Origin of the sequence: Streptomyces sp. NPDC001568 (assembly GCF_042893755.1) — a bacterium.
Taxonomy (GTDB): Bacteria; Actinomycetota; Actinomycetes; order Streptomycetales; family Streptomycetaceae; genus Streptomyces.
On record NZ_JBIAVF010000026.1, the window covers coordinates 1 to 109,528 of the forward strand.

Annotated in this window: 105 protein-coding genes, 2 pseudogenes and 1 riboswitch (1 of these 108 cut by a window edge); of the genes and pseudogenes, 49 read left to right on the forward strand and 58 right to left on the reverse strand. The window is 71.8% G+C overall.

Annotated elements, in window-relative coordinates:
* Nucleotides 1–382 precede the first annotated feature (382 nt).
* Nucleotides 383–901, forward strand: coding sequence for a hypothetical protein (locus ACFY0I_RS35435; RefSeq protein WP_388903620.1), 519 nt, complete (start codon nt 383–385; stop codon nt 899–901).
* A 451-nt stretch (nt 902–1,352) separates the two neighbouring features.
* Here ACFY0I_RS35435 and ACFY0I_RS35440 read toward each other — a convergent pair.
* A pseudogene (locus ACFY0I_RS35440) lies at nt 1,353–1,577 on the reverse strand (response regulator transcription factor); the annotation flags it as partial.
* A gap of 436 nt (nt 1,578–2,013) precedes the next feature.
* Between ACFY0I_RS35440 and ACFY0I_RS35445 the strand changes: the two are divergent.
* A complete protein-coding gene (locus ACFY0I_RS35445) occupies nt 2,014–2,469 on the forward strand; it encodes a matrixin family metalloprotease (RefSeq protein WP_388903622.1) in 456 nt (151 codons plus the stop codon).
* A gap of 93 nt (nt 2,470–2,562) precedes the next feature.
* On the opposite strand, the gene ACFY0I_RS35450 is transcribed toward ACFY0I_RS35445, so the two are convergent.
* Complete coding sequence (locus tag ACFY0I_RS35450) at nt 2,563–3,402, reverse strand: SDR family oxidoreductase (RefSeq protein ID WP_388903624.1); 840 nt, start codon at nt 3,400–3,402, stop codon at nt 2,563–2,565.
* Nucleotides 3,403–3,493: 91 nt separating this feature from the next.
* Here ACFY0I_RS35450 and ACFY0I_RS35455 point away from each other — a divergent pair, with 91 nt between their 5' ends.
* Nucleotides 3,494–3,865: a winged helix-turn-helix transcriptional regulator gene (locus ACFY0I_RS35455; protein WP_388903626.1), complete on the forward strand. Its 372-nt coding sequence runs from the start codon at nt 3,494–3,496 to the stop codon at nt 3,863–3,865.
* A gap of 506 nt (nt 3,866–4,371) precedes the next feature.
* Here the strand turns inward: ACFY0I_RS35455 and ACFY0I_RS35460 are convergent.
* Entirely contained in the window at nt 4,372–8,682 is a 4,311-nt protein-coding gene (locus tag ACFY0I_RS35460) for a CHAT domain-containing protein (protein ID WP_388903628.1), read from the reverse strand.
* 169 nt (nt 8,683–8,851) lie between these two features.
* A complete protein-coding gene (locus ACFY0I_RS35465) occupies nt 8,852–9,844 on the reverse strand; it encodes a hypothetical protein (protein ID WP_388903630.1) in 993 nt (330 codons plus the stop codon).
* A gap of 312 nt (nt 9,845–10,156) precedes the next feature.
* Here ACFY0I_RS35465 and ACFY0I_RS35470 point away from each other — a divergent pair, with 312 nt between their 5' ends.
* Nucleotides 10,157–12,046, forward strand: a complete 1,890-nt coding sequence (locus ACFY0I_RS35470; RefSeq protein WP_388903632.1) for a caspase family protein — start codon at nt 10,157–10,159, stop codon at nt 12,044–12,046.
* 275 nt (nt 12,047–12,321) lie between these two features.
* Here ACFY0I_RS35470 and ACFY0I_RS35475 read toward each other — a convergent pair whose 3' ends face one another.
* From ACFY0I_RS35475 to ACFY0I_RS35500, 6 genes are all read right to left on the reverse strand, one after another.
* Nucleotides 12,322–12,522, reverse strand: coding sequence for a hypothetical protein (locus ACFY0I_RS35475; protein ID WP_388903634.1), 201 nt, complete (start codon nt 12,520–12,522; stop codon nt 12,322–12,324).
* A gap of 46 nt (nt 12,523–12,568) precedes the next feature.
* Nucleotides 12,569–12,832, reverse strand: a complete 264-nt coding sequence (locus tag ACFY0I_RS35480; protein ID WP_388903635.1) for a hypothetical protein — start codon at nt 12,830–12,832, stop codon at nt 12,569–12,571.
* Between the two features lie 84 nt (nt 12,833–12,916).
* A complete protein-coding gene (locus tag ACFY0I_RS35485; RefSeq protein ID WP_388903637.1) occupies nt 12,917–13,963 on the reverse strand; it encodes a fatty acid desaturase family protein in 1,047 nt (348 codons plus the stop codon).
* Nucleotides 13,964–14,242: 279 nt separating this feature from the next.
* Nucleotides 14,243–15,049 (reverse strand): crotonase/enoyl-CoA hydratase family protein, encoded by an 807-nt coding sequence (locus tag ACFY0I_RS35490; protein ID WP_388903639.1) that lies wholly within the window; start codon nt 15,047–15,049, stop codon nt 14,243–14,245.
* A gap of 38 nt (nt 15,050–15,087) precedes the next feature.
* Nucleotides 15,088–16,293, reverse strand: coding sequence for a cytochrome P450 (locus ACFY0I_RS35495; protein WP_388903640.1), 1,206 nt, complete (start codon nt 16,291–16,293; stop codon nt 15,088–15,090).
* 208 nt (nt 16,294–16,501) lie between these two features.
* Nucleotides 16,502–17,251 carry an SDR family oxidoreductase gene (locus ACFY0I_RS35500; RefSeq protein WP_388903642.1) on the reverse strand — a complete coding sequence of 250 codons (750 nt, stop codon included), beginning with the start codon at nt 17,249–17,251 and terminating at the stop codon, nt 16,502–16,504.
* A gap of 120 nt (nt 17,252–17,371) precedes the next feature.
* On the opposite strand from ACFY0I_RS35500, the gene ACFY0I_RS35505 reads away from it, so the two are divergent.
* Complete coding sequence (locus ACFY0I_RS35505; RefSeq protein WP_388903643.1) at nt 17,372–17,737, forward strand: ArsR/SmtB family transcription factor; 366 nt, start codon at nt 17,372–17,374, stop codon at nt 17,735–17,737.
* Between the two features lie 170 nt (nt 17,738–17,907).
* Here ACFY0I_RS35505 and ACFY0I_RS35510 read toward each other — a convergent pair whose 3' ends face one another.
* Together ACFY0I_RS35510 and ACFY0I_RS35515 are read right to left on the reverse strand one after the other, a co-directional pair.
* On the reverse strand, nt 17,908–18,483 hold the full coding sequence (locus ACFY0I_RS35510) for a hypothetical protein (RefSeq protein WP_388903645.1): 576 nt from the start codon (nt 18,481–18,483) through the stop codon (nt 17,908–17,910).
* Nucleotides 18,484–18,921: 438 nt separating this feature from the next.
* Nucleotides 18,922–20,427 (reverse strand): SpoIIE family protein phosphatase, encoded by a 1,506-nt coding sequence (locus tag ACFY0I_RS35515; RefSeq protein ID WP_388903646.1) that lies wholly within the window; start codon nt 20,425–20,427, stop codon nt 18,922–18,924.
* 259 nt (nt 20,428–20,686) lie between these two features.
* On the opposite strand from ACFY0I_RS35515, the gene ACFY0I_RS35520 reads away from it, so the two are divergent.
* The gene (locus ACFY0I_RS35520) at nt 20,687–21,091 is read left to right on the forward strand and encodes an ATP-binding protein (protein ID WP_388903648.1); all 405 of its coding nucleotides are present in this window, start codon (nt 20,687–20,689) and stop codon (nt 21,089–21,091) included.
* 112 nt (nt 21,092–21,203) lie between these two features.
* Here the strand turns inward: ACFY0I_RS35520 and ACFY0I_RS35525 are convergent, their stop codons facing one another.
* Together ACFY0I_RS35525 and ACFY0I_RS35530 are read right to left on the reverse strand one after the other, a co-directional pair.
* Nucleotides 21,204–22,643, reverse strand: a complete 1,440-nt coding sequence (locus ACFY0I_RS35525; RefSeq protein WP_388903650.1) for an MFS transporter — start codon at nt 22,641–22,643, stop codon at nt 21,204–21,206.
* 438 nt (nt 22,644–23,081) lie between these two features.
* Entirely contained in the window at nt 23,082–23,819 is a 738-nt protein-coding gene (locus ACFY0I_RS35530; protein WP_388903653.1) for an alpha/beta hydrolase, read from the reverse strand.
* A 197-nt stretch (nt 23,820–24,016) separates the two neighbouring features.
* On the opposite strand from ACFY0I_RS35530, the pseudogene ACFY0I_RS35535 reads away from it, so the two are divergent.
* From ACFY0I_RS35535 to ACFY0I_RS35555, 5 genes and pseudogenes are all read left to right on the forward strand, one after another.
* A pseudogene (locus ACFY0I_RS35535) lies at nt 24,017–24,106 on the forward strand (IS5/IS1182 family transposase); the annotation flags it as partial.
* 658 nt (nt 24,107–24,764) lie between these two features.
* Nucleotides 24,765–25,601 (forward strand): SAM hydroxide adenosyltransferase, encoded by an 837-nt coding sequence (locus ACFY0I_RS35540; protein WP_388903654.1) that lies wholly within the window; start codon nt 24,765–24,767, stop codon nt 25,599–25,601.
* A gap of 213 nt (nt 25,602–25,814) precedes the next feature.
* Nucleotides 25,815–26,687, forward strand: a complete 873-nt coding sequence (locus ACFY0I_RS35545) for an ABC transporter substrate-binding protein (RefSeq protein WP_388903655.1) — start codon at nt 25,815–25,817, stop codon at nt 26,685–26,687.
* Nucleotides 26,688–26,817: 130 nt separating this feature from the next.
* Complete coding sequence (locus ACFY0I_RS35550; RefSeq protein WP_388903797.1) at nt 26,818–27,642, forward strand: amino acid ABC transporter permease; 825 nt, start codon at nt 26,818–26,820, stop codon at nt 27,640–27,642.
* A complete protein-coding gene (locus tag ACFY0I_RS35555) occupies nt 27,639–28,382 on the forward strand; it encodes an amino acid ABC transporter ATP-binding protein (protein WP_388903657.1) in 744 nt (247 codons plus the stop codon). The genes ACFY0I_RS35550 and ACFY0I_RS35555 overlap by 4 nt, the downstream gene beginning before the upstream one ends.
* Before the next feature lie 67 nt (nt 28,383–28,449).
* On the opposite strand, the gene ACFY0I_RS35560 is transcribed toward ACFY0I_RS35555, so the two are convergent.
* Nucleotides 28,450–28,968, reverse strand: a complete 519-nt coding sequence (locus tag ACFY0I_RS35560; RefSeq protein ID WP_388903660.1) for a helix-turn-helix domain-containing protein — start codon at nt 28,966–28,968, stop codon at nt 28,450–28,452.
* Between the two features lie 119 nt (nt 28,969–29,087).
* On the opposite strand from ACFY0I_RS35560, the gene ACFY0I_RS35565 reads away from it, so the two are divergent.
* Both ACFY0I_RS35565 and ACFY0I_RS35570 read left to right on the forward strand, forming a co-directional pair.
* On the forward strand, nt 29,088–29,579 hold the full coding sequence (locus ACFY0I_RS35565) for a YbaK/EbsC family protein (RefSeq protein ID WP_388903662.1): 492 nt from the start codon (nt 29,088–29,090) through the stop codon (nt 29,577–29,579).
* Nucleotides 29,576–30,355: an SDR family NAD(P)-dependent oxidoreductase gene (locus ACFY0I_RS35570; protein WP_388903664.1), complete on the forward strand. Its 780-nt coding sequence runs from the start codon at nt 29,576–29,578 to the stop codon at nt 30,353–30,355. The genes ACFY0I_RS35565 and ACFY0I_RS35570 overlap by 4 nt, the downstream gene beginning before the upstream one ends.
* An 864-nt stretch (nt 30,356–31,219) precedes the next feature.
* Here ACFY0I_RS35570 and ACFY0I_RS35575 read toward each other — a convergent pair.
* Nucleotides 31,220–31,816: a TetR/AcrR family transcriptional regulator gene (locus tag ACFY0I_RS35575; RefSeq protein ID WP_388903667.1), complete on the reverse strand. Its 597-nt coding sequence runs from the start codon at nt 31,814–31,816 to the stop codon at nt 31,220–31,222.
* Nucleotides 31,817–31,986: 170 nt separating this feature from the next.
* On the opposite strand from ACFY0I_RS35575, the gene ACFY0I_RS35580 reads away from it, so the two are divergent.
* Complete coding sequence (locus tag ACFY0I_RS35580) at nt 31,987–32,958, forward strand: alpha/beta hydrolase family protein (protein ID WP_388903668.1); 972 nt, start codon at nt 31,987–31,989, stop codon at nt 32,956–32,958.
* Nucleotides 32,959–33,210: 252 nt separating this feature from the next.
* On the opposite strand, the gene ACFY0I_RS35585 is transcribed toward ACFY0I_RS35580, so the two are convergent.
* Both ACFY0I_RS35585 and ACFY0I_RS35590 read right to left on the reverse strand, forming a co-directional pair.
* Nucleotides 33,211–33,783 carry a snapalysin family zinc-dependent metalloprotease gene (locus tag ACFY0I_RS35585; RefSeq protein WP_388903669.1) on the reverse strand — a complete coding sequence of 191 codons (573 nt, stop codon included), beginning with the start codon at nt 33,781–33,783 and terminating at the stop codon, nt 33,211–33,213.
* Between the two features lie 421 nt (nt 33,784–34,204).
* On the reverse strand, nt 34,205–34,393 hold the full coding sequence (locus ACFY0I_RS35590; protein WP_388903670.1) for a hypothetical protein: 189 nt from the start codon (nt 34,391–34,393) through the stop codon (nt 34,205–34,207).
* Between the two features lie 674 nt (nt 34,394–35,067).
* On the opposite strand from ACFY0I_RS35590, the gene ACFY0I_RS35595 reads away from it, so the two are divergent.
* Complete coding sequence (locus tag ACFY0I_RS35595) at nt 35,068–35,325, forward strand: WhiB family transcriptional regulator (protein WP_388903799.1); 258 nt, start codon at nt 35,068–35,070, stop codon at nt 35,323–35,325.
* A 191-nt stretch (nt 35,326–35,516) separates the two neighbouring features.
* On the opposite strand, the gene ACFY0I_RS35600 is transcribed toward ACFY0I_RS35595, so the two are convergent.
* Both ACFY0I_RS35600 and ACFY0I_RS35605 read right to left on the reverse strand, forming a co-directional pair.
* The gene (locus ACFY0I_RS35600; protein WP_388903672.1) at nt 35,517–35,822 is read right to left on the reverse strand and encodes a hypothetical protein; all 306 of its coding nucleotides are present in this window, start codon (nt 35,820–35,822) and stop codon (nt 35,517–35,519) included.
* 111 nt (nt 35,823–35,933) lie between these two features.
* On the reverse strand, nt 35,934–36,572 hold the full coding sequence (locus ACFY0I_RS35605) for a hypothetical protein (protein WP_388903674.1): 639 nt from the start codon (nt 36,570–36,572) through the stop codon (nt 35,934–35,936).
* 320 nt (nt 36,573–36,892) lie between these two features.
* Here ACFY0I_RS35605 and ACFY0I_RS35610 point away from each other — a divergent pair, with 320 nt between their 5' ends.
* Nucleotides 36,893–37,150 (forward strand): hypothetical protein, encoded by a 258-nt coding sequence (locus ACFY0I_RS35610; protein WP_388903676.1) that lies wholly within the window; start codon nt 36,893–36,895, stop codon nt 37,148–37,150.
* A gap of 35 nt (nt 37,151–37,185) precedes the next feature.
* On the opposite strand, the gene ACFY0I_RS35615 is transcribed toward ACFY0I_RS35610, so the two are convergent.
* Nucleotides 37,186–37,686 (reverse strand): metallophosphoesterase family protein, encoded by a 501-nt coding sequence (locus ACFY0I_RS35615; RefSeq protein ID WP_388903677.1) that lies wholly within the window; start codon nt 37,684–37,686, stop codon nt 37,186–37,188.
* A 235-nt stretch (nt 37,687–37,921) separates the two neighbouring features.
* On the reverse strand, nt 37,922–39,109 hold the full coding sequence (locus ACFY0I_RS35620; RefSeq protein WP_388903679.1) for a PucR family transcriptional regulator: 1,188 nt from the start codon (nt 39,107–39,109) through the stop codon (nt 37,922–37,924).
* Nucleotides 39,110–39,388: 279 nt separating this feature from the next.
* On the opposite strand from ACFY0I_RS35620, the gene ACFY0I_RS35625 reads away from it, so the two are divergent.
* The 5 genes from ACFY0I_RS35625 to ACFY0I_RS35645 are packed head-to-tail and all read left to right on the forward strand — an operon-like array spanning nt 39,389 to nt 44,264.
* On the forward strand, nt 39,389–40,186 hold the full coding sequence (locus ACFY0I_RS35625) for an ABC transporter ATP-binding protein (protein ID WP_388903680.1): 798 nt from the start codon (nt 39,389–39,391) through the stop codon (nt 40,184–40,186).
* Complete coding sequence (locus tag ACFY0I_RS35630) at nt 40,183–40,977, forward strand: ABC transporter ATP-binding protein (protein ID WP_388903681.1); 795 nt, start codon at nt 40,183–40,185, stop codon at nt 40,975–40,977. Before ACFY0I_RS35625 ends, ACFY0I_RS35630 begins: the two co-directional genes overlap by 4 nt.
* Complete coding sequence (locus tag ACFY0I_RS35635; protein WP_388903682.1) at nt 40,974–41,864, forward strand: branched-chain amino acid ABC transporter permease; 891 nt, start codon at nt 40,974–40,976, stop codon at nt 41,862–41,864. The genes ACFY0I_RS35630 and ACFY0I_RS35635 overlap by 4 nt, the downstream gene beginning before the upstream one ends.
* Entirely contained in the window at nt 41,857–42,996 is a 1,140-nt protein-coding gene (locus ACFY0I_RS35640; RefSeq protein ID WP_388903683.1) for a branched-chain amino acid ABC transporter permease, read from the forward strand. Before ACFY0I_RS35635 ends, ACFY0I_RS35640 begins: the two co-directional genes overlap by 8 nt.
* Nucleotides 42,993–44,264 (forward strand): ABC transporter substrate-binding protein, encoded by a 1,272-nt coding sequence (locus ACFY0I_RS35645; RefSeq protein ID WP_388903684.1) that lies wholly within the window; start codon nt 42,993–42,995, stop codon nt 44,262–44,264. The genes ACFY0I_RS35640 and ACFY0I_RS35645 overlap by 4 nt, the downstream gene beginning before the upstream one ends.
* Nucleotides 44,265–44,357: 93 nt before the next feature.
* Here ACFY0I_RS35645 and ACFY0I_RS35650 read toward each other — a convergent pair whose 3' ends face one another.
* A complete protein-coding gene (locus ACFY0I_RS35650; RefSeq protein ID WP_388903685.1) occupies nt 44,358–45,119 on the reverse strand; it encodes an isocitrate lyase/phosphoenolpyruvate mutase family protein in 762 nt (253 codons plus the stop codon).
* Between the two features lie 253 nt (nt 45,120–45,372).
* Here ACFY0I_RS35650 and ACFY0I_RS35655 point away from each other — a divergent pair, with 253 nt between their 5' ends.
* On the forward strand, nt 45,373–45,909 hold the full coding sequence (locus tag ACFY0I_RS35655) for a hypothetical protein (protein ID WP_388903687.1): 537 nt from the start codon (nt 45,373–45,375) through the stop codon (nt 45,907–45,909).
* A gap of 43 nt (nt 45,910–45,952) precedes the next feature.
* On the opposite strand, the gene ACFY0I_RS35660 is transcribed toward ACFY0I_RS35655, so the two are convergent.
* A complete protein-coding gene (locus tag ACFY0I_RS35660; protein WP_388903689.1) occupies nt 45,953–47,575 on the reverse strand; it encodes an MFS transporter in 1,623 nt (540 codons plus the stop codon).
* A gap of 243 nt (nt 47,576–47,818) precedes the next feature.
* Between ACFY0I_RS35660 and ACFY0I_RS35665 the strand changes: the two genes are divergently transcribed.
* From ACFY0I_RS35665 to ACFY0I_RS35680, 4 genes are all read left to right on the forward strand, one after another.
* Entirely contained in the window at nt 47,819–48,295 is a 477-nt protein-coding gene (locus ACFY0I_RS35665) for a hypothetical protein (protein ID WP_388903690.1), read from the forward strand.
* 230 nt (nt 48,296–48,525) lie between these two features.
* Nucleotides 48,526–49,131 (forward strand): hypothetical protein, encoded by a 606-nt coding sequence (locus ACFY0I_RS35670; RefSeq protein WP_388903692.1) that lies wholly within the window; start codon nt 48,526–48,528, stop codon nt 49,129–49,131.
* Between the two features lie 336 nt (nt 49,132–49,467).
* The gene (locus tag ACFY0I_RS35675; protein WP_388903693.1) at nt 49,468–50,760 is read left to right on the forward strand and encodes a hypothetical protein; all 1,293 of its coding nucleotides are present in this window, start codon (nt 49,468–49,470) and stop codon (nt 50,758–50,760) included.
* Between the two features lie 318 nt (nt 50,761–51,078).
* Nucleotides 51,079–51,513, forward strand: coding sequence for an SRPBCC family protein (locus ACFY0I_RS35680; RefSeq protein ID WP_388903694.1), 435 nt, complete (start codon nt 51,079–51,081; stop codon nt 51,511–51,513).
* Nucleotides 51,514–51,647: 134 nt separating this feature from the next.
* On the opposite strand, the gene ACFY0I_RS35685 is transcribed toward ACFY0I_RS35680, so the two are convergent.
* The 3 genes from ACFY0I_RS35685 to ACFY0I_RS35695 all read right to left on the reverse strand — a co-directional run bounded on the left by ACFY0I_RS35685 (nt 51,648) and on the right by ACFY0I_RS35695 (nt 54,720).
* Entirely contained in the window at nt 51,648–52,319 is a 672-nt protein-coding gene (locus ACFY0I_RS35685) for a TetR/AcrR family transcriptional regulator (RefSeq protein ID WP_388903695.1), read from the reverse strand.
* Between the two features lie 91 nt (nt 52,320–52,410).
* Nucleotides 52,411–53,619, reverse strand: coding sequence for a cytochrome P450 (locus ACFY0I_RS35690; protein WP_388903697.1), 1,209 nt, complete (start codon nt 53,617–53,619; stop codon nt 52,411–52,413).
* Between the two features lie 261 nt (nt 53,620–53,880).
* The gene (locus tag ACFY0I_RS35695; protein ID WP_388903699.1) at nt 53,881–54,720 is read right to left on the reverse strand and encodes a patatin-like phospholipase family protein; all 840 of its coding nucleotides are present in this window, start codon (nt 54,718–54,720) and stop codon (nt 53,881–53,883) included.
* 165 nt (nt 54,721–54,885) lie between these two features.
* Here ACFY0I_RS35695 and ACFY0I_RS35700 point away from each other — a divergent pair, with 165 nt between their 5' ends.
* Nucleotides 54,886–55,128, forward strand: coding sequence for a hypothetical protein (locus tag ACFY0I_RS35700; RefSeq protein WP_388903804.1), 243 nt, complete (start codon nt 54,886–54,888; stop codon nt 55,126–55,128).
* A gap of 87 nt (nt 55,129–55,215) precedes the next feature.
* Here the strand turns inward: ACFY0I_RS35700 and ACFY0I_RS35705 are convergent, their stop codons facing one another.
* Both ACFY0I_RS35705 and ACFY0I_RS35710 read right to left on the reverse strand, forming a co-directional pair.
* Nucleotides 55,216–56,352 carry a PI-PLC domain-containing protein gene (locus tag ACFY0I_RS35705; RefSeq protein WP_388903700.1) on the reverse strand — a complete coding sequence of 379 codons (1,137 nt, stop codon included), beginning with the start codon at nt 56,350–56,352 and terminating at the stop codon, nt 55,216–55,218.
* A 90-nt stretch (nt 56,353–56,442) separates the two neighbouring features.
* Nucleotides 56,443–57,054, reverse strand: coding sequence for a TetR/AcrR family transcriptional regulator (locus ACFY0I_RS35710; protein WP_388903702.1), 612 nt, complete (start codon nt 57,052–57,054; stop codon nt 56,443–56,445).
* A gap of 73 nt (nt 57,055–57,127) precedes the next feature.
* On the opposite strand from ACFY0I_RS35710, the gene ACFY0I_RS35715 reads away from it, so the two are divergent.
* The 3 genes from ACFY0I_RS35715 to ACFY0I_RS35725 all read left to right on the forward strand — a co-directional run bounded on the left by ACFY0I_RS35715 (nt 57,128) and on the right by ACFY0I_RS35725 (nt 59,753).
* Entirely contained in the window at nt 57,128–57,607 is a 480-nt protein-coding gene (locus ACFY0I_RS35715; RefSeq protein ID WP_388903703.1) for a hypothetical protein, read from the forward strand.
* A gap of 116 nt (nt 57,608–57,723) precedes the next feature.
* The gene (locus ACFY0I_RS35720; protein ID WP_388903704.1) at nt 57,724–58,737 is read left to right on the forward strand and encodes a hypothetical protein; all 1,014 of its coding nucleotides are present in this window, start codon (nt 57,724–57,726) and stop codon (nt 58,735–58,737) included.
* Between the two features lie 140 nt (nt 58,738–58,877).
* Nucleotides 58,878–59,753 carry an NAD(P)H-binding protein gene (locus ACFY0I_RS35725; protein WP_388903705.1) on the forward strand — a complete coding sequence of 292 codons (876 nt, stop codon included), beginning with the start codon at nt 58,878–58,880 and terminating at the stop codon, nt 59,751–59,753.
* Nucleotides 59,754–59,868: 115 nt separating this feature from the next.
* Here ACFY0I_RS35725 and ACFY0I_RS35730 read toward each other — a convergent pair whose 3' ends face one another.
* Nucleotides 59,869–60,822, reverse strand: a complete 954-nt coding sequence (locus ACFY0I_RS35730) for an AraC family transcriptional regulator (RefSeq protein WP_388903706.1) — start codon at nt 60,820–60,822, stop codon at nt 59,869–59,871.
* A 511-nt stretch (nt 60,823–61,333) separates the two neighbouring features.
* Here ACFY0I_RS35730 and ACFY0I_RS35735 point away from each other — a divergent pair.
* Nucleotides 61,334–61,858: a GNAT family N-acetyltransferase gene (locus ACFY0I_RS35735; RefSeq protein ID WP_388903707.1), complete on the forward strand. Its 525-nt coding sequence runs from the start codon at nt 61,334–61,336 to the stop codon at nt 61,856–61,858.
* A gap of 104 nt (nt 61,859–61,962) precedes the next feature.
* On the opposite strand, the gene ACFY0I_RS35740 is transcribed toward ACFY0I_RS35735, so the two are convergent.
* From ACFY0I_RS35740 to ACFY0I_RS35755, 4 genes are all read right to left on the reverse strand, one after another.
* The gene (locus ACFY0I_RS35740) at nt 61,963–63,534 is read right to left on the reverse strand and encodes an oleate hydratase (RefSeq protein ID WP_388903709.1); all 1,572 of its coding nucleotides are present in this window, start codon (nt 63,532–63,534) and stop codon (nt 61,963–61,965) included.
* Nucleotides 63,535–63,740: 206 nt separating this feature from the next.
* On the reverse strand, nt 63,741–64,979 hold the full coding sequence (locus tag ACFY0I_RS35745) for a bifunctional adenosylcobinamide kinase/adenosylcobinamide-phosphate guanylyltransferase (protein ID WP_388903711.1): 1,239 nt from the start codon (nt 64,977–64,979) through the stop codon (nt 63,741–63,743).
* 199 nt (nt 64,980–65,178) lie between these two features.
* Nucleotides 65,179–65,793, reverse strand: a complete 615-nt coding sequence (locus ACFY0I_RS35750; RefSeq protein ID WP_388903713.1) for a DUF3995 domain-containing protein — start codon at nt 65,791–65,793, stop codon at nt 65,179–65,181.
* A 248-nt stretch (nt 65,794–66,041) separates the two neighbouring features.
* Nucleotides 66,042–66,599 carry a TetR/AcrR family transcriptional regulator gene (locus ACFY0I_RS35755; RefSeq protein ID WP_388903714.1) on the reverse strand — a complete coding sequence of 186 codons (558 nt, stop codon included), beginning with the start codon at nt 66,597–66,599 and terminating at the stop codon, nt 66,042–66,044.
* A gap of 310 nt (nt 66,600–66,909) precedes the next feature.
* Here ACFY0I_RS35755 and ACFY0I_RS35760 point away from each other — a divergent pair, with 310 nt between their 5' ends.
* Complete coding sequence (locus ACFY0I_RS35760) at nt 66,910–68,646, forward strand: amidase (RefSeq protein ID WP_388903716.1); 1,737 nt, start codon at nt 66,910–66,912, stop codon at nt 68,644–68,646.
* 474 nt (nt 68,647–69,120) lie between these two features.
* Here the strand turns inward: ACFY0I_RS35760 and ACFY0I_RS35765 are convergent, their stop codons facing one another.
* A complete protein-coding gene (locus ACFY0I_RS35765) occupies nt 69,121–69,858 on the reverse strand; it encodes a VOC family protein (protein WP_388903718.1) in 738 nt (245 codons plus the stop codon).
* Nucleotides 69,859–70,102: 244 nt separating this feature from the next.
* The gene (locus tag ACFY0I_RS35770; protein WP_388903719.1) at nt 70,103–71,008 is read right to left on the reverse strand and encodes a S41 family peptidase; all 906 of its coding nucleotides are present in this window, start codon (nt 71,006–71,008) and stop codon (nt 70,103–70,105) included.
* A gap of 57 nt (nt 71,009–71,065) precedes the next feature.
* On the opposite strand from ACFY0I_RS35770, the gene ACFY0I_RS35775 reads away from it, so the two are divergent.
* Nucleotides 71,066–71,635 carry an ArsR/SmtB family transcription factor gene (locus ACFY0I_RS35775; RefSeq protein WP_388903721.1) on the forward strand — a complete coding sequence of 190 codons (570 nt, stop codon included), beginning with the start codon at nt 71,066–71,068 and terminating at the stop codon, nt 71,633–71,635.
* Between the two features lie 72 nt (nt 71,636–71,707).
* Nucleotides 71,708–73,651 (forward strand): SMI1/KNR4 family protein, encoded by a 1,944-nt coding sequence (locus ACFY0I_RS35780; protein WP_388903722.1) that lies wholly within the window; start codon nt 71,708–71,710, stop codon nt 73,649–73,651.
* A 175-nt stretch (nt 73,652–73,826) separates the two neighbouring features.
* Here the strand turns inward: ACFY0I_RS35780 and ACFY0I_RS35785 are convergent, their stop codons facing one another.
* Together ACFY0I_RS35785 and ACFY0I_RS35790 are read right to left on the reverse strand one after the other, a co-directional pair.
* The gene (locus tag ACFY0I_RS35785) at nt 73,827–74,267 is read right to left on the reverse strand and encodes a hypothetical protein (protein WP_388903724.1); all 441 of its coding nucleotides are present in this window, start codon (nt 74,265–74,267) and stop codon (nt 73,827–73,829) included.
* An 84-nt stretch (nt 74,268–74,351) separates the two neighbouring features.
* Complete coding sequence (locus ACFY0I_RS35790; RefSeq protein WP_388903725.1) at nt 74,352–74,738, reverse strand: hypothetical protein; 387 nt, start codon at nt 74,736–74,738, stop codon at nt 74,352–74,354.
* A gap of 331 nt (nt 74,739–75,069) precedes the next feature.
* Between ACFY0I_RS35790 and ACFY0I_RS35795 the strand changes: the two genes are divergently transcribed.
* On the forward strand, nt 75,070–76,065 hold the full coding sequence (locus ACFY0I_RS35795; RefSeq protein ID WP_388903726.1) for a magnesium and cobalt transport protein CorA: 996 nt from the start codon (nt 75,070–75,072) through the stop codon (nt 76,063–76,065).
* A gap of 59 nt (nt 76,066–76,124) precedes the next feature.
* Here the strand turns inward: ACFY0I_RS35795 and ACFY0I_RS35800 are convergent, their stop codons facing one another.
* The 3 genes from ACFY0I_RS35800 to ACFY0I_RS35810 form a co-directional block, all read right to left on the reverse strand.
* On the reverse strand, nt 76,125–76,607 hold the full coding sequence (locus ACFY0I_RS35800; RefSeq protein ID WP_388903727.1) for a DUF4430 domain-containing protein: 483 nt from the start codon (nt 76,605–76,607) through the stop codon (nt 76,125–76,127).
* 166 nt (nt 76,608–76,773) lie between these two features.
* A riboswitch (cobalamin riboswitch) is annotated at nt 76,774–76,846 on the reverse strand.
* Nucleotides 76,847–77,076: 230 nt separating this feature from the next.
* On the reverse strand, nt 77,077–77,601 hold the full coding sequence (locus ACFY0I_RS35805) for a hypothetical protein (protein ID WP_388903728.1): 525 nt from the start codon (nt 77,599–77,601) through the stop codon (nt 77,077–77,079).
* A gap of 552 nt (nt 77,602–78,153) precedes the next feature.
* Complete coding sequence (locus ACFY0I_RS35810; RefSeq protein ID WP_388903729.1) at nt 78,154–78,483, reverse strand: STAS domain-containing protein; 330 nt, start codon at nt 78,481–78,483, stop codon at nt 78,154–78,156.
* Nucleotides 78,484–78,827: 344 nt separating this feature from the next.
* On the opposite strand from ACFY0I_RS35810, the gene ACFY0I_RS35815 reads away from it, so the two are divergent.
* From ACFY0I_RS35815 to ACFY0I_RS35835, 5 genes are all read left to right on the forward strand, one after another.
* Nucleotides 78,828–79,001, forward strand: a complete 174-nt coding sequence (locus ACFY0I_RS35815) for a CsbD family protein (protein WP_388903731.1) — start codon at nt 78,828–78,830, stop codon at nt 78,999–79,001.
* A 161-nt stretch (nt 79,002–79,162) separates the two neighbouring features.
* Complete coding sequence (locus tag ACFY0I_RS35820; RefSeq protein ID WP_388903733.1) at nt 79,163–79,492, forward strand: STAS domain-containing protein; 330 nt, start codon at nt 79,163–79,165, stop codon at nt 79,490–79,492.
* 85 nt (nt 79,493–79,577) lie between these two features.
* A complete protein-coding gene (locus tag ACFY0I_RS35825) occupies nt 79,578–81,791 on the forward strand; it encodes a SpoIIE family protein phosphatase (protein ID WP_388903734.1) in 2,214 nt (737 codons plus the stop codon).
* A gap of 245 nt (nt 81,792–82,036) precedes the next feature.
* On the forward strand, nt 82,037–82,489 hold the full coding sequence (locus ACFY0I_RS35830; RefSeq protein WP_388903736.1) for an SRPBCC family protein: 453 nt from the start codon (nt 82,037–82,039) through the stop codon (nt 82,487–82,489).
* The gene (locus ACFY0I_RS35835) at nt 82,482–84,071 is read left to right on the forward strand and encodes a phytoene desaturase family protein (protein WP_388903737.1); all 1,590 of its coding nucleotides are present in this window, start codon (nt 82,482–82,484) and stop codon (nt 84,069–84,071) included. The genes ACFY0I_RS35830 and ACFY0I_RS35835 overlap by 8 nt, the downstream gene beginning before the upstream one ends.
* A 51-nt stretch (nt 84,072–84,122) precedes the next feature.
* Here ACFY0I_RS35835 and ACFY0I_RS35840 read toward each other — a convergent pair whose 3' ends face one another.
* Both ACFY0I_RS35840 and ACFY0I_RS35845 read right to left on the reverse strand, forming a co-directional pair.
* The gene (locus ACFY0I_RS35840; protein WP_388903738.1) at nt 84,123–85,073 is read right to left on the reverse strand and encodes an anti-sigma factor RsbA family regulatory protein; all 951 of its coding nucleotides are present in this window, start codon (nt 85,071–85,073) and stop codon (nt 84,123–84,125) included.
* On the reverse strand, nt 85,070–85,867 hold the full coding sequence (locus tag ACFY0I_RS35845; RefSeq protein ID WP_388903740.1) for an MEDS domain-containing protein: 798 nt from the start codon (nt 85,865–85,867) through the stop codon (nt 85,070–85,072). The genes ACFY0I_RS35840 and ACFY0I_RS35845 overlap by 4 nt, the downstream gene beginning before the upstream one ends.
* Before the next feature lie 323 nt (nt 85,868–86,190).
* Here ACFY0I_RS35845 and ACFY0I_RS35850 point away from each other — a divergent pair, with 323 nt between their 5' ends.
* The gene (locus ACFY0I_RS35850) at nt 86,191–86,556 is read left to right on the forward strand and encodes a winged helix-turn-helix domain-containing protein (RefSeq protein WP_388903741.1); all 366 of its coding nucleotides are present in this window, start codon (nt 86,191–86,193) and stop codon (nt 86,554–86,556) included.
* An 83-nt stretch (nt 86,557–86,639) separates the two neighbouring features.
* Nucleotides 86,640–87,035 carry an STAS domain-containing protein gene (locus tag ACFY0I_RS35855; protein WP_388903742.1) on the forward strand — a complete coding sequence of 132 codons (396 nt, stop codon included), beginning with the start codon at nt 86,640–86,642 and terminating at the stop codon, nt 87,033–87,035.
* 148 nt (nt 87,036–87,183) lie between these two features.
* Here the strand turns inward: ACFY0I_RS35855 and ACFY0I_RS35860 are convergent, their stop codons facing one another.
* From ACFY0I_RS35860 to ACFY0I_RS35875, 4 genes are all read right to left on the reverse strand, one after another.
* The gene (locus ACFY0I_RS35860) at nt 87,184–87,414 is read right to left on the reverse strand and encodes a hypothetical protein (protein ID WP_388903744.1); all 231 of its coding nucleotides are present in this window, start codon (nt 87,412–87,414) and stop codon (nt 87,184–87,186) included.
* 670 nt (nt 87,415–88,084) lie between these two features.
* Entirely contained in the window at nt 88,085–89,575 is a 1,491-nt protein-coding gene (locus ACFY0I_RS35865; RefSeq protein ID WP_388903801.1) for an alpha/beta hydrolase family protein, read from the reverse strand.
* A 100-nt stretch (nt 89,576–89,675) separates the two neighbouring features.
* On the reverse strand, nt 89,676–89,903 hold the full coding sequence (locus tag ACFY0I_RS35870; RefSeq protein WP_388903745.1) for a hypothetical protein: 228 nt from the start codon (nt 89,901–89,903) through the stop codon (nt 89,676–89,678).
* Nucleotides 89,904–90,097: 194 nt separating this feature from the next.
* Complete coding sequence (locus tag ACFY0I_RS35875) at nt 90,098–90,889, reverse strand: rhomboid-like protein (RefSeq protein ID WP_388903746.1); 792 nt, start codon at nt 90,887–90,889, stop codon at nt 90,098–90,100.
* Nucleotides 90,890–91,301: 412 nt separating this feature from the next.
* Between ACFY0I_RS35875 and ACFY0I_RS35880 the strand changes: the two genes are divergently transcribed.
* Nucleotides 91,302–92,021, forward strand: coding sequence for a methyltransferase domain-containing protein (locus ACFY0I_RS35880; protein ID WP_388903748.1), 720 nt, complete (start codon nt 91,302–91,304; stop codon nt 92,019–92,021).
* A 126-nt stretch (nt 92,022–92,147) separates the two neighbouring features.
* Here the strand turns inward: ACFY0I_RS35880 and ACFY0I_RS35885 are convergent, their stop codons facing one another.
* The 3 genes from ACFY0I_RS35885 to ACFY0I_RS35895 all read right to left on the reverse strand — a co-directional run bounded on the left by ACFY0I_RS35885 (nt 92,148) and on the right by ACFY0I_RS35895 (nt 94,569).
* Nucleotides 92,148–92,804 carry a DUF4232 domain-containing protein gene (locus tag ACFY0I_RS35885; RefSeq protein ID WP_388903749.1) on the reverse strand — a complete coding sequence of 219 codons (657 nt, stop codon included), beginning with the start codon at nt 92,802–92,804 and terminating at the stop codon, nt 92,148–92,150.
* Between the two features lie 404 nt (nt 92,805–93,208).
* Nucleotides 93,209–93,769, reverse strand: a complete 561-nt coding sequence (locus ACFY0I_RS35890; protein WP_388903750.1) for a DUF6817 domain-containing protein — start codon at nt 93,767–93,769, stop codon at nt 93,209–93,211.
* Between the two features lie 86 nt (nt 93,770–93,855).
* Nucleotides 93,856–94,569, reverse strand: a complete 714-nt coding sequence (locus tag ACFY0I_RS35895) for a hypothetical protein (protein WP_388903751.1) — start codon at nt 94,567–94,569, stop codon at nt 93,856–93,858.
* A gap of 400 nt (nt 94,570–94,969) precedes the next feature.
* On the opposite strand from ACFY0I_RS35895, the gene ACFY0I_RS35900 reads away from it, so the two are divergent.
* The gene (locus ACFY0I_RS35900; protein WP_388903752.1) at nt 94,970–95,560 is read left to right on the forward strand and encodes a GNAT family N-acetyltransferase; all 591 of its coding nucleotides are present in this window, start codon (nt 94,970–94,972) and stop codon (nt 95,558–95,560) included.
* Between the two features lie 214 nt (nt 95,561–95,774).
* A complete protein-coding gene (locus ACFY0I_RS35905) occupies nt 95,775–96,272 on the forward strand; it encodes a DUF4232 domain-containing protein (RefSeq protein WP_388903754.1) in 498 nt (165 codons plus the stop codon).
* Between the two features lie 146 nt (nt 96,273–96,418).
* On the opposite strand, the gene ACFY0I_RS35910 is transcribed toward ACFY0I_RS35905, so the two are convergent.
* Together ACFY0I_RS35910 and ACFY0I_RS35915 are read right to left on the reverse strand one after the other, a co-directional pair.
* Nucleotides 96,419–97,828: an oxygenase MpaB family protein gene (locus ACFY0I_RS35910; protein ID WP_388903755.1), complete on the reverse strand. Its 1,410-nt coding sequence runs from the start codon at nt 97,826–97,828 to the stop codon at nt 96,419–96,421.
* 120 nt (nt 97,829–97,948) lie between these two features.
* The gene (locus tag ACFY0I_RS35915; RefSeq protein WP_388903756.1) at nt 97,949–98,224 is read right to left on the reverse strand and encodes a WhiB family transcriptional regulator; all 276 of its coding nucleotides are present in this window, start codon (nt 98,222–98,224) and stop codon (nt 97,949–97,951) included.
* A gap of 180 nt (nt 98,225–98,404) precedes the next feature.
* On the opposite strand from ACFY0I_RS35915, the gene ACFY0I_RS35920 reads away from it, so the two are divergent.
* Nucleotides 98,405–98,845 (forward strand): SsgA family sporulation/cell division regulator, encoded by a 441-nt coding sequence (locus ACFY0I_RS35920; RefSeq protein ID WP_388903758.1) that lies wholly within the window; start codon nt 98,405–98,407, stop codon nt 98,843–98,845.
* Nucleotides 98,846–98,945: 100 nt separating this feature from the next.
* Here the strand turns inward: ACFY0I_RS35920 and ACFY0I_RS35925 are convergent, their stop codons facing one another.
* The 3 genes from ACFY0I_RS35925 to ACFY0I_RS35935 form a co-directional block, all read right to left on the reverse strand.
* Complete coding sequence (locus ACFY0I_RS35925; protein ID WP_388903760.1) at nt 98,946–99,551, reverse strand: N-acetylmuramoyl-L-alanine amidase; 606 nt, start codon at nt 99,549–99,551, stop codon at nt 98,946–98,948.
* Between the two features lie 67 nt (nt 99,552–99,618).
* Nucleotides 99,619–100,254, reverse strand: a complete 636-nt coding sequence (locus tag ACFY0I_RS35930) for a peptidoglycan DD-metalloendopeptidase family protein (RefSeq protein WP_388903762.1) — start codon at nt 100,252–100,254, stop codon at nt 99,619–99,621.
* Nucleotides 100,255–101,553: 1,299 nt separating this feature from the next.
* Complete coding sequence (locus tag ACFY0I_RS35935; protein WP_388903763.1) at nt 101,554–103,464, reverse strand: PucR family transcriptional regulator; 1,911 nt, start codon at nt 103,462–103,464, stop codon at nt 101,554–101,556.
* A 721-nt stretch (nt 103,465–104,185) separates the two neighbouring features.
* On the opposite strand from ACFY0I_RS35935, the gene ACFY0I_RS35940 reads away from it, so the two are divergent.
* Together ACFY0I_RS35940 and ACFY0I_RS35945 are read left to right on the forward strand one after the other, a co-directional pair.
* Nucleotides 104,186–104,680: a helix-turn-helix domain-containing protein gene (locus ACFY0I_RS35940; RefSeq protein ID WP_388903764.1), complete on the forward strand. Its 495-nt coding sequence runs from the start codon at nt 104,186–104,188 to the stop codon at nt 104,678–104,680.
* 41 nt (nt 104,681–104,721) lie between these two features.
* A complete protein-coding gene (locus tag ACFY0I_RS35945) occupies nt 104,722–105,444 on the forward strand; it encodes a hypothetical protein (protein ID WP_388903765.1) in 723 nt (240 codons plus the stop codon).
* Nucleotides 105,445–105,542: 98 nt separating this feature from the next.
* Here the strand turns inward: ACFY0I_RS35945 and ACFY0I_RS35950 are convergent, their stop codons facing one another.
* Nucleotides 105,543–106,733, reverse strand: coding sequence for a cytochrome P450 (locus tag ACFY0I_RS35950; protein ID WP_388903767.1), 1,191 nt, complete (start codon nt 106,731–106,733; stop codon nt 105,543–105,545).
* A gap of 257 nt (nt 106,734–106,990) precedes the next feature.
* On the opposite strand from ACFY0I_RS35950, the gene ACFY0I_RS35955 reads away from it, so the two are divergent.
* Entirely contained in the window at nt 106,991–108,553 is a 1,563-nt protein-coding gene (locus ACFY0I_RS35955) for a PD-(D/E)XK nuclease family protein (RefSeq protein ID WP_388903768.1), read from the forward strand.
* Nucleotides 108,554–108,815: 262 nt separating this feature from the next.
* On the opposite strand, the gene ACFY0I_RS35960 is transcribed toward ACFY0I_RS35955, so the two are convergent.
* Both ACFY0I_RS35960 and ACFY0I_RS35965 read right to left on the reverse strand, forming a co-directional pair.
* The gene (locus ACFY0I_RS35960; protein WP_388903769.1) at nt 108,816–109,400 is read right to left on the reverse strand and encodes a hypothetical protein; all 585 of its coding nucleotides are present in this window, start codon (nt 109,398–109,400) and stop codon (nt 108,816–108,818) included.
* An 80-nt stretch (nt 109,401–109,480) separates the two neighbouring features.
* Nucleotides 109,481–109,528: the 3' portion of a hypothetical protein gene (locus ACFY0I_RS35965; RefSeq protein ID WP_388903770.1), read on the reverse strand. It continues 132 nt past the right edge of the window; the window shows 48 of its 180 coding nt (coding positions 133–180); its start codon lies beyond the right edge, outside the window; the stop codon is at nt 109,481–109,483.

Sequence of the window (109,528 nt, forward strand, 5' to 3'; positions counted from 1 at the left end):
CCGGCGCCGAACCACCAGCGGACACAGCAGCACGCACACAGCAGCACGCACACAGCGACGCCCGGCCGGGACAATCCCGCCGGGCGTTCTCGCGTACGCACACCGGCCTGGCCGGACCGGCATGGCTGGACTCGCGCAGGAGCCCACCCCCGACCTGGGTCGAATAGGGGCTCCCCGGACGGATCGAGACCGCGGACCAGGCTCAGGATCGGGGAACGTCCGCCGCGCGGACGGCATGACCCGTCCGCCCCGTATGACCATTCAGCCGAAGCCACTGCGCCAACCTGCTGACAATCGTCCGACAATCAGCAAGTCGTAGTGTTCCTGCGACGCCGGTGACCGAAGCTCCGCTCGTCCAGCATGACGACCTGAGGAGCTACGGATGAACGCTGTACCCATGATCACGCGACGCCTGCGGCCGGTGGCCATTCTCGCGGTGCCCCTTGCCCTCGGCTTCGCCACGATCGCCGCGCCCGCCGCGATCGCCGCCCCCGGCACGGACTCGGTACACGCCCCCGCCGACGGGCCACGCGGCCCCCAGGGCCCCAAGGGCCTCAAGGGCGACCGCGGGCCTGCCGGACCCGCCGGGCCCGCCGGGCCGTGTGTCGACGTCGCCGTCGTGGCCGGCACCACCCCCGGCAGCGAATACAGCGCCGCCCTCACCCGTGGCAAGACCTTCGTCGGCTACCGCCCCACCCTCACCGGCGCCTACACGTGGCGCGACCTGACCCTCCCCGTCACCCCCGGGTACCCGCGCAACACCTGCAGCGTCGGTGTGAAGCTCGCCGGTGAACGCGTCTACGTGAAGGTACTCACCACCGCGGGCGACATCTACGAAACCTCCTGCACCGCTCCCGCGCTCTCCTGCACCCTCGGCTGGACCGCCGTCATCAAGCCCTGACCCCACGCATGCCGTCACTACGGCCTGCGGCCGGCGCTCCCCAGCAGCACGGCTGAACGAGACGCCCGGCGGTGGGGCTCGGACCTGGGCCCAGGGGCGGTCGCAGGCAAGCAGCGGCGAAGAGGTCGTTCCGTCCCAACCATGCGGGCGTGCCCATCCGGCACGCCCGCATCGCAGTGGTGGGTGGGACGCCCGAAGCACTTGTTCAACCCACCCGTTGAACTGGACCTGGTGGCCGTCATCGTCCTCGTTCCGACGGTCGACAGGCCTCCGGGACACACGTCCTCTGCCCGGCCGCGGCCGCACACCGGGCGGCCTGTCGAGCTCACGATGGCTCCTGGCCGCTCGTCCTCAACTCATCGCGCACGCTCCCCGGTTCGTGAGCCGAGCCGGTCTTTCGCATGTCGCGGAGCGGTACGGGCGCGAGTCGTGGTACCGGCCGCAGGGGCGTCGCCGGACCCGCCATGATCAGGCGGGTGGCCTCGATCCCGCCCATGCCGGGCATCCGGATGTCCCTCACCACGACGTCGGGGCCGACCTCCCTGGCCAGTTGAACCGCCTCAGCGTCGGCGCAGGCCCCACCGACGACATCCAGGTCGGGATGATCGGCCATGAGTACGCGAAGACCGGACCGCACCAGCGGCTGGTCATCGGCGAGCACCACCCGAACGGTCATCGGACCTCCACCGGAACTCCGACGGGTGCAGGCAGCGGCAGCCTCGCCGCCACCCGGAAGCCGCCCTCGGCGCGTGGCCCGGCGCTGAGGTGACCGCCCAGCAGGCCGACCCGCGCCCGCATCCCGATGATGCCGAAGCCACGGTCCGAGCTGTTCCCGGGCCGGTGATCCCGGTCGCACTCGCCGTGCTCGTCGTGAGGCGCCGCGACGTGTGAACGTGCCGTAGGCGCATCGCCGTAAGGCGATGGCCGGAGGCGCCCCCGACCTCCCACGCGTGGGCGTACGGCGTCTGACGCCGCCCACGGTGCGACGTTGTGTAGCCGTTACGCTGCCCTGCGTGAACGATCGACGCTTACCACTGCTCCCCATCGCAGCGGCCTGCGCAGTGCTCGCAGTTCCTCCGACTCCGGCCCACGCGGCGGACCCCCTCCCCTGCGTGAAGGGTGAGTCCGAGTCCAGGGCCAGGTCCGCGGTCGACGAGGGGGAGATCCGCTTCACCGACGAGACCGCCTACGACGATGCGCGCAGGTTCGCGATCGCGGCCTGGCAGTACGGCGGCGCGAAGATCAAGATCCTCGGCGACAGCGCGACGACCGTGAACGACCTGGAGTTCCGGGACGAGAACCTCGGCAACGGCCGGGACGCGCCCGTCGGGGAGTACCGCTACCGTGCGGCGCCCGGCTTCACCGACTACATCGTGTTCAACAAGCAGCGGATGGGCAAGGACGCCGACTACCAGCGTCACGTCGCACTGCACGAGTTGGGCCACGCCCTGGGCCTGTGCCACAAACCGGAGGGCAAGTTCGCCACCCTGATGTGGAAAGAGGTCAGGATCTCGATGAACCGGCCGCAGGACGCGGACAAGGCCAACCACAAGAGGCTCTGGGGCTGAGATGGAGCCGGCATGTGCGTTCGGGGACCCGAACACGCCCTGTGTCGCCCCAGGGTGAGAGCGCCCGCGGAGGAAGGCGGAGGCCGGCCGATGTCAGCGGAATGCGGTGACGTTGCGGGCGGCCCAGTCCGAGAAGGGGCGGGGGGCGCGGCCCAGGATCTGCTGGACGTGCGGGCTGACGCGCAGTTCGGCGGGGCTCGGGGAACCAAGGATGTCCAGGGTGTCGTCGGCGAGCTCCGCCGGCATGCTGTGGGTCATGGCGGCCTTGGCCTCGTCGCGGGTGAGCTCGTGAAAACGCACCGGCGAGCCCAGCGCGGCGGCGATGGCCTCCGTCTGCCGGCGCGGAGTGATCACCTCCGGGCCGGTCAACTCGTAGGCGCCACCGGTGTGCCGGTCATCCAGTAGGCAGGCCGCCGCGACAGCGGCGATGTCGGCCGGGTCGATGATCGGCACCCCGACGTCGCCGAAGGGCGCGGCAACGACCTTGCGCGTGCGGACGGAATCGGCCCACCACAGGGCGTTGGAGGCAAAGCCGCCCGGCCGCAGGATGGTCCATTCCAGGCCGGACTCCCGCAGCGTGTTCTCCAGCGCGCGCATCGCGATGCGCGTGGGGCCGAAGGGCCTGGTCATCACACCCAGCGTGGAGAGCAGGACGACCTTGCGGACCCCGCCGGCCGCGGCTTCGGCGATGATGTCGGCAGGGTTGGCTCCAGTGGCGTGCAGGTCGCCGGAGAGCAGCACGAACAGCGCCTTCGCGCCGGCCAGGGCGGGCCTGAGGCCGGCCGGGTCGGTCAGGTCGGCCACCACGTGACGTGCCCCGTCCGGCACGGGTGCCGCATGCCGAGAAACGGCCGTCACCTGCCGGCCCGCCTCGGTCAGCGCCTGCGTCAGCGGGCGGCCGATGTTCCCGGTAGCCCCGGTCACCACGATCATGATCAGCTCCTTGTCGTAGGTCCTGTACGGCCACGACACTAGGAGTCGGACTAACTTTTGGTAAGGACATACCTTTAGGTAAGCTCATCCCATGACGGATAGCGCGCAGCTCACCGGTACCACTTCGGAGAAGCGGTATGACGTGTTTCACACGGACTGCCCCGCGCGCGATGTGATCAACCACCTGACCAGCAGGTGGGGCGTCTGGGTGCTCATCTCCCTGCGGAGCAACGATCTCCGGTTCTACGAGCTACGCGACAGCATCCAGGGCATCAGCGAGAAGATGCTCGCCCAGAGCCTGCGTGCGCTGGTCCAGGACGGACTTGTCCGGCGGGAGGTCGAGCCGACGACGCCGCCCCAGGTCACCTACGGGCTGACCGAGTTCGGCCGGGACATCGGCGAACCGTTGACGGAGCTGTTCGACCGGGTCACACGCCGGCTGCCGCCACGCAGCGCGGCGTAGCGGGGCAGCGGGGCAGCGACGCCGCTTCGTGCCGCATTTCGTGCCGCACAGGGGATCAGCCGTCGGCGCGGTCGGTCTTGAACTCGACGGGGGGGCCTGGGACCGGGTGCTGCACAGGGGCACGGTGACCGTGGAGCCGCAGTTGTCGGTGACGACCACCCGTGCTCCGTACGACCGGAACGAACCGACGCGGGTCCGTCCGCTACGGCGTCGAGCGCGACGCGCTCGACCGACGCGGTGACCACGGCCAGGTCCACTTTTTTCGTCCCGCCCTTCACCTCCACCCCGCTCTCCACCGGATGGTTGAAGAAGACCAGGTCGTCGTCCCCGCGCACCCTGCCGTCAGGTCCGATCAGCACGGCGCACACGTCGATCTCCGGGCTACGCGAGCCGGACCCTGCACCAGGGCGCCGGCAGCGGGGCGTTGGCGCCTTGGGCGAGTCTGGTGTCCATCGGTGGCCTCTCGTGGTGCGGTCCCGGCTCCCGGTCCCGTCCCGTGCGAGTGGTCAGCGGCCCGTGGCGATGAAGCCCGCCCAGGCACTCAGGTCGTCGGGCACGATGCGCGGCAGCAGCCGCGCCATCCCGTCGGGCGCGTGCGGTGGCAGCGACCTCCCCGGGTCCGCCATCCACCGCTGCGCCAGCCGCAGGGCCTCGGCGGCATCGCGCCCCTCGGCCCGCAGATAGTGGTGGGTCATGAACATCAGCAGTGACGTGGCCTCGTCGGGCACCGGCCACAGCGAGCCGACCACCGTCCGCGCTCCGGCCGTGAGGAACGCCGTGGCGAGGGTGTAGGCCTCGTTGGTCCCCCGCCCGGAAACATGGCTGCGGCAGGCCGCCAACACCACCAGGTCCGGGTGGCCGGTGTCCGCGCCCCCGTCGATGACTTCCGTCAGCTCCTCCGCCGCCAGGTTCCCGCCGTGCAGCAGCAGTGCCGCGCTGTGCCGTACGTTCTCCAGCACCGCGGCGTGGCAGGCCAGGTGGAGCGTGCCGCCCCGGCCGGCGCCGGACCGCAGCCACTCCAGTACCTCCTCCGGGCGGCCCGGCCCGGCGGGCACGAGGAGGCTTCCGGCACCGGCCCGCCCGAGGAAGACGGCCCGCGGGTAGTAGGCCTCGCGCACGGCCACCGCCTCCCGGCCGGCGAAGGGCAGGTCTCCGGTCGGATCGCCGACGATGAGCGCCGCGTCCGTGCGGGGCCGCGCGGGGCGCTCGGCCACCTCGCACAGCAACCGGGCCGAGGCGGTGTAGGTGAACTCCGCTGTGTCCAGCACGTACCGGCGCCCACCGCCGGTCGTGGCGCTCCAAGCGGCGTGCCACGGCACGGCCGACAGGTCCCCCATGGGCACGAGGACCAGCCGCGGCACACGGCCGACGGGCAGAACCGGTACGTCCTGCCGCAGGCCGCGTGCCAAGGGTTCCGCCACCGACTGCCAGGCCCAGGCGCACACCCGGTCGAGCCGCTGGGACAGCGGCCGAACGCGCGGGGCCGCGCCGGGCCCGGCGCCCATGTCCCGCCGCCCACCCGGTCCCGCCCTCCCGGTGCCGGTGAGGTAGTCGAACGCGGCGACCGGGTCGAACCCGCCGGCCGGCCCGGACCCGGCGCCCGGCCCCGCTCCGCCCGCTGCCGGGGCACCGGCCGGGCTGCGTGCGGACCGCAACCGCCCGTCGGCAGGCCGGAGGAGGTACTGGCGCATCGGCTCCGCGTCCTCGCGCAGCAGGGGCATTGGTACGACGCCGGTCCGGCCGTCGGCTGCCACCACGAGCGCGGCGCCGGCGTCCTCACCGGAGGAGCCGGCCGGCCCGGCGGGGAGCAGGTACACCAAGGCGTCGCGCCCGAGGGCGCGCAGGGCGGCGGCGATCCGCGGAACGCTCGGCGGGGAGAGCAGCCGGTCGGCCGCGACGCCGTCCAGGGCCAGCAGGACGTCCAGGACCTCGCGGCGCAGGCCGCTCGCCGGCGCGGCGCCGGAAGCGAGCGCCCGAGCCCATCGCGCCGCCGGCTCGCCGTGCCCGGCGTCGGTCAGGCGTCGTTCGACGGTCCTGGCCGTCGTCGCCGCGTGCAGCACGAGGCCGCGGCAGGCGTCGAGGGTGCTGACGGCCTCGGCCGGCTCCCCGTCCGCCAGGCACCAGCGGGCCACCGTCAGCGCGGTGGCGGTCGCCCCGGCGGCGGCCACCGCCGCGTCGGCCGTACCGGACTGGAGGAGCACCCCGTACGCGGTGGCCCGCAGCGCGTCCGCGGCGATGCTCCGGGCCGCCGCCCGGTCACCCGCGGCGCGGTCGTCCCGCAGGCGCAGCGACTTGGCGAGCAGGAATCCGCTGCGGGCGCGCAGCGGGTGCTCGGGGCCCCTCGTTCCCCGGTACGTCTCCTCCAGGACCCCGATGGCTTCGTCGAGCCGCCGGCGCCGCGACCAGGGACGGCCCAGTACCGCTTCAGAGCAGCCCAGGAAACCGAGGAGCATGCCGGACATGAGCCACACCTCGTCGCCGCGGACGGCCGAGGCCCGGGCCGCGCCCAGCACGACGGCAGCGTCCCGCAGGGCGGAGCGGTCCCCGTGGTCGTGGGCGCGGGCCGTGCGTGCGGCACCGATCGCCCCCAGCAGCGCGGCGCGCTGAAACGGGGGCATGCCCGCCGTGGAGCCGACGAGTTCGCGCGCGGCGGCATCGCCGCCCGCAAGTGCGGCGGCGGTGGGGGCAAGCTCGAGCCGCAGGGCCGCCCACACCGGATGGTCGGGGTCCAGAGCGAGGTCCTCGGGGCGCAGGGCGGCGAGCGCCCGGTCCCGTCGGCCGGCGGGACCCGGGGACAGGAGGGCCGAGAGGGCGGACTGGACGGTCCGGAGCAGTCCGAGGTCGGGCAGGCCCGCGCGCTCGACCTCGGTCATCGTCTCCATGCGCCGCACCATGTCGCGCAGTGCCCGCTCGCCCGCCGCGATGTCGTCGTGGCCGCCGTTCACCAGGCCGTGGAGCATCGTGAGGACGGCCCCCATGCCGACCATGACGTCAGCGTGCCCGGCGGCCTGCCCGCCGGAGCCGGGGGCCCCTGCTCCGGTCGCCGCCGCCGCGGCTGCCTCGGCCGCGAGGCCCAGCAGGGGGCCGGTGCGCAGTGCTCCGTAATGGCCCTGCGCGATGCTGCAGGCCATGCTCGCGGTCCGGTCGACCTCCCCTCCCGCGGGTGCGACCGCATCCAGGAGGGCCTGGAGACGGTCGGGAGTGAGCCGCGTCCGGTCGGGGTCGAGCAGGGGGGAGTTGCGCAGCAGGAACACCGCGTGGGAGACGTGGTCCGCGTCGCGGCCGGCCCCCTGCTGCCAGCGCCCGAACAGGTCCTCCACGCCTTCGGTGGGGCCGACGAGCCGGTCGACGGTGCCGGTCCAGTGCTCCGGCGCCGCCGGCGTGGCCGCACCGGCCGCCGCGGCGGTCTCCGCCCGGAAGCCGGCCGCGCCGGGGTCGGCGGTGCTTCCCCCGCTGTCGAGCAGCTGTGCCCGGACGACGGCCCGCATCAGGAGCGCCGAAAGGAGCGTGTTGGGCTCCGCGGTCCGGTCGAGGACGGTGGCGGCGGCTCGGGCGGCGGCCAGCAGCTCCGCCGGCCGGCCGCGGGACAGGTCCAGGCGGTACGTGGCCAGTTTCAGGTACGGGACGTGCGCGGGGCCGTGTTCCGGCCGCCAGCGGCGGGCGGCCTCCGCCAGCAGCCGCAGGGCCCGCTCCCGCTCCGTCCGGTCCGTGCCGGCTGCGGGGAGGTCGAGGAGGAAGCAGGCCAGGGCGGCGAGCACGTTCGGGACAGCCGTGCCGGTGTGCGCGGGAGAGCCGGTGATGTCCCGGACGCGCGAGGCCAGTGCGCCCGGCGGGGCGGCGGCTGCGTCCGCCCGCCAGGCCTGCACCGCGGCGCAGACGGCCAGGGTCTCCGCCCGCTGCGCGCGGTCGGCCCAGAAGGCCTCCTCGGCGGACGCGGACTCCGCCGCGGAGGTGGCCTGCCGAGCCCTGGCCGCCTCGCCCGACTCGGTGAAGGCGGCTTCCGCCGCGCGCAACAGCCCCGCGTCCGAAGCCAGTTCTCCTTGGTCGAAGAGGGCGAACCCGCGGCCGCCCGCGAGGAGCGACACGTCGATGTCGACGGCGTCGGCGTCCGCGTCGGTGTTCGCGATCCGGGTGGCTGCGGCCTGGGCTTCGGCGAAGTGGCGGGCCGCCTCGGCGAGGGCGGGTGCGTCGCCGTTCGCCGAGGCCCGTTCGTACAGCAGCCTGGCCAGGGCCTCCTCCGTCACCGCGCGGTCGGCGGGCACCAGGGCGGGTTCGCCGTCCAGAGCCGCCGTGTAGCCCGCCACGGCCCGCGCATGGTCGGCGGCCTCACCGGTGAGCGACCAGCGCAGCGCGGCGAGGTCGGGTAGCCACAGTCGTGCCCGGAGGGCCGCGTCGGCCTCCGCGGTGCCCGGCGGGAGACCGACGACAGCCGCGACCAGCGCCTCGGCGCGGTCCACGGCGGTCAGCGGCGGGCGTCGGTCGTGCTCCGCGAGGAGCAGTTGGGCCAGGTGCAGGTGGCCACGGGCGCGGAGTTGCGCGGGCCCGCCGGCCGCCGCCAGGCCCCGCTCCAGCGCGGCCCGGGCCAGTTTCCGGTCGTACGGAGCCTGTTCGGGGTCGCGGCCGTCCTCCACCCGCTCGGCACAGAGCAGGCCGAGCCGCAGCCACCCGCCGGCCGCCTCCGGGGAGCCGGGGGCGGCCTCCCGCACCTCCCCCAACAGGAGGTCGCGGTCCCAGCGGGAGGCGTCGTACGACCTGCTCACCCAGGGGGTCGGCAGCGGGTGGGCGGGATCGAAGCCGGGGCGGCGGAAGCCGGTCATCGTGGGTTCCCCTCGGGGGTGCGCCTCGTCCTGGTGCGGGTGCGTGGCGGGGGCGGGTGTCGGCGGCAGCGGCAGGTGGGCGCCGGGGGGTGCCTCCGTGCGGTGGGCGGTCGGGCGGCGGTCGCGCCCGCGCCCGCGGCGGTCGGGGCGCGGCGACCCGTGCCCCCGTTCACGGCCGCAGGACCACGCCGTGCCGGGTCGTCAGCCGGTGGACCTCCCACCACGTCACGGCGGTGACCGTGAGCGGCCCGCCGAGCAGGAACAGCAGGGCGAGCGGTACCGGTCCGGGCGGCATGCCCGACACCAGGACGCCGACGGGCACGAACTCCCACATCAGGAGGGCGGTCAGCAGACCGGGCAGGGCCTTGTGGACCTGGCCGGTCCCGAACCCGGCGCGCACCACGAGGCTGGAGGAGAAGACGGTGAACGCCGCGGCCCACAGCATCAGGGCGAGGACCGCGATCCCGAGCCCGAAGGCGATGTACGGGTGGTCCACCAGGGAGTTCATCACCGGAGTGGCCGCCAGCGCCAGCAGCGGTACGACCGTCAGCGCGCTCACGTACTTGGCCACGGTGATGAGCGGGACACGGAGCTGGGCCTTCATCCGGGCGTGCTCGTTAACGGACGCCCAGCGCATGAGCAGGTAGACGAGCAGTGGTGCGCTCAGCACCAGGAGCCAGGGCGCGACCAGCAAGCGCACTGCGCCGCCCGTCAGGGCGTCCTCGAAGTCCTTCTGCGCCCCGTAGGCGAGGAGGAAGACGGCCGAGGTCAGCACGGCGAGCACCGCGCGCGCCTTCTTCACCCGCGACAGCGGATGGTCGAGGACCGGTTCGCGCTGCAAGCGGAACACACGGTGGGCGCGACTGCGGGCCGACCTGGCCAGCGAGTACAGGATGAGCAGCGGGATCGTCCCCGGCACCAGCAGGACGAAGCCGCTGACGCAGCCGGGCATGGACTGCGCGATCTCCCCCACCGACCGCCACTCGTTGAAGGCCTGCGGGCCGTTGCCCCAGCCCGGCCCAGGATGGGGAGCCGGGTATCCCCGGCCGGGGGCGGGGTTCGGTCCGGAGCCCCAGGTCTGCGGCTGTCCGGGTATGAAACCGTGCCCGTACGGACCGCCGGGGCCGCCGGGCGGCATCGCGTTCGGAGTGGTGTCGGTCATGGTGTCCCCCTTGCGCCGGAGACCTTCGAGAAGGGCGACGCGGTGCTACGGAACGGATCAGGCGAAGGCATCTCTGGGTACGGAGGCGTGCGTGCGTGCGCGTGTGCGTGTGCGTGCGTGGGCTGGCCGGGCGACGGTGACGTGCGTGCCCGAACGCCGTCACGGCCCGGCCCCCGAACCCGTGCGCCGGGCGGGTGCCACCCCAAGTGAACCCCAATCGGCCCCCGTTGAGGGGCGGTTTCACCGTCTACGCCCCGAGGACAACCCGGATTCGCCCTGCGGGCGCCCCGGCTCCTCTGCCAGACTTGCCGCATGCCGACGGTCAACTGCCTCCTCGTGGGCATCGACGCCTACCCCATCCGTCCCCTGACCGGCTGCCGCAATGACGTGGCGTCCGCCGAGCGATGGCTCCGCTCGCTCGCGGACCCCGTTGTGAACATTCGCGTGCTCTCCGACGCCGAGGCCCACCGGTCGGCCGTCGTCGAGGCGATCACCACGCATCTCGGCGCGGTCGGCCCCGGGGACACCGCCCTGCTGTGGTTCAGCGGGCACGGCTCCGACAGCGCGACCGCGGATCGGCGCGAGGCCACCGGCCGGGCGCAGGCACTGGTGTGCCACGACAGCCTGGACGACGGCGGCCTGCCCCTGGCCGACGAGGAACTGGGAACGTTGCTGGACTCGATCGCGGCGACCGGCGCGCACGTCGTGGCCGTCCTCGACTGCTGCTACTCGGGCGGGGCGACCCGCGACGAGGCCGGGGTCCGCAGCCTGCCGTGGCAGCCGTCGTGGGACCGGCTCGGGCGGCGCGGCGCAGGGGACCCGGCCACGGTCCCGCGCCGGCACGTCCTGCTGGCGGCGAGCCGCCTCGACGAACTCGCCTACGAGACCCACGTCCCGGACGCGGTCATGGACCCGTACGCGGCGCACACGGCCACGGCCACCCCCACGGGAACCTCAGCCATCGAACCGGGGAGCACCCACGGGGTCTTCAGCGCGGCGCTGTTGGGGGTCCTCGCCGACCTGGGCCCCGGCGCGGCGTGCCGGGAGCTCCTCGACCTCGCCACGGCACGGATGCGGGGCCGGCCCGGTCGGCAGCACCCCACCCTCCACGGCCGGGGGGACAACGGGTTCCTGCACGGCGGACGGGTGCCCGCGTCCCGGTTCCGACTCGGCTTCACCCACGGGTCCTGGACGGTCAACTGCGGTTCCGTGCACGGGCTGCACGCGGCGGGAGGCGAGTTCACCGTACGGCTTCCGTCGGGCGGGTCCGGGACCGTCGTGGTGCGTGAGGTGTTCTCCGGACGGTCCCGGGTGGAACCGCTGGACGGTCTGGCCGGCGTGCTGGACCGCACCCGCCTCACACCGGCGGTGCCCTCCGCCATGGCCTTCCCGCCCGCGGCCGTCATGGTGGCCGGAGGCAGTGCGTGGGCGGGACCGCTCAGGGACGCGCTCAAGGACCATCCGCTGCTGTCGGCGGGCGGTGGCGGGACGCCGCTGACCGTCGCCGTCGCGGACGGGGTGGCCCGCATCACCGGCGGCAGCCGCCCCCTGCCGCCGCTGCCACTGCGCCGTGACGACGACGTGGCGGCCGTCGTCGACGCCTTGGCGCACCTGGCCCACTGGCACCGCGTGCGCGCCCTCGCGAACCCCGACCCGACCCTGTCCGCGCTGGTCCGCGTCCGTGTGGAGCCGATCCTCGGCGCCCAGCGCCTCTCGGCCCCGGGCGAGCTGGTGCACGAGTACACCCCCGGAGGGCATCCGCCGCAGGTCGGCGTCACGATCCACAACGACTCGGACCGCAGGCTCTGGTGCGCCCTGCTGGACCTGACGGACAGCCACGGCATCTCGCACGAGCTCTACGAAGGCGACTTCGTGGCGCCCGGCCACACGGCGTACGCCCGCAGGGGCGCCCCCGTCCACCTCTACCTGCCCGAGGACCGCCCGGTGCGGCCGGGCGCGTACGTGCAGGACTGGCTGAAACTCATCGTCGCCGAGAACGAGTTCGACCTCGAGCCCCTCCTGATGCCCGCTTGGTCCGCCGAGAGCGCAGCGCGCGGGGCCCTCGGGCCGTCCGCACCGCTCCTGCGCCTCGCCTCCCCCGCGGTCGACCGCGACATGGGCCCGCCCCTCGCCGCACCCGGCGAGTGGGGCACCGTCATGCTCGCACTGCGCACGGTGGTCCCGGGCCCGCCCGGACTGTGAGGACGGCCACCGGGGGCCGCCGCCCATGACCTGAACAGGTCTCGGCAGCCCGGAGGGCCGGCCGACGGAAAACGTCGGCGAACACCCCGAACATGACCAGGACCCCGCCCCACAGGCCCCAGCCGGCGCTCCGGGCCACGATGCGTGCCGCCACCGCCGGCCAGGGCAGTAGGTTGCCTGCGGCGAAGGGACCGTACGCGGTGACCATCAGGATCCGGTGCTGCTCGTGCGCGGTGACGACCCCGGCGACAGGTCGACCAGGTGGTAGGAGGGGGTCAGAAGAAGAGGCCGACTACACCCACCAGCGCGATGAGACAGCCGATCCCGATCACGGACCGCCGGCTCATGTCCCTCAACGGGACACCACCCGCAGCCATGCCCCAGGATTCACCTTGGTAGGAGTTCTTGTAGCGGGACCCCACGGTGGCGAAGAACAACCCGAACGCCATGAGCACCACACTGACCACGACCGGCATCCAACTCTCCACTTCCTCCGGGCTTCCACACGGCCCCTCCGGGGGGTCACGCTCCTTGCGGGTGGCCGCCGTCTCCCTCGACCACCAAGCGATCGATCCCGGGCTCTTCGGTGCGTTCGGCGATGGTGACGTCAATCCGGCCGTCACCAGTGGTGTCGAACTGGTAGAGGTCGGCCTGCCCGTCACCGGTGGTATCGATCATCCACACGTCGGGCCTCCCGTCACCATTGGTGTCAGCGCTGAGGACGACATGGTGCTCGTCGCCCTGGGTCTCGATCACTTCTTCACCGGCATCCCTTGTGGTGTCCATGACTGCCGGATGCCCTCGGGTAAAGGGCCGAAACGAGCACGGGCAGCCGGCCTGCGCAAAGGCCGTCCGGCACCCAACCTGCGGTCAGGTCGCGCGGGCTTGTCGAAGGGGGGCGCCGGCGTGGTGGAGGCCGGCGAGGGTCTGCCGGTAGGAGTTGATCAGGCTGGTCTCCAGGTAGCTGACTCCGAGTTCCTGGCAATGGCTGCGGACGATGGCCTGGGCCTGGCGCAGGTGCGGGCTGGGCATGCTCGGGAAGAGGTGGTGCTCGATCTGGTAGTTCAGGCCCCCGAGGACGAGGTCGATGAACCAGCCGCCCCGCACGTCGCGGGAAGTCAGCACCTGGCGCCGGAGGAAGTCGGGCCGGTCCTTCCCGCGCAGGGTCGGCATCCCCTTGTGGTTCGGGGCGAAGATGGAGCCCAGATAGATGCCGAACAGGCACTGGTGCACGAACAGGAACGCGACCGCCTTGCCGGGGGTGAGCACCAGGAACAGCGCACCGAGATAGACGGAGAGGTGTGCGAAGAGCAGGCCTGCCTCCCACGCACGGTTCTTGAGGGACTTGTCCGCCAGCGACCGGATCCCGGACACGTGCAGGTTGAATCCTTCCAGTGTGAGCAGCGGGAAGAACAGGTACGCCTGGGAGCGGCCGATCAGCCGCGGCAGTCCCGTGGAGGTGCGGGCCTGCTCCTGGGTCCAGACGAAGATGTCCGGATCGAGGTCGGGGTCGAGGTCTTCGTGGTTGGGGTTGGCGTGGTGGCGGGTGTGCTTGTCCTGCCACCACCCGTAGCCCATGCCGATGCCGAGGTTCCCGGCGAGGCGCCCGGACAGTTCGCTGGCCCTGCGCAGGCGGAAGACCTGTCGGTGCGCGACGTCATGCGCCAGGAGCGCCACCTGCCCGAACACGAAGGCGAGGAATCCGGCGACGAGCAGTGTCCACCAGCTGTCGCCGATCACTACGAACGCCGCCCAGCCCGCGGCGTAGAGGAACGCCACGGTGGCGATGCGGATCGTGTAGTAGCCAGGGCGGCGAGCCATCAGTCCCGCCGCCTGGATCCTCTTGGAGAGCCGGGCGAAATCGCTCCCCGCCCCCGCTGGAGTGGGCAGGGGAAGCACCTGTTGTAGGGGATCCATGGTGAGAGGTCACTTTCCGTCGTCCACCACCCAGCGGTGATGGAGGGATCCGCCGGCAACGCCGAACCGGCGCGCCGGGACCCCGTGTACTCGGCGCCTACCCGCAATCGGGGAATCGACCGCCGCTGAGCGAAACCCAGCCATCCGGCCGGCGCCTCCAGTGCCGTGTGGGGGCCCATCAGGGGCGGAGCGCAGGCGCCGGAGAGGGTGAGGAACGGGTTCAGGACGGTGGGATCGCCCACTGTGGCGGTGGACCGGGCACGCCGAGTGATCGCTGGGTCAGCCTGCGGAGTCCGGCGGGACCGTCCAGGTCGCGGGCCGCTTTTCGCAGAAGGCAAGAGCTCCTTCCGCTGCCGAGTCCGTGGCGAAGACCGGGGCGGTGAGGGGGTCCTGGACGGTGAACGCCGTGTGGTCGTCGAGACCGCGGGTGGCTGCGACGACCTGCCGGGTGACCCGGACGGCCCGCGGCGCATTGGCCCGGATCCGGGCGGCGAGGGCGAGGGCGGCGTCCAGTGCCTTGCCCTGTCCGGTCAGGTGGTTGACGAGCCCGTGCCTGGCTGCGTCCGGGGCCGCGAGGGTGCAGCAGGTCAGGAGCATTTCCATGGCCAGGTGGTGCGGGAGGCGGCCGGGCAGACGGATGGCCCCGCCTTCGGAGGCGACCAGGCCGCGCGCGGGTTCCGGAAGGGCGAAGAACGCGGTGTCGGCGGCGGTGATCAAATCGCAGGCGAGAGCGAGTTCGAAACCGCCGGCGACCGCCGCGCCCTCGACGGCCGCGATGAGCGGCTTCGAACGGCGGGCCCGGGTCAGGCCTGCCAGGCCCCGGTCCGCGACCCTGGGCACTCCTTCGCCGGGGAAGGCTTTGAGGTCCATGCCGGAGCAGAAATGGCCTCCCGCGCCCGTGAGGATGCCGACCTCGAGTTCCGCTTCGTGCTCCAGGTCGGTGAGTGCGGTGTCGACGGCGTCGGCCAGGGCCTTGTTGACGGCGTTGCGTACGGCGGGCCGGTTCAGGGTGATGACCAGGACGCCATCGCGTCGCTCGGTCAGCACCACTGGATCCGCGATGGGTACGGAGGGGTTGCTCATCATGTCCGTTTCGGCTCGGGCGGGTGGGCAGGAGGGTCGGGTCAACCGCGGATGAGGGGCAGCGCGGCGAGTCCGCGCATGACGCGGGCCGGCCGCCAGGCGAGCTCGGCGGCCGGTTTGGCCAGCCGCACCGGACCCAGGCGTTCCAGGAGCAGGGGGAAGGCCACGGTGGCTTCGAGGCGGGCGAGGGCGGCTCCGATGCAGAAGTGCGGGCCGTATCCGAAGGCGAGGTGGTCGTTGGGGGTGCGGCTGAGGTCGAGGCGGTCCGGGTCGGGGAACTTGTCCGCATCGCGGTTGGCGGAGCCGATCAGGAGACTGACGGGCTCCCCCACGGCGATGGTCCGGCCGTGCAGGCGAATCGGTTCGGCCGCACAGCGGAACGTGGCGTCCCGCACCGGTGAGTCGTAGCGCAGCAGTTCCTCCACCGCGGTGGCCACAGGAACGTCCGGGACGTGCTGGGCGGTGAGGCGGACGGCCTGGCCGGGGTGGCGGAGCAGGGCGAGCATCCCGTTGCCGATGAGGTTCATGGTGGTGTCGTGCCCGACCAGCAGGAGGAGGTAGGCGGTGGAGCGGAGTTCCTCCTCCGTGATGGCCCCGCTCTCGTCGCCTGCCCGGACCAGGGCGCCCAGCAGGTCGATGCCGTCGGGTGCGTGTCCGCCCCGTTTCCCGGCGATCAGCGCGTCGAGGAGGCTGTGCAGGTCCCGTTCGGCACGGCCGGGGCTCACGCAGCCGGTGGGGCTGATGGTGGCCATGAGGGTGTCTCGTGTCTCGGCCGTGTCCAGGTGCGCGGGAACGCCGAGGATCGCGCAGATCATCCGGAACGTCAGGGGCGCGGCGAACTCCGTGATCAGGTCGAGGTACAGATGATTCTCGACCTGGTCCAGCAGTTGGTGGGCGGTCTCGGTGATGAAAGGTTCCAGCAGAGCGATACGGCGGGGCACGAACGCGGAGTTGACCAGGGTCCGCAGGCGCGTGTGGTCCGGTGCGTCGGCGTGGACCAGGTGCCGGTTCAGCCCCGCGGGCCCGGGCACGTATCCGGGGACCCGATCCGGGTCCTTGCTCAGGCGGGGGTCGGTGAGCAGCGCGCGAACGTCTTCGTAGCGGGAGACCTGCCACACGGCGGGCCGGCCCGGGCGCCGCTCGACGTGGGCCGGGGCGTTGTGGCGCAGCCACGCGAAGTACGGGTACGGGTCCCGCGCCCGGGCCTCCGACAGATGGGCGGGCGGGTACACGGTTTCAGCGGGCACAGCTACTCCGGGCGCGGCAGGAACAGGCAGACACCCCCAACCAACGACAGCCCTCACCAGGGGATACGGTGCACGGCCACCCTCGGCCGCGGGCCGGCGGACGCGGAACGCGTCAGGCCCCGGGGCCGCCCGGGAGCTCCGGGGTGGGCGGGAGGCGCTGGGTTCGCGGGCCGGCCGGAGGTTTCGGTGCGGGGTGGGAGTGGCCCGGTCACAGGGATCGGGCGGCGCCGCCGTCGATGCGGATGGACTCGCCGTTGATGTAGGTGGCGTCGTCGGAGACGAGGAAGCGGGCGAGCTTGCCGATCTCCTCGGTGGTGGCGTAGCGACCGGCGGGGATCTTCGCGAGGAAGGCGGGGTCTTCGGGCCGGCTGTTGACGTAGCCGGGCATCAGGGAGTTCATCCGGATTCCCTTGACGGCGTACTGGTCGGCGTAGAGCTTGGTGAAACTGGTCAGGGCGGTGCGCATCGCGGAGTTCACGGGGATCATCCCCATCGGCTCGAACGCCGTGTACGAGGACAGGTTGACGAACGCGCCCTTGCCGGCCCGCTCGAAGTGCGGGGTCACCAGGCGGGCCATCCGCACGACGCTGAGCAGGAGCATGTCGAGGCCGTCGTGCCATTCCTGATCGGTGACGTCGAGGAGCTCGTCGTTCTTCGCGTGCCCCGCGCCGTTGACGACGGCGTCGATGCGGCCGTACCGGTCCAGGGTGGTGTCCACCAGGCGCTTCAGGTCGGTGGGGTCGGTGAGGGAGCCGACGACCGCGGTCGCGCCGAGTTCGTCGGCGAAGGTGCGGATCGATGCGTTGATGTCCAACAGGGCGAGCCGGTAGCCGGCCTTCGCGAGCTCGCCCGCCATGCCCCGGCCGATGCCCGAGCCCGCCGCGGTCACGATCGCCACGGGGGCGTCGGTGGTCGGTGTGGGGGTGTGCTCGATGCACGTGGTCGGGGTGGCGCTCATGGCGGCTCTCCTGAAGGGGGAAGGGGGGAACCGCCAGTACGACGGTACGAGAATCACCGTACAGTCATACCTTCGAATCGGACAATCGACTCAGTACGTGACTCGTCGTACAGTCTGAGGATGGCCACCTACCATCCCCACCGCGACCAGCTCCTCGTCGAGGACGTCCTCTCCGCCCTCGGGAACCCCGTTCGCCTGGGGATCGTCCGGGAACTCGCCGCAGCCGCGGGAGAGCGGACCTGCGGCAGCCTCCCCCTCGACGTCACCAAGGCCACCGCCACCTTCCACTGGCGCGTGCTGCGTGAATCCGGCATCACCCGCGAGCACAAGGTCGGCCGCTACAAGGCCGTCGAACTCCGCCGCGAGGACCTCGACAGTCGTTTCCCCCGCCTCCTGGACGCCGTACTCGCCGCCACACCCCCCACCCGGAGCACCGACGGGGCCCCGGCCGAAGACCTGGACCGGGCCCCCACCACCACCCCGTAGCGGACGGGGAGGCGAGCACGGCGCGGGTGGCGACCCAGCGGGCGGTGACGGTGGCGCCGGTACCCCCGAGGGCGTACCGGTGCCACCGCCGACGTCACCCGAGATGTGAGCCGTCCGCTCAGAGCGCGGCGGGGGCGCATCGCGCGGCGCGAACACGGACCACGGCGCACCTAGTCGGTGCAGTAGCGCTTGATCGCCGCGTTGAAGGCTGCGTCGAAGGCCGCGTCATGTGCCTCCTTCGCCGCCTTTTGGGACGCCGCGTCGGGCACGAGTCCCTGCGGCACCGGCTTGGCCTTGGGCTTCGCGTCGCAGTTGCCGGCCTGCGCCAGTTCCTTGCCGATGGTGAAGCCCTCGGTGGCGCCCGCCTTGCGCGCCGCGTCGACAGCGTTCTTGTTCACGGCGTCCTGGGCCGCCTGGCCGCCCAGGCAGCTCGCGTTCAGCCCACCGCCGTTGGCCGTGTACTTGCCGTTGGGTTGGTCGGCAACCGAGAACTTGCCGTCCTCGCCGACGGTGACCAGTACGCCTCCGGGGCCGTCGGTCTGGTCGACGGTCACCTTGGTCCCCTTGGTGAAGCCCTCGCCGGTAATGATCGACTTGGTGGCATCACCCGGCTTCGCCTCGACGAAGCATTGTGCCGAGGGCAGGGCCTGCGGAGCAGCCGCCCATACGGCCGCAGCTGCCGGCCCGAGAGCCAGCGAGCAGGCCAGGACGGGGGCGCTCAGGATCACTCTGGTGCGCTTGTTCATCTCAGCTTCCTCATGCCTGTGGGGGGCGCGGTAGCCGCATCAGGAACGAGGGAGCTGCCATGCGGCAGGGGGACGACGTAGGCCACGTGCTGTCGCAAACGGCGAAGACGAGTGCGTCCCGAGCACTTACCGATTCGCCCCGTAGGGAGTCCGGTCCATCAATTCATCCTCCCTCTCCCCTCCGAAGGTGTCGAGCCGGGCAGAGTACGCGCCGCCCTTGGAGGTCCTCACCAAGGGCGTGAACCTGGCGCCGGCGATGAGGCGGAGGCCGCCCTCCGGTCGGCCCCAGCATCAATTCGTGGGGCCCCACCCTCAAGGGAGCCTCCGGTCGCCGGAGTTGGTATGACCTGCTCCCCTGTCGATCGCATGGCGTGCGGGGTGTCACCGGCTCCGGAGGCGTCGACAGACCGTCGATCAGGGGCGTGGCCACCGACTTCTTCAGCCGGTCCGCCCCGCCGTCGGTGTGGCCCGGGCGATGAGCAGGGCCACGTCGTCGTGGTCTCCTGGGTGACGCAAGGTTTGCAGAAGCTGATCGCACGTGTCGTCCAACGAGCGGTGTGGGTCGTTGAGGGCATCGAGGAGGACCTCGAGGCGGGCGTCGATCGGCTCATCGCGGGTCTCGACCAGGCCGTCGGTGTAGAGGACGAGCTGTTCGCCTGCTCCGAAGGCGAGGCTGGTGGTGTCGAAGGCAACGCCGCAGCCACCCAGCGGCGCGCCTGTGGGCAGGTCGAGGAACTCGCGGCTGCCGTCAGGGTGGGAGAGAACGGGCGGCAGATGCCCGGCGAGGGAAAGGTGAAGCCGCGCCGTTCGTGGGTCGTAGACCGCGAAAACGCAGGTCGCGATGGTGTCCAGGCCCTCGGTGACGTGGTCGAGGTGGTGCAGGACCTGCGCGGGGTCGAGATCGAGATCCGCCAGCGTTCGGGTGGCGGTGCGCAGCTGGCCCATGGTGGCCGCGGCTGCGACTCCGCTCCCCATGACGTCGCCGACGACGAGAGCGGTCCTGTCGCCGCTGAGGGGAATCACGTCGAACCAGTCACCACCGATTTCCATGGTGGCCTGGGCGGGCCTGTAGCGTGTGGCGACCTCCAGGCCCGGCCGCGAGGGCGGTGTGCGGGGCAGCAGGCTGTGCTGGAGGGTGAGGGCCGTGTGCCGCTGTTCTTCGACGGCCCTGTGGCGCTCGGTGACGTCCACGCTGGAGGTGGCCACGCCCAACACGTTTCCGTTGGGTGCTTCGAGTCGGTAGAACGAGATCGACCAGGCGTGGTCGTGATCCGGATCGGCAGGAGTACGGCCGACGGTGTACTGATCCACGATGGGAATCCCGGTGGCCAGGACTTCGCGCATCGCCGCTTCGAAGGACGCGTCCACGGCGGGCAGCACCTCATGGACGTGCCGACCGATGTGCCCGGCGGCCGGCACCCCGTTGAGTCGCTCCTCCGCGGGATTGACCGAGACGTACCGCAGGTCGGTGTCCAGGACGCCCACTCCGATGGGCGACTGCGCCACCAGTCGAGCGGACAGGGCCAGGTCGCGTTCGACCTGCCGAACGGTCGCCTGGTCCGCGGCAAGGCCCAGGGCGTAGTACTCCTCCTGGGAGTCCAGCAGCCGCATGTTGCGGAACTCGACCATCCGCGTACTGCCGTCCTTGTGCCGGATGGGGAAGGTCCCGACCCAGTTGCCCCTGCCTTCCATGACCTGCGCGAACATGTCCAGCACGACCGCCAGGTGCTCTTCATGGATCAGCAGGCGGCCCGCGAACTCGCCGAGCGCCTCTTCCGCGGTGTAACCGAACAGGTCCTCGGCCTGCGGGCTCCACAGGTCGATCCTGCCTTCGGCATCGAGGAGAACGGCCGCAACACCCAGCACGTCGAGCAGGCCGCCCGGCCCGGACGCAGCCGTCCGCGCCCGGTCGGCATCGCCCCGCGGTGGCTCGATCGCATCCATACTCCGGACTCCTCTCGGCCGCGTAAGGCCACAGCCCTGGCAGGCCGGGGCCGTGACCCGGCTCCTGTGCTCACCGCCATCCCATCGTCCCCCTCCACCGGCCGTACGTGCGCGCCACGCCGCCGGGTGCCGGTCACGGGCGGTGCTCCCCTCCGGCACGTGGGTGGGCCGGGTCATCGCTGCCCGGGTTGAACGGACCGCGGCCGGGCACACGACCGGTCAGGCACCGCCGGACACTCACTACAGACCGGAGCGCGCGATGACCGCCATGACCGCCGAACGCACCACTCTTCACCCTCCGGTCGCCGACGCCCGCCGGACCGCCCGCACCTTCCTCGGATCGCTCCGGGAACCGATCATCGACCAGGACGGCGCCGACGGTGTCCTCCTGGTCGTCTCCGAACTCGTGACCAATGCCCTACGCCACGGTGGCGGCGCCTACACCCTGCGCCTGACCGCCCACCCCGGCTGCATCGAGGTCACCGTCGAGGATCCCAGCCCGCTGATGCCCCACCTGCGCGCCCCCGACTTCGTCGGCGGCACCGGCGGATTCGGCTGGCACATGGTCAACGACCTCGCCCTGGCCACCGTCGTCACGCCCACCTCCGAGGGTGGCAAGACCGTACGTGCCTTCCTCCCCCTGCGCCGGGCCCTCGACACGTAGCCCCGGGCCCGATCGAGCTCATCCGCCGGCGGATCCCAGTGGATCCATCGGGGCTTCATCGCGCTCCGTCGCGGCGACCTGCCGCTGTGCGACGAACCGGCGGGCCGCGCCGTCAGCAGCGGCGGGTCTGGTACGGCACGGGGGTGGGGAGCGGTTCGGTGGGCGTCGGGCATCGGGTCACGGCGACGAGGAAGGTCAGGGCGATACCGCCCGCCACGACGAAGAGCGTCGTGCTGATGCCGTCGGCGGTGGCGATGCGGAGCCGTTCCCCCGAGAGGCCGTCGAGATCCGCCGTCGCCACCAGGACGAGGAGGGCGAGGCCCACGGCTGCGCCCGTGCCCGAACCGGTGGAGGCGATACCCGAGGCGATGCCTTGCTGTCGGTCGGGGATCGCGGTGGCGGCGGCGATGAACATGGCGGTGAAGACGACCCCGTCGCCGGCGCTGAGCACCACGAGGCCGGGGACGAGTTCGGCATACGTGCCGTCGGGCGAGATCGCGAAGCCGAGCGCGACCGCGCCGAGCCCACCGACGGCGAGGGCTCCGGCCAGCGTGCGCCTGAGACCGAAGCGCGTCACGAGGCGGCCCGCGACGGTCGAACCGGCCACCACCACGGCTGTGGGGATGAGGAATCCCGCGCCGGTCTGCAAGGCGTCGTAGCCCAACACCTCCTGGAAGTAGATGGACAGGAAGTAGAGCACGGAGCCGAAGGTCGCCATGAACATGAAGGCGATGACGACTCCGGTCACCAGGTTGGGGTTGGAGAGCAGCCGGGGCGGCATGAGCGGGTCGGAGCTGCGCCGCTCGATGACGGCGAAGGCTCCGATCAGCAGGAGACCTGCTGCCGCGCTCCCCAGGATGCCCGGCGAGAACCAGCCCCATCCGGGGCCCTGCACGAGGGCGAACACGATGAGGGTGACGCCGAGGGAGATGCTGAGCGCGCCGGGCAGGTCGAACTTTCGTCCCTTCTCGCGTTCGCCGTCCCGGGGGATCACCACGAAGGCGAGGAGCAGCGCGGGGCCGGCCAGCGCGACGTTGACGAAGAAGACCGCTTCCCAGCCGAACGCCTGTGTCAGGAGGCCGCCGAGCAGCACCCCGATGACGAGCCCTGCCGCGCCCGACCCTCCCCAGATCCCCAATGCGCGGTTACGGGGCCGGCCTTCGGCGAAGGTGGTGTTGATGAGGGCCAGGGTGGTGGGGAAGACGAGGGCTCCTCCGAGGCCTTGGACCGCCCGGGCGACGAGCAGTGTTCCGGGGCCGGTCGCGAGTCCTCCCACGAACGCCGCCCCGGCGTAGAGCGCGAGACCCGTGGCCAGGATGCGGCGCCGGCCGAGCAGGTCCGCGGCACGCCCACCGAGCAGGAGGAAGCCCGCCGAGGCCACGGCGTAGGCGCTGATGACCGACTGGAGCGTTCGGGCGGAGTAGCCGAGGTCGCGTGCGATGTCGGGTAGCGCCACGACCACGATGTACTGATCGAGCGAGACGATCAGCATGGCGAAGGACAGGAGCACCAGCATCGCCGTCTCACGACTGCGACCGGGTCCGTCCGGCACGGACCGTTTCTCCACGGGGACCACGGCAGCGCTCCTGACGACCGATCAAGTCTGCGCTGATTCTGGTTCGGAGTTCCAAGGCCGTCCTTCGGCCCGTCGCGCAGGCCGGGCGGGAAAAGACTAGAGGGCCCTCACCATGTCGGCCTGCTGGCCACGCCGGCCCTGAGTGATTTCGAATCCCGCCCGCTGCTTCCCCGGACGGGCTGAAATCGACGCCGTCGGCGATCTGCCACCTCCAGCGCGACCGGGGCGCTCCGGATGGCTCGGGCTGGACCGGCCGGTACGCGTTCGTGCCCCGTCATGGGCCGTCAGGCTGCTGACCGGGCACGTACTGCGGCCCCGAACCCATGCGCTGGGTTCGGGGCCGCAGGACGGATGGGACCGGCGCCCGGCCGGCCAGGTCGGCCGATGTGGCGGCGCCGGCCGCTCAGGGCCGTCTCACTTCAGGTGCCGGGCGAAGAACCGGGCTCCGGCTTCGAGTTCGAACTGCGGGACGCCGGTGTGCCCGCCGAGATTGGCGTGCAGGGTCTTCTCCCGTGAGCCGAAGGCGTCGAACAGGTTCAGGGCCGCCTGCCGGTCGTTCCCCTCGTCGTCCCACTGCAGCAGGACGTGCAGCGGAATGGTGACCCGGCGGGCCTCCTCGAACATAGTGGCGGGCACGAGGCTCCCGGCGAAGAAGCCGGCGGCCACAATGCGGGGTTCGACGACCGCGAGGCGGACGCCCACGGAGATCACTCCCCCCTCGTACCCGACCGGGCCGTCGATCCCGGGCATCGACAGGAGGGAGTCCAGGGCGGCCCGCCATTCCGGGACCGCCCTTTCGACCAGCGGGAGGATGAGGGCGTCCACGATCTCGTCGCCCACCGGCCGGCCGGCCTCCATCGCCCGCCGCAGGTCGGCGCGGGCCTGCTCGGCGGCGGCCCAACGGGGCCGTTCACCGCTCCCGGGCAGCTCGATGGTGGCTGCGGCGAAGCCGTACTGCGCCGCGTAGTACCGGGCTCCCCCCGCCAGCCGCGGGTACATCTTGCGCAACCCGAGCGGAGGGTGGCCGATCAGGATCAGCGGCGCCGATGCGGGCGCGGGTTCGGGCGTCCACAGGATGCCGGGGATCTCACCGAGGGTGAATTCGCGCTCAAGGACACCGCCGTCGAGACGCTGTTCAGAGGTGAAGTGCATGGGTCGTGCCTTTCGGGAGTGCTCACCAACGGCGCTCCCGGACGACCTGACTATCGTCCGACCGTGACCCCGGAGGGGAGCACCCATGTCGATACTGCGTTCACGGGTACCACCTCCTCGATCTCTCGCACGGCCTCGGGAAAAGTAGCAGTGGTCGCGGTGGGCGCCAAGTGGTTTTGGCACGTGCCTCCGCGGCACCCCGGCCGCGGCCCGCCGCCGATGGCGACCGGTCGTGGATCGTGGACGGCACCCTGATCCCGGTCCGCGACCGCGCCGTCGCCGCCTCCGGTTCCTGGGCCCCGCGCCATCGTCGTGGTGAATCCGCGTGTTGGGCTGAGCGCACGTCACACCGTCAATTGGTCGCCGAGGGGGCTGTGCAGGTGGATAACGAGGTGTCCCTGGCGGGCCCGGGTGACCAGTCCCGCGCGGTGCAGGACTCCGAAGCGCTGGCTCACGGTGGTGGGGCTGAGGCCCAGTCGTTGGGGTACGCGGCCAGTGCGGTGCCGTGACGAGAAGCCGGTCGGCCATGGGAGCGTGACGCCGCTCGTCCCCCGGCCCGAACGGGCACGCGCGGAGCCTCGGCGGCGGGCGGCGCGGCGGGCCTGCTCGAACGCGTCGGCCACCGTATCGACTGTCGCCCCGACCGCCCTTACCTCGTCGCCCCGTGGGCGGCCGACCTGCGCCGTTTCGCTCCGTGGACAGGAATCGGCACGGTCCGTGGGCGGTGCTAGCATCCCGTCCATGCAGCACACCACCACCCTCGCCATGATGCGAATGATGCCCCCACCTTCGGAGGCGCTTCGCTAGCGAAGCCGTGTGCGCACACGATGCGACGGACCCTCCGGAAACGGAGGGTCCTTTTTTGTTGCCCCGGGGCCGGTCGGCACCGCCCCCGGGGCCACCCCTCACTCCTGCCCTTGCCATCCCGAAGGTGAAGAACCCGCTATGACCCTTCTACCCGTCATCTCCCTCACCGACTGTGCCGACCCCAACGCCCTGGCACGGCAGTCCACCCGGATCGCCACCCTCTTCGGATCCACTCCGACCGTCCTGCCGCTGGGCGGGGCGGACCCGGAGGGCGCCGCCGCCCTCACTCTGCTCGACCTGCTCCGGTCCACCGATCTCGTCGGCGGGCCGACCCAGCCCGTGGTGGTGCTCGTCAACATCGCCCCGAGGGACGGACACTGGCCCAACGGCGTGCCGTTCTGCTACTTCCGCCACGGCGATCACCTGGTCGTCAGCACCCTGAACCCGCGGGTGCTCGCACCGCTGGCCTCCTACCTCGGCCTGACACGGGTACAGGTCACCGACGTGCGTACGGTGTTGGAGGCCGCGTCCGCCGACTGGGCCGACCTGACGCCCGACCAGGTCGAGGAGATGGTCCGGACCCAGTTCCGGAGCCTGTGGTACGCCCCGCTGCTCGCCCGCTGGCTGGCCGACGGCCGGCCGGTGCCCGCGCAGCCGGCCGAGGTGTCCGCACCGGTCGCGCAGAACGTACGGGTCGCGGTCGTGGACAACTTCGGGAACTGCAAGCTGGACCGGCCCGCCGCCGACCTCCCCGGATACGGCGACGCGAAGAGCATCCTCGTCCACAACCGGCAGCAGGGACGCGACGTCCGGGTGCGCTGTTACGACCGGCTGCCCGACGTTCCGCTCGGCGAGCCGGGGATCACGGTCGGCAGCTCAGGGATCGGTTTCGCCGAACTCGTCGTGCGGGGCGGTTCCGCAGCCCAGGTATTCGGTCTCGTCGAGGGCGACCAGGTTTTCCGTCTCACCAGCTGACATGTTATCAATGCGTTACTCGTCGGGGGCCTGCTGAGATTGACTCGGGTCACCGCGAACCGGAATGCTGAATCCATGTCCGGAACTCTCCTGCTGGTACGCCGCCGCCACGTGGACAACGTGCGCTGTGCCGCCGATCTGTGTCGCTGAACACGCACGGCACCGGTTTCTCTTTTCCGTACCTTTCCCGGACTCTTTCTGAAGGACTTCTCGATGTCCCGTACCCGAATAGCCCTCGCGGCTTCCGCCGCCACCGCCCTCGTGCTCGTGGCGGCGGCCTGCGCCCCGCAGCCGAAAAGCACCCCCCAGGCGGGCGGTTCCGCGGCTCCCACCTGCACCACCGACAGTCCGGCCCTGCACAAGCGCGGTCGGCTGACCATCGCCACGGATTCACCCGCGTACGAACCCTGGTTCGAGGACAACACGCCCTCCAACGGAAAGGGATTCGAAAGCGCGGTGGCCTACGCCGTGGCCGGAAAGCTGGGTTTCGGTCCCGACAAGGTGCAATGGGTAATCGAGCCCTTCGCTCATTCCTATGCCCCCGGAGCGAAGTCCTTCGATTTCGACATCAACCAGATATCGGTCACCCCGGAGCGGGCGAAGGCTGTCGATTTCTCCACCCCGTACTACACGGCCAACCAGGCGATCCTGACCGTGGGCGACTCGAAATTCGCGGGCGCCACGTCCCTGGAGGGTCTCAAGGACGCGCGCATCGGTGTGCAGGTGGCGACCACCAGCTACCAGGCGGTCCTCGACCAGCTCAAGCCCTCCAACCGGCCGAGCGTCTTCAACACCACCAAGGACGAGGTCAACGCGCTCAAGAACGGGCAGATCGACGCGATCGTCACCGACCTGCCCACCGTCTTCTACCTCGCCGGGGCCGAACTCGACAACGCCAAGATCATCGGCCAGTTCGGGTACGCCGGCGGCACTCCCGAAGAGTTCGGGCTGCTCCTCCCGAAGGACAGCGGCTACACCGCCTGCGTCAACCAGGCCCTGGAGGCCCTCAAGGCCGACGGCACGATCGCCAAGCTCACCACGCAATGGCTGTCCGCCTCGGCGAACGTTCCCGAGCTGAAGCCGTAGCGGGCCGACCGTGAACCTCAGGAAAACGGCCGGGCCCGCCCCGGAGGCAACGGCCCAACAGCCGGACGACGCCCCGGACGCGCCCCGCACCCCGGCCCCCGACGACACCTACCGGCCCAGTGACCACGAGGTGGAGCGGCAGCGGTTCCGCCGCTCCCGCAACCGCCGCCACCGCTGGATTTCCACCGGCTGCACCATCCTGGGCCTGGTGGCACTGGCTGCGGCAGCCGTCGCCTCGCCGGGCTGGGAGCGCGTCGACAGCCTGTTCCTCGACGGCGCCGAACTCCGCGAGGCGTTCCCCGAACTCCTGCGCGGCTTCTGGCTGAACATCCAGATGTTCATCGTCGCCGAGGTGCTGATCCTCGTCCTGGGCTTGCTGATCGCCCTTGTACGCGTGACCCGCGCCCCCGGTCTGCAGCCGCTGCGGCTCGCCGCGACGGTCTACGTCGACGTCTTCCGCGGCGTCCCGACCCTGCTGCTCATCTTCCTCGTCGGATTCGGACTGCCGGCCCTGGAGTTGCAGGGCACCCCCTCGCAGCCCTGGGTGCTCGGCGTGATCGCCCTGGTCCTCTCCTACGCCGCCTACGTCGCCGAGGTCCTGCGGGCCGGGCTGAACTCGGTGCACCCCGCGCAGCGGAACGCGGCGCGGGCGCTCGGCCTCAACGAACGCCAGACCCTGCGCCACGTGGTGCTGCCCCAGGCCGTGCGCAACGTGGTGCCGCCTCTGCTCAACGACTTCATCGCGCTGCAGAAGGACACCGCGCTCGTCGCGGTCCTCGGTCCGCTGGAAGTGCTGCGGGCCGCCCAGATCAAGGCGGACTACGACTTCAACTACACCCCGTACCTGGGAGCCGCTCTCTTGTTCATCGCCGTGACCATTCCGCTGACGCGCTTCGCCGACCGGCTCCAGCGCCGGGCGGCGCAGCGCACCTGGGCGGAGGCGGGTCGCCGATGAGCCGACCGCTGCTGCGCATCCGCGGCGTACGCAAGCAGTACGGGTCCCGGCTCGTGCTGCGCCACATCGATCTGGACGTCGCCGAACACCAGGTGGTCTGCCTCATCGGCGGCTCCGGCTCGGGCAAGTCGACGCTGCTGCGGTGCGTGGACCTGCTGGACGTCATCGACGACGGCACCATCCACCTGGGTGACACCGAACTGACCGACCCCCGGCTGGATCCCGATGTCGCGCGCCGGCGGATCGGCATCGTCTTCCAGGCCTACAACCTCTTCCCGCACCTGAGCGTGCTCGACAACATCACCCTCGCCCCGCGCCAGGTCCACGGCGTCCCCCGCAAACGGGCCGAAGCCTCGGCCCTTGAACTGCTGGCACGGCTCGGGCTCGCGGACAAGGCGCACGAGCACCCCGACCGGATGTCGGGCGGCCAGCAACAGCGCGCCGCCATCGCCCGCGCGCTGGCCACCGAACCGGAAGTGCTGCTCTTCGACGAGATCACCTCCGCGCTCGACCCCGAACTGGTGGGGGAGGTCCTGGACGTCGTCGCGGACCTCAAGCTGCGGGGCCTGACCATCCTCATGGCCACGCACGAGATGGACTTCGCCCGCCAGGTCGCGGACCATGTCTGCTTCCTCGAGGACGGCGTGATCGTGGAACAGGGAACGCCGGAACAGGTCCTCACCGCGCCGAAGGAGCCGGCCACGCGACGCTTCCTCGCCAGGGCCCTCGACCGCTCCTGACGGACCGCTGGACGGAGCCGCCGGAGCGCTCCGCTTCGGCGGAGGCGGCGGAGGCGGCGGCGGTGCGTCACCGCGGGTAGCGCACGATCAGCAGGGCCTCGACGTCCCCTTCGGGCGCCTGATACAGGTGCGGGACGTCAGCAGCCCAACTGCCGTGCATGCCAGGGCCGATCAGGGCGGTGTCGGCGAGTCCACCGACGCGCGCGATGCCGGCGAGGACGATGACGTGCTCCGTCGTGCCGGGGGAATGGGCGGCGGACTCCTGCGTCGCTCCGGAGCGGATACGAATGCGGTAGGTCTCCGTGACGCAGGCTTCGGCCTCGAACCGCTCGACGAGGACGGCGTCGACGGCGTGGCCGGAGATCTTGGCGGGAGACGCGAGACCATGCAGAGCGGTGCTCAGCGGCACCCCCAGCGCCGTGGTGAGAGCGTAGAGGGTTTCCAGAGTGGGGTTGCGTCGGCCGCTCTCCAGTTCGGAGAGCGTTCCTTTGCCGATCTTGGACCTGCGCGCCAGCTCGGACAGCGATATGCCCTGCGCCTCGCGCAACTCCCGCAAGCGCGAGCCGACACTGGCAGCCAGATCCATGGTGACCCTTCTCGTCTCCGAGGGCCGGTTGATCCAAAACCCCGAGGGCCCTATCGTTCCACATACAGAACGTTCCGTATACGGAACGACGGCTGCGCAACGCTGTACGAGGGAGATACATGGCACCCCGGGAAGACACGCCCCTGCCCGTTCGCAGCATGGAGGTGGCACGCATCCTCGCTGCGGCCGGCATCGAGGGCCGGGTGCGCGAGCTGACGGACTCGACGCGCACGGCCGCCGATGCCGCCGATGCCCTGGGATGCGAGGTGGGCGCTATCGCCAACAGCCTCGTGTTCATCTCCGACGATGAGCCCGTTCTGGTTCTGACCAGCGGCCGGCACAAGGTGGACACCACAGCAGTAGCTGCCCGGTGGGGACGCGGCGACCTCCGGCGCGCCACCCCGGAACAGGTTCGCCAGGCCACCGGGCAGGCGATCGGGGGCGTGGCTCCGGTCGGCCACCCCCGGCCGCTTCCCACCGTGGTCGACGCGGCCCTGACGGACTACCCCCGGCTGTGGGCTGCCGCCGGGACTCCCCGCACGGTCTTCCCCACGACCGCTGATGAACTCCTCCGGCTCACGGGCGGGCTCCTGCTCCCCGTCGGGTCATGACCAGAGGCACCGCCGGCCGGGGAACCGATCTGACCGGGCAAGTGGCCCTGGTCACCGGCGGCTCGACCGGGCTCGGCCGGGCGATCGCGCTGGGACTGGCCTCCGCGGGATCCACAGTGGTGGTCGCCGGGCGACGGCTGGAGGCATGCGGGCGGGCGGCCGCCGAGATAGCCGCCCGGACCGGCAGCAGCGCCGAGGGTGCGTCCTGCGACGTGACCGCGGAGGGTGCGGTCCACGATCTCGTCCAGGACATCGTCAACCGGTACGGCCGCCTGGACGTGCTCGTGACCAGTGCCGGAATCCAGGCCCGGGGCGACCTCGGGGCGCTCGACGCCGCCACGCTGCGGCGCTGCCTGGACGTCAACGTCGTCGGAACGTTCCTCGCGTGCCAAGCTGTTGTGCCCACGATGCGGCGGGCCGGGTACGGCCGCATCGTCACCCTGGCCAGCGCTCTCGGACTGGTCGGCGCCGCAGGCCGGGCGGGCTACGCAGCCAGCAAGGGCGCGGTGGTCCAGCTCACCCGAAGCCTCGGGGTCGAACTCGCGGGCACCGGCATCTGCGTCAACGCGCTGGCTCCCGGTCCCTTCCGCACACCGCTGAACGAAGGCGTTGACGACGACCCGCGTGTCCGGGAGTTCCTCGACCACCAAGTCCCCATGGGGCGCTGGGCCGAACCCGACGAACTCGTCGGCGCGGCGGTCCTACTGGCGAGCCCGGCGGCGTCCTACCTCACGGGTGCGGTACTGCCGGTCGACGGCGGCTGGACCGCCCACTGATGGCGTGGGCGCCCCATGCCGTCCGGCGCGGATCCGGGTTGAGAACGATGCGCCGTGCCGACCGGGCCCGCATGCGGGTACGGGTGGAGCCCTTCGCCCGGCTTCACCGAGGTCGGAGTGTCGGTACCGAAGACCGGGGTGCCCAGCAGCGTCAACGTCAGGAGCCGGACACCCGCCAACCAGGGCCGGTAGCCGTAGCCCACGGTCACGTCGAGCAGGTGCCCCCACGCCCGTGCCGGCAGGGACAGGGTCAGGCGTCGGTGACGCTGTTTTGCCAGGAGCACGCGGCGGGCGTCGTCGTGGCCGATCCGCCGGTACCAGCCCGTGAGTTGCTCGTACGGCTGCGGCGCATATCCGGGATTCCGGCGGACCCACGCCAGGCGACGGGCCGCCTCGCCCCTGACCGGGGCTCCGCCTTCGTCCGCCGGTGACGCCGTAGCCGCCTTCGACACTCGACCGCCTCAGATCCAGGTCGCCCTCGATCCGTGCGAGTTCGGCATCGATCCCCGGAACCCGGCTGTCCGTGATCTCGATCGTCCGGGTCGTGGTCCCGTGCAGCCGCACCGCCTCGTCCAGCCGGCAGCCCACCAGCGAGAACGTGTGGCGGATCTCCGCCCCGGACAGGTCGAGACGGCCGGTGATACGCGCCCCGGCGAGCCGCAGGGCGGCTACGCCGCCGGACCGATCGTCGTTCGCGCCGAGCAGCAACGCCGTCACGACGGCCGCGCGGACGGTGCGTCCGGGACCCCATGGAGCACCCGCGGAGGGAGCGTCCGCCTCGGGCACGCCTGTGCGCAGATCAACTCGACTCCCCTCGGGGAAGGCGTCCGGGTTCTGCGGCGGGTGGACGGCGGCGGGCGGTCGTCAGGTGGCCTGGGCGCGCTGGAGCCCCTGGAGGAGGAGGGCGACCAGGCGTCGCGGGTCGTAGCGGGGGTCGTCGTCGCGACCGATGCAGAGGTTGCCGATGCCGCGCATCAGCTCGTAGGGCTGCGTGCCGGGCCTGATGTCGCCGGCCTCGACCGCGGCGTCGAGCAGGTGGGCGCAGACGGGCAGCAGGCGGTCGAGGAAGTACGCGTGCAGCGCGGCGAAGCGGTCGTCGTCGGATTGGAGGGCGTCGGCGAGGCCGTGCTTGGTGACCAGGAAGTCGACGAAGAGGTCGATCCATTGGCGCAGTGCGTCGAGCGGGGAATCTGCGCCGGCCAGCAGGTTCGGGCCGGCTTCGGCGCAGGCCTCGATCTGGTGCTGGTACACGGCGGTGACGAGGTCCGCCCGGGTCGGGAAGTGGCGGTAGATCGTCGCCATCCCGACGCCCGCCTGGGCCGCGATGCGGCGGATCGGCGCGTCGACGCCGGAGGTGACGAACACCTCGGCCGCGGCAGTGAGCACCGTCTCCCGGTTGCGCTGAGCGTCGGCCCGCTTGCTGCGGGACGACGAATCCACTGCGGGACCCTCGGTGGCCATCACGTTCCCCTTCGACACCGATTGACAAAACGGAGCAGCGCTCCGGATACTAAATGGAGCAGCGTTCCGTTTCAGTTTAGCCGAAACGGGACACCCCTGACCGCCTTGCCCGCCCGCCGACGACAGGAGAACCGGCGGGCGACGGGCGCCACCGAAAGGGAACCCCCACCGTGAGCACATCCACCAGCACCGCCACCACCGCCGGCGCCTTGGGCGAGCCCGTCCCGGTCCTGTCCCTCAGCCCCGTAATCCTGTCCGTGCCCGGACGTCCCGTGGATCTCCAGGTGCGCGTCTCCGCACCCTTGACCGGCACCGGCCTCCCCGTCATCCTCCTCTCCCACGGCCACGGCCCTTCGAACAACCTCTCGTCACTCAACGGGTACGCGCCACTCGCCAACTTCTGGGCGGCGCACGGATTCGTCGTCATCCAGCCCACCCACCTCACCTCCAGGACACTGACCGCCCTGGTCGCGGACGCCCCCGGCGCACCCGACTTCTGGCGCTCGCGCGCCATGGACATGACCCACATACTCGACCGGCTCGAGGTGATCGAGAACGCCGTGCCGCAGTTCGCCGGGCGGATCGACCCCACCAAAGTCGCCCTCGCCGGACACTCGTTCGGCGGCTTCACCGCCGCCCTCCTGCTGGGCGCCGGACTCACCGACCCCGACACCGGGGATCTGGTGCACCTCCACGATCCGCGCATCAAGGCGGGCGTACTGCTCGCCCCGCCCGGCAGGGGCGGCGACGTCTTCAACGGACCCATGGCCGAGCAGTGGCCGATCATCGGGGCCGTCGACTTCTCCACCATGACCGCACCGACGCTGGTCGTCACCGGCGACAAGGACGACCCCCGGCACTTCACGGACATGGGCCCGGACTGGCACGCCGACCCCTACACCCTGGCGCCCGGTCCCAAAACCCTGCTCACCCTGTTCGACGCGGAGCACGGACTCGGCGGGATCGCCGGATACGACGCCGCCGAGACAACCGACGAAAACCCCGAGCGGGTCGCCGCCCTCGCCCAACTCACCGCGGCCTACCTCCGCACCCGGCTCCACCCCGGCGACAACACCTGGCAGACCACCCACGAGGCATTGACGGTCGCACCCCACCCGGCAGGCCGAGTCGAATCCAAGTAGGCCCTCTGCCACGCCGATCCGAGGGGTGAACGGGGTCGGCCGGCGGCCGACACGGAGGGTGCGGCGACCGGGGGCGCGCGCTCCGTCGTGCTGGTGACCGCCGTGCCGGCGACCCTCGACGCACACGCGCTCGTGGTACTGAGCCACGTCGACGCGGCCGACCCCGCGCCGGCCGGTGGACCGGCACGGCCGCCGTCCGGGAGTCCCCTCCCGGCCAAGCGCCCGCACCGGCCCACCCACCGAACCCGAAGGTCAGGGGGCGTCGATGAGTACCCGGCCGTCGGTCGGCACGGCTGCCGCGAGCCCGTTCGCGTACGCGTTCTGCACGCGGGAGCGCTCCGTCGCGTTGGGCACGGCGTTGACGCAGGCCGTCCCGGCGCTGGATCCGGACATCAGCTGGGAACACGGCCCCGGCTTGGTGTCCGGCAGGCCCAGGCTGTGGCCCAGTTCGTGCGCGGCGATGCGCGTCTTGTCGTACCCCTGACTCACGGCCTGCGAACCGAGTTCGACCCGCACCTGTCGCCCCGGACGGACCGGGCCGAGGTTGGCCTGCGGCCAACCGGTGGTCGCCACGATGACGATCTCCGCCCGGACCCCGGGCGCGGCCTCCACCAGCCGTACGTTGCTGACGTTCGCGTTCCAGGAAGCGACCCCGGCCGCGATGGCCGCTTCCCAGCCGCCGGCCCGACTGTCGTCGTAACGGAGCGTCACCACCGCTGCGGTGGCGTCCGGTACGGGCGTGGGTGCCGCGGTCGCGGCGGTTGCCGCCGCGAGGACCAGCGCGGCGGCGGAGGTGCCGGCTTTCAGCCAGATGCCCAGAGACATGGTGGAGTTCCTTCACGCGTGGGGGACCCGGCCCCTCGGCGGAGCCGGGGCGCTGGAGACGCCGCCACCGCCCGCCTGTTGCCCGCGCGTTCGGACAGCCGCCCCTCCGGAGCCCTAAGAAGGTAGCCCCGCACACCGCCGACCCGTCATGCACCTGCCAGCCAATTCCGGCAGGAACTCCGGCCGATGCCCGGTCAGCGGGCGGCCCCCACGAGGTAGCGCCGCCGCCCCTCGTCGGCGCGGCACCTGACGGCGCCGGCACGCAATGGTCCTGCGTTCCGGCTTCGGGCCTCCCCCTCGTGGCGACGAAGCGTGAAGCACGATCCCTTGGCCACGGGGGCGCCCGACCAGCCCCCGCTCAGGGGCTCACCTCCTCACCACAGCGCCCGGGCCTCGGCGGCCCGGGCGCGAAAGGCGGCGGCTATGCCGGGCGGTGCCGAGGGGGCACGAACCGGGCGCGTGTGAAGCAGGCGTGGATGCACAGGGCGCCGCAGGCGTCCTTGCGCAGGACGGCCTCGGCCATCGTCTGCCACTGCGGCAACGGGGTCAGAGTGAGGTCTTCGACGCCCTTTCCCGGGCCGGTGGCGGTTCCGCTGATGACGGTGCTCATGGTTCCTCCTGTGAGGGTGCGGGTCGCGCACCCTCAAGGACACCATCCGCCCTCGCACCCGGTGTCATGCCTTCGGGCGGTCCACCGGATGACGTGCGCGGGGCGGGCACCCTGGCCTCAGCGCGGAGACTCCCCGGCCGAGGTATTCACACTGGTGCCGCGGGCAGCGGGCAGATTCGGGGGTGAGGTCGGATCGCCGCTCGCGGGCCGGCTCATCGTCGGGACCGCCGTCGAGCCATCGGCGGAGGTTGGTCCTCTGCGCCGCCTGATACCGGTCCCGGCTGACGCACGGCGGAACTCCGACTGGGCGTGCCTCGGCGCCGGCTCGTCTGCGTCCATTCGGCGAACCACCAGGCACCGGTTACCACGACCGCCCACAGCAGCCCGCTGAACACGGACTTCGACCAGGACGCGTCCTCGCCCCAGCGCTCCACACCGGTCAACACCACCCAGCTGATCACGAGTACAACAGCCGTACGCACACGTCGATGCCTGAACATGCGACCCGCCTACCCCACAGGCCCGCACTAAACGAGACCGTGCTCAGCCGCCGGGAAAGTCAGCTGTCGGGAAAGGGGAGGGCGGAGAAGAACCTGGCGATGTTCTGCATGGACCCGGCGATATCGGCCAGGCGGATGGAGAAGCAACCCGGCAACGCGAACGGAGGCACGACGATGGACTGGCGTCACCAGGCCGCCTGCCGACAGGCAGACCCGGACCTGTTCTTCCCCATCGGCACCAGCGGCCCGGCCCTGCTCCAGATCGAGGAGGCGAAGGCCGTATGCCGACGCTGCCCGGTCCTGAGCGAATGCCTCCAGTGGGCCCTCGAAGGGGGCCAGGACATGGGTGTGTGCGGCGGCCTGACCGAAGACGAACGACGCGCCCTCAAGCGCCGGACCGCTCGGGAGACCCGAGCCCGCCACGAAGCCTGACCCCACCGGCGTCACCTCGTGACGGACGGCCGAGGTGGAAGCACCGGGGACGGCCGAGGTGGAAGTACCGGCGCGCGGTCACGGGCGAAGCTCCGTGGCCGACCCGACCGGAGAGCAGGGGACGACTGTTCAGGTTCACCGACCGGCGACAACCGGCCTCACTGCTCCCCCCGGGCGGTCGGCTCGGGCCGTCATGACTGCTCGTCGGGATGGTTCCAATCCAGCACCACCGTCGCCGCCGGCGCCGCCTCCTTCACGTACCAGGCGACGGACTCCTCGAATTTCGGGCACCACAGGTAGGAGCGGCTCACGATGAGCGGGAAATCGGTCTCCGCGACGACGAGCAGGACACCGCCCTCACTCTCCACCGCCACCCGAACCTGGTCGGCGATGCTCTCGTCCCTCAGCAACTCCCTGAGCTCCCCGACGATCGCCTGAGCCTGCGCCTCGTCGGCGATGTTCGACACCCGGAGACTGAATTCGATGTTCACTGACATGCAGGGCACGCTAACGGATCGAATCCGGTCATCGCGTCCGCGCTCGGCATCCTTGGACCATCGCGGCCTACCCTGGCCCGCGGGGGCCCGGTCGTATCGGTCGGACGCCGGTCAGCCGGTGGCCACGGCGATGACGATGAACGTCGCGTAGAAGAGCAGGGACAGAGCCATCGGCACCGAGACGACCAGCGCTTCCGGCCGCCGCCGCACCTGCTTGCCCGGGTCCAGCGGCGGACGGAAGCCGCCCTGCGGGGCCGCGAGCGCGGCGAACGTCGACCTCGGCCCGAGGTTGCGCAGCACGGTGATCGGGGTGAGCAGCAGGGACATCGGCGCCCACCAGCCCTGCCAGAGCGTCTTCGCGGACATGTTCCGGACGGTCGCGGTCCCGCAATCACGGCAGAACGGACCCTGCACGCTCAACGAGCGCATCATCACGACCATGCCCTGGTGACCTCGGACGGTCGCCTGCGCCGCCGGCTGCGCCCCGCACAGCCGACAGCCGGGGCCGCCCTGCTGGGGCAGGCCCGCGGCGAACGGGTTCCCGTGGCCGGCGGGCTGCTGCGGGGCGGCGCCGGGCTGCTGCTGCGCGTACGGATTGCCGTGCCCCGCCGGCTGCTGCGGCTGCTGGGCGTACGGGTTGCCACGGCCGGGCTGCTGCTGGGCGTACGGATTGCCCTGGTTGCCCTGCTGGGCGTACGGGTTGTGCTGGTGCGGCGGGACCGAGCCCTGCTGCGGTGGTGGAGTGGCCACGATGGGTCCCCTTGGAGAAGTCGGTTCGGTCACCTGGGGCGGTGATCAAGGCACCCTAGCGGCATCCATCATGTCCCCAACAAATTGTCGCGGGCCAGGCCGAAGTGGAAACGACCCGTCGGTCAGGCCCGGCGCGTTCCAGCACGGCGACAGGGGCTTCGCGAGCGGCGTGACCCTCCGGCGGAACGACACGGGCAGCATGGTCATCGTGGCACTGAACGCCACCTCCGAGGACAGCGGCAGGATCGACGGAAGCCTGACCGCCGGTCCCTGACCACGTCACCCGCGCCTCCCGCCGGAGCGAAATCGATCCTGAGGCCGTGGCCGTCGCCGAAGGCAACTTCCGCGACACCGCGGTCAACCGCGGGAACCGGCCCTGCCGGCCCCACGTGTGCGCGGGCCCGACACGGGTGCTCCCCGTCGAACGCCGTTTCGGGGAGGGGGTTCTCGGCCTGTACGGCGCGCTGCTGATCCCCGGGTTCCCGGGAGCCGTCGGTCGCCGTGTCCTGGCGGCGTACGCGAAGGAGACGAGCGATGGGCGGCGACGGGACGCGACTGCCGAGCAGCGGGCCGAGTGACTCGCTGACGCGCACGGCTCCCGATCCCCCGCAGCTCAGCGCCGCGGGGGGAGGCGGTGGAGTGTCACGTCGTCCACCCTCGCGCCCGCCGCGGTCAGCGTCATGAACGAGCAGAACGGTTGGCGCCTGCGGTCCGTGGGCGAGCCCGGGTTGAGCAGGCGCAAGCCTCCGACCGTGGTGTCCCACGGGATGTGGCTGTGGCCGAACACCAAGACGTCCACATCGGGGAATCGCGCGGCGCAGCGCCTCTCCCGCCCCGCGGCGGCTCCCGTCTCGTGCACGACCGCGAAGCGCACTCCTCCCAGCTCGGCACGGGCGACCTCCGGGAGTCTGCGGCGCAGGTCCGGGCCGTCGTTGTTGCCGTACACCCCGATGAGCCGCCGGGCCCTGGAGCCCAACAGATCGAGGGTGGCCTCGTCGATCCAGTCCCCCGCGTGGATGATGACGTCAGCGTCGTCGACGGCCGCCACGAGGGGTTCCGGGAGCGAAGCGGCACGCGCCGGCAGATGGGTGTCCGAGGTCAGGAGGAGCCGCATGCGTCCCACGATAGGCGGCCCGACCGTCGTGGTGCGTCACATGACCCACTGACCCACCTGATCGATGCGCGGCTCAGCCGCCCCGACGCAGCCGCCTTCCTCGCCGCCGACGACCTTCTGGTCGAGACGCCCGGGCGGGGGCCGGGCGGGGCCCGCCCGAACTGCCCCGGTAGGGGGGGCCCGGCGGGCGTTCCCGGCGTAATGCCGCCTCACGACGGGGTCGCCGTCCGTGCGGTCAGCCGCCCGACAGGCGGTACGCGTCCCGCGCCAGCGTCAGGGCGATCAGGTCGCGGGGGCGGGAGAGGGACTTCGAGGTCAGGTGCTCCAGCCGGCGCAGGCGGTTGAAGACCGTGTTGCGGTGGCAGTACAGCCGGCTCGCCGCGCGGCCCGCCGAGCCCTCCGCGGCCAGCCAGGCGTCGAGGGTCTCCAGCAGCATCGCCCGGTCCGCCGGATCCAGGTCCAGCAGGGGGCCGAGGACCGCGTGGACGAGTTCCGCCGAGAGTTCGGGCTGGCGCACCACCAGCGCGGTGGGCAGTCGGTCGGCCAACTGCACCAGTACCCGTTCCTCCTGGCCGCAGGTGCGCAGCGCCGTCTCGGCCAGGCGACGGGCCCGGCCCAGTTCGGTCAGTCCGTCCACCACCGGGCTGATGCCGCCCGGTCCGGGACAGCGGTCCGCCAGCTCCACCGCGAGGTCGGCCGGCGAGGAGTCGCCCAACGCCACCACGGCCAGTTCCCGCTCGGTGCGCATCCGCCAGAACAGCCGCATCCCGTTCGCCGCCGCCACCCGGTGCACCGATTCGCCCCGGTCGGCAGGCAACACCACCACCACGTACCGTCCCTGTTCGGGCAGGTCCAGGGCGAGTGCCACCTGGGCGGCCAGGGCCGGTGCGGCGTCCCCCTCCAGCAGGGCGTCCAGGAGGGCCTGCACCCGCTCGTCGCTGCGCCGGCGCATCTCCACCTCCGTGGTGCGGTACGCCTCGGCGGTCGCGGTCGCCTGCTGTTCGATGCCCGCCCACATGGCCCCGGCCGCGCGGGCCAGTACCGGCAGGGCCTCCGGTTCCTTCTCGGTGACGATGTCCAACAGCGCGTCCCAGGTGAGCCGCCCCGCCCTGCGGTACGCGTAGAGCAGGAGGTCCAGCGGCAGCCCCTGCTCGGCGCGCCGGCGGCCCAACTCCTCGGCGTACGCCAGGTCCTTGCGCGGGGCGGACCGGCGGGCGGCGAAGGCCTCGATCCCGTAGTGCATGGCCTCGCTGACCTGTTGCCAGTGCTCGTCACGCGGGACGGCCAGGTCGAACAGCGGCGAGTGCTTCGCCAGGTCCTCGATGAGGTGGTCGGTGAGTCCGGGGATGTCGGCGATCAACACGTCCGCCGCCGACAGCAGGACCGACCATTCCTCTTCCGTGCGCGTTCTGCGTCCGCCCATGGCCGCCGAGGATGTCATCCGCCTCCGCCGCCGTCAGGAGCGCGCGCGCCAGGTCTGTGCCGGTGCACAACGCGTTCCGGTTCCGGCTGGTCATCGGCAGCGATTCCGCATCCGGGCGTGGACGGGTGCCCCGGGCCGGTGTTGGGGTGTGCGCCAGCACACAGGCCGTACGCAGGGCCTTCCAAGGCTCTTCCAAAGCTCTCCAAGGGGCCCTGCCAGGGCCCGTCGGAGGCCCTTTCGAAGGCCCTGTCGGGGACTGTCCGGAGGAAGGAGGAGGACGTGGGTTCGCTGGAGGTGCGCGCGCTGTCCGTCGGCTACGGGCCGGTCCGGGCCCTGCGCTCGGTGTCGCTCGACGTGCCGGCCGGCGCGGTGGTCGTCGTGCTCGGCGGCAACGGCGCGGGGAAGTCGACGCTGCTGCGCGCGGTGTCCCGGTCGCTCGGGTTCCACCGCGGCGCCGTGACGGGCGGGAGCATCAGCTTCGACGGCAGGCCGCTGGACGGGCTCGGTCCGGACCGGGTCGTCGCCGCGGGAGTGGTGCAGGTCCCCGAGGGGCGGCAGGTGTTCACCCGGATGACCGTCGCGGACAACCTGCGCGCCGGGGCCCTGGGCGGCCGCGCGGGATCCCGGGCGGACACCGCCCGCTCCCTCGCCCGGGTCCACGAGCTGTTCCCGGTGCTGGGCCGGCGGGCGCGGCAGCGCGCCGGGCTGCTCTCCGGCGGCGAGCAGCAGATGCTCGCCCTGGGACGCGCGCTGATGGCCCGCCCCCGCCTGCTGCTGCTCGACGAACCCACCCTCGGGCTGGCGCCCAGGATGGCCGCCACCATCGCCGAGACCATCACCGAGATCAACGCCTCGGGCGCCTCGGTCCTCCTCGTCGAACAGAACGCCGCACTGGCGTTGCGCCTCTCCTCCCACGCGTACGTGATGGAGGTCGGCGAGGTGACCCTCGACGGCCCGGCCGCCGAGCTGGCCGCCTCGGACGAGGTGCGGCGCCGCTACCTCGGCATCACCGACGGGGGCGGCTCCGTACCGGCTCCCGCCGGAGAGCGGCGGGAGCTGGGCAGGTGGTCGGCGTGAGCGGGCCCCCGTCCGCTCCCCCGCCGCTGACCGTCACCGACGTCACCGTCCGCTTCTCCGGCCTGACCGCGCTCGACTCCGTGTCCTTCACGGTGGAACCCGGCAGCGTCCACGCCGTCATCGGGCCCAACGGGGCGGGCAAGTCCACCTGCTTCAACGTGCTGTCCGGGGTGTACCGGGCTTCCGCCGGCAGCGTCCGGTTCGGCGACGCCGAGCTCACGGGCCTTCCCCCGCACGCCGTCGCGGACCTCGGCATCGCCCGTACCTTCCAGAACCTGGCCCTGCCCCCGCACACCACCGTCGCCGACAGCCTCCTCCTGGGCCGCCACCGGCTGATGCGGTCGGGGTTCCTGGCCGCGGGCCTGCGGCTGCCCGCCGCCGCCCGCGAGGAGCGCCGGCACCGCGAACGGGTCGGGGAGATAGCCGAGTTCGTCGGACTGGAAGGGGACCTGGCCGCGCCCGCGGGTTCCCTCCCGTACGGGAAGCAGAAGCTCGTCGAACTGGCCCGGGCGCTGTGCATGGAGCCCCGGCTGCTGCTCCTCGACGAGCCCGTCGCCGGCATGACGGCGGACGAGAGGCACCGCACGGCGGCCGTCATCGCGGGTGTCCGGGACGGCCTCGGCATCTCGATCGTGCTGGTCGAACACGACATGGGGGTGGTGATGCGGCTCGCGGACGCGGTGACCGTACTCGACTTCGGCAGGCGCATCGGCGGCGGAACTCCCGCGCAGGTGCAAAACGATCCCGCGGTGGTCCGCGCGTACCTCGGAGAGGAGGAACCGGCCGCATGACCACTTTCCTCGAACTGCTCCTCGGCGGGCTCTCCATGGGCTCGGTCTACGCCCTGATCGCCCTCGGCTTCGTGGTCATCTTCAAGGCGACCGAGGTGGTCAATTTCGCGCACGCCTCCCTGCTGCTGGCGGGTGGGTACGTCACCGCGACGCTGCACGAGGAACTCGGATTCTGGGGCGCCCTTCTGACCGGCGTCCTGGCGGCGGCGGCGGTGGGGGCGGCGATCGAGTTCCTGGTGATGCGGCGCTACCGCGGCCAGGACCAGAGCGTGCTGGCCATCGTCACCATCGGCGTCGACATCCTCCTCATCACCGACCTCACCCGGCGCATCGGCACGGACGTGCTCTCGCTCGGCGATCCGTGGGGCGATCGCGTCGTCCACCTCGGCCCGGTCACGGTGCCCCAGACGAGGATCGCCGCGATCCTCGCCGCCGGCCTGCTGATCACGGTCTTCATGCTCGTGTTCCGCCACACCTCCTGGGGCGTGGCGATGCGCGCCGCCGCCGAGCGGCCCGAGACGGCCGCGCTGATGGGCGTACGGCTCGGTCGGGTCTCGCTCGCGGCCTGGGCCGTGGCCGGGGCCCTCGCCGCCGTGGCCGCGCTCTTCCTGACGGTCTTCCCCACCCCCGGTCTGGAGCGGGCCACCTCCCTCGCCGCGCTCAAGGCCTTTCCGGCCGCGATCCTCGGGGGCCTCGACTCCACGTCGGGCGCGTTGGCGGGCGGTCTGATCGTCGGAGTCACCGAGGCGCTCGCGACGGGCTACCAGGGCCAGTTGGCCTTCCTGGGTCGCGGCATCGGCGACCTCGCTCCGTACCTGGTGATGGTCGCGGTCCTGCTGGTCCGCCCCGCCGGACTCCTCGGCACGAAGGAGCTCGCCCGTGTCTGACACCCGCAGCGCCGTGCGGCGCACCGGGGCCGCCACCGCCGCCCGGGCGGGCGGCCGGCCACGAGGGGCGAGCGTCCGAACCGTGTCGGCGGCAGCCGCGGGCCTGGTGCTCCTCGCGCTGCCGTTCTACCTCGACCGGTTCTGGCTGCAGGCCGGGCTGTTCGCGATCGCCGCGGCCATCGGCGCCATCGGGCTCAACCTGCTCACCGGGGCCACCGGGCAGCTGTCGATGGGCCACGCCTTCTTCCTCGCCGTCGGCGCGTACGGGTACTGCGCGCTCGCCGGGGACGGTGGCACGGCCGGCGGCCACGCGCCGGTCGGCCTGGGCCTGCCCGGTTGGCTCGCCGCGGTCCTGGCCGTCGTCCTCGCCGGGGCTGCGGGCGGTCTCTTCAGTCCCATCGCCGGCCGGCTGCGCGGGGCGTACCTCGGCATCGCCACCCTCGCGCTGATCTTCATCGGCCAGCACCTGCTGTTCAACGCGACCAGCCTCACCGGTGGCTTCAACGGGCGTGCCGTGGAGCCGCTGTCCCTGTTCGGATTCACCTTCGACGACGCCGAGACCGTCATCGCCTCCGTCCCCTTCCACTCCGCTGAAAAGCTCTGGTACGTGGCCCTGGCCGCCCTCCTCGGCGGCGCCCTGTTCGCGCGCGGGGTCCTGCGGGGACGGCCCGGCCGGGCCATGAACGCCCTGCGCGACCACAGCATCGCGGCGGGGGTGATGGGGGTGGCGGTCGCCCGGTACCGGGCCGCCGTCTTCGTACTGTCGTCCATGTACGCGGGGCTCGCCGGCGTCCTGCTCGCCCTCGTCTTCCAGCGCGCCGTGCCCGACTACTTCGGCATGGTCCTGTCCCTGGAGTACCTGGCCATGATCGTGATCGGCGGCCTGGGTACCGTCCGGGGCGCCGTCGTCGGCGCCGTCTTCGTCTCCCTGCTGCCCCAACTGCTCACCCGCTACAGCGACGCCCTCCCGCTGGTGTCCGCGCCCGGAACGGGCGGGGTGTCACCGGGCGAGGCCTCCCGCTACCTCTACGGCGCGGCGGTCGTCGCGGTCGTCCTGTTCCTGCCCGGCGGCCTCACGGGCATCACCCGGACCGTCCGGAACCGCACCACACCCCCGAAGGAGCGAACGTGAACAGAAGAAGGCTCTCTGCGGCGGCCCTGGCGGCCGCGCTCGTCCTGACCGGCGCCGCCGGGTGCAGCGGCAAGGCCAAGCCCGCCGCGGGCACCGCCGGGGACAAGCCGGCTGCGGGCGGGGTCAAGGCCGGGGCAGGGGTGAACGACACGACCATCCGACTCGGCTCGCTCACCGACATGACGGGCGTCTACGCGTCCCTCGGCAAGAGCGTCACCCAGGCCCAGCAGTTGTGGGCGAAGCAGACCAACGCCGCCGGCGGCATCTGCGGCCGCAGCGTCGAGCTGACGGTACGCGACCACGGCTACGACCCCCAGAAGGCCCTCGCCTCCTACACCGAACTGGAGCCCCTGGTGCTGGGCTTCACCCAGTTCATCGGCTCCCCCTTCGTCTCCGCGGTCAAGGAGCGGATCGACGGCAGGGACAAGGGCCTGGTCATCCCGCAGGCCTGGTCCGCCTCACTGCTGGGCAGCCCGTACATCCGTACGGTGGGCGCGACGTACGACGTGGAGACCATCAACGCCGTCGGCTTCCTGCTGGACCAGAAGCGGATCGCCTCGGGCGACAGGATCGGGCACGTGTACTTCGAGGGCGACTACGGCGAGAACGCGCTGACCGGGGCCAAGGCCGTGGCCGCGGAGGCCGGGTTGACCGTCGTCGAGCAGAAGATCAAGCCGACCGACAACGACATGACGGCCCAGGTCGCCGCGCTCAAGCAGGCCGGGGTCAAGGCCGTGGTGATCAGCGCCGGACCCCGACAGGCCGCCTCGCTCGTCGGGGTGGCCGCGGCGGGCGGCTGGAACGTGCCGATCGTCGGCAACAACTCGGCCTTCGCCCCGCAGTTGTTGGCCACCCCGGCCGGTGCGGCCCTGCAGAAGGACTACTACGTCGCCTCCTCGGCCCTGCCGATCGGCTCCACGGAGGCGGCCCCGGCCGCGCTGGCCGCCGCGTACAAGGCGGAGTACCCGGACTCCGGGCTCGACAACGGCGTGGTGGCCGGCTTCACCGCCGGCGCCCTGTTCGGCGAGGTGCTCAAGAAGGCCTGCGCCGACAAGGACCTGACCCGGGAGGGCATCCGCGCGGCGCTGCTGAGCCTGAAGTCCTACGACAACGGCTTCGGCATCACCCACGACTTCTCGGACCCGAAGGCGCCCTCCACCCGGCAGAGCGTGATCCTCAAGCCCGACGCGGGCGTCCCGGGCGGCATGAAGGTGGTGAAGGAGGCCGCGGCGGCGCCCGCCGCGACCAAGTTCACGCCCGCTCCCTGAGGATCCCACTGTGATCGGCCCCGGGCGGCCCGCCGCCGGGGCCGGTCGAAGGCTTCGACAGCAACCCGGTGGCGGTGTTCGGGCGCAGACGGGCTAAGGCGCCCACGGGGCGAGCAGGCCCTTCATCGCATCCGTCATCGCGAATTGCAGCAGCGGACCGTAAGTGATCCGGCCGACCCCCAGACGCCGGAAACGCCCGAGATCGTGCTTGACGGGATGGGCCGTGGAGTTCACGGGAACGGCGACGGCGCCGACCACGGCCACGAGCAGGTCGTCATCGTCCTGGATGCCCACCGGGTAGACGCTGTCGGCGCCGGCCTGCTCCATGGCCAGCAGTCGCTCGATCGCCTCGCCGAGAACCTTCGAGGCGTCCTCGGCCCGCAGGAACAGGTCGGTACGCCCGTTGACCCAGATCGGGACCCCCGCGTCGTCAGCCGCGGCGCGCAGGCCCGCGACGTAGCCCGCGTGCTCCTGCGTGCTGCGCACGCGTCCGCCGTCCGAGTGGACGGTGTCCTCGACGTTGAGACCGACGCCGCCGACCTCGATGAGTCCGGCGACAAGATCCGCGGGATCCTGTCCGTACCCGGCCTCCAGGTCCACGGACACGGGGACGTCGACCGCCGCGATGATCGGCCTGACGGCGGCGAGCACTTCCTCGAACGTCTGTCCTTCGTGGTCGTCGGCCCCCCGGGAGTCGGCGAGCGGGTGACTGCCGATCGTCAGCGCGGGGAACCCGGCAGCGACTGCCGTCCGCGCGGACCAGACGTCCCAGACGGTCGGAAGCACGAGCGGCTTGTGATCGGCGTGCAGTTGCTTGAGGAGTTGAGCGCGCTCAACTGTGGTGCGAAGGTCCATGCTCAGGACGTTACCCCCGGAACTCGAGGAACAACGTGTCGACGGGCGACGCCCGGTGACGGATCGGTGGGCCCGGCGCGACCCCGTGCGTCATCCACGCCCCTCCCGCCGGTCGCGCGTGTCCACCTGTCGGTGGACAGCCGGTCCATCAGTCGGTTGTCCAGGTCCGCCCCTCCCGATCCCTAGCGTGGGAACGGAAGATCCGGGCGAGCCGCGAAGCGCCCCCGTACTCATCGAAACGAGGGGTTGTCCCATGAGCCCGTTCCTGACCGCCTTGATCGCCAGCGGGGTGATCCTGATCATCATCCTGTCCACCGACCTGGGCACCCGCCAGATCACCAACATGCGGCTGCTGCGCTCGATCATCGCGATCGCGATCGTGATCGCGCTCTTCGTCCGCACCCTCCCCCTGAACGGAAACGACCCCTGGCTCCAGCTGGCCGGGATCGGTGCGGGAGTCGCCTGCGGTCTGATTGCCGCGACTCTGCTGCCCGCCCATCGCGCTTCCGACGGTGACGTCTACACCAGGGGCGGCATCGCCTATGCGATCGTCTGGACCTTGATGTCAGCCTCCCGCGTGCTGTTCGCCTACGGTTCCGAGCACTGGTTCGCGCAGGACGTCATCGTGTTCAGCATCGAGAACAAGCTGAGCGGACAGGACGTCTACTCGAACGCCTTCGTGTTCATGGCCCTGGCGATGGTCCTCACCCGCACCGCTGTTCTCCTCGTCAAGCGCCGCCGGTTGGGCGGCGCCCGGGTCGCGACGACCGACGGCTTCGTGGACGCGTAGGCCCGTTCGGCGGCGGCGGTTCCCCCGGTGCCCGACCGGCCGCTCAGGCTGCCGGTCCGCTCGGCCTCCCGGTGGCGGCGGGGGCGGAGTCCTCGGTGGCGTAGCGCCGCAGCAGCTCCCGCTCGGCGTCCCGGTGGGGGAACCTGAAGAGGACCAACAGCGCACCCAGGGCGATAGCGGCCAGCCCGACGGCGTACGCCCAGTCGTCGCCGTGGAGGAACGACTGGCGTGCTGCCGCGACGATCTGGTCGGCGTACTGGGGGTGCTGCTGGGCCACCTGCGCGGCGGAGGAGAACGACTTCGTCAGCTCGCTCTGTACCTGGTCGGACACCTCCTTGCTTTCGGGGGAAGCGGCGATCGCCGATCTGAAGGCCGAGGCGTAGCCGGCGGTGAGGAGCACGCCCATGACGGACTGCATGACGGCCCCGCCGAGGTCCCGTTGCAGGTCGGCGGTGCCTGAGGCCATGCCGGCCCGGCGCACGGGCACCGATCCGGTCAGCGAGTGGGATGCGGGCGTCCCGGCGAGGCCGGCGCCGATACCGATGAGCACGTAGGCGAAGCCGATCTGCCAGTAGCTGCTGTTCTCGCCCCAGAACAGCAGCATCCAGCCGAAGGCGAGGAAGAGGAACGTGTAGCCGATGAGCAGGGTCGTACGGGCGCCGCGCGTCTCGATGAGCTTCGCCGACCGTGGCGCCACGAGCACGATCATCACGACGAGCGGGAGGATGGCGGCGCCGGCTTCGACGGGGTTGTACTCGAGCACGTTCTGCAGGTACTGCTGGCTGATGAACGCCGAGCCCATCATGGAGCCGTAGACGATGATTCCCGCGCATGCGGCGACCCAGAACGTGCGCCGGCCGGCGATGTGGAGGTCGTACAACGGGTTGGGAGCCCGGCGCTGGCGCCAGAAGAACGCTGCTCCGGCAGCCAGGGCGATCACGACGAGGCCGACGACCAGTCCCCCCTGGTGGGGAACGGCGGCGAAATTGATCGCCAGCACCAGTCCCGCGATCAGCAGGACGGACAGGATGCCGCCGAGGTTGTCCAGCGGTTCGGCCGACTCGTTGGCGTGCGCGGGGACGAACAGCAGGGCCATGACCAGCGCGACCACGGCGAGGGGCAGCGTGACCAGGAACACCGACCCCCAGTAGAAGCGTTCGAGCAGCGCGCCCGCGATCACCGGCCCGAGCATGGAGATGCCTCCGCCCAGGGCCGACCACAGCGCGATCGACTTCGTCCGTCCCGGCCCCGCCCACAGGGCGGTGATCAGCGCCAGGGTGGTCGGGTAGGCCATGCCGGCCGAGAGCCCGCCGAGGATCCTGGCCATCACGAGGACGGTGTCGTTCGGCGCGAACGCTGCGAGCAGGCAGGCGGGGACGGACAGAGCGGTGCCGAGGAGCAGCAGCAGCTTGCGCCCGTGACGGTCGCCGACCGCACCCAGATAGAGCACCGACGCGGCCAGGCCGAGCGAGTACCCCACGGCGATCAGGTTCAGCGAGGTCTGGGAGGAGTCGAAGGCCTTCCCGATCGCGGGCAGCGCCACGTTGGCCACGGACAGGTTCAAGTTGGCCACCGCGGCGACGATGATCAGGGACGCCAGAACGAGCGACGCCCGCGCCGGTGCCTCACGCGGATCGTCGATGCGAGGCGCGCCGCTCTTCGACATGGAACCTCCGGGGCGATGGTTGGCTTGGCAAGAGTCTTGCCTGATCGTCCGTGCCGCACATCGCCCCATTGGGATGACACGCCCACCGGCGCTGACGTGCCCCGCCCCGCCGCAAGGTGACCTGATCGATGGGTGTCTCCCCCGACGGCTGCATCGTCGGGCCGGACGGCGGCTTCGACCGGACGGAGCCCGACGACGGCCGGAAGCGGTCCTCGATCCGCTCCCCCGTATAGCGTTCACCGGGTGAGTGATCTCCATGAGCTGATGATTGCCGTCGACCTGCGGGACGAGATCTCCGAGATGGAGCTCGCCGAGCTGAACTGGCATCTCGGGATCGGACCCCGGCCGGATCGTCTGTCCATCGTCACCGCGTTCCCGGTCGTGGTGGAGGACGACTCGGGGAACCCGGTGATCGACGACGATCCCCACCCGCTGTTGGCCGAACGGGGCGCGGCAGCGCGGGTGGGTGGGGTGCTCGGCTCGGCACTTGCCAGTCGCGCCGGCCTGTCGCGCGGGGGCTGGTCGCTGACGTCCCGACAGGAGATCCACCCGGACGAGTTCGAGCGGGTCGGCGAGCTGCTCTGCTGGCTGGCCACCAGGGCTCACGAAACGCACCGGCTCGGAAACGGCGCGGTCGGGGTCGGGTTCCTCAGGTTCTACGAAGCCGAGGTGCCGGATGTACTTCAGGTCGGCGGCGGACAGGTCGACTGGCCCGCCTGAAAAGGTGGACCGGGCTCGGTGAGTGGCAGGAACCGGACCCGGTCGACCCGCCGGCGACCAACCGCTGCCGCCGCCCCGCCGCCTCCTGACAGCCGCGCCCTTTACGGGCCCGTGTTGGCGCGGTTACCTGGAAGGAAGAAGTACGAGCCACCGGGGGGGGTGGGCGGGCAATGGCGAGCCGGCACGGGGGATGGGCACGCGGGCTCCGGCGAACCGCGGTGGCGCTGGCCGTGCCTCCGATGGCCGCGGCCCTGGCGTTCGGGGTGGCCCGGGAGTCGGCGTACGGGTCGCTGGGCAGGTGGGGATTCTTCCTCGGCGGGCTGCTGCTCCCCCTGGTGCTGCTCGGCGGGCACGCCGTCCTCGCCGCGCGGCGCGGAGCCTCGCTCATCGCGCTGTCCGCCCTTCCTGCGGGCCTCGGCGCCATCCTGGCACTCGCGTCCGTGGGGCACAGCGCGCTGGAGGACAGGGGTGTGGAGATCAGCTGCGTCGTACTGAAGGTCACCGAACACACCGAGACGGACTCCTCCATGGACGCCCAGGGCCACTGGACCTCCACGACCCGGACCTCGTACGACCACCGTCTGAACTGCCCCTCGGGCGGTCCGGAGCACCTGGACACCCCCTCGCGGCTCGCGCAGGAGGGCGAGTCACTGGCCGTGGTGCACGACCCGCAGGGCAAGGTCTCTCCGCGGGCTGCCGGGGACGTCCACGGCCGAGGCATGCGTGGCGCAGCCGCGGTGGCGGTCGGCGCGGCGCTGCTCCTGGGGCTGGCCGGCGGAATCCGGGAGGCGTACGAGAAGCGGCACCGCAGACCGCGGCGGCCGGCAGGGCGATGAGACGCCCGCCCGCCCGATTGCGGGAGCCCGGCGCAGGGCAGGCAGCCCGGCGCAGCCGGATCGCGGCTCGCCCGCGTCGAACGCGAAGCGTGGCGCCGGACCGGAGTGGGTGACCGGAAGGCGCTCTTCGAGGTGGGACGCAGGGCCGTTGCGGGCAGACTGGCCGGGAAGGGGTGGGCGAGCGAACGCGGGGGTGTGCGGGATGGGCATACGGGGGCGGCGCGTGGCGGTGGTTCGGTGACGGTGTATCACATCAAACATCTGCCGACCGGGGCTCTGCCCGAAGACGGTGTCGCCGGCTGGTCCGTGACCCGGGACGGTGTCGCCTCCCGGTCCGTGTCCGGAAGCGGCGTCGCCACCTGGGCCGTGGCCGATGCCGAACGGTGGCGGAAGGCGGCGGTCCCGGCCGTTCTCGCCCCGGCCGTGGGCGGCTGGGTCCTGGGCGTCATGGTGGCGGCGGCGTACGTCCTGCTGTTCGGGCTCTCGGCCACGTCCGCGGCCTGGCACAGCGGGCCCGGGGACGGCACGGACTGGTGGAGGTATCCGGGTCTGGTCCTGCTGACCGCCCTGCCGCTCTGGTACCGCTACGTTCCGGTCGCGGCCGTACCGGCGGCTGTGTTCGTCGCCGGGGAGGCAGTTCTGACCCTGGCCCGCTCCGGCGACGTGGACCATCCGGCAGGGGCCGGGTGGCTGGTCGTACTCGCCGCCTGCGCCGTCGCCTTCACGGGAAGCTGTCTGCGGCTGCGGGCCAGACGCCGACAGCGGGCCCTGGCACTCGCCGCTGCGGGACACCGCCGCTTCCCGCTGCCCGCCGGCACCCCGGAAACGGACGGCCGTCGCGGGCACGAGCAGGTCTACATCGGGCTGGCGCTCTGCCTGATCGCCGTAGTCGTGCTCGCCGACGGCCTGTTCGGGGGATCGACCGCGTCCGGCGTCGCCTATGACGCCGTCGGGCAGCAAGGCATCGCACTGGTGCTCCTTGTGGCCGGTACCACCTTCTGGGGCTGGGGCGGGCTCGCCCACCGGGCGGCCCGGCGGTTGCACGAGCAGGCACAGCCCGCCCTGATCGTGGGCGTGCGCACCGGGGCGGACGGACGCCACTGGGTGTGCCCGGACGCCCGCACCCGCTCGGCGGCGCCCCTGATCGCGTACGTTCCCCGCAAGAACGACACCCGCGCCATGACGCGCCTTCTGGGCAGCGGCTCGGCGTACGGAGTGGGGAACGGGCACCACGACGTCGACCCCGCGCACGAGCCCTTCGAAGCGGTCCTGTACGGCGCCCTCGCGGAGGGCGACGAAGTCGCCCTCGCATACGCCTGCGCCGAATACCACCGCCACCAGGACACGGGGCGGATGTACGCGACCGTGACCGCCGCCGCGCTCCGCCCGGACCGCCGCCACGGGCTGGGCCAGTGGGAACCGGCGGATGGCGCTGCCCGGCAGCGTCAGCGGCTCCAGGAGGAAACGGAGCGGGCGGAGCGCTCCCGGAAGGCGCAGCGCGAGGCGGAGCAGCGCCTCAGGAACGCTCCGCGCGGCCCGTCGGGCCGGGGGCGCGGGAGCGGCTCCGGCAACCGGCACGACGGGGGCGGCTGCGGCTCCGGTTGCGGGTCGAGCTGCGGCGGCGACTGAGCCCCGGCAGCCGTCACCCTCCAGTTGTCGGCGACCGGGCGTGGTCCGCGGATTCCGATCCGGCTCAGCGCCCGGTCGAAGGCACAGCACCGCCGGCGAGCCGCGCACCACCGCGATCGGGGCCGGCGCGTTGATCGTGAACAGGTGCTCGCCGGCCACGTCCGGGACGTCCGCAGTTCGGCCGGAACCGACAGCGCCGATGGCGACCACCACGTCCAGAAACGGCCACGGTAAAGCATCCGATGTCGGGTGGGGCGCGGAAGAAGGGGCGAGGGATCGGCACGGGCCGGTCCTGAAAGCGGCAGAAGGAGCGCGCCAGTGATCACGGTGGAGCGTAGTTTCCTCGTCGAACTTCCGCTCGACGAGTTGATCACCTACCTGGAGGACTTCGGCCACGCCGAGGAATGGGATCCGGGCACGGTACGGTGCGTCCGGATCGATGACGGGCCGGTGCGGCCGGGCGCCGGCTGGCAGAACACCTCTCGCTTCCGCGGGCGAACCACCGACCTGGTCTACCGACTCGACTCCCGGGATTCGCACGAGCTGGTGTTCGTCGGGGTGAACAAGACCGTGACCTCCACCGACGTCATGCGTTTCGAGGCCCGATCGGCATCGGCCACCCACATGTCCTACACCGCTTCGCTGCGTTTCAAGGGCCTGGCCAGGTTCGCCGAGCCGTTCCTGCGGTCGGAGTTCGAAACGCTCGCGGACAAGGTCGCGGAGCGGTTGCCGTCCGCGGCCGAGGCCCGATGAACAGAACCGTGCGGTGGGGACCGCCGGTGTGGTGCGGCTCGCTCCCGGACTCTTCGCCACGGACGCCGCACCCCCGTCCTGCCCCGCGAACCGGCCGCCCATCACCGGACCGGGCAGCACTGGCCCGGGTCGGGTCAGGTCCGGCGGTGGGGGCCCAGGTCGAGAAGGACCGCCGCCAGTTGTTCCGCGGTGAGGCCTGACGCGGGCAGGTCCGACGGGGGGCGCGTTCCGGCGCGCAAGCCGTCGAGGAACAGGGCCAGTTGCCGGCGCCAGGCATGTGGCGGTCCCGCGGCCGCCAGCGACGGGACCGAGCGGCCCAGCGTGGCCAGGTTCAGGAGCATGTCCTCGACGGTGACGTCGGGCCGCATCGCTCCGTCACGCTGGGCGCGGTCCACGAGCAGAGCGATCGTCTCGTGGTTGTGGACGTGGACGGCGTCGAGGGAGGTCACGCCTTCGATCTGGGTCGTCATCAGGTCGTTGACGCCCCGGTCCGCCGCGAGCACGGTGAAGACCGCCTCCAGGTAGGAGGCCAGCCCCGCCCAGGGATCGGCCGCGCCGCGAGCCTCTTCCCCGGCGTCGACGGTGCCCTGGAGCGCGTCCCGGAACGCCGCGTCGATCAGGGCGGCGCGGGTGGGGAAGTGCCGGTACAGGGTGGCGTTTCCGACGCCGGCCCTGCGTGCGATCTCGTCGAGGCGGGCGTCCAGGCCTTGGGCGGCGAAGACCTTGCGCGCGGCGGCCAGCAGCAGCTCTCGGTTGCGCAGCGCGTCACGCCGTATCGTCGCCGGCCGTTCCGTGCCCGGGGTCACTGTCCACTCCTCGCGTCGTCGGTGCCCACGCGGGCCCTCCGGCATCGGGGATCGTGGTCCGGTACGGATGCTATCCCCATCGGGGGCGGCGTCACGCGGGGAGCCGCCGCGACCAGCGCACCGGCAGGGCGGCGACGCCGCTGAGCATGGCGCTCCGGCGGTGTACGAGGGAGTCGGGTTCGGCGGCGAGGGCGAGGTCCGGCAGCCGCCGCAGCAGGGTCTCGACGGCGATCCGCCCTTCGACGCGGGCGAGCGGCGCGCCCAGGCAGTGATGGATGCCGTGGCCGAACGCGAGGTGTCCCCGGGTGCTGCGGCGGATGTCGAAGCGGTCGGGGTCGGTGAAGTGATCGGGGTCCCGGGAGGCCGCGGCCAGGGAGAGCATCACGCTGTCGCCGGCCGGTATCCGGACCCCCGCGATCTCCAGGGGTTCCGCGGCGTACCGGAAGGCCGCTGCGGTGACGGGCCCGTCGTGGCGGAGCATCTCCTCCACGGCTCCGTCGAGGAGGGCGGGGTCCGCCCGCAGCGCGGCGAGCTGGTCGGGGTGGCGCAGCAGGTTCAGGACGCCGCCCGAGATGAGATTGACCGTGGTCTCGTGCCCGGCGACCAGCAGCAGGAAGGCCATGCCGAGCAGTTCTTCGGCGGTCAGCCCGTCCGACTCCGCGGAGGCTCCGACGAGGGCGCTCATCATGTCCGCGCCGGGGTCAGCGGCCTTGGCGGCGATGAGCGCGGCGAAGTACGCGCTCATCGCCCCGGCGGCGGCGCCCGCCGCGGCGGGTGAGGACGGTGCGACGAGCTCGGTCGACCAGGTGTGGAAGAGGTGCTGGTCCTCGACGGGGACTCCGAGCAGCTCACAGATGACGGTGAGCGGCAGCGGCAGCGCGTAGTGGGCGACCAGGTCGACGGTCCCGGCCGGCGGGAGGGCGTCGAGGAGACCGTCGGCGATCCGCTGCACGCGCGGCCGCATCGCCTCGATCCGACCGGCGGTGAACTCGCGTGCGACCAGGGCGCGCAGGCGGGTGTGCTGGGGTGCGTCGGTCTGCAACATGTTCAGCCCGATGGCGTTGCCGCCGTCGCTCCCCCAGGTCGCGGAGTGTCGTATGTCGTTGCTCAGTGCGGGGTCGGTGAGCGCGGCGCGCACCTCCTCGCGGCCGAGGACGAGCCAGACGTCGCCGCTGCCTGGGACGTGAACGCGTTGTACAGGGCCCTTCTCGCGCAGTGCGGCGTGGAAGGAATGCGGGTCGACGGCGAAGTCGACCTCTGTGGGGGCCGGTTCACCGGGTGTCAGGGTCAGGGCAGGCATGTCGTTCCTCCGGTTGTCGGTGGGGCGCGGAGCGGGCATGGTTTCTCGCTCCGGTGCTTGAGGGGGCGGGGAGGCCCGGTGGAGATCCCTCACGAAGCCCGCCATGGGCGGGGACGTGTTCCCGGGCCGGATCGGGGACGGGCGGGCGGGCCGGTGGGGCGGCCGGGTTCCGGCGCCTTCGACCTGCACGAGCCCTCGTCCGCGGGGGACCGGCGGCCGGTCGGGTGCGGAGGCCGTTCCGCTCCGTACCCGACCGGTGCGTCAAGGGGTCCACACCGCGCGGACGGTTTCCGCGCAGGAGGCCGCCTGGGCACGGCCGGCCCGGGCGGCGGCCGTACGGCGGGTCTGGTCGAGCATGTTGCGACCGAAGGCCCTGCGGGCCTCGCGGTCGGGGGTGAGGACCGCCACCAGCGCCCCGTCCGCGGCGAGTTCGGCCCCCTGGGCGGTGGCGCTCGGGTGGGGACCGACGGCTTCGGGGATCGGGGTGACGGCGACGACGCGGCGAGCGCCGCGGGCGAGGTGCACGTTGGCCGTCGAACGGCTGCCTCCGTCCATCCATCGGCCGCCTGCCACCGATACGGGCGGCCAGAGCACCGGAACCGCGCAGCTCGCCGCCACGGCGTCGGGAAGAGCGATGCCCGAGGCGGAGTCGAACGCGGCCAGGTCGCCGCTGCGGGCGTCCACGGCGGTCAGCCGCAGGGCGGCGGCGGGCCAATCGCGTACGCCGGCCAGGAGGACGGCAACCGCGTCGTGCACGGCCGACTCGGGAACGGTACGGGAGGCCAGTGCGGCTCGCCCGAGGCGCTGTGCGGAGCGCTGCGGATCACGTGAGCCGAGTGCGGCCCACAGGAAGCGGGCCGTCTGGCGCAGCGTGACGGTGATGTCGAGCTCCGGGGGTCCGTCGAGTTCTTCGCGGTACATCTCCTCGACCGGGACGCCGGAGGTGAGCCGTGCTCCGATCACGGAGCCGGCGGAGGTCCCGATCGTCACGTCGGCGCCGGAGAGGTCGAGCCCCTCCTCGGCCAGCCCGGCCAGCATTCCGACCGTCCATGCGAGCCCGACCGCTCCCCCGCCGCCGAGCACCAAAGCCGTGCCGCCCATGATCCCCCACCCCCCGTTCGCAAACGGGGACTCCTCCCCGTTTCGCTGACAGCCGGAACGGTAGCACAAGAAACGGGGACCTGTCCCCGCTTCTGGCCCGTCCGGGACGCCGATGAATGACGGGTCAACAGGACCCGCCACAGCGGCCGTTCACCGTCACGGGTCGTGAACGCGTTCACAGCCGTCCGGGAGAACGGTTCCGTCCAGGACGACGACGTGGCCATGGGGGTCGTGGCCGGACTCCTGGCCCGGCTGCACGCCGTCCCGGTCGACCTGGACCGCGGACGCGCGGCCGACTGGACACTGGCCCGACTGCTCCAGAACGCCCTGTGGGACATCGAGGACGGGCGGACCGCCATCGATCCGTCCCAGACCGCTGTGGCCGAGGCGCCGGCGCCCCACCGGTGAAACCCTGAAGGATCCGGAAGGGGCGGCCCGCCCGCCCCCCGTGTACCGGGAACGGGCGTGCCGCGAGAGGCGTAGGGGCGGCAGGTCTCAGTTGCGGGCGTTGAGTTCGGCGACGATCGACGCCGGCGTGTGGCCACTCCCGTCGGACAACTTGTGGAAGTCGACCGAGACGAAGTTCGGGTCGCGTCCGCCGGCCGCCGGGCGGCACCGTTCGCTGACGCGGTCCCGCAGTTTGGTCCCGTTGTCGAGAACGGCGTTGATCGCCGTGGGAACGTTCCTGTGGTGGCTCATGGTGAAGAGCCGCCGGAAGCCCGGTTCCTGACGGTCCAGCGGCACGTCGGACCACCGGCTGACGCAGGAGACGTCGTTGCCGAGGTCGCCCAGGCTCCAAAAGTTGCTGACGGTCCAGGCCTTGTCGTACATGACGCCCAGGTGCTCCCGGTCGGGCTCGTCGCTGAAGATCAGCAGGCGCTTCCCGGAGCCGACGAGGTCGGTCATCCTCGGCCACCCCTGCTGGCGCACGTTCCACACGTCGGGGCGGAAGAGGAGCTGGTCCAACCCGCGTACCCGACCGAGCGAGTTCCCCAGTTGCTGGGCGGTGACGTAGTCCTCCAGGAAGATGGTCACCACCTCCTGGGGGTTCGCCGCGAGGAAGTCCACCACGGTTTGCATGCTGCCCTGGAAGGACTGCCGGGGAAGTGCGTAGGTCACCCCGGCGAAGGTCTTGCACTCGCCGTGACAGAGGTGGACGTCACTCGGGTAGCAGTCGCTGCCGAAGCTGATGACGCAGAGCCACCTACTGCGCTCGTACCAGTGGGTGTCCAGGCTCAGGCCGCGCACCCCGTTGTCGAGCTGATGGCGTATGGACTCGGACTGAGCGACCGAACTCCAGCGGGAATCCTCGTAGTTGGTGAAGGCGTTGTGCGTGCCGAGGAAAGAGACCTCGTCGAGTCGCCGATCTCCCCAGCGGGCTCGCGCCTGGGCCGCGGCGGCGGCGTTCACGGCCGGAGCGGCGGCGGAAGCAGCAGCAGCGACGGTGCGGGAGGGTGCGGGCGGCGGTGCGGCGCTCGCCAGCGCCGGTGTCCCCAGGAGGCTCAGCAAGAGGAGCAGGACGAAGGAGAACCGTCCGGTTCTCCGCGAGGCCGTGGTCCCGGCCGGACGCGGCCCGAACCGCGGGGGCGCACCGAGAAGACCGCCCCGCGATGACATGTTCATGGTCGGCATGTGCGGGAGCGTAGCGCGCGGGCCGCCGGTTCGCCCCTACGGGGACAACGCCGGTGCCGCAGAACCGTCTTGGGCCACCCGCGCGCACGGCTACCCCTCGTGACGCGCGGCTGCCGTCGAACCGTCGACAGTGAGGGAACGGGGTTCAGGTCGGGGCAGGTCGCCGTGCCGGGGCAGGCCGCGCAGCAGGGTGTCGAGGTAGAGGCCGAACGCCGGCTCCTCGGGACCACCGCCCGCCGCACCCAGCCATCGGACCACCCCGAACCCGAAGAGGATCCAGTTCTGCTCGGCCAGGTGCGGGCCGGCTCCGCCGGCGCGGAACGCGGCCACGGCCCCGTCCCGCAGCCGCCCGAACGAGCCGGCGTGGTGCTGGTGCGGGCGTGCGACATGGGCCGCGTATCCGGGTACGGCGAGGAACTCGTCGTGCATCGCCCACGCCAGCCGCCCGAGCCAGTCCCGCCAGGTGTCGGCGTCCGGCTCGTCACGGGGCAGCACCCGCTCGATCATGACCTCGCTGACGAGGTCCAGGACGCCGTCGCGGTCGGGTACCCACCGGTACAGGGACGAGTGCGAGACGCCGAGCCGCGCCGCGAGCTCCCGCATGGTGAGCGTTGCCACGCCGCCTTGCAGCGCCGCCTCGACGATCCGCTCTCGGCTCAGCCGAGGAGGCCGTCCGGGCCCGCTCTTTCCGATGCTGTTCATCGGGGCAAGCGTACTCAGGAGCACCGGCAGCCAATTAGTGACCAATGGTCGCTAATCCTGTTACGGTGGCCCGATGGACGTACGAGAAGCAGGGGAACAAGGGCGGCCCGAGGCCGTGCGGGAGATCGACGCAGCGGGATTGCCCATGGAGTTGGCCCAGGCACTGGTGCTCGACGAACTGCGCGCCCTGACGGAACGGGGCGAGCCCTTCGCGGCGGTCCTCCTCATGCCCGCCCCGCCACGAGCACACGCGCCCCGGCCGTCCGGCACCAGCGCCGCCGACCGGGTCAACGTCCTCAAGTCGATCCGACCCGGCCTCACGGCTCATTGCCGGGGCCTCGCCTTCGTCGCACCGGCGGACATCCCGGCGGAGCGGGCTCGGGCGATCCACAGCAGCGAGCAGCTCTGGGGCTGCCCCACGACGTCCACCCAGAACGCGGCGACCGCCCGCGCCTGGGCCGAGGAACGGGCCGGACTCCGAGACCCGGCCGCCCGGCCGGATCCTCAACGGTCGCTGTCGCACAATGCACAGCCCCCACGCTCGATCGACTGAACGCCTCCCGGCATCGTCACCGAGGCCCACCGGACGTCGGGGCCCCTGACCTGCCATCAGGCGGGCGAGCACGCCGTGCCCGAAGGGCTGTCGTGAGCGTCGACTAGGGTGCGGGGATGATATTCGGACGTGGGCGGTTTCCGGCCGCCGTCGGTACCTTCGAAGCGGCCGTACGGGCTCAGGACGCGGACGCGGCGGAGCGTGCCTTCGCCCGGCTGACGCACGGTTTCGACAAGGCGGCGGACGCCGACCTGCGGGCCGCGGGGCCCCGGCTCTCGGCTCTGCTCGGGCAGGTGCCGCCCGGGCCGCGAGCAGTCGTTGCCGTGCTGAGCGGGGCGTGCGTCGAGCGGGGTGCCGACCCACTGGCCTGCGCGCCCGACGTGTTCGCGAGCGCTCTGGACGCCTTCGAGCAGGCCGCCGTCTTCTGCGAGCGGTGGACGGCTTCGGGTAGGGGCGAGCTGCCCGAGCACGAGGGCGAGGGCCTGGAGGAGGCCGACTTCGAGCGGATCGGCTTCGAGCCCGTCATGGCCTGGCAGTCGCTGCCACAGTTCGAGATGGCCTGCGTGGCCATGCTCAACTCCCCGCGGGTGCGCCGCGAGGTCCCCGGTCGCGAACGATTGGCAGTCGCCGTCGCGCGGGTGGCGGAGTTGTCGGACGAGCCGTTCAAGTGCCTCGCGTACGCCCTCGCCGTCCTCGACGATGAGCCGCTCATCGTGCTCGACCGCGTCACCGGCGCCGGCTTCGCGCTGCGCGCCTCCGGGGTCGGAGACAACTTTCAGCTGCACACGCTCCTCGCCGACGCCCTGATCGGCCGGGGCCTCGTGAACGGGCAGGCGCCGTCGGCGGAGGCCGTGGCCTGCTGCCGCGACCAGGCCGGAATGGTGGCGACCATCGGTTCCTTCAACCTTGTCGGCGCCGACGGCGAGTGGATCTGGAACGAAGGCAAACCGGCGGACATCCCCGTCGTCGACGGTGTCCGCATCGTGGTCCTCGACCCGCCCGCGTATCGAAGGAACTGGCCCGCCGGCCGGTTCTTTCCCGGGATGACCGGCGAGATCGTCTACGAGCACGCCCTCGCGCCGCAGGAGTCGGCCGCCCTGCTCGCCCGAGTGGCCACGCCCACCGGCTGACACGGGAGCGGCTGGAGGCCAAGCCCGAAGTACTCCGGTGAGGGTCCGGCGCGGGGAGTCGGTCAGGGGGCGGACGCTCGGACATCTCTTCCGGACGATCACCCATGGCAGCCGGCGCCCCGTCCTGTGAGGCTCGACGCATGACCTACACCGACAGCACCCGCACCGACGCGACGACCGCCCCGGGGACCGTCCTGGTCCTCGGCGGCACCGGCAAGACCGGCCGCAGGGTCGTCGCCCTCCTCCGTGAGCTGGGCGTGGAGACCCGCGCGGCTTCCCGCTCCGGCGACACTCCTTTCGACTGGTCGGACCCCGACACCTGGCAGCCGGCTCTCGACGGAGCCGACGCCGTCTACGTCGTCGGGCCCGAGAGCTCGCCGTCCCCGACGCCGGCCTTCGTCGAGCGGGCCGTCGCCGCCGGCGTGCGGCGGCTGGTGTTGCTCTCGGCCCGGGGCGTCGACGCTCCCGGCCACTTCTCCGACGCGGTCGGCGCCCCGCACCGGGAGAGCGAGGCGGCCGTCCGGTCCTCCGGGGTTGCCTGGACGATCCTGCGGCCCGGGTGGTTCGCCCAGAACTTCAGCGAGGGTGTCTTCCTCGACGGCGTGCGCGCCGGTGAGCTGGCGCTGCCCACCGGAGACGGGACCGCCTCGTTCATCGATGCCGACGACATCGCGGCGGTCGCCGTCGCGGCCCTCACCGAGGACGGTCACGCCGGCGAGGTGTACGAGCTGTCCGGCCCCCGCGCTCTGAGCGTCGCCGACGTGCTCGATGAGATCGCGAAGGTGACCGGAGTGCGCGCCGCCTACGTGCCGGTCGAGCCGTCCGCCCACCGGGCGGCGCTCGTGGCGCAGGGGATGCCCGAGGAGGAGGCGGCGGTCTGGACGGAGGCGATGGAGCCGATCCTCACGAGCCGCGAGGCTCCGCTGACGGACGGTGTCCGCCGGGCGCTCGGCCGCCCTCCGCGCGACTTCGCCGACTTCGCCCGTGACGCGGCGGCGGCGGGCGCCTGGGCCTGAACGCGTCCGGGGCGGGCGGGCGTGGAGACCCGGTGCGAAGGGCGCTCGCCCCGAAGGCGGACCGGGTCGTCGCGCCGCCCGCCGGTCCCTGGTTCCGCGTCCGCTCGCGCCCGGCTCAGCCCACCGGAGCGGCCCGGTCCGGATCAAGGGTGGTCGTCGCCTCGCGCCGGTAGGCGCCGGGACTCACGCCCCGAAGTCGTTTGAAGGCCGCGCCGAAACCGAAAGCGTCCGCGTAACCGACCCGCCGGGCCACCGCCGCAACCGTCAGCCCGGTACTGCTCAGCAGGTCGGCGGCGAGCGTCATCCGCCACTCGGTGAGGTAGGCCACCGGACCGTCGCCGACCAGCTCGGTGAACCGCTTCGCCAGGGTCGTCCGCGACACCCCCGCCCGCGCCGCCAGCTCCGCCGTCGTCCAGGGGTGCGCCGGATCCGCGTGGATCGCTCGCAGCGCCGGGCCGGCGACCTCGTCGCCCTGCGCGCCGTACCAGCCCGGCGGCTGGGCCTCGGGCCGGTCGAACCAGTCCCGCAGCGTGCACACCAGCAGCCAGTCCAGCAGCCGGTCGAGCACGATCTGGCGCCCCGGCCCGCCGCTGCCGATCTGGCCCTCCAGGTAGTCGCGCAACGGCGCGCAGTCCGGTTCGTCGGGCACCACCAGAACCGGCGGCAGCGCGCGCAGCAGCCGCTGCGGAACCTGCGCCCGTACGTCGTAGGCGGCGGCGAGCAGCACCGTGGGGCAGCTGAGTTCCTGGTCGCGTTCGGCGGCGTCCGGCGGTTCCTCGCGCCAGTGGACCTCCCGTGCGCCGACGGCGTGTTCGGCCCCCGGACCATGCGCCGGGTCGTCGGTGAAGGAGAACGGGGCGGGACCCCGGACGATCGCGACCTCACCGAGCGCGACGCGCCGGGGCTCCCCGGCCTCCGGCACGATCCACCCCGCTCCGCGCAGCGGCAGGATCAGCGTCAGGTAGGGCCCGTCGGTGAAGCGCAGCGACCAGGGCGGCCACAGCACCGAACGTCCGAACACCGCTCCTCGGCCCCGCACGCCCCGCAACAGCTCGTCGAATACGTCCATGGCGCCAACGATAGGCAGAACCGGCGCCGTGCCCTTCGATCGCCTCCGCACGGCGGACGGACGCCCATGGCGCGACCCGGGCGGCTCGCGCGTCCGGGCCGCCTCCCATTCCTGGAGGGGTGACCTTCGACCGGACCGTGCCCTCCACCCGGGAGCCCGCGCTCGGCGGAGCCGGGTCGAGGCGAGCGCGGCGGGCGCGACCTCGGCGACGGGCGGTCGGCGGCCGACGAGGACGGGGCCCAGCAGGGAGCCGCCGCCGATCCCGTAGATCCCACCGACGGCCCCGACGGCCAGGGACAGGCCCGCGGTGGATCGAGCCGACAGGGGCCGGGCCGTCCGGGCAAGTGGCGCCGGGCGCCAGGTGCGCCCGCACAGCCAGAGGCCGAGCGGCAGGAGGAGAACGGCGATGAAGGCGCGGAACACCGTGGGGCCGGGGACGGTTCCGGCGAGCAGGAGCCGGGGTGGCGGCACGGTTGGCCGGGAACCGCGCGCAAGGAAGGATCATGGTCGGATGGACATCTCCTCATCACCGACAGCGGAGCGCCTGTCGCGCTACACACAGGCCGAACAGAGGGAAATCCTCGGCGAGGGCGTCGACCCCTTCGGCGTCGCCGACACCGGCTTGACCTGGCTCCCCAAGGAGGAGCACTTCGGCGTCAGGCTGGACGGCCGACTGGTGGCCCACACGGGCCTGCTCCGCATACCCGTGACGATCGCGGGCGTCGACGTCGAGGCGGTGGGCGTCGGCGGTGTGGCCGTCGCGCCGGACGTGCGCGGACGCGGACTCGCTCGCACGGCCATGACGGCGGCCCTCGCCCACGCACGCACCATGGGACCCCGGCACGGCCTTCTGTTCTGCCGGCCCCCACTCGTCCCCCTGTACCAGCGACTCGGTTGGCGAACGCTCGACGAGGACGTCCGCGTCGAGCAGCCGGGAGGACCCGTCATCATGCCGCTGCGCACCATGTGGACGCCTCTGCACGACGATGCGGACCTCCCGGCCGGCGGGATCCGTCTCCGCTCGTTCCCCATGTGAACGCCCTTTGCGCGACTGCGGACGGCTCGAATCACCGCCCCGGTCTCGGACGGCGCGGAGGCAGGAGTTGCCCGCTGCGGTGACGGCCACCGGCCGGGGCGGGGTCAGTGGCGGTGCAGGGTGGCGAGGGCCTCGACGAGCACCTTCGGGTCGTGCCGGCCCTTGTGGACGGGCGGCGGCTGCTTGTCGAGGTCCAGGAGCTGGGCGACCGCGGTCCAGGCGGTGCGTACGGAGTACTCGACGGTGAAGACGACGTCGTCGGGTACCTCGGCGTACTGGCCGATGAAGGCGAGGTTGGTGGAGCCCTCGGGGACCACCTGCGGCCGGTCACCGGCCTCGCGGACCAGGAACTGGCTGGTGATGTACGGCATCAGGGCCGGGATGACGATGGAGTTGTCCAGCATCACGGCGGTGGCTTCGGCGTCGAAGGGCAGGTGGTGCAGGACCTCGTCGAGGATCTCCCGACCGGTGCACTCACGCATCGGCTTGGTCACGTGGTCGCCGCTGTTGTCGGGGAAGAGGGCGTAGCCCCACCACACGTACGTGTCCTCGGGCTGGTCGCGGAAGTGGGGTTGGTGATTGAGGACGATGGTGAGCAGCCAATTGGAGTCCTTGAACGTGATCAGCCCGCCCTTGCCGGCCTCGCTGCCGGAGAACTTCTCCATGAGCGCGAAGAACGTCGGGTCCTTCGTCGTGACCGTGAACGACGCCCAGGTGGATTCGGCGATGGAGGAGTTGAAGACGCGGGGGTTTCCCAGGCCCGGGCGCTTGTCGGCGAGGGCCTGCCACAGCTGCCAGGCGCCGCTGGAGTCGGAGGTGTCCAGACGTGCGGCGCTGTCGGTGGAGCCGAGCGTGGAACCGGCGGTCATGGAGCCGTTGGTGACCATCACCAGGTCGTCCCGACCCACCGGTAGCGTCTCCTCCTTGCCGTCCCGGGCCCAGGTGAGGGCGGTGACGGTCAGCGCGTCGCCGTCGGCCAGGGTGAGGTCGGTGACGCGGGTGTCGAGCTGGATGGTGACGCCCTGGTCGGTGAGCCACTTCACCAGCGGCCGTACGATCGAGTCGTACTGGTTGAAGCGGGTGCGGTAGATCCCCGACATCGAGTCGAAGGTCTTGAACAGGTGGATGAACCGGTTCAGGTAGCGGCGGAACTCGATCGCGCTGTGCCAGGGCTCGAACGCGAAGGTGGTGCACCACATCCACCAGAAGTTCGTGGTGAAGAACCCCTCGCTGAAGCAGTCGGTGATCCGTTTGCCGTCCAGACGGCTCTCCGGGGTCGCCGAGCACTTGATCAGTTCCAGGCGATCCCGCTCGGTGAAGCCCATGGAGTGCGCGGCGACGACCTTGCCGGCCGCGTCGACGAGCCGCGCGTGGTCATCCCAGGCGAAGTCCTCGTGGAAGGCGAAGGTGTCAGCGGTGACGGACTTCGAGGGGTCGTCCAACGAGGAAATCGAGTCGAGCAGGTCGTACGTGCACTCGAAGTGGATCTCGAACATGCGCCCGCCGCGCATGGTGTACCCGGCCTCCGGCGATCCGGCCGCGTCCAGGCTGCCGCCGTTGCGGCCCTGCTCCTCCAGGATCACGATGTCGGGCCCGCTGAAATCGCCCTCACGGATCAGGAACGCCGCCGCCGACAGCGACGCGATGCCGCTGCCCACCAGATACGCCTTGGCCATGGCACAGTCCTCTCAGCCGCTCGCCGCCCCCGGCCGCGACGGACACGGGTGCCCTGACCGGGAACACTGACCGCTCCAGCCTGGCCGCTGGTACCGGCTGCCGCAGTCGCCCGGGCCCGAACGAGTGACCGCGGCAGGATCCCGCCCCGGCGCTGCGGGGCGGGGGGCGCGGGGCGGTGGGGCCTCAGGGAGTCGGGGCCGGATGATCACCCCTTCAGGGCGAGCACCTGTCCGGCGACCACGAGGAGCACCTCCTCACAGGTCCCGGCCACCGCCGCGTTGAGCCAGCCGAGCTCGTCGCGGTACCGCCGTTGCCGGACGGTGCCGGGTTCGACCCCGGATCCCACCTCGCTGCTGACGAGCACCACCCGCCGCCGGGTCGCCCGTACCGCGGCCGCCAACTCGGCGGACCGGTCGCGCAGCTTCTGCCGGCCGCCGCCCAGCCAGGCGGTGTCGTCCCCGGCATCGATCGTCTCCATCTCTTCGGACAGCCACGACGCCAGGCAATCGACCAGCAGCGGAGGACCGTCCTCGGCGAGCAGCGGGATCAGGTCGCGGGTCTCCACCGTCCGCCAGTGGGCGGGGCGCCGCTCCCGGTGCAGGTGTACCCGGTGCACCCAGTCCGGGTTCCCGTCACGGCCGCCTCCGGTGGCCGCGTACACCACGTCCGGGTGGGCCTCCAGGCGACGCTCCGCCTGGAGGGACTTCCCCGAGCGGGTCCCGCCCGTCACCAGGGTCCGGCGCGGCGCCGCCGGGGCCGGCGCCGGCCGGCCGGTGAGCACCGCCGTTCCGTCCGGCACGGCCCGGGCGCCGGCCGCCACGCAGCGGCGGGCCAGTTCGGCGCCGAGCGGGTCGTCGTGGTCCAGGTGGACCGCGATCACGTCGGTGCCGGGGCCGACCGCGCCGGAGGCTCGCAGCCGGGCCAGCGCCTCCGGGCGGCCCAGCACGTCCGCGAGGACCACCTCGTACGGGCGTTCCGTGCCCCGTTCCGCGCCCTCCCCGCCGCCGGGGAGGGCGGCAGTGGGTCCCGTGGGAGCCGCGCCGGGCGGCAGGTACAGGGCCCGGGTGCCGTCGGGGCCGGTCACCACGTAGCCGGTGCCCGGTACGTCGACGGGGACCGCCCGCACCCGGTGCCCGGAATCCGCCGCGAGATGCTGCCCGGCGGGCAGTCGACCCGCCGGGGGCAGGCCGGGCTGCGGCGCTCCGGCCGGGCCGCCCTCCTCGGGGCGGGCCGGCAGCACGTACCGGATCCCGGACGGTGCGTGCCCGGCCCGGGCGGCGCCCGCGCCGGCGCCGGGCGTCGCGTCGAGGAGCAGGACCCCGTCCACGAGCACCGCCGTCGCGGCGCGGGCGTGCGCGCCGACGGAAGCGGCGCAGCCCGCGCAGGGACAGCCGGGACGGGGCAGTCCCTCGGGGCCGGCGGAGCCGAGCAGGGTGAGTTCCACGGGTGGTCCTTCCGGATGGGGCCGGCCGGGAGGCGGGGGGACGGTCCTTCCCGCCGATTCGTCGCCGGCCCTTCCAGGGAACGCGCCCCGCTCCGCTGCCCGCGTCCTCCGATCGGACCGGGGGCGGGTCGAACCGGCCGGCCCGGGCGGCCCGGGCGGCCCGTGATCATTTCGCCCGTGACCGGCTTCGAGAGGATCGTCAACCGATCCCGGTGACCACGGAGGCCAAGGACAGGAGCAGCGCGCCCAGCGCCCCCACGGAGCCGTGAAGCATCACTTCACGCCTGCCGTCGTGTCGGTGGACGTAGCGCGTGACGGCCGCGGCGAAGGCCAGACCGCCGCCGATGAACCACGGCCCCCACAGATAGAGGTACCAGCGGGTCAACCCGACCAGGTCGGGCGCCACAGCGCGCACCCCGGTCTCGACCAACACTCCGTGGACGACGAACAGGCCTCCGTGCCAGACGAGCAGCACTGCCGCGCCGCCGCCACAGAACACCAGCAATCGTCCGGTCCACCTGCCGCGACGGCGCGTCAGGCCGATCCCGATCAACGCCCCGAAGAGCTTCAGTAGGCCCGTCAGCCACAGGACGACCAGGAACCATGTCACCCGGTCGTGGGCAAGCTTGACCAGCGACGGAGCCACCGTCGCCCCTGCACCGAAGGTGCCGCCCCATGCCCAGACGAAACTGGGCACCGCGAAGAGGACCCCCCAGGCCGCGACCGCGAATCCGGGCCACTCGCCCGGACCGGGGCGGGGCGAACGGCTCACGGGCGGGTGGACCGCATCGTCCACAGAATGCTTGATCGTCACCCCTCCACCCTTGCCGGACCTCGGCGACAGGGCGTCGTCCGCGCGAACGATCGCGCTCCCCCATGCGAGGGAGCCACGGTCGAGCTGATCGCGCCGGAGCGTCTCGGAACGGACGCCGTGCACGGGGATGCCGGGGGGGGGAGCGGCCGCCGGTGGCGCTGGTGGCGGGACGGCTTGCCCGTTCCGCCGCGACTGTGGGCCCCTCCCTCGGGAGGGGCCCACAGTTCGTTCGTGCCGCCCGGGCTCCGTCAGGCCTGGCCGGGCGGACGCAATTCGCGTTCGAGGGCGGACAGGGCGAATGTCTGCGCCGAGGTGTGCTGCCAGCGCGACCGGCCGAACATCACTTCCTCCGAGAGGCCGCTCAGCATGGCCACCGACCGGACGATGAACTCGGGAAGGTCCACGTCGGCGAACTGTTCCACCGCCCGGCCCTCCTTCAGGATGACCTCCAAACGCTCCTCCCAGGCGTCCAGCAGCGTGGTGAGAAGTCGGTGGCCTTCGGCGTCGTGGCGCTGCGCCAGCACCTGCGTCCACAGCGCGTAGCGTTCGTCGCCCTGGTGGCGGGGCAGGTAGAACCGGACGTACAGCGCGAGTTTCTCGGCAGGGGACGCGGCTTCGTCGGCGGCCTGCTGAAAGCGGGTCCCGAGGTCCGCTTCGCTCCATGCGAGGACTTCGAGCAGGAGCCGGTCCTTCTTGCCGAAGTGGTAGAGGATGTGCCCGGTGCTCATGCCGGCCCGCGCCGCGATGTCCGACATCCGTACGGCGGCGGTCCCCTTCTCGGCGATGGCGCTGATGGCAGCCCGCATCGCCCGCCCCCGCGCCTCGTCCCCACTGGGCTGACGCCTCCTGTCGGCCGAGGGCGACCGGGTCGCAGGCCGCGAGGCAGCTCCCTCTTCTGCGCCCGTCGACCCGACCGCGCCTTCCCACAGGAGCGGCCGAGGGGGCCCGGTCTCTGGCGTCGGCATGGCATCACCTCGGTTCTCAGAATTAGAACGCTAGTCTAGACTGAAAATCTAGTCAGTACGACGGGGCGAGCCACGCGTGGTCGACCCGTCGCCCTGCGGTCGCCCGTACCGACGCGACCACCACCGACCCCACCAGCCAGGAGACACCCGCATGACGCGCGGATTCGATGTTGTGGAGACCTGTATCGCAGACCTGCGCGCGGCGCTGGAGAAGGGTGGGACCACGGCGGTGGGGCTGCTCGACGCCTACCTCGCGCGGATCGCCGCGTACGACCGGCCCGGTACGCCCACCGCTCTCAACGCGATGGTCGTGATGAACCCGGCCGCCCGCGCGGAGGCGGAGGCCTCCGACGCGCGCCGCGCGCGAGGCGAGACGCTCGGCCCGCTGGACGGCATTCCGTACACCGCGAAGGACAGCTACCTCGCGAAGGGTCTGACGGCCGCGTCCGGCTCCCCCGCGTTCGAGCACCTCGTCGCCCAGCGCGATGCCTTCGCCATCGAGCAGCTCCGCGCGGGCGGGGCCGTGCTCATCGGCCTGACCAACATGCCGCCCATGGCGAACGGCGGCATGCAGCGCGGCGTGTACGGCCGCGCGGAGAGCCCGTACAGCGCCGACTGGCTCACCAGCGCCTACGGCTCCGGCTCCTCCAACGGCTCCGGCACGGCGACGGCGGCGTCGTTCGGCGCGTTCGGACTCGGGGAGGAGACCTGGTCCTCGGGCCGGGCACCCGCGTCGAACAACGCGCTGTGCGCCTACACGCCCAGCCGCGGCGTGATCTCGGTTCGCGGCAACTGGCCGCTCGTACCGACCATGGACGTCGTGGTCCCGCACACCCGCTCCATGGCGGACCTGTTCGAACTGCTCGACGTCATCGTGGCCGACGATCCGCAGACGCGCGGTGACCTGTGGCGCGCCCAGCCGTGGGTGGCACTGCCCTCGTCGTCGCAGGTACGACCCGCCTCGTATCCGGCCCTCGCACCCGCCGACGCCGCGGCCGCATCCGACGCGCTCGCCGGCAAGCGCGTCGGCGTGCCCAGGATGTACATCAACGCCGACCCCGAAGCCGGAACGAACCCCGACGGAGGCATCGGCGGCCAGACCGGCGAGCGCATCGACACGCGTCCCTCGGTCATCGCCCTGTGGGAAGCCGCACGCCGCGACCTGGAGGCAGCCGGCGCCGAGGTGGTCGAGGTCGACTTCCCCGTCGTGTCGAACTACGAGTCCGACCGTCCCGGCACGCCCTCGCTGTTCACCCGCGGACTGGTCAGCCGCGACTTCCTCACCTTCGAGATCGAAGACCTGTCCGCCTGGGCGTGGGACGACTTCCTGCGCGCCAACGGCGACCCGGCGCTCGCCACCCTGGCCGAGGTCGACAGCAGCCGCATCTGGCCCAAGCAGTCGGGCGAACTCCCCGACCGCTACGCCGGCTTCGACGACACGATCGGCGACTATCCGCGCATCGTGAGCGAACGCCCGTACGCGTCGCTCACCGACATGCCGTACGTCGAGCAGGGGCTGCGCGGTCTCGAGGAGACGCGCCGGGTCGACCTGGAGGTGTGGATGGACGGACTGGGCCTGGACGCGGTGGTGTTCCCCGCGGTCGCGGACGTGGGACCCGCGGACATGGACGTCTCCGTGGCGTCCGCCGACCTCGGCTGGCGCAACGGCGTCTGGGTGGCGAACGGCAACCTGGTCCCCCGCCACCTCGGCATCCCGACCGTGACCGTACCGATGGGCGCCATGGCGGACACCGGCATGCCCGTCGGGCTGACCTTCGCGGGCCGTGCCTACGACGACAACGCCCTACTGGTCCTCGCCGCGGCCTTCGAGAAGACCGGCAGCCGGCGCACGGTACCGCCGCGCACGCCGCAACTGCCGGCAGAGTGACGGGACGCCGCCTCCGGAGGATCGGACCGACGGGCGGGGGAAGCGTTCAGCCGGTGACCGCGCGCTCCGGACGCCGCCTTCCGTCGGGCGGCAGGAGCCTCATTCGTCGGGTCGTCCTGCCGGGTGGCTCGTAGGGCCGTTGGCGAAGCCGGGCCCCTCCGGGAGGGGCGGGGTTCCGGCACGTCGAAGCGCTGGAGCGGCCGGCGCGGGCGACGCCGCGGCGGACGGCTCCGGACGTCGCCGCGTTGCTCGGGCCGGCCGAGCGTCGGGCAGGTGGGACCACCGCTGCCGGGCTACGGGAGCCCCTCGACGGGGCCGGACACCGACGGGCCTGAGGAACGGCCCGGGGACCGGCTGACCGCCGCGGAGCTGACGGCCGCCCGGGCCACTCGCCGCACGGTTGCCCGCGCCGGTCGACGAGCTGACGGCCCGCGGGCTGCCGGACACCCGTCGGCGAGGAGGTCGGCGACGAGGTCAGCGAGGACTGAGCAGGCAGAACTCGTTGCCCTCCGGGTCTGCCAGAATCGTCCAGGAGATCGCGGACTGGTCGATCCCGGGGTCGGTGGCGCCCAGGGCGCGCAGTCGGGCTCCTTCTGCTTCCGGATCGTCACCGGGGTAGGGGCAGATGTCGAGATGGACGCGGTTCCACACGCTCTTCGTGTCGGGGGTGCGGATGAACTCCAGGTAGGGACCGACGCCCTTGGCGGAACGCAAGGTCGCCTGGTCGTCGGTGACCTCGTGGAGCGTCCAGTCCGTCGCCTCGCCCCAGAACCGGGCCATGGCCCGTGGGTCGGCGCAGTCGACGACCACCGCGGCGATCGGTCCGGTGTCCTCGTAGATCGGACGGGGTTCCAGGACGCAGAACTCGTTGCCCTCCGGATCGGCCATGACCGTCCAGGGGACGTTGCCCTGGCCCACGTCGGCGAGTGTCGCGCCCAGATCCCGCAGGCGGGCGACCAACTCCTCCTGATGGGCGGGCGAGGTGGTGGCCAGGTCCACGTGCACCCGGTTCTTCACCGTTTTGGGTTCCGGCCGGGCGATGATGTCGATGCAGACGGCCACGGGGTCGGGATAGGCGAAGCCCACGGGTTCGAGGTTCGTCACGCCGGGTGCCTCGCTGTCGACGCCCCACCCGAGCGCCTCCGCCCAGAAGCGGCCGAGCACGGAGTCGTCCTGGGCCTTCATGTTGATCTGTACGAGTCGTGTCGCCATGCCGAAGATCCTAAGCCGACCTCGGTCCGTACCGGGCGCCGTCGCCACGAGCACCGGAGCGGCACGCCCGCCCGGCGTGGACGACGCTCGCCCAGCGCTCCGCCGCCCACGCCGGACGGCCGAGGACGGGACCGTTCGATGCGGACCGGGTCCGCCGGGAGGATCCGAAGGATCGACACCAGCGGCCTCGGAGGCGTCCTTCGCGACGCCGGGGCGCGCCGCGGTGTCGATGACCCGGGTCGGGTCAGCCGGCCAGTCGGGCGAGGGCCGACGCATGGGCTCGGGCGAGGGAGTCAGCGGCGGCGCAAGGGACGTCCGGCTGCACGCCGGTGCCCTCCCAGTTCGTGCCGGAGACGGGGTTGACGGCGCGGCCGACGGGGATCGTGGCCTCCAGGTGCGGGTGCACCGTCCAGCCCTGGCACGGATGTGCGCCGCCACGGGTGCGCTCGCCGACGACCACGGCACGGCCCAACTGCTGGAGGTCGTACGCCAGCTCTTCAGCGGCCGAGAACGTGCTCTCGCCGGACAGCACGTACAACGGCTTGCTGCCACCGAAGCGCGCTCCGGGAACGTGCGGCAGGCTCCAGGACTGTTCGCTGCGCTCGTCACGCCGCCAGTGCATGGTGTTGAGGTGGGTGCGCTCGTCGAGCAGGTAGCTGCAGACGAAGGCGACCGTGTCCGGGTCGCCGCCCCGGTTGGCGCGCAGGTCGACGATCAGCGCCTCGGCGCGGGAGGCCAGGGTGAGCGCGGCGCCCAGCGGTTCGGCCGCCCACTCCAGGGGAAACAGCATCGGTGCCAACTCCACCACGGCGACCCCTCCGTCGAGCAACTCAAGCCGGGGCACACCGCCCAGCGAGGTGTCGAATTCCCGGCGCATGGCGTCCAGGGTGGCCGCCCCCCGCTTCGGGGGGACCTGGTCGACGTGATGCTTCAGCCTCAGGTGTCTGTCACCGTTGACGGATTGCAGGTCCGCGGTGACCAACCGGGCGAGTTCCTCGGCGTCGTCGACGTCATAGGCGCCCTCGGCGAGGCGTCGTTGCAGCAGGCCGGCGAGCTCGTCGGCTATCTCGGCGAAAACGTAGTGCTCGGTCAGGAGCCGGACCGTTTCGTCGACAACCGGGGCCGGCACAAGCTTCGTTGAAGTCGTCATGGCAGGGAGTAGACCACTGCCCTTGCCAAAGCGTCAAAGAATTTGGACACTTGCCGAATGCGTGGTCAGCTTCCTTCTCCGCCACCTCCTGAGGATGTCCTGGAGATCGGCGCGCCTGAGCAGTTCGCGGCTCTCGCCCACCCGTTGCGTCAGCGGCTGCTCTTCGCCCTGGGCGGGCGGCCCGCCACCATCAGGCAGCTTGCGGGGCAGCTCGACGCGAAGAAGGGCAATGTGGCCCACCACCTCAAAGTGCTCCGCGAAGCCGGGTTGGTCCACATCGCCGGGACCCGCCAGGTCCGCGGCGGCACCGAGCAGTACTACCAGCGCACGGCCCGCCACATGGTCGTCGCCGAACCCCGGGCGGCCGGCACCGCCGCGATGCTCGCCGCGTTCGCCCAGGAGCTGGACCTCTCCCCCGCCGAGAGCCACCTGACCCTGCGCCACCTGCGTCTCAGCCCTGCCAAGGCGAGGGAACTCGCCGAGACCCTCGCCGAACTGGTCGACGCGGCCGAGGAGGTCGAAGCGGCCGAGGAAGACGCAGAGGGTCGACCCCTGCACGGCGTGCTGGTGGCGCTCTATCAGCAGGCCCTGCCGCCGGACACCACCGGTTCCGCCCCGGTGACCTGAGGAACTACCTCGCAGACCTCCGTAGGCACCTGAGGACGGGGCGTTGTCAGTGCGGGATGCCACCCTCGGTGCATGAGTCACGAGTCTTTCAACTGGCATGAATTCCTGGGGCGGTGGCAGGAGGAGTGGGTCCCGCGAGCAGACGCGGACGAGTACGAGGACGAGGACGAGGACGACGAGGCGCAGGGCGACGCGCGCGATCGGAATGTCGAACGCCCCGGCCGCCCCGGCGCTGCCGAGTCGGCGATCGCCGCGGCCGAGGAGCGGTTGGGCCGGCGGCTACCGCCCTCGTACCGGGCGTTCCTGGCCGTGAGCGACGGATGGCACGTGGATCAGACCGCCGGTGTCCACCAACTCGGCGGCGTCGCGGACGTCGACTGGTTCGGGGACCCGTTCGACATGACCCCGATGTACGAGGAGACCCTGGGCGACGACCCGCGCCAGGAGGACGTCCTGGTGGCCGGGATGTGGCGGCGGGCGCTCAGACTGGAGACCGACTCCGACATGACGTACGCCCTCCTGGACCCGGGCGACAGGGACCCGGACGGCGAATGGGCGCTCTACGTCCACAAGGGCTGGAGCGGCGAGTTCCCCGACCGCTACCCGTCGTTCCGGGCGTACATGGAGGCCATGTACCGCGGCTTTCACGCCGATCGGGTGGAGCGCGCCGACTTCGTGAACGCGACCACGCGCGCCCAGGACGGCCATGTCGAGGAGGCCCGCCTGCTGGCCCTGCGCGGACGGTACGCGCAGGCCCTGCCCCTGCTGGAGGAGGCGGCGGCCTTCGGACGGCCCCGCAGCGCCGTCCTGCTCGGTCAGCTCCGGCAGTTGTCGGACGGCGGCAGTTCCCGAGGCTACGGCGCTCTGGTCGCGGATCCGCGCTACCTGCCCGAGATCCTGCCGGTGGAGGCCGTCGAGCGGGCCCGCGACGAATGGCGGCCGGGCGACGACGACCACTGGCTGAGGATGATGGCCGCGCGCGGGGCCGCCCGGGAGGCCGCCGAGACAGTACTGAACGGGTTGCGGGACGGCACGTACCGCTACGCGCCGCCCGGGGCGTGGGGCCGGTCCGTGGCCGAGGCTCGGGAGGCGGCGCGCTGGGGGGCGACCGACGCCGCGTGGCGGGTGCTGCGGGAAGGGCTCCCCTCGTGGGAGGCGCCCGGGCCCTGCCTCATCGCCCCGGTCGGCCTGCTCGCCGATCCGGTTCTGGGCCCGCTGGTCACCCCGGAGCGAGGGCGGGAGCTGCTTTCGACGCCGCGGTCCGGGGAGACGGGACCTGCTCCCGAGCCGCTGCTCGATCTCGATCCGCCGGGTCTCGTGTGGCTGACCGAGACGGTGGGGAACCGTCGACCTGACGGCGGGTACCGCTGCGTTTGGGTCGAGGGGGGCGACCCGTCCCGTCTGCCCGCTCTGATCGGAGAGGAGGGCGCCGTACTGGGCCCGCCCACGGATCGGTTCGGATCCTGGAGGGTGTTCCGGCGCCACCGGCGCGAGGACGTGCCGCTGTGGGAGGACCGGGCCCTGGCTGCCGTTGGCCGAACCACCGAAGGCTGGGCGTTCGCCTTCGATGGTGACGCCACCCACGTGAGCGAACGGTTCGTGTCCCTGGCTCCGGCCGCCTCCACCGCGGGCCGCGCGGTGGTGGTGTGGCGCGAACCGAGGCGCTCCTCCCCCGATGGGAACCCGGCCGCGTTCCACCTGTCGGTGGCCGAGGGGGGTGTGGAGGTGTTCGCGTTCACCGTGCGGGGCAGGGAGATCGAGCGCACCGGCGCGATACCCGACGCGCTGGATCCCGTACGGCTCTTCCGCCCGGAGGACACCGAGCCGGAGAACGAACGCCGGGCGCTGGAGGCCCTCCACACCGAACTGGGCCTCTCGCTGCCCTGCTTCGCGGTGACCCGGGGCAGATTGAGCACCTTCACCACACGCTCCTGGACGCGGGCGCCGCGCGAGGGCGAGACGTTCGCCCACCTCAGCTTCTCCCGCATCCGCCACGGAAGGGACACCGTGGGGTGAGTGCTCGGGGCGGGTCGGCAGAGCCACGGTCCGCCCACTGCGGCGGGGTCGCGGGCAGGGCGGACTCCGCCGCTGCGCGCGCCTCTCCCACGCCTCCAACCCCTGGGACACGGAGGACGGATCCGGGGACCCCTGCACGCGATCCCCGGTCAGCGGCGGCGCAAGCGGTCCCCGGTCAGCGGCGGCCGGTGGCCAGGACGACGAGGAACTGGCCGCCGCCCTGCTCGACGGCGGCAGTGACCGGCATCCCCGGTACCAGTCGGGAGAATCGGTCCACCAGCCAATCCGCCGCCTCCTGGGCGTCCTTCCTGGTGGGACAACGACCCACCATCTCGCGGCCCCCCTTGCGCTCCAGCCTGTCGGCAACGGCGATCAGCGGCGCGGGTTCGACCACGTACAGGCGCTCCGGCCAGGCGATGACCACCTTGACCGCGCCCTTGCGCGTGTTGCACCCCCGGTGCGCGAGCCGCTCGGCGACCTTGGCCTTCCTGTCGGCGGTCCGACTGTCGACACTCGGCCCCCGCGGGTCGTTCACCGACTCGTCGGCATCGACCGGTTCATCACACACCCAGCACCGCCAGCCGTCACGCTCGGCCACATCATCAAGAAGAGTCATCCCAGCAACCTAGCCTGCCGGCCGCCGCCCGCACACCAGAGCCCCGTCCACGACGCGACATCGGACGACGATGCCGGGGGCCGTTCAGTGCGGGCGGCGCTTGCCGGGCGGGTCCTGCGGGTCGACGCCCGTGACCGCGGAGGCGTCCCTGGTGCCGCTGGGGCGCCGGGAACGACCTTTGGCGCCGAGGTCGTGCATGCCGTCGTCCCCCTTCTTGGCGAGGTCCTCGCCGCGGCGGCTGCGGCTGTCCCCGGTGTGCGCGCCGGTGCCCTTCGTCTCCTCCTTCGAGACGGTCCTGCCCGGGCCGGGCTTCGGGGCGTACGTCTCGGGGTGGAAGGAGCGGTGCGCGCTTGGGTTGTCCTGCGTGTGCGTATTGTCGACGTCCGGTGACCAACCGTGCTGCTCGGTACCCTCGTGCCGGCTCGGCCCCTCGCCGTGCGCAGGTTGGGACGGTTTCGGTTTCTTGGACATGAGGTGTCCTTCGTTTGCGAACCCCGAGCACCTTGAGGCTGCCCACCCTGACCATGGTCACCCGGCCCGGGGATGTCGTTCCGTCCCAGGACGCGGAAGGGACCCCGGCCGAGGCGGATCCCGCCCCACTCGCCGGCTTCCGATCGGCTCGCGCACTCCCGACTCCGACACCCCTTCCCCTGACATGTCCACGGGGCGTCTTCCCACCGTGTCCTTCCACCGCGTCCGCGCCCCGCACGAGCCGGTCCCGGTGTCTCCCACCACAGCCCGGAAGCAGGACGAACATCGGCTTCGGGCGCATGGAACGGAGCTTTCGAAGCAGGTGCGGGACATGGAATGCGTGACGTACGAGCAGGAATCGGGCCGGTCGGAGCAGGTGGAATGCGAGCTGCCGGACGATGCCTGCCAGTCGGCCCTCAAGCGGTTGCGGGACTCGGCCGACGGCCGGTTCGCTTGGGTCCGGCTGGCGGACCCGTCGGAGGGCGAGCTGGTCCAGCTGGCCGAGGAACTCGGTCTGCACCCGCTGGCCGTCGAGGACGCGCTCCATGGGCGGCAGCGTCCCAAGCGCGAGCGGTTCGGTGACGTCCTGGCCGTCGCGCTGAAGACTCTGCGGTACGTGGAAGAAGACACGGCGGTGGAGACCGGTGACATCATGATCTTCGTGGGATCGCGCGGCGTTCTCACCGTGACTCACGGACCGATCGATCCTTGTCATGAGGCCGGCCGCCGCTTGGAGGCCGATCCCGACATGCTGCGCCACGGCCCGTGGGCGGTCCTGCACGCGGTGTTGGACGTCGCCGTCGACGCGTACAGCGACGCCGCCCGCACGGTGCGCGCCACCCTCAATCGGCTCGAGGACGAGGTGTTCTCGACTTCCCGCGTCGATCACACCCAGAGCATCTACTCCCTCAAGCGGGAGGTCCGCGAGTTCCGTGACGCCGTGCAGCCGCTCGTCCCGGTCCTTCAAGGCCTCCTGAGCAGCCCGGGCGAGGAGGACCACCAGCCGAGGATCGCCCCCTACGTCCGCGACGTCGCCGATCACCTGCACCGCACGGATATCGAGGTCCGGACCCTCGACGAACTCCTGGACTCGGTCCTTGGCGCGCAGCAGGCGCGAGTGGGTACCTGGCAGAACGACGACATGCGGCGCATCTCGGCATGGGCGGCGATCTTCGCGGTTCCCACGATGGTCGCCGGCGTGTACGGAATGAACTTCGAGCACATGCCGGAACTCACCTGGACCTACGGCTACCCGCTCGCCGTAGGTCTGATGGCGCTCGCCGCCGGGGCGCTCCACCGCGCCTTCCGCCGCAACGGCTGGCTGTAGCAGCCGGCAGTGCCGTCTCGACCCCGTCTCCGGTTGACCACAGACCGGACGCGGGCCGGTCAGAAGGAAGTCCAGGTGAACGAGACCTGGTCGCCGGCGCTGAGCTTGAACTGGCACCCGCCGACCGGAGTGGGCGTGCCGTTGACCGCGATGCTCCAATAGGCGGACCCGCCACCGCTGACGTTCTTTATCGTGTCGACGGAGAAGTCGTCGAAGGACGCGTACCAGGCGCCGTCCCAGGTGAAGCCCTTCTTTTCGGCGGCGTCGTCCAGGGCCGCCGTCGGGGTCGGTACCTTCGAGGGGTTCGCGCCGCCGTTGGTCCCGTCACACTTGTGCGTGCCGCCGGTGGCCGTCGTCACGTCGTGGCCCTTGGTCTTGACCTTCCCCGTGAAGAGCAACCCGTCGGGGCCCTGGACCGTGACCTTCACCTTGACCGCCGCGTTCGTGTTCGGCTTCGCCTGCGCGATGGCCGGCGAAGCGATGAGCGCGAGGCCGAGCGCGACCGTGGTGACCGTCGAGCCGAGCGCGAGAATCCGGCGCATGAGAATGCCTTCCTGAGAGGATCGGCGGCCTGCCCCGACGACCCTCCACCCCACTACGAATCTCCCGCACCACTCCGCACGAGGAGGGCATGCGGGCAGGATCGCCGGCAGGGCTGGGGCTTCGCGCTGCAGACCATGACAGTGAGAAGCAGTACGCATCGCACCCGGGTACTCCGACTCACGAAGCCTCGGCCCCGTTCACGGTTGCAGGTCAGCGCCGGATTCCCACCGGCTTCCCCCAGTTGTGCATGCATTCAGTTGTCGCCCCGACCTGTGGAGCCGGAACAGCCGCATCGTAGGGCCTGTCGGACGGCCGCAGGTAGCAGTTGCTCCAATCCGGTCTCCGCACGGGAATGCGGGACTTTCACACGTCGGCTTCCGCGCCGGCGCCGGGCGTGGTGTCCGCACGACGGCGAACCGGCCATCGGACGGCGCCGGTTCGCGAGGGACTCCGGCGCGAGGCGGCTCGTCAGACCGTGTAGGCGCTCAGTTCCACGCGCAGGGTTCCGTCGGGCAGGGTCCAAGCGTTGATCGAGGTGTCGTCCGCGATGTGCCGTCGGGTGATGCCCTTGGAATCCGGCGGCGTGTTGTCCTCGGGCATCTTGACGTCCGCGCACAGGTCGGCCCGAGGGGTACAGGTGCGGAGCGGCTGCGCGGTCGGGTAGGAGGCTCGGAGCCAGGCTTCGAAGTCCGCGCGGGGGATGTGGAATTCGGCCTTGTACTGGATGCCCAACCACTGGCCGTGCAGGCATTCGGAGTTCCGTGCGGAGTCCGGTAGCGGCTGGGCGGCGGCGAACCGCGTGGCTTCGCCACAGGCAACGGGCATGTTCCCGTTCATGAGTTGGACGGTGCTGTGGCCGACATACCACCCACCGGCGCCGAGGACGCCCACGACCACAACGGCGAAGACGCTCCAGATCGTGCCGGGTCGGCGCAGGACCCGTTTCAGGCGGCCCGTGGTCACTGTTGTGGTCGCGGTCGTCACTTCGGTCATGGTGGCGCGGCTCCTGGCACGATATTCCCCGCCCGTGCGGGTAATCCAATTGAACAAGTTCAGTATGAACGCGTTCAATATAACCCACGGGTGACGGGCCGCGGGATCGACGGGCGACCGGACGCCTCCCATGTCCCGCCCCTGACCGCTCCGTTGACGGCCCCGACGCATCGAACCTGGAGTCCGACCGAGCCGGGACGGGGCAGGGCGCCCTTCGACCGCGCAAGTCCCCGATCGAGTACCGCCGGTCTCGCTCCACTCGAACGTGCGAGCTCAAAAGGCTCGGGTCCCGCAGGGACCGGGCAGGTGCCACGCACCGCGCGCGGAACCCGCTCGGAGGCCGCACCGGCGTACCCGGTGTCCGCCGCGGCTCATCCTGTGCGCAGACGAGGTGTGGGGCATGACCCGGCAGGAGGACCTCAACGAGGACCCGCCGACGGTGTCGGATTCGGACCGGCTGTTGTTCGGTGGGGAGCCGGCGTACGACATCGGCTGGGACCAGCACGAGGGCGCCTGACTTGAGCTCAGCCTGTGCATGGCCCACGCGGGCGACTACACCGCGCGGGCCACGACGTCCCGGCCCACGATCGGGAACAACTCCCTGACACCGGTGACATCGAACAGCCGATCAAGCGCCTGCGGAACGTTTCCCACCAGGCAGAGGCGGCCGGTGCGCTGGAGGAAGAGCAGTTCGCTGAGCATGGAGGAGTCGGCGTGCGTGACACCGGTGAGGTCCAGGGCGATCTGCCGGACGGCGGGATCCGCCGCGGCAGCGGCGCCCGCGTCCCGGAGGGGCCCGAGGGTTTCGTACTCGAACACACCCGTGCACATGACGAGCCGGACGCCATCGACGTCCGGTGCCACCTCTACCTCTTGACCCACCGGGCCCCTCCGTCCGTAGGCCGGCGGTACGGCACCTCCGGCAAGCCTCTCGTGCCCGCGTCCAGCCGGCATAACCGCTGATAAGGGGCCACCGCGGGCGTCCGACTCCGTACACACCGTCCGCGAGCAGGCCCTCGGAGGTCGTTGACGGGGACCCCCTCCCCGTCAACGACCTCCCCGGCCGGCGGACACGCCCGCCGACGCCCGTGGCCGGACGCGCGGAGGGGGCGGGGCGCACCACCTCAGGACCAGTGGACGGCCTCCCGTCGAGGAGGGGGTTTGCGGGCGCGGATCGGGAGCAGGAGAGCGTCACGACCAAACCGGTACAACACGAGGAGGTCCGCATGTCGGGCACGGAGAAGAGCAAGGCGCACGCCGAGCAGGCCAAGGGCAAGGTCAAGGAGACCGTCGGCCGGGCCGTCGGCAACGACCGCATGACGGCCGAAGGCCATGCGGACCAGGCCAAGGGCAACGCCCGTCAGGCGAAGGAAGACGTCAAGGACACCTTCCGCCGCTAGCGGACCGGCGGGATGCACTCACCGCCGCACAGCTGGGCCCCGACCACTTCACGTGGGTCGGGGCCCAGCTGTGCCCGGGCCGGCGACCGGTAAGGTTCGAGCACCGCAGTGCCGTCGTCATGGGAGCGTCCTCGGCGGAACTGCGGATGAGGGAGTTGAGCGTGTTCACGGTGGAAGTCAGACACGACGCCGCGGCTGTGGTGTTCACGCTGCGCGGCGACCTCGACTTCGACAGTGTGGTGCAACTGCGCGAGGCGGGTGACAACGAGTTGGGCGGCGGATCGGCGGCCGGACCGGAGGCCGGGCCGGTGGTGGTCGACTGTACGGCTCTGACGTTCTGCGATTCCTCCGGCATCGGCGAACTGGTACGACTGCACCAGCAACTGGCCGCGCAGGGGCGGGTCTTGCGGCTGAACCGGGTCCCGGACAGGATCGCCCGGTTGTTCTCGCTGACCGGCCTGGACCAGATTTTCCCCCGTACGACGACGTGACCCAGGCCCTGTCCGCGGGCCCGGGCAGGCGTGACACCACAACCGGCGTCCACGTCCGGGTACTGCCGAGCAGAGGACCGAACACATGACAGGCGCAGCGGGCCAGAACTTCTCCGAGGGCTCCGAAACGCCGGGGCGGGCGACCGGTCGACGCGAAGCGGAAAACGACCTGCGGGCGCTCTTCGGTGAGTCGGTGGCCGTGTTCGCCTCCCTCGCCGGCCCGGCACACATGCTGGAAGCGGCGAACGCCGCCTTCTTCGAAGCGATCGGCGGCGGCATCAGCCGCACCCGTACCGGGGTGCCGCTGGGGCAGTTGCTGCCCGAGCTCGTCGGCCAGGGCTTCATCGCCCTCCTGGACCGTGTCTACCGCACCGGCCAGGCCCACACCGGCCGCGATGCCCGGGTCATGCTGGGTACGGGGCTCGAGGCGCGGGAGGCGTTCTTCGACTTCACCTACGAGCCGCGGCTCGATCCCGGCGGCAACACCATGGGCGTGCGGGTCATCGGCGTGGAGATCACCCAGGTCAGGCAGGCCCAGCGGCTGACCGCCGAGCACCGCGTCCTACTGGAACAGATCGCCCGCCAGGCCCCCCTGCCCGACGTCCTCGACGGCATGGCCGGCGCCATCGAGGAGCTGACGCCGGAGGAAGTGCTGGTCTCCGTGCTCCTGGCCGATGCGGACGGCCGGCACCTGCGCCACGGCGCGGCTCCCAGCCTGCCCGCCTTCTACAACCAGGCCATCGACGGAATCGCCACCGGCGAGGGCGTCGGCTCCTGCGGCACCGCGGCCCACCGCAGGCAGAGCGTGATCGTCTCCGACATCGCCACCGACCCCTTCTGGGACGACTTCCGCGCCCTCGCCGAGAAGGCCGGTGTGGCCGCCTGCTGGTCCACGCCGATCCTGGGTCGCGACGGGTCGCTGCTGGGCACGTTCGCGATGTACCACCGCGAGCCCCGCTCGCCGCAGGAAGCGGACCTCGCCCTGGCCCGCGTCTTCGCCGACACCGCCGCGCTGGCCATCGAGCGCCACCATACCGAGCAGGCCCGCCGGGCCGCCGAAGCCCGGGAGAAGGCGGCACGCGACGACCTCGCCTTCCTGCTGCGGGCCAGCACCGTTTTGGCGACCGACCTGGACACCGTCCAGACCTTGCAGCGCCTGGCCGACTCCTGCACACCCCAGTTGGCGTCCCTGTGCGCGGTCGACGTCGTCGAAGGCGGGCGGATCCGCCGGCTGGCCACCGCCGCGCCCACCCAGCGGCAGCAGCGGTTGCTGTCCGCTCACGTCCCCGCCCGTGACTCCGCCGACGACGTCGTGGCCCGCGTCCTGGCCTCCGGCACCAGCGAAGTCGTACGCCGCCCACCCGCCGGGCCGGGGCCGTGGCGGGAGCTGGGTGTCACCGGCTACCTGTGCATCCCCCTCATGGACCGGGGCACGGCCTTCGGCGCCGTGACCCTGCTGACGAGCGGTGCCCAGGCCTTCGACGGGCATGCCGTGGCCCTCGCCGAGGAACTGGCCCGGCGGGCGGCCCTGGCCGCCCGCAACGCCCGCGACTACACCCACCGCGTCACCCTCGCGCGCGATCTGCAGGCCGGACTGCTCCTGCCGGACGTACCGGCCGTGCCGGGCGCCGACGTCGCCACCTACTACCACCCCGCCGGTGAGGGCCTGGACATCGGTGGTGACTTCTACGACGTCTTCCCCCTCGACGACGGCCGCTGGGCCTTCCTGCTCGGCGACGTCTGCGGTCGCGGCGCCACCGCCGCCACCACCACCGCCCTGGTGCGCCACACCGCCCGCGCCGTGGCTCCCCTGCTGCCCGGCCCCGACGCGGTCGTCCGCGCCGTCAACCGCGCTCTCGTCAAGCGGCCCGACAGCCACGGCACCGGCTTCGTCACCCTCGTCTACGGACAGCTCACCCCCACCGGGGACGGTCTCGACATCGAACTCGTACGCGCCGGCCACACCCACCCGATCCATCTCGACACCCGGCACAGCGCGCACACCGTCGAAGCGCCGGGCTCCCTCCTGGGCATCACCGCCGATCCCGAAGTCACCACGCACCGCCTGCGCCTGCTCCCCCGCGAAAGCCTGCTGCTCTACACCGATGGCATCACCGAAGCCCGCAACGGCGCCGGCGAGCTGTTCGGGGACGATCGCCTGGGCGCCGCCCTCAGCGGCATGCGACGCGACCCCACCGCACAGCACACCATCGAGACCGTCATCGGAGCCCTGCGCGCCTTCACCGGCAGCCAGGAGATCGACGACGATCAAGCCGTCCTCGTGCTGACCGCGACCTGACCCGCGACACTCCCTTCAGACCTGCACCAGGGCACCGGGCGGTCACACGGCGTCGCCCGTGCGGGAGCTTCCACGGGCGGGTGCGGGGGCCGCGGGTGTGCCGTGCGTCGGTCGGCCGCGTGATTCGACGTGAGGAGGGTACGCGCACCTTGACCGTGCCACCCTGCCTCAGGTGAACGTCCCCACCTGTTCGGTCCACTACGGCACGTGTCCTGCCCGTTCCGTTCTGTCGCCAGGAGGACTTCATGGCCGTACGCCATCAGCTCATCCGGCGGCCCCCGCGCGCCGTGTGGGCCGTGCTCGCCGACCCGAACCGGTACGGGGAGTGGGTGGTGGGCCCGTGCGACTCCACCCCGCTCGACAGCACCTGGCCCGACCCCGGTTCCCGGCTGCGCTACACGATCAAGCTCGGCCCGTGGTCCACCGAGGGCACCACCACCGTCCGGCATCGGGAGACCGGCAAGGAACTCGAGCTGGAGGCGGCGTTCAAGTCCCTGGGTACGGCGAGGATCTTCCTTCAGCTCAGGCCCTGGGGCGAGGAAACCCTGGTCGTCTGTGACGAGCATCCGTTGCGGGGCCTCGGCGGGACCCTCCACAATCCGCTCAGCGAAGCGGCCCTCCAACTGCGGCATCGGGGCATGCTGGCCCGCCTGGCCAGGATCGTGGAGGAGCAGCCGCACGAGGTGCTCCATGCCTGACGCGGTGGTCATCGGCGCCGGTCCCAACGGCCTCGTCGCAGCGAATCTGCTGGTCGACGCCGGGTGGAGCGTGGAAGTCCTGGAAGCACAGGACGAGCCCGGGGGTGCCGTGCGCAGTGACCGCGGGGTGGACCCGGAGTTCGTCTCCGACGTCTTCAGCGCCTTCTACCCGCTCGCGGCGGCTTCCCCGGTCCTCGCCGGCCTCGATCTGGCCCGCGAGGGCCTGCGCTGGAGCCACGCTCCCCGTGTGCTGGCCCACCCGCTGCTCGACGGCCGGTGCGCGGTCCTGGAACGGCGCGTGCAGGACACGTGCGCGGGACTGGGCGCGTTCGCGGACACGGACGCCGATGCCTGGCGGGCCATGTACCGGACGTGGGAACGAGTGGGTCCCGACCTCGTGGGGGCCCTGTTCACGCCGTTCCCTCCGGTCCGGTCCGGGCTCCGGTTGGCGGGGAAGCTGCGTGCCGCCGGCGGGCTGCGGTTCGCCCGGAAGCTGGCCCTGCCCGTGCGCCGGCTGGTCGAGGAGGAGTTCGTCGGCGAGGGCGGCCGACTGCTCCTGTCGGGCAACGCCCTGCACGCCGATCTGGCCCCCGAGGCCGCGGGCAGCGGCGGCTTCGGCTGGCTCATGTCGATGCTCGGGCAGAGCCACGGCTTCCCGGTCCCCGTCGGCGGGGCCGGCGCCCTGACCGCGGCCCTCGTGGCCCGCTTCCGCAACCGAGGCGGCGTCCTGCGGTGCGGGCAACGGGTGGCGTCCGTCGTCGTGCGGAACGGAAGGGCGGTCGGGGTCAGGACCGAGGGCGGCGAGGGCGTCCCGGCAGGCCGTGCCGTGCTGGCCGACACGTCCGCGCCCGCCCTGTACCGGGATCTGGTCGGCGAGGAGCACCTCCCTGCCCGCCTGACGGCGGACCTGGAACGCTTCCAGTGGGACTTCGCGACCTTCAAGGTGGACTGGGCCCTGACCGGACCGGTGCCGTGGACGGCGCCCGGGGCGGTGGGGGCGGGAACCGTCCATCTCTGCGACGGCGTGGACGGGCTCACCCGCTTCGCCTCCCAGATCGCCACCGGGCACGTACCCGACGATCCGTTCGTCCTGTTCGGACAGATGACCACGGCCGATCCCAGCCGCTCCCCCGCCGGTACGGAATCCGCCTGGGCATACACCCACCTCCCCCAACGTGTCATCGGCGACGCGGGCCCCGACCGCATCACCGGCCGTTGGGACAGCCGCGAGCAGGACGCCATGGCCGACCGGGTGGAGGCGCAGGTGGAACGGTTCGCCCCTGGCTTCCGCACCCTGATCGGCGCCCGCCGGATCCTGGCTCCCCCCACCCTCCAGGCCATGAACGAGAACCTGCGCAACGGTTCCGTCAACAACGGGACCACCGCCCTCCACCAACAGGCGATCTTCCGCCCCACGCCGGGCACCGGGCGCCCCGAAACCCCCATCGAGAACCTCTATCTCGCGTCGGCCGCCGCCCACCCCGGCGGAGGCGTCCACGGCGCACCCGGTGCGAACGCCGCACGGGCAGCGCTGCGGCCCCACCACCTGCACACCCTCCTCCACCGCGCCCAACGCGTCTGACGCCGAACTCGGCCGGGTCTCGCCACGCCACCGTCGGTCCGGTGTTCGGGGTCAGGGTGCCGTGAGGCGCATGTGCAGGCGGATGGTGGTTCCCGTACCCGGCGCCGAACGGATCTCCACCAGGTCGCACAGTTGGTGGGCCAGCCACAGACCGCGGCCGCCGTACTGCCCGTTGGGGGGCCGGGTTCTACCCGCCAGGGGATTGTCGATGTGGCCGGCGTCGCGGAACTCGCAGATGAAGGTGGAGTCCTGGGTCCAGGTGCGCAGGGTTCCGTGGCCACCGCCGTGGCGAATGCTGTTGGAGGCGATCTCGGTTGCCGCGAGGAGGAGTTCGTCCAGCCGGGCCTCGGGAAGATCGGTCTCCGTCGCACAGGTGGTGATCTTCTCGCGCACGGCCGTGAGACCGCCCCGCTTGTACGTCAGCTCGTCCAAGGGCCCGCACGGAGCGGTGAGTTCCTCGAAGGAGTAGGGGGCTTGCCGGTCGTAGTCCTCGCTCGGCAGGGCGATGCCGTTGCGGCGGACCAGGGGGTGGCAGCGGGCCAGGGCCCGGAGCGACTCGGGGTCGTCGTCGGCGGTGTCGTAGGGGCAGAGCAGGGACCAGGCGGTGCTCTGCGCGAAGGCCAGGTTCAAAAGCCATTCGTGGTAGCGCAGTTCGGCCGCCTCGGAGGCCGATTGGGCCTGGCGCCAGGCGGATTCGCCGATACCGCGCAGCGGACGGCCCTCGGCGGACTGTCGGGCGATCTCGTCGTGCCAGACGGCGAGCAGCCTGCCGGGGTTGCGGCCGGGGGTGGCGGCGTCGAGGAAGGTGACCGACTTGGCGTCGGGGAGTTCGGCGCGCAGCAGTGCCTCACGGTCGGCGGGCACGGAGATGATCACTCCTTCGCGCGCTTCCTGGGCTTCGCCGATGAAATCGAGGGCGCCGCTGAGGAACTCGTCGTCACCGACGTAGGGGTAGAGCTCGTGGCGGAACCCGCCGTCCTGTGGCCGTACGGAGGTGGTCATGCGAGGACCTCCACCGGGGTCCGGGGCCCGGCGTAGCCGGAGAGGTCCCAGGACAGTTTGACGAGGCGGTTGGCGCCTTCGATGATCACGTAGCGGTCCGGTAGGTGGGTCGCGGCGTCGACGAGAGCGCGCATCCCCGCCGCGTCCATCAGTTTGACCTCGTCGAAGCGGAGTCGGATCTGGGATGTGCGCAGGAAAGCCGATCGAAGGACGGTGGCGAATGCGTGTGCCCCGTCGGCGTCGATCACCCCTGACACCTTCCAGTCCTCTTTTCCCCATCTGAACATCTGGAATCCGGGCAGTTCAGGTCGGCTGCCCAGAGTCTGCGGGTGTACACACATGACGGCCTCCCACTCCGCCCGGCTCCACGGACCCGGAAGGTAGGCGCACACCACGGTGGCGCCACTGAGAGCGGCGGTCTCGTCGAAGCCGAGCTCTTCGTCCACCAGCCCGTCCAAGCCGCGCGTGCCGGGCTCCCGGCATGCCAGGACACGAGTGGCGGGGTAGCCGGCGTTCTTGGCGCGCTGCACCTCGCGGTCCACGGTGAGGGCGAGGGAACCGGGCTTCACACGGGCGTCGATCATGACGGCGGATTCGGGGACGGAGCGCAGTCGGCCCACTTCGGTCAGCGACGTGGGGGAACCGACGATCACGAGCCTGTCGCCGTACAGCGTTCCGTCCGCGACGAACGATTCCACACCGCCGGTGAGTCCCGGCGCGTCTTCGACCTTCCAGCAGACGTGGTCTCCCGGTGCCACCCCGTCCAGTGTCGCCAGGGCCTTCACTGCCCTCACTTCCGCTCCTCGCCGCCACACCCACCGGATCTGCTCAAGTTCTCCCATTCTAGGCTGGTCATCGGCCCGATCGGAGCGCTCCACGGATGGACGTACGGCCCGGGTGCCGCCGCCCCGCAGCGGACCTCGCCAGGACGGCTCCGTACGACCTTTTCGCGGCGAGCGCTGCCGCGCAGCGGTCAGGGCGGCTCGGGGAGGACAGGGAGCGACAGCCGGATCGGCAGGGCCGACGAGGAGACCGACGGCAGCTGCGCGATCCTCCGCCTCCGGCCGCCGCATTTCGGACTGGCCAAACCGGAATCATGGTTCCTATAATTTTCGGCATGGAATCGGTCGAGCCACGCACCAACTGGACGTTCGTCACGAACCACGCCCGGATCCTCGCCATGCTCCTGCGCGACCCGGAGCTGCGGATGCGGGACATGGCCGACACCTGCCGGATCACCGAACGCGCCGTACGGGCCGTCGTCACGGACTTGGAGAACGCCGGCTACCTCACGCGGGTCCGCCACGGTCGCCGGAACCACTACCAGGTGACCGACGGCACCCGTTTCCGCCACCCGGCCGAGGGATCCAACGAGATCACACGCCTCCTCGGCGTCCTCGTCGACCTCGACCCCTCCCCCGTCACCCCTGTCCCGAACCCGCCGGACGGCAGATCTCCACTCGCCGATCCCAGCACGCCGTAGCGGTGCGGGCCGGGCCCACACGCTGCGGGCCACAGTTCGTTTCATTCGTTTCACACGAGCCGATGTCCGAAGGGAGAGCCGCCATGACGCACTCGGACCCGACAGGATCCAATGCCGGCGACACCACCGACATCATCGTCAGCGTGGACATCGAACCCGGCACCCGAAGCGCGACGGCCAGGATCCTCGGAGAAATCGACATGGAAGACGCCTCCGAGGTGCGCGCGGACCTGATGGCGGCGCTTGAGGCGGGAGGCGTCGGCCTGCACGTGGACCTGTCCGCGCTGACGTTCTGCGACAGCAGTGGCCTCCACCTCCTGATCGACCTCCACCACCACGCGATCCGAACGGGCAAAACCCTCACCCTGGAGATCAACTCCCAACTCGATCGCCTCCTCACCCTCACGCAAACGCGCCATCTGTTCACCATCCACGAACGGCCGGGGTACCCCTCCCCACAGGGAGGCCGGCCTGAATGAGTGCCTGACCGCCCACGCCGAAGGAGCCCGTACCTCGGGCGGCACCCGGGCGGAAGCCGACCTCGTCGGGTCGGCCGCGGGGACCTCGTCGGGCCGTGAGCTCGCCCGCCGCCCCGTCGCACCCCGGAGGGGTGGGTGGCCGGGTACGTCAGCGGGGCGCGGGCAACCGGTCGTTGTAGCGGAGGGTCTCCCTGCTCCAGGCGTTGTTCCCGCTGATCCAGGAGCGGAGGGTGGAGAGGTAGCGGACCAGGGGCGGTGCCTGTTCGGGCAGGCCGTGGAGGTCGGGAAGGGTCCGGGCGCGTTCCTCCAGCGCGAGGTAGCGGTCGATGAGACGGTCGTGGGAGCGTTCCAGGTCGCGGATCGCCTCGTCGACGCTCATGCCCCGCTCCCGCATGAGGGCCACGGCCCGGTTGCTGTCGGGCCCGGCAGAACGACGAAGCCGAACTGGGACACCTGACATCCTCCGACCGATCCGAGCGGAAGCACCCTCGTGCCCGCGCCGAGCCGAGTATCGGCGCACCGACGGGCGCCTCGGGCCGAGCCGGGCACACGGCACCCGGACGAGCGACATGGACACACCCAAACCGCCGGACCCCGCTACGACAGGACCGTGAGGAGCGCCGCGACCACGGTGACCGCGCACACGGCGACCATCCAGGCACTGCCCGACCCCACCATGTCGCCTCCCTCAGACGCCACTTCGGGACCTTCGCCCCCGAGGTCGCGGCACCACGGGCACGTCTCACCGTGCACGAGCGCATCCCGCCAGACCTCGCCGTCGAGCGACGCCCGCGCGAACAGCCCTCCGTCTTCATCCACGACAGGAACAACGCCGGGGCCGCGCCGGCGTCACCCCCGACACCCGATCCGAGACCCAACCGGTATCAAAACAAAGGTGGTTGAGCACCGCGTCACCGCGGCACCGCGGCCACCCGCCGAAGCCGAGCGGATCACGCCGTCCCCCACCGGGCGGGGGCCCCGTGCGAGCCCGCCCTCTCCCGACCAGGTCAGGGCCGCTCTTGGCCGGTCGCCGTCCTCGATCGCGCTGCTCATGGGCCGTCGCCCGGACGGTGGACGCTGAGGTCGCCGTAGGCCGACAGAGCGCCCGACGGATCAACCGTCTTGTGCCGCAAGGTGGTGTCCAGGAAGGCGAGGGTGGCTGCTGCGACGACGTGCGGACTCCCGGTGCGGCCCAGGGAGCCGACCAGCGCGGGCACCGGCGGCAGGTACAGGGGGCCGTCCGTGAAGGTGAGGTGTGCGGCTCCGGGGATGGTGAGGCGATAGCTCGTCGCGGAGCTGCGCTCGAGCACCTCGGTGAGGCGGGGTATGTAGCGCGGGTCGGTCTCCGGACCGATGGCCTGGGTGAGTGCGAGTACCGGCTGGTGGAACGGGCGCGTGCTGGAATCGCGGGGGTAGCCGTCCAGATCGATGACGGCGGCGAACCGGCCGTCCTGGCCCGCTGCTTGCAGGGCGGCGCCTCCGCCCAGGGAGTGGCCGGTCACCGCGACCCGATCGATGTCCAGACGTCCGGTCAGGGGGTCCTCCGTCTCGCCTCGGTCCAGACGGCTCAGTTCGGTGAGGACGAAGCTGAGGTCGGCGGCCCGAACACCCGTCGTTTCGGCGGCCCTTGCGTTGTCCTCCTCGTCGTCGCCGGTCGAGGCGATCCTGGTACGGATCGTCCGGCCGTCGGTGAGGACGACGGCGGCCGAATCGTACGGATGGTCAAGGGCCGCGACCACATAGCCGTTCCCGGCCAGTTCCTCCGCCCACGCGGTGTTCTGTGTGCGCACTCCGCCCAGCCCGGGTGAGAACAGCACGACCGGGAACCGCTCGCCCCCATCGGCCGGCGGGGTGTCGAAGACCGCCCGACTATGGGCACGCGGGACGCCGTCGACCGGAAAACCCGGGAGCCCGGCATGGTCTGCGAGGGCCTTGGAGACGGTGCGCGCTTCCTGCCGCGTGCGGCCGAGGTACTGAGCCCGCTGCGCGCCTGCGGGGGCCTTCCGCGCGGGGTACCAGAGCTGGACCACGACCGTGCGGCGGTCGTCGGGTTCGGCCGTGACGGCCTCGGGACGGTTCGGGTCGGTCCACTGCATCACGCGCGTGCCGACCGCGAACCGGCCCGTCGGCTCGGGGAACACGGGTACGGGACAAGCCCAAGCGGCCACCGGGGCCGTTGCGATCAGACCTACGCAGAGCACCGATGCCGGCAGCGCCAACCACCGGCGGGCCCGCCGCACCGGCCGACCGGGCCGGCGTCGCAGCAGAGGAGGAACGGCGAACGACAGGGCGAGGACGGCGCCCGCCACAGCCGGCAGCATCTGCCAGCGGATCCCGAGCGCGCCCAACACGCCCGTGGACAGCACGAAACCCGTGCCTGCCGCGATCGTGGCGGGTCGGCGCGCGGCGGGAGCGAACCACCGCGCCACCACCAACGCGACGGCGCTCAGCAGGGCGAGGATTTCCAGGGGAGACAGGTGCGGTCCCGCGATGAGTTCGGTCACCCGGCCATCCTGGGCGCGGAGTTCGCGCCACCACATCGATCCCGGGTCGCCCTCCCGTGCCACCGAAGTCGCAGTCCGGCCCGTTCCCCGTGCGACCAGAGTCGCAAGGTGCTGGTCCGCGCCCCGCGCGCCCGCGCTAGTGGCGCGTCATGTCCGTGTCCCCGGATCGGCCCTGCGCGGCCAGGACCTGGCCGAAGGCATCGGGCGCCATGAAGTGCAGCGGATCGTTCGGGGAGTGCTTCCCCTGCGTTCCGGCAGCCGGAGCTACGTCGGCGTGGGCGGGAGCCGCACCCGCGAGGGCGGCGACGGTGAGGGCGGTGAGTGCGAGGAGTTGTTTCATGACGTGGTCAACGCGTCGGGGCACCGATCGACACTGTCCGTGCCCCACGGCTGAACGAACATTCCTGCTCGCGCAAGCCGAACGTCGTCCTGGAGAGCCCTGAACGAGGGCCTCAGGAAGACCGGTTCGGAGGGCGCCGGCCCGCAACCGCCGGCGGGTGCTGGACGAGGGGTGCACGCGCCCTCCCACGGTCGGCCGCCTCGCGTCGTCGCCGTTGCTCAGACCGCCGGGGGCGTCCGTGTGCCGGATGCCTGTGACCTCGGTTCCGGAACGTGGTCGTGGCTCGGTTCACGGCCGGGGCCGACCGCGGCCGGCCCGGCGGCGCGCACCCTCGTTCGTCTGATGGCGGGGACGGCGAGCAGCCCGAAGCCGATGGCTGCCGCTGTGAGATGGCCGATGGTGGTGAAGTCCGGCAGGGGTCCGCTCCAGTCCGCGCCGCCGAGGGGCCAGGCGAGTACGAACACGGCCCACGGGAGGCGGCCCCTGCGGGGCAGGGCGAGGGTGCCGAGTGCCAGCACGGTCTGGGCGCCGTAACTGACCCCGTAGTCCAAGGACTGCCGCACGGACGCCGGGTACCAGCCGTGGCGCAGCGCGATGGTGATGACGACGGCGGTCAGCAGGGTTGCGGCGACGTGCCCGCCGAGGAACACGGCTACGGCGCGCGCCTTCCCCCACCGGTGCTCCACCCAGGCCAGGAAGCAGCAGACACCGAGACCGAAGGTGATCAAGGTGCCCGCGAACTCGGCCGAGGTCACGTCCGTGAGCGTGCCGTCGAAGAACAGCACGCTGCCGAGCAGCGCGGAGAACGGATGGTCTCGCAGGTTGTCCAGGTTGGAGCTGAGGTGGCCCAGCACGCCGGCCGCCCGATCCGCGGGCAGCACCTGGCCGATCCAGACATGGCCGACCAGGAGCAGGCAGACATAGGCGAAGGTCAGGGGCGTTCTGCGGGGGTAACCGCGCAGGGTTCGGAGGAGTCCGTCCGAAGCGCCGGACAGCGAGGGTGAGTTCATACTGCCGCATTCTGCGGGTCGAGCCGCAGGTGCCGGCCGGCGGGTGACGGGCGCCGTGCCCGCCGAGGCCGCGTCACCGGTCGTCGCACCCGTCGGCCGCGCCCCGGTCCGGCCGACCACCGGCGAGCCTGTCCGTCGATGCCCGTCCGCCGCGACAACGGAGTGACGGGACGTCAGGAGCGTTGGTCGGAAGGTCAGCGGGCGGGGTACCGGCGATGTCGGCCGGGCCGACCATCACGCATCGCCGGCGCCACCGCCACCGCCACCGGCAGCGGCAGCGGCAGCGGCAGCGGCTCCACCCTCTCGGCCACTTGTTCCCGACCGTCTCCCGGGGCTACGGCGTCTCCCGCCGGGTAGCCACCAGGCACGGCGAACCCACCACGTCGCACACCACACACCGCAGGGAGATCCCATGACCTTGTCCGACCGCTACCGCACCTCCTGGGACGGCTTCTGGGAGCAGAGTTCCGGTGAGCCGGGCGAACCGTTCTGGGACGCGGACCCGGCCCTGACGGCTCGGCGCGACCTCGACCACCTCGCCCCGTACGCCGACCACTCCCTCCCGATCGCCGACCTGGGGTGCGGCAACGGCACCCAGACCCGCTTCCTCGCCACCCGCTTCGCCCGCGCCGTCGGCGTCGACCTGTCCGCCGCCGCCGTCGCCCACGCCCGCCGCGCCGACCCGGCCGGCTCGGCGGCGTACGAGCAACTCGACCTCGCCGACCCGGTCCAGGCCGACGCCCTGTACGAGCGCCTCGGCGATACGAACGTCTACATGCGGGCGGTCCTGCACCAGAGCGACCCCGAGGACCGCCCCGCGGTGACCGCATCGCTCGCGCGGCTGGTCGGCGCGCACGGCCGCGCTCTCGTCCTGGAACCGACCGGCGAGGCGAAGGCAGTGATCGCTGCCATCGCCGAGCAGCCCGGTGGCCCCTCCCCCAAACTGCGCCGCGTCAAGGAACACGACCTGCGCCCCGGCGAAGTCGCCGAAGGTGAGGTCGCCGCCCTGCTGCGCGCGGCCGGCCTCACCGTCCTTGACGAAGGCACGACGGCCCTGGCCATGAGCGAGGCCCGCCCCGACGGCTCTCCGGTGGAGCTTCCTGCCCGCTGGTTCGTCGCCGGCCGCCTCTGACCGACGCCCCTCGGTGCCCGTGCCCGGTACACCGGGCCACCCGGCACGGCCCCCGACCGCCCCCGGTCCGCCACGGTGGCCGGGGGTGGCCGGGGGTGGGCGCGCGCCGAGGGGCTGGACGCCGGTTCAGCCGCCCTGGCCCGCGCTTCCGATCGGGCCGACCTTGATCGGCGAGCCGGGTCCTTCCGTGACGGGCAGGGTGGCGGCGCCGGGCCAGGTGAGCGTGACCGACTGCGTCTCGTCCGGCGGAGTCACCACGAGCCCCGTGATGCGGACCCCGGAGCCGCCCGTCGTGTTGAGCGGGTACGTGACTCCGAAGGAGACGGCCGCCCCCTTCTTCAGGACGGCCGGGCCGGGGTGCTCTCCGGTGCGCTGCGCGGACAGCGCCCCCGCGCTGGTCTTCAGGTCGACGCCGGCGTACTCGGAGAGCGTGCAGTCCCGGCCGCCGCGGTTCTTGAACCGGACCGCGACCGTGCCGTCGGTGTCTCCGCCGACGGTGCTGTCGATCGCCGTGATCTCCAGGTCGGCGGTACGACACTTGCCGGCCCTGCCGCTCTCGGTCGAGGCGTTCGCGGCAGCCGTCCCCTTCCCGTCGGAGCCCGTCCCCGCGGAGGACTTCCCGCCACCCGAGACGGACGGTGCGGACGCGGAGGGAGCCGTGGAGGCCGTGGCCGCGGATGACGGGCCGCCCCGTGCCGCGCCGCCCTCGCCGTTCTGGCACGCCGTGAGCGTGAGACCGGCGGCGACGGCCAGGGCCGCGAAGCTGAACTGGTGAACGCGCATCGTTGCTTCCTCGGAATCGGTGGAATCGGTGGGCGGTCCCGGCCGCTCGGTTCCGTACGGTCGGTACGGTCGGTCCCAGCGAACGTTTCTGATCATCAGGACCCGCCCGAGCCGGTCAGCCGTTCCCTCCAACCCTCCCCTCATACCTTCTCGTTACACGCATCATCAGGACGCGCCGCCCCGGAGCACCCCCCTACCAGCCGGAACGGCGGTTCCCACATCGGTTTCGGATCGGCCGGGGCCACCCTCCGCCGGGACGGATCCGTGACGTGGCGGATCTTGACCACAGGCCCGGGCCTCCCACCGGACGGCCCGGGTCGGCGCGCTACAGGCCTCTGATGGCCAGGGCCGGTTGGCGCCATGCCCGGGTGGGGGCGGGCCATCGGCATCGCCGGCCGCACGGGTCAGCCGAGGACCGTGGTCACTTCTCGGCGGGCCGCCTCCGTCAGGAGCGGAGTCCAGCGCGTGAAGAGCGCGAGCAGGTCCGCCCCGTTCCGCTCACGGAAGGACGCGTTCACCTTGGCCAGGTCCAGCTCGTTGGCCACCGTGAGCTCGGCGAAGTCGCGACGCTGCCGCAGGGACGGGGTGAACTCCTCACCGCTGAAGCGGTCCCGAAAAGTCACCGACGCCCCGTCCGGAGCGGCGAGGGTGGGGTAGGAGGCCTTGCGGTCGCAGCTGGCGTAGAAGTACACGAGCTCTTCCGCCTCCGTGCCGATCGCCTCGGCGAGGCGGGCGCGGTCGGAGAGTTCGAGCAGGGCCAAGGGGAGCCCGTCCGTGCCGTAGAAGGCGTGGCAGAGGGCAGCGGTCCGCAGTACGGGCCGTCCGCCCCACGCGGCGAGCAACGCCTCGACGCGCAGCAGGTGGGTCAGGAGCGTGCCGCCGGAGTGCTTGGTGGTCTCGGCTCCCAGCTCCTTGAGCAGGGCGATCGCCGGCGAGTCGGTGTGCGTGTCGTCGCTGTGCATCATGTGCCCATGATGACGAGGTCGCGCGCCGAACGTACGGCGGGACCGGTATGCGGACACCGGGCCCGCTCCGCCGGGCCCGGCGAGGGTCAACGCGGCGATTCGCACCGGCGGGGAAGCGTGACGGTTCCGGGCCGGTGTTCGAAGGTGTCCATCACCAGCCACTCGTCCAGCTCGGGGTCGTAGAGGTTCTGGACGCCGAACTGCAGCACCTGCCAGAAGGTGCCCCTGTTGTTCTCGTCGACGTAGATGTCGCCCAGCGCGAGCGGCAGACGCGGGTAGTTCCCGGGAGGCAGCTGAGGGAGGACGACGCCCACCCTCCAATGGTTCACGTGCCGTTGGGGGGTGCGCCGCAGGGTCTCCCGTCCGACGAATCGGGCGTTCTCGAATCCCTGGTTCAGCGCCTCCAGGTTGAAATCCGGGATGCGTGAGCAGGGGTGATCGTTCAGACCCGGCCACTTGTACGTCAGGGTGTAGAGCGAGCCCCGGTGGATCAGGTTGGTGAACCAGATCGGGTACTGCGGCCCCCCGGCTGTCATCTGGCTGTCGCCGTCCCTGCCCTCCCAGGTGAACGGGACCGTGATGTCCAGGTCACGGACGATCCACTTGCCCTTGCCCCGGAAGTCCCGGGGAAGACGGGGCGGGGGCGGGGTGGTTTCCTGGCGCGCGGCCGCGGTTGCGAACGAGGGGGCGGTCCCGGTCCGGGGCGCGGCGGTGACCGGGGACGGAGCGGCCACGACGAGGGCGACGACCGCGGCAAGAGCGGCCGACGGGCCGGCGTGACGTGTGCGCTTCCAACCCATTGGTCTCCCTCAGCTGTCCTGTCGGGCGCCGTCGTGAAACCGGGACCATCACGGCGATGCTGAGACACCGTCCCCGGAACCAGAGATTCCGAAACCGAGGGCCGCCGCTCCGGCAGCCGAACGGCCCACCGGACCCGCGCCCGCGACGTTCGCGTGCCGGGCTCCGTGAGCCGCAGCTCGCACCTGATCGCCGCTTCCGCCTCATTCGCTTCAGCACGCGCCTGCGCATCATCGCCTCACTCCCCCGGCTCGCCGCAACCTCATGACGCACTGATGTAATAATCAACCAAGCCGTTGATCTATTACCGTCTCGGGGGGAATCGTGCCTTTCGTTCACACGGTCGAGGCCGCACGAGCATGGGTCCATGGGTGGGCCGTTTCGCGCGGCGCAGCCGAACCCGTGCCCAATGCCTGGGGTTTCACCATCGACGTCGGCCTCGCCGGGCACGTCATGCGCCACGTCCTGCATTCCGCGGACGAAGCGACCGTCCGCAAGGTCACCGAGCAGACCGATGCGCCCGGCATCTGGTTGAAGGCACTCGTCCCACCGGAGACACTTGAATCCTGGCTGGCCCCCGGCTGGCACCTCGCCGGCGGCCTCGGCTACCTGATGTCCGCCCCGCTCCCCGTCCCCCGCGCCCGCGCCTTGGACGAACCCGCTGGATACCGGTCGGCAACCTGGACCCGTGCCGGAGTGACTCGTGTTCTGGTGCGCGCCTCCGACGGCGCCTTCGCCGCGCGCGGCCAGGTCGCCGTCACCGCCCTCGGCGCCGTCGTCGACCAGGTGGAGACGGATCCGGCCCACCAACGTCGCGGCCTGGGGCGCCTGGTGATGCGGAGACTGACGGCCGCCGCCGCGGAACAGGGCGCCACGGCCGCCGTGTTGGGTGCGACGCCGGACGGCCGAGCGCTCTACGAGACGATGGGGTGGCGCTCACTGGCCCCCCTGACGGGCGCCACGCGGGATCCCGATCGGTCCGGTCATCCATAGCCGGCGCCCCCGTCGGGTGCTGCCGCTCGGCCGAGGCCCGGCACGCACCCTCCGAGCACGCCCTTCAGCGTCTCCGTCACCGCGCGGTGAACGGCAACAGCGCCGCCGGCCGGCGAGAACCCGATCCGCTTGACGAGGGGCATCGGGGGTAGACGGGACTGACGTCAATCACGAGAGCCGGCGTCAGCGCCGGCGCGATCGATCGGGGTGAGTCATGGTGGGCTTCACACGTACGGCGGTTCCCGCCCTGTTGTCCGTGGTCGTGGGGGCCACGGTCGTGTGCGCCGGTCCGGCCGCCGCGGCCGGGGAGCCCGCACGCGCGGGCACCTGCGCCGCGGGGGACCTGGACCTGTCCGTCGGAGCACCGGACCCCGGTGCGGGCCAGTTGTACGTACCGCTCGGCTTCACCAACATCGGCGACCGCTCGTGCACCCTGCTCGGCTACCCCGGCGTGAGCGTCCTGGGCGCCGACCGGCAGCGGATCGGCAACCCGGCCGGCCGCGAAGGCGTGACAGCCGGGCCCGTCACCCTGGCCCCCGGTGGCAGGGCGACAGCCGTGCTGCACACCACGAACGGGCCCATCGGCGGCCCGTGCCTGCCCAAGGGCACGTTCCTGAAGGTCTATCCGCCCGCCTCGAAGGACGCGGTCCTCGTCAACGCCGCCTTCCAGATCTGCTCGGGCCGCTTCACGGTGGGCTCCATCACGGCCTGACCCCACACATCGACCAGCACGGCGCACGGCACACGCTCGACTTCGGACCGGGCCGTCACCCACCATGGGTGACGGCCCGGAGCGCGTCCCCGGTGACCCGGGGCCACCGGATGCGGTGGCGCGCCGTGCCTGTCCCCCGCCGACGGTCAGGGGCGGCCCAGCAGCGCCACGCCCGCGGCCGTGTCCGCGCGGGCGGTGAAGAAGTCGGTGAACGCGGCGACGAACTCCCCCTCACTGATCCGACCGTCCCCGTCGGCGTCCAACTGACGGAAAGCGTCGTTCAGTTCGGCGGGGTGCACGCGCGGCCCGCCGAACAGGACGCGGTACTCGTCGGCGCCCACGTACCCGCTGCCGTCGGTGTCGACGGCCTGGAACAGGGCACGCACCGCCGGGCCGAGACCGTGGTCGAGGTAGCCCGCGTCACGATCGACACCCGCGAGCATCGCGGTCACGAATTCGGCGCACTCCACCGCGCCGTCACCATCCGCGTCCATGCTCCCGCGCAGGTGCTGCCACCACGTCTCGAAGGCGGCGTAGAGCAGGTCCTCCCGCTCCACGGGCAGCTCCAGCTGCCAGCACACGTTGTGGACCATCGCCTGGAGGTCGGCGCTGTCCACGCGACCGTCACCGGTCTGGTCGAGCACCTGGTGGAAGAACGCCGCCAGCCGTTCCGGGCGGGAGTCGACGGTACGGGGCCGTGGCAGGCGCGCGACGGCCGTGGTCCGCCGGGACGCGGCTCGCGTCGTGTCGTCGTCGGGGTGGCCGCGGTAGCGCAGCCGGTCCGGCAGGCGCGTCATCACCTGCCGCATGCCGCGGTGCACCGTCCAGGAGAGGGCGGCGGCCGTACGGGTCCTGGGCGTCGCGAACCGTTCGTGCCAGGCGGGCGGCAGGTCGGCGACGGTCAGGGTGGTCAGTACGCTCGCGGCGACGGCGCGCAGCAGCGGCCAGGCGGGTTGCAGGCGTCCGAGGCGTCGGGGTGCGGGAGCCTCACGCAGCATGTCGAAGAGCAGGTAGCGGACCTGGTCGCCGAATTCCAGGACCTCGCGGACGGTCCGGTCGACGTACGCGCCCACGTCGGCGGCGGTCGCGGGCAGGGTGTCGTCGGGAACCCCGAGGTCGGCGCAGACTTCTTTGAACTCCGCGTACAGGACGTCGAGTTCGGCGGGCGTCAGCGGGTCGCCCGACAGCTCGCGCATCGCCGTCATGGCCTCGTACAGCGTCACCATCACCCAGGCGCGGACCGCCGGGTCCTCGGCGTCGTACGGGCGACCGGCGTCGTCGGTGCCGCGGATGCGGCGGTGCGCGCGCTCCAGTCGGGCCGCCTCGCGCCGGCGTTCCTCGGGACCGGCGAAGAACAGTCGACTTCCGCTCTCCATGGTGTGCTCGATCCGCCGCCAGGGGTGCGCCCGGTACGTGGAGTAGCGGGCGGTGCCGGCGGCGACGGCGGGATGTGCGGTCTGCAGGACGAGGAGGCGCCACGCCACCAGCCCGATGCGCCACTCGCCGAGGGTCAGGCGCAGCAGGCCGGCGGCGGAGGGTGGAGGGGTGGGCGTCACGCGGTGCTCCTTGGGGTGGTGGCCGACAGGAGCACAACGGCGTACTGGTGGGGGAGGTTTCGGTGATCGCCCCGGGTTCCACGCGCACGGTGTGCGGGGCGGGGGCCGGGTGGCGCGGTGTCAGGCGGCGGCTTGCAGCCGGTGGCGCTCCCTCGCGGTCAGCCCGCCCCAGACCCCGTAGCGCTCCTGGGCGGACAGGGCGTGGCGCAGGCAGGCCTGGGTGACGGGGCAGCCGGCGCATATCCGCTTGGCCCGCTCGTCGCGTTCCTGGCGTTGTTCGTGCGGCTCCTCCGTGGGGCCGAAGAACTGTTCGGACGCCGCTTCCCGGCATGCCGCGTCCGCTTGCCAGGCCCAGTGCTGGAGCAGGGGAAGGGGCAGGCGGGAGGTGTTCGGCATCGGGTGCTCCTTCGGTGTCGGTGTCCTGCCGTCCGTCTGTTCCCGTTCGTACGGCTCAAACCTCTTCCGACCGCGTGCCCCGATTCACCCGGTTGCCGCGCGATGTACGGGGATCAGCCGCCGGTCCACGGGCAGACGGGCAGGGCAACGCCCCCACCCCCCCCTGCCGAGAAGGATGCTGTGGAGCCCGTTCTCCCCTCCGGCGCCGCCCGCTGGTCCACCCGCGCCCACCAGTACCTGCCCCACACCCCCACGCCGCGCACCGTCCCGGTGACGTTCCACTACCGGCGGTCCGACCCGCTGGCCGTGGAGGCCGTCTTCCGCTGCCCGCACGACGACGACGTCGTCTGGACCCTCGGACGCGACCTCCTGTCCTGCGGCATCTCCACCCTCGCCGGCAGCGGCGACGTCGTCCTGTGGCCGGGCCGCGGGCGCAGCCGGATGTGGCTGCGGCTCGGACCCGGGACCGGGCACGCCCTCCTCAGCATCAGCCGCCCGGAAATGGCGGCGTGGTTGCGCACCACCTACGCCCTCGTTCCGCCCGGGACGGAGGAGGAGCACCTGGACTGGACCCCCATCCATCGGCTGCTCAGCAGTCCTCGGCCTCCGCACCGCACCTGATGCGGACCCGACACCCGCCCTCACCCCGACCGGCCTGACGCGGGCTCGCCAGGGGGCCCGCGCGAGCCCGCCGGGTGGCCCACCGATCGGCGGGCCCGACTCATGTCAGCCGGCGCGCCACGGAAGAGCGGATGGCCCCCATGGTGATGCCGGGCCCCCGTGGGTCGACCTTGCCCGGTTGCCACTCCGCATGGCCGATCACCGACGTGTCCCCCGTCGTGCCCCAGCCGTGGGCGCGGCACAGCGCCGCGCAGACCCGCACGATCGCGTCCACCTGCTCGGCCGGCCAGGGGTCCTTCCCGTCGCCGAGGTTCTCGCACTCGAAGCCGTAGAAGTGCCGGTTGCCGTCCGTCGTCGCCTCTGCGACCGTCGGCAGCGGGCCTTCGGCCATGACCGCGACGAGCACGGCCGGGTCGCCGAGGCCGGCGTGGTTGGCGCGACCGTACCCGACGAGGTGCACGGTGCCGTCCTTGCCGATCACCCCGTGGCACAGCGGCCCGGGCAGGTTTCCGTGCCCGCCGGCGCAGAGCCGGACCGTCGCCTCGATGCCCTGCGTGACGGTGTGGTGCACCATCACTCCGTTCACCGGACCCCAACGGCCCTTGTGGTTGCGGTTGTGGGTGCGCCAGCCGGGACATTCGACGAACCTGACGCCCTCGTTCGCGAGCGCGGTCAGGAAGGCATCGGGGCTGAGCGGATCGGCCAAGGTGCCCTCCTGCGCCGGTTCGTAACGCCGTGGCTGCGCCGCGGCTGCGCCGTGGCGATCCGGGTGGTTATCGGGGTGGCAACCGCAGCTTCTGGCCGACCCCGATGCGATCGGGATCGGTGATGCCGTTGAGCCGGGCGATCTCCTGGTACCGGCCGGCGTTGCCCAGCTCGGCCAACGCGATCGCGGACAGGGTGTCTCCCGCCTTCACCGTGTACATGGCCGGGGCCTTGGCCGCCGCCGGACGCGGTGCCGCCTTCTTCGCGGCGGGTTTGCGCACGGTGCTCTTCTTCGCGGCGGCTTTCGCCGCGCCCTTGCCGGCCAGGTAGGCCATGGGGTCGGTGTGGCCGTTGTAGCTGTTGGCGGTGCGCGTCTCGAAGTGCAGGTGGGGCCCGGTCACGTTGCCGGTCGCTCCGGACAGGCCCAGGCGCAGGCCACCGGTCACGTCCTGACCGGCCTTGACGTCGATCCTGCTGAGGTGCGCGTACAGGGTGAACCGCCCGTCGTCCATCCGGAGGATCACGCAGTTCCCGTACGCGCCCTGGTCGCCGGCCACCACCACCGTGCCCGGGCCGACCGCCGCGACGGGGGTGCCCGCGGGGCAGCCGAAGTCCACGCCGGTGTGGAAGCCGGCCGCCCATCCGCCGGGCTGCCGGTACTTCGCGGTGATCCGTCCCTTGGCCACGGGCATCTGCCAGGTCATCGGCCGCGTTCCTCTCGTCCGAGGCCGCACGTTCGCGCGCACCCCTGCCAGCCTGTGCCGGGGCCTGCGGGAACTCACCCGGTAGGGGGCCGGACGAGTGACGCCGGGGGGATGCCTCAGTTCATCGTTCGACACCACGTCACGATCGCGCCGACCACCGCCTCGCGGCCGGCGCTCGGCTCCGCCGGCGATACCGGTGGCGCCGGTGGCCCCTCATGACCGTCGACCTGCTCGTGGTCCACACGACCCGACCGGAGCGCGCGGCAGACCGGTTCCTGAGGCGACTCGTACGTGGGGTGCCGCTCGACCGGGACGACGGACCGAGCCGGTATCGGCCCCCGCCGGGCAGCGGGTTGTCCGGGGGAAGCGGTTCCCACCACTCCCCCGGCACCCGTCTTCCGGTGTTCAAGGCGACCGGATCGCCACAAGCACGCCTTCGCCCTCTTCCGGGCACACTTCCGTGCCGTACACCCCCGTGGTTCGGCACTGCGCGATTTCTCGCGCCACGTGTGTCCGGAATCCGGGTCGGGCTGTGCTTGCACCGGCAACGCTACGCACTCACGGAATGCCGCACCATTGCACAGATGCACAAACCGAGCGGTATGACCTATGGGTTCTGCACCACGGTTCGCACGCACGCCCCCGATGTGCACATAACGCAGCTCCGATCCTGCGGAGCTGCACATCGAGCCTCGAAAGAGGACGCCGGCCTCTTTCGTGAACGGCGCCGGGATTCATCCACTCGCATTTTTCAGCCACCAGGCCTGATTTAAGATTCACCAAATAAGAGAGGACGGGAAGGGTCGGCATCCCAATAATTTCAGCCAATTATTCCGAGTGGTTTTCAGCCATGCGACAGTGTGACCCAACCCGGCACACCACGGGGCCGGAACAACCGCTCCACCTGGGGTTTCATTGAATCTCTGCGCCTGCCGCGCCCCTGCCCCACAGCAGGTGCGGCACCCTCAGCGCCGCCCCTGACGGGCACGCCCTCCGGCTGCCCGACGCGAAAGCGCGCCGAGTCGATCTTCGCGTCCACGCCGGCCGAAGCACGAAAATCGCGGAGCCGCCGCACTCCCACCGGGCGAATCGCCCGATCGGCCCGGTCAGCGAATTCCGGTACTGGATGCCCGACAGACACCGACGCCCGCTGACGTCAATCGAATTTCGCTCAACCGGTGAAACGGTTCGACGAACCGCGGCACATCTGTGGGCCATTCACCGAGCGGCGAGGCATACGGCTCGACTCGGGTCCCGCGTCGCGGGACGCGACAGCCCGGGGCCCGCGGCGCCGTCGATTCAGGCAGCCGCGCACAGTTCGCGGGACGAGTCCGGAAGTTGGGGCACGCCCGTCATCAGGTGCAGTGCGAACAGCAGGTCGCGCATGCCGCTCAGCGAGGACAGGTCGCGGGACAGGTGCCCTTCCAGCGCCCGGATGTGCGAGCGGACGGTGGCCTCCGACAGACCCAGTTCGCGCGCGGTCGACTCCAGGTGCGCGTCGAACGTGAGCCAGGCCGTGGCCGTGGTGAGCAGGTCACGCTTGTCCGCGCAGGCGGGCCGGAGCAGCATTTCGGCCCAGGCGCGGGTCTGCGGGCCTTCGAGCAGACCCCGGAGCGTGGGTTCCCCGGATTCGAGACACCCGGCGGGGGGCTCGGGCAGCTCCCGCTGAGTGACGATTTCCAGCGCCAGGCCGACGGTGACGCGGTCCGTCAGGGCCGCGAAGTCCTTGTTGAGCAGTTCGGCGGCGCGCGCCACCCGCCGGGTGACGGTGTTGCGATGCAGGTCCAGCCGTCGCGCCGCCACCGTGTAGGGGTAGGCCAAGGCGGTGGGGAGCGTCTCGCGGAGCAGCTCCCACTGGCTGTCGATCCGCATGAGGGGGTCCAGCAGTCGACGGGCCCACACCTGGGCGTCGTGCGCCGGAAGCAGACTGACCAGGTCGGTGTCCTGCACGGAGAGGGCCACGGAGTCCGGCTGGTGGACGGCGAACCGCTGGGCGGTGGTCGCTTCATGGAGGGCGCGGGCGAGGAGGGACAGGGAGTACACCCCGCTGCCGCCGAGCGATGCCTCGGCACCGAGCACGGAGACCAGGCGGGTCAGTTCGACGGCCACCTTCTCGTCCGCCTCCACGGCCCGGACCGGGTGGATCACCAGGATGCGGTCGTCGCGGCGCGCGTCGGCGACGACCAGGGCGCGGCCGGCCGTGACGGCCTCGCAACGACGTACGGCGGCGTCGCGACGGGTGGGCGAGGTCTCCACCACGAAGACCCGGGCGGTTTCGGGGTCGAGCAGTCCGGGCGCGAGGTTCCTCATGACCCGGCGCGCCTTGGACACCTCGCCGTCCAGGAGGAGCTCCACCGCGGCGCCGCACGCGGCGCGGGCGGCGTCGGATGCCGCCCTGTACTCGCGGCGCGCCTGGTCCACCAGCCCCAGCAGCTTGGCGGCCTGGCGCAACAGCGCCAGATCGGCGTCGTCGAACGGCGTACGCCGGGCCACCGCGAGGACCGTGTCCGCCGCGGAGGACGGGCCGAGCGAGATGAGACGCGTGTGCGGTCCTGACCGGGCGTCAGGGCCGCCGCCGTCGACGGATTGCCGGATGATCGCCTGTGCGAGTTCCTCGGCCGCCGTGGCCGGCGAGGCGACGAGAACGCGGTCGGGTTCGCTGACCATCACCTGGACGTCGAGGGCGCGGGCGAGCCAGTCCGCGATGCGCTGCATGGCTCGGGGGTCGGCGAGGCGCGCGGGCAGTTCCTGCACGAGCGAGGCGAGTTGGGCGGCCCGGCGCTCGGCGGACGCGATCCGGAACTGCTGGATCGCTTCGTGTACTCCCCGCCACCGATCCGCCGGCGCGGTGGTGACCAGGAGGGGGACGCCCAGCCGGTCCGCCATGTCCAGGAGGGACTTGGGGTAGGGCTGACGGGATCCGGGTGCGGCGCTCACGATCAGGCCGGCGCTGCCGTCACGGCTCATGCGCCGGAGCAGGACCTCCAGCACGACGGTGATGCGACCGCGCAGCCGGAAGGGGACCGTGTCGGCGATCAGCACGACGAAGCCGTCGGGCAGCGTGGAGGGCACGCCTTCTTCCAGGAGCGCCTCCGGGGTCACGGAGAGGACGCCCGTCACCTCCACCGCCCGGGCGGGGGCGGAGCACTGGCCGAAGAAGGTCAGTTCGAGCTCGGGGTTGCGGGTGGGCAGTGTGCCCAGGGTTGGCATCGAGCGCTCCTCGAAGCAGTCCGGAAGTTGTCGCGTGGGTGCCCTGTGCCGCCCGGGGAGCTGCGTGGGCACCTCGGTCACGACCTCATTCCCGCTCTCCCGCGAGCGTCGCGCGCTCACCTGGGTGCGGCAGGACGTGCGACTCGAAACGCACTGTGCGCGAGGGGCGTTCGGGCATGCTGGGAAGCGGCCGTGCTGCCATGGCCGGAGTCGTCGGACGGGTCCGGACGCGCAGGTTCCCACGACCGCGGAACCCACCATCGAGGACGGGGGCGGAGCCGTTGTCGTGTCGCCGGATGCGGGCGGGCGGGAAGTGCGCGTCCCGCGCGGTCCGTTCCGACACCCGGTCACTGTCCTCGTATGCCAACTCCGGACTCAACTGTCCCCCTGTATGGTGCGGCGCCGCGTGCGTGGGCACGAGCCGCACGGCGTGCGGCCGACGTGCGACCGCTCCCTCCTCCGCCCCGTGTCCGACCTGCGGGGACGTGTCGAAGAAGGGGGTGTCGTGGCAGTTCGACGTCCCCTTCCTCGCGGGCCCGACAGCCCGCGCGCACGCCGGTGCGCAAGGTTGCGTTGCCTATCGGGATACTGCCTTCCGCACCCAACCGTGTCAACTAAAGTACACAGACCTGGGCCCAGACAGAGCGAGAGACCGGTACGTGGTTGTGTGCATCCATCAGCAGGACGTCCTTCGGGCCGTGAGCGGCACCTCCTGCCTGAGGTGAGCGGCGACCGTCCGTCGATCGCGGGCAAACTCAAGGACCTCATGGCCGGCCGGCGGGGTCGTAGCCACACGTCCCGGTCGCTCTCCGAGTCCGTCGACGCCCTGCCCGACGGCCACCCGTCCCTGTCCCACGCCGCCATCGCCAAGATCGCCAACGGTTCCCAGAGCAACCCGACCGTCGGCACGCTGCTGGCCCTGTGCGAAGCTCTGGGCGTCCCACCCGCCCATCTCCTCCCGCACGAGGCCTACGACGATCTCGAGGCGCTGGAGGCGTTCGAGAACCCCCTCGCGCGCTACGTCCTGGCCCTGCTGAACGGTCTCCCCGAAAGCGAACTGGCGGGAGTCATCAAAGATTTGGAACGTCGAAGGGCCCACGTCGGCCTGGAACAGGTTCCGCCCCGTGCGGCCGTCACGCCGCCGAGCAAGCGCCGACGACGGCGGAAACCGGACGATGCCGCGCGCTACGCGGCTGAATCACTGGAAGGGCTGTAGTAGTGGACGGCATAGTCTTCGGGACGTGCACACTGGCCGGCTTGCTGGTCACCGTGCTCTGCACGCGCAGGGCCCTGGGAAATCCCCGGGTCTCCACATGGGCCATCGCCATCGCCTTCGGGGTGTGCACACTGGGCGTCCTGTTCGCCGTCCCCGTCGTGGCCCGGGCTGCCGAGGACGTCACCGGCGTCGTCAACATCGGCAAGCTGATCGCGCACGTCTGCGCGATCCTCTGGTGCGCCGCGCTGCAGATCACGATGGTGGACCTGGCCTACCGCCCCGAGTACGTGAAGTCCGCGATCTTCCACAGGGGCTTCGCGGCCGTGGTCGAGCTCGCGATCATGGTGCCGCTCTTCCTGGCGACGAACGCGCCCGACATCGCGTTCACGACCGCCCACGCCGACAACCCCAAGATCGCCGCGTACCTCCTGCTCTACCTCTCGTACGTCATGGTCACCTGCGGGGAGTTGGCGTTCATGTGCGGCAGGACGGCGCGCCGCAACTGGGGCATCCGGCCCTGGAGCGGCGCCGGGTTCTCCTTGTCCGCCATGGCGGCCGTCTTCGGACTGGCCTACGCCCTGACCAAGGGCAGCTACATCATCTTCTACACCCTCGACAGGCCGTGGTCGTTGAAGACCGAGGAGTTCATCAGCCCCACCTTGAGCGGCCTCGCGGTGATCTTCCTCTTCGCCGGGCTGACGCTCCCCATGGTCGGCACCTTCCGGGAGCGCCTCCGTCAGAAGAGGGCCTTGGCCACGAGCTAGCGCCCGCCCGCCCCGGCCCTGCCCGCGCCTCCACGGCGCGCGCAGGGCTCCGCTGTTCCCCTACCGCGTCGGCGGGGCTCCGCGCGGCTCCCGGCGCATCAGAGCGAATCGCGTGCCGCCTCGTAGCGGACCCGCAACTCCTTCAGACCGCGGGAGCGCAGCGACCGGCGCCACTGGGGGGTCGGATCCACCAACTCCATTGTGGTGTAACGCTCCAGGAGGGCCGCGAGGGCGATCTCCACCTCCGCGCGGGCGAGGGGGCCGCCGAGGCAGTAATGGACGCCGTGGCCGAGCGCCAGGTGGCCGGAGGTGTCACGGTCGAGGTCGAGGGCGTCGGGCTGCGGAAAGCGCGCCGGATCCCGGTTGGCCGCCGACAGGGACACGAGCACCGTCTCACCCGCCGCCACGGTGACCCCGGCGATGGTCAGGTCCTCGGTCGCGAAGCGGCGGATCGCGAGCAGGGCGGGACCCTCCAGGCGGGCGAACTCGGCCACCGCGGCCGGGATGAGGGAGGGGTCCTTGCGGAGCAGGGCCAACTGCTCCGGATGCCGCAGCAGGGTGTGGATCGCGTTGCCGATGAGCTGGGCCGTGTTCTCGTAGCCGGCGAACAGGACGAGGAAGGCCACCGACATCAGCTCGTCCTCGCTGAGACGGTCTCCGTCGGCGTCGCGGACCGCGATCAGGTCGGACAGCAGGTCGTCGTCCGGCCGGCTCCGCTTGTGCTCCACGAGCCCGGTGAGGAATCCGAGCATCGCCACCAGCGCTTCCTTCACCGCCTGCGGTCGAGCGGGATCCGGCGCCACCAGCGCTTCCGTCCAGCCGCGGAAATCCACGCGCCGGTCCTCGGGTATCCCCAGCAGATCGCAGATCACGATGATCGGCAGCGAGAACGCGTAGGCGCCCAACAGGTCAGCGCTGCCGGCCTGCCCGAGCCCGTCCAGGAGTCGGTCGGCGCTCTCGCGGATCGGCGTCCGCAGTTGGTCCACCCGCCGCGGGGTGAAAGCGCGGCTCACCAGCCCGCGGATGCGCGTGTGATCCGGCGCGTCCATGTTGAGCAGGTTGGCGTCCAAGGCGGGCGGCAGGGCGAAGCCCCGGTAGGTTCCCTCCGCGGCGTTGGACTTGTCCAGGGACAGCCTCGGGTCGGCGAGCGCCGCACGGACGTCGTCGTACCGCGTGACGAGCCACGCGGGCGTGCCGTCGGTACCCGTGATGCGGCACACCGGCGCGGTGTCCCGGAGCCTCTCGTAGACGGAGTACGGGTGCTCGATCAGTTCGGCCTGAAGATCCATGGGCCCAGCCTAGGTCCTGTCGTGACCGCGGCGGTCGACCGGGTCACGGCGCCCGGCACACCCTTGCGGACACGGCAGCGGACCGTGAGCACGTTCCTCCCCGGGGCCGTTGCCGGTGGGCCGAGCCACGACCACTCCCCCGGTGACCGAGCAGCCGGGGCGAACACCCGACAGCACCAACCACGTAGCCTTGTCGATCCAGTTGCAAGGGGCGAGGGGAGAATCCTGTGGGGGATCGGGGCGGGGCGTGGCCGGCGATGGAAGGGCGCGCGGACATCCTGAAGATCAGCGCGAGTGACGCTCAGGACCGGCTGGACGGATGTGGCGCCCACGGGGCGCTCAAGGTACGACCGAACCTGAGGGCCGCCTCCTGGGCGCGCCGTTTCGACAGCGGTCAGCCGTTTCTGCTCGGGATGATCCGCGAGATCTGCACCCGGCTGCATGCGAACCCCCGGATCGACACCTGGGAGGGGCTGGATCGTGAGATCGGCACGGAATTGAAGGCCTACGCCCTCCATCCCGGCTCCTACACCTACGCGCGCCACGCGATCGAGAACTACATGGACGCGCACGACGTCGGCGCGGCCGACATCGACCCCCTCACCTTCCGCTTCTTCGACCCGCAGGTCCCCGTCGGCCCGGGCCGCACCCTCACCGTCTGGGGCCCCGTCTACGAGAGCGGGACGGGAATCAGGGAGGTGAGGCGGCTGAGGTTCGGCGGAGTACGCCCACCGGGGGATGCGCCCGACCGGTGGACGGCCGTCGCCGCCCGTGTCGCGGCACTCACCCGACCCGCTGACGACATCGGCCGCATACGCGTGACCGAAATCGGCCTGGGCGACGGATCGTTCCAGGTGCTCTTCGACGGAACACCCGCGTCGACACTGCCCCTGTACGAGGAGATCGCGCTCACGTCGCTCCGAACGATCGACACCGCGCGCACCATGACGCCCGGGTACTCGTGTCAAGGCTGCAAAATAGCGGGTTGCTGCGGGGCGATCGAGGAATTCGACGGGTTCCTCGGGCAGGAATCCCCCGGCCCGGGCACCAGATCGGTCAGCGCGCGGGACATCGAGGCGTACGGAACCTGCGCCGCCCAGTGGCACCTGGACATGGCGTGCCACCTCCCCAAGGAACGGTTCACCGGCGCCGGCTCCCACCGCGGGCGCCTGATCCACCACTGGATCGCCACCGCGCACGTCCGGTCGCAAAGGTGCGCCCCTTCCGACATCGGGGATTTCGGCGATCCGAACTCCTTCACCTCGACTCTCACCGAGGACGAGTACGCGGAAGTGAGTCCCTACCTCCTGCAACACGTCGCGCACTGTCCACTCGGGGAGGGCGTACGCCTCATCGCGACCGAATCCCCGCTCTACGGATACGACAAGTCCGCCGATGTCGTCATCGCGAGCGAACCCGACGCGATGTACGCGGATGCCGACGGCTGCTTCGTCATCAGGGAAACGAAGACGACGAACCAACGGTTGCCCCGGGACAACCAGGATGCCTTCGAGCGCTACTTGGCGGTTCCGTGGCTCCTCAATCTGCTGGGGAGCGGCTATCGGGGCCCCGACCAGGCGGAATCCGCACGGCTCGAACTGGAAGTGATATCCAGGGACGAAAGCCGCCTGTTCACCTGGGACTCCCGCGACCTGCCGGTTCTCCGCACGGCACGGGCGGCCGTGCACCTGCGGTCCGATGCCTGGCACCGCGACACCACATGGGCGGCCTCTCCGGGCGCACACTGCCGATGGTGCCCTGTCCGCAGGTGGTGTCCCGACGCACAAGACGGTGAGGACGCGGGTACCCGCGAGCACTGAGCGCCGCACCGGCCGCAACACCCAGCACAGCGCGGGCTCTGTGTGCTGTTCACGGGGTCGGCGTTCCACGAGCGCCGGTTGCGCCGGCGCGGAGTGACCGTGGTCGCGGTGCGGACCGACAGGTCGCGGGCGTCCCGGTACACGGACGGCGCCGGCGCGATCCGATACCTCTCGTACTTCAGTGCTTCAGTGCGGCGCCCTTCGAACGGTTCAGTCGTCCGGCACTCCGGTTGCCGGGCGCCGCGGACCCTTCCCCCGCACTTCAGGCCGTCTTTTCCTGGTCCCGCCGCGGGCTCCGACCGGGGTCCCGCGCCGGGGGTTCGGTCAGCCGTCGCTCGACGCGCCGGAGGCGGTGGATGTTGATCCGACGCATCCACCACATGCCACCGACGAAAACGAAACCGCCCACCATCCACATCACACCGGGCACGATGGTGCCGACCGCGAGGAGCCACGCGCCCAGTGCGACGCAGATGAACAACATCGCGGGGAAGGCCCACAACAGCTTGCCGCGCATCATCCTCTGACGGCGTTGCACCAGTTGGAGCATCGCCCGGCGCAGGGCCGGGTCGTCCGGTATGTCCCCTCGCCGGATCCGCCGATCCAGGACCGGTACGTCGTCGGTCTCCACACCGGTCACCCGCGCGTCACCCCGCTGCCGGAGGCGCGTGAGCACAGTGAAGCCGACCGCGTAGACCAACGCACCGACCACCCCGGCCACCCGGTTGTCGATGTCACGGAAGAACAGCCGTACCCCCAGGCCGACGACCAGCGCCATCAGCGCCACGACCCACCACTTGTCGAACCAGCGTCGTTGCGACGTGAGATCTGTTTCCCGAGCGGTCACCCCGGCCCCTCCCACCCCAGTGGAGCGCGCCCTTCGCACTCACGACGGCCGGATACCCGACGGAACCGGGTTGACGCGGGTCAAGGCGTCCCGGAGGCCTCGGACGGGGGAGCCGGGTGGAGCCGGGT

What these genes read in the sequence shown, in the direction of transcription:
- ACFY0I_RS35450 (WP_388903624.1), bottom strand. Translation starts at nt 3,402, where the DNA reads ATGATCGTGGTGACCGGGGCTACCGGGAACATCGGCCGCCCGCTGACG.
- ACFY0I_RS35635 (WP_388903682.1), top strand. Translation starts at nt 40,974, where the DNA reads ATGACCACTTTCCTCGAACTGCTCCTCGGCGGGCTCTCCATGGGCTCG.
- ACFY0I_RS35590 (WP_388903670.1), bottom strand. Translation starts at nt 34,393, where the DNA reads ATGAGCACCGTCATCAGCGGAACCGCCACCGGCCCGGGAAAGGGCGTC.
- ACFY0I_RS35520 (WP_388903648.1), top strand. Translation starts at nt 20,687, where the DNA reads ATGACCGCCATGACCGCCGAACGCACCACTCTTCACCCTCCGGTCGCC.
- ACFY0I_RS35775 (WP_388903721.1), top strand. Translation starts at nt 71,066, where the DNA reads ATGCGTGGTCAGCTTCCTTCTCCGCCACCTCCTGAGGATGTCCTGGAG.
- ACFY0I_RS35470 (WP_388903632.1), top strand. Translation starts at nt 10,157, where the DNA reads ATGCCGACGGTCAACTGCCTCCTCGTGGGCATCGACGCCTACCCCATC.
- ACFY0I_RS35795 (WP_388903726.1), top strand. Translation starts at nt 75,070, where the DNA reads ATGGAATGCGTGACGTACGAGCAGGAATCGGGCCGGTCGGAGCAGGTG.
- ACFY0I_RS35505 (WP_388903643.1), top strand. Translation starts at nt 17,372, where the DNA reads ATGGCCACCTACCATCCCCACCGCGACCAGCTCCTCGTCGAGGACGTC.
- ACFY0I_RS35455 (WP_388903626.1), top strand. Translation starts at nt 3,494, where the DNA reads ATGACGGATAGCGCGCAGCTCACCGGTACCACTTCGGAGAAGCGGTAT.
- ACFY0I_RS35785 (WP_388903724.1), bottom strand. Translation starts at nt 74,267, where the DNA reads ATGACTCTTCTTGATGATGTGGCCGAGCGTGACGGCTGGCGGTGCTGG.
- ACFY0I_RS35720 (WP_388903704.1), top strand. Translation starts at nt 57,724, where the DNA reads ATGATATTCGGACGTGGGCGGTTTCCGGCCGCCGTCGGTACCTTCGAA.
- ACFY0I_RS35825 (WP_388903734.1), top strand. Translation starts at nt 79,578, where the DNA reads ATGACAGGCGCAGCGGGCCAGAACTTCTCCGAGGGCTCCGAAACGCCG.
- ACFY0I_RS35490 (WP_388903639.1), bottom strand. Translation starts at nt 15,049, where the DNA reads ATGATGAGCAACCCCTCCGTACCCATCGCGGATCCAGTGGTGCTGACC.
- ACFY0I_RS35575 (WP_388903667.1), bottom strand. Translation starts at nt 31,816, where the DNA reads ATGGCCACCGAGGGTCCCGCAGTGGATTCGTCGTCCCGCAGCAAGCGG.
- ACFY0I_RS35560 (WP_388903660.1), bottom strand. Translation starts at nt 28,968, where the DNA reads ATGGATCTGGCTGCCAGTGTCGGCTCGCGCTTGCGGGAGTTGCGCGAG.
- ACFY0I_RS35830 (WP_388903736.1), top strand. Translation starts at nt 82,037, where the DNA reads ATGGCCGTACGCCATCAGCTCATCCGGCGGCCCCCGCGCGCCGTGTGG.
- ACFY0I_RS35690 (WP_388903697.1), bottom strand. Translation starts at nt 53,619, where the DNA reads ATGCCTGCCCTGACCCTGACACCCGGTGAACCGGCCCCCACAGAGGTC.
- ACFY0I_RS35950 (WP_388903767.1), bottom strand. Translation starts at nt 106,733, where the DNA reads ATGGATCTTCAGGCCGAACTGATCGAGCACCCGTACTCCGTCTACGAG.
- ACFY0I_RS35475 (WP_388903634.1), bottom strand. Translation starts at nt 12,522, where the DNA reads ATGCCGGTCGTGGTCAGTGTGGTGCTCATGGCGTTCGGGTTGTTCTTC.
- ACFY0I_RS35800 (WP_388903727.1), bottom strand. Translation starts at nt 76,607, where the DNA reads ATGCGCCGGATTCTCGCGCTCGGCTCGACGGTCACCACGGTCGCGCTC.
- ACFY0I_RS35435 (WP_388903620.1), top strand. Translation starts at nt 383, where the DNA reads ATGAACGCTGTACCCATGATCACGCGACGCCTGCGGCCGGTGGCCATT.
- ACFY0I_RS35600 (WP_388903672.1), bottom strand. Translation starts at nt 35,822, where the DNA reads ATGTCAGTGAACATCGAATTCAGTCTCCGGGTGTCGAACATCGCCGAC.
- ACFY0I_RS35595 (WP_388903799.1), top strand. Translation starts at nt 35,068, where the DNA reads ATGGACTGGCGTCACCAGGCCGCCTGCCGACAGGCAGACCCGGACCTG.
- ACFY0I_RS35840 (WP_388903738.1), bottom strand. Translation starts at nt 85,073, where the DNA reads ATGACCACCTCCGTACGGCCACAGGACGGCGGGTTCCGCCACGAGCTC.
- ACFY0I_RS35740 (WP_388903709.1), bottom strand. Translation starts at nt 63,534, where the DNA reads ATGGCCAAGGCGTATCTGGTGGGCAGCGGCATCGCGTCGCTGTCGGCG.
- ACFY0I_RS35930 (WP_388903762.1), bottom strand. Translation starts at nt 100,254, where the DNA reads ATGACCTGGCAGATGCCCGTGGCCAAGGGACGGATCACCGCGAAGTAC.
- ACFY0I_RS35500 (WP_388903642.1), bottom strand. Translation starts at nt 17,251, where the DNA reads ATGAGCGCCACCCCGACCACGTGCATCGAGCACACCCCCACACCGACC.
- ACFY0I_RS35905 (WP_388903754.1), top strand. Translation starts at nt 95,775, where the DNA reads ATGGTGGGCTTCACACGTACGGCGGTTCCCGCCCTGTTGTCCGTGGTC.
- ACFY0I_RS35615 (WP_388903677.1), bottom strand. Translation starts at nt 37,686, where the DNA reads ATGCGGCTCCTCCTGACCTCGGACACCCATCTGCCGGCGCGTGCCGCT.
- ACFY0I_RS35510 (WP_388903645.1), bottom strand. Translation starts at nt 18,483, where the DNA reads ATGAACAAGCGCACCAGAGTGATCCTGAGCGCCCCCGTCCTGGCCTGC.
- ACFY0I_RS35760 (WP_388903716.1), top strand. Translation starts at nt 66,910, where the DNA reads ATGACGCGCGGATTCGATGTTGTGGAGACCTGTATCGCAGACCTGCGC.
- ACFY0I_RS35955 (WP_388903768.1), top strand. Translation starts at nt 106,991, where the DNA reads ATGGAAGGGCGCGCGGACATCCTGAAGATCAGCGCGAGTGACGCTCAG.
- ACFY0I_RS35805 (WP_388903728.1), bottom strand. Translation starts at nt 77,601, where the DNA reads ATGACCGAAGTGACGACCGCGACCACAACAGTGACCACGGGCCGCCTG.
- ACFY0I_RS35705 (WP_388903700.1), bottom strand. Translation starts at nt 56,352, where the DNA reads ATGCCGACCATGAACATGTCATCGCGGGGCGGTCTTCTCGGTGCGCCC.
- ACFY0I_RS35790 (WP_388903725.1), bottom strand. Translation starts at nt 74,738, where the DNA reads ATGTCCAAGAAACCGAAACCGTCCCAACCTGCGCACGGCGAGGGGCCG.
- ACFY0I_RS35570 (WP_388903664.1), top strand. Translation starts at nt 29,576, where the DNA reads ATGACCAGAGGCACCGCCGGCCGGGGAACCGATCTGACCGGGCAAGTG.
- ACFY0I_RS35855 (WP_388903742.1), top strand. Translation starts at nt 86,640, where the DNA reads ATGACGCACTCGGACCCGACAGGATCCAATGCCGGCGACACCACCGAC.
- ACFY0I_RS35875 (WP_388903746.1), bottom strand. Translation starts at nt 90,889, where the DNA reads ATGAACTCACCCTCGCTGTCCGGCGCTTCGGACGGACTCCTCCGAACC.
- ACFY0I_RS35660 (WP_388903689.1), bottom strand. Translation starts at nt 47,575, where the DNA reads ATGTCGAAGAGCGGCGCGCCTCGCATCGACGATCCGCGTGAGGCACCG.
- ACFY0I_RS35890 (WP_388903750.1), bottom strand. Translation starts at nt 93,769, where the DNA reads ATGATGCACAGCGACGACACGCACACCGACTCGCCGGCGATCGCCCTG.
- ACFY0I_RS35465 (WP_388903630.1), bottom strand. Translation starts at nt 9,844, where the DNA reads ATGACCGACACCACTCCGAACGCGATGCCGCCCGGCGGCCCCGGCGGT.
- ACFY0I_RS35755 (WP_388903714.1), bottom strand. Translation starts at nt 66,599, where the DNA reads ATGCGGGCTGCCATCAGCGCCATCGCCGAGAAGGGGACCGCCGCCGTA.
- ACFY0I_RS35565 (WP_388903662.1), top strand. Translation starts at nt 29,088, where the DNA reads ATGGCACCCCGGGAAGACACGCCCCTGCCCGTTCGCAGCATGGAGGTG.
- ACFY0I_RS35460 (WP_388903628.1), bottom strand. Translation starts at nt 8,682, where the DNA reads ATGACCGGCTTCCGCCGCCCCGGCTTCGATCCCGCCCACCCGCTGCCG.
- ACFY0I_RS35530 (WP_388903653.1), bottom strand. Translation starts at nt 23,819, where the DNA reads ATGCACTTCACCTCTGAACAGCGTCTCGACGGCGGTGTCCTTGAGCGC.
- ACFY0I_RS35515 (WP_388903646.1), bottom strand. Translation starts at nt 20,427, where the DNA reads ATGGATGCGATCGAGCCACCGCGGGGCGATGCCGACCGGGCGCGGACG.
- ACFY0I_RS35895 (WP_388903751.1), bottom strand. Translation starts at nt 94,569, where the DNA reads ATGGGTTGGAAGCGCACACGTCACGCCGGCCCGTCGGCCGCTCTTGCC.
- ACFY0I_RS35860 (WP_388903744.1), bottom strand. Translation starts at nt 87,414, where the DNA reads ATGAGCGTCGACGAGGCGATCCGCGACCTGGAACGCTCCCACGACCGT.
- ACFY0I_RS35710 (WP_388903702.1), bottom strand. Translation starts at nt 57,054, where the DNA reads ATGAACAGCATCGGAAAGAGCGGGCCCGGACGGCCTCCTCGGCTGAGC.
- ACFY0I_RS35650 (WP_388903685.1), bottom strand. Translation starts at nt 45,119, where the DNA reads ATGGACCTTCGCACCACAGTTGAGCGCGCTCAACTCCTCAAGCAACTG.
- ACFY0I_RS35695 (WP_388903699.1), bottom strand. Translation starts at nt 54,720, where the DNA reads ATGGGCGGCACGGCTTTGGTGCTCGGCGGCGGGGGAGCGGTCGGGCTC.
- ACFY0I_RS35765 (WP_388903718.1), bottom strand. Translation starts at nt 69,858, where the DNA reads ATGGCGACACGACTCGTACAGATCAACATGAAGGCCCAGGACGACTCC.
- ACFY0I_RS35585 (WP_388903669.1), bottom strand. Translation starts at nt 33,783, where the DNA reads ATGTCTCTGGGCATCTGGCTGAAAGCCGGCACCTCCGCCGCCGCGCTG.
- ACFY0I_RS35780 (WP_388903722.1), top strand. Translation starts at nt 71,708, where the DNA reads ATGAGTCACGAGTCTTTCAACTGGCATGAATTCCTGGGGCGGTGGCAG.
- ACFY0I_RS35730 (WP_388903706.1), bottom strand. Translation starts at nt 60,822, where the DNA reads ATGGACGTATTCGACGAGCTGTTGCGGGGCGTGCGGGGCCGAGGAGCG.
- ACFY0I_RS35620 (WP_388903679.1), bottom strand. Translation starts at nt 39,109, where the DNA reads ATGGGCGGACGCAGAACGCGCACGGAAGAGGAATGGTCGGTCCTGCTG.
- ACFY0I_RS35850 (WP_388903741.1), top strand. Translation starts at nt 86,191, where the DNA reads ATGGAATCGGTCGAGCCACGCACCAACTGGACGTTCGTCACGAACCAC.
- ACFY0I_RS35555 (WP_388903657.1), top strand. Translation starts at nt 27,639, where the DNA reads ATGAGCCGACCGCTGCTGCGCATCCGCGGCGTACGCAAGCAGTACGGG.
- ACFY0I_RS35770 (WP_388903719.1), bottom strand. Translation starts at nt 71,008, where the DNA reads ATGACGACTTCAACGAAGCTTGTGCCGGCCCCGGTTGTCGACGAAACG.
- ACFY0I_RS35865 (WP_388903801.1), bottom strand. Translation starts at nt 89,575, where the DNA reads ATGTGGTGGCGCGAACTCCGCGCCCAGGATGGCCGGGTGACCGAACTC.
- ACFY0I_RS35655 (WP_388903687.1), top strand. Translation starts at nt 45,373, where the DNA reads ATGAGCCCGTTCCTGACCGCCTTGATCGCCAGCGGGGTGATCCTGATC.
- ACFY0I_RS35715 (WP_388903703.1), top strand. Translation starts at nt 57,128, where the DNA reads ATGGACGTACGAGAAGCAGGGGAACAAGGGCGGCCCGAGGCCGTGCGG.
- ACFY0I_RS35815 (WP_388903731.1), top strand. Translation starts at nt 78,828, where the DNA reads ATGTCGGGCACGGAGAAGAGCAAGGCGCACGCCGAGCAGGCCAAGGGC.
- ACFY0I_RS35480 (WP_388903635.1), bottom strand. Translation starts at nt 12,832, where the DNA reads ATGGACACCACAAGGGATGCCGGTGAAGAAGTGATCGAGACCCAGGGC.
- ACFY0I_RS35885 (WP_388903749.1), bottom strand. Translation starts at nt 92,804, where the DNA reads ATGCGCGTTCACCAGTTCAGCTTCGCGGCCCTGGCCGTCGCCGCCGGT.
- ACFY0I_RS35915 (WP_388903756.1), bottom strand. Translation starts at nt 98,224, where the DNA reads ATGCCGAACACCTCCCGCCTGCCCCTTCCCCTGCTCCAGCACTGGGCC.
- ACFY0I_RS35735 (WP_388903707.1), top strand. Translation starts at nt 61,334, where the DNA reads ATGGACATCTCCTCATCACCGACAGCGGAGCGCCTGTCGCGCTACACA.
- ACFY0I_RS35540 (WP_388903654.1), top strand. Translation starts at nt 24,765, where the DNA reads ATGACCCTTCTACCCGTCATCTCCCTCACCGACTGTGCCGACCCCAAC.
- ACFY0I_RS35725 (WP_388903705.1), top strand. Translation starts at nt 58,878, where the DNA reads ATGACCTACACCGACAGCACCCGCACCGACGCGACGACCGCCCCGGGG.
- ACFY0I_RS35880 (WP_388903748.1), top strand. Translation starts at nt 91,302, where the DNA reads ATGACCTTGTCCGACCGCTACCGCACCTCCTGGGACGGCTTCTGGGAG.
- ACFY0I_RS35545 (WP_388903655.1), top strand. Translation starts at nt 25,815, where the DNA reads ATGTCCCGTACCCGAATAGCCCTCGCGGCTTCCGCCGCCACCGCCCTC.
- ACFY0I_RS35935 (WP_388903763.1), bottom strand. Translation starts at nt 103,464, where the DNA reads ATGCCAACCCTGGGCACACTGCCCACCCGCAACCCCGAGCTCGAACTG.
- ACFY0I_RS35835 (WP_388903737.1), top strand. Translation starts at nt 82,482, where the DNA reads ATGCCTGACGCGGTGGTCATCGGCGCCGGTCCCAACGGCCTCGTCGCA.
- ACFY0I_RS35485 (WP_388903637.1), bottom strand. Translation starts at nt 13,963, where the DNA reads ATGGATCCCCTACAACAGGTGCTTCCCCTGCCCACTCCAGCGGGGGCG.